Consider the following 112,959-nt stretch of genomic DNA (forward strand, 5'->3'; position numbering starts at 1 on the left):
ACCCACAGCGTCACCGATGTCCTGATGCAGACTCGTCACCCATGTCCTGAGACATGGCATATCCGCAGAAAGCCCGGCGGGCGGCGCTGCGGCGGGCGGCTCTGCGACGGCCGGGGAGGGTTGTGCGGAATTCCGTCGCGGTTCTGCGGTCCGGGGACCCGCCGCCTTCCCCGGCTGGTCACGGGCGCCATCGGCCTGTTCTGCGGATTCCGCGGATTCCGCGGACAGGACGGCGGGGTGGGTGCGGAACTTCGGGGACGGCGGGCGGCCCGCCCCCGTCCGCGGCGGCACGGGCTGCTCGATCACCCAGCCGTGCTCCTCCAGCACGCTGACGGCGGCCCGGACCTCCTCGGAGCTGCCGAACTTGCCGCGGGGCAGCGCGCTGAGCAGCTGCCGGATGCTGAACTCCGGCAGCTTCTTGCGGGCCAGGAGCGCCAGCACGTACTCCGCGTCGGAGACCCCGTCGTCGCCGAGGAGGTCGAAGGCGGCCTGGGCGTGGTCGGTGAAGTACTCCCCGATCACCGCGGCGGACGCGAGTGTGTCGCGGCTGATCGGGCGCCGGAACGCCGAGTCCACGCCGGCGACGTGGAGCAGGGCGGCGATGCGCAGCACCGCGCCGACCGACTTGCCCGCCCACTCCCGGATCCCCGCGAGGTCGCCGTCGCGCGCCAGCCGCGGCTCGATCGTCCGCTCGAGGTCGAGCAGGTACTCGGCCGCGTCGTCGTCGAGGCGCAGCTGGGCGGGGTCGGTCCACCCGGCGAACTCCACGACGAGCGCTCGGACGTGCTTGTCCCACGCCGCGGAGATCTCCGGCGGCACCGGCGGGGCGCCGATGCGGCGGTGCCCGACGTTGTCCGGCGGGAGCGCGTAGAGGAAGCGGGCGGTCAGACCGCGGCCTCGGAACGCTCCGTTGCCCGCGACCGCGGCGAGGACGGCGGGCTGCACCGTGAGCAGCAGAGTGAGCGCAGGGGCACGCACGTACTCGGACGGGCGGCCCTTGCGGTCGACGCGCAGCGGGTCACCCGAGTGCCCCTTGAGCCACACGTCGAGGCTCGGGACACCGGCGGAGTACTTGCCCCCCATGACGTCGAACAGGCCGCCCTCGGCGGAGATGATGGCCAGCCTGCCGCCGTGGTCGGCGAGCAGCGATCCCACCGCCTCGGGGGTGACGTCGTCGGCGATCAGCCTGGGGACCCTCGGAACGTCGATCGCCTGGGCGGCCGTCGACGCGGAGACGGCCTCAGCCGTCAGCTCCTCCCGCCGCTCGGGAGCGGCGTTGGCGGCGGCCTGCATCGCCCTGCTCGCCGCCTTCTCGGCCACCTCGCGCAGGGTGGCTGCCTCGACGAGCTCACCGGAGACCTGCTCGGCGAGGTCGGACTCGGCGGCGTAGAGCGGCGCGGTGGCTGCGTTCACGACCGCGGTCTTCCGGCTCGCGGGCGGCAGCACCGGGAGCAGGTACAGGTTCACCGGCTCCGTCCAACCGGGGCGGGCGATCACGACGGCTCGACCGCCGGCGCAGGCGGCGAGGACGCCGAGCGCGCAGCACGCTGCGAGGTCGACCGGGGTCTGGGTGGCCTCGGCCTCCGCGGCGACCCAGTCGCGCACCCAGCTCGGGAGGGCGTCGACCGGGAACAGCGCCGAGGAGCGGCGCCGGTGCAGCGGGACCGGGGTGGGGAGCTGGTCGGTGGTGAAGTCCATCAGCCGGCCACCTCGATCCGGTGCGGCGCGGTCGCGGCCGAGTCGACGGTGCGCTGGGCCTCGTGGGCGCTGAGCCCGTTCGCGACGGCGGCCTCGACGAGCGGGGCCGGGTCGATGCCCTTCTCGACGGCCCTGCAGGCCGCCCAGTACAGGGCGCGGTTCCGGGAGCCGTTCGCCGCGGTGCGGACGGTGCGGACCAGCCCGGCGACGACGGCCTCGGTGACGGGGGCGCCGGTCACGATCGCTCGCTCGGGGCGCCGGATCAGGCCGACGAGGTAGTCCGGGGCGTCGACGATCGGGCCGGTGTCGAGCCAGGCGTAGCGCTGACCGCAGGCGTGCACCGACGGCGGGGCGACGAGGTAACCGCCGTGAGTCTTCAGGTCGATCCCCTCGGTGAGCGCGCCGCGCAGGTCGCCGGTGCAGCGGAACCACAGGTGCATGCCGCCGGATCCGGTGCGCGCGGTGCGGGTGCGGGGCAGCCAGCCGTAGCGCTCCTGCATCGCGGCGAGCTGCAGGTGCCCGCCGTTGCGGGGGTCGATGTCGAGGACGACCAGACCCTCGGCGGGTCGGATGCCGACGTTGGCGGTCGGCCACATCCGCCACCAGCGCTGGATCGTCTCGACGTCGGTGGTGGCGTCGTCCTTGCCGTGCAGGGTGCGCGGGTGTTTGCCGATCGAGGTGCAGTCGGCGCGCATGCAGGAGCAGCCGCCGGGGGTCGGGGTGTGCAGGGGCATCACCTCGGCGCCACCGGCGGCGTAGTCGAGTGCCGCCTCGAGGGCGGACGGGACGGTCATGCAGTGGTCTCCTTCGAAGGAGCGAGGCAGGACGCCGGTGCCGGTCACGTGGTCCACCGGCAGTCGCGGCAGACGCCGAGCATCAGCTGGACGGGGCCGAGCGCGAACGCACCCGGGAAGACGCCGTCGTCGCGCAGGCCCGAGGTGACGCGGCTGCAGCTGTCGCAGGTCCGGTCAGCCGCGGAGCCGGGGACGAGCGCGAGTAGGTGGGTGCACCGCGCGCAGGTGATCAGGTCGGGACGCCATGCGGCGGTCACGACGGGCTGAGGCCGCTCGGGGCTGGGGTCGTGAGGGCAGGTCGAGCCAGCGCCCAGCAGCCAGGTTGCCGTCGAGCGGAGGACGAGACGCAGCACCCAGCGGGGCGCGGCAGACACGCTGTCGAGCTGGCCGCGCGCGCTGAGCATCGCGGCGGCCCGGCGCAGCCCACTGTCGACATGCCCCTGAGCCGCGTCGAACTGGTCGCGCAGCGCCACCGGAGTGCCTCGACGAGCCTCGACGGCGAACCGCTCGTACCGGCCGCTGTCGATCATGCGGCACACCGTGTCGACGATCGCCTCGACCTCCTCCGCTTCGCCGAAGTCGGTGCGCATCACCACCCACCGCCGACGCCGATGCCGTGCTCGCGGCGCTGCTGGTCGAAGACCCACGAGACGTCGTGACCGGTGGCGACACGGATGTGCTCGACCGCGAGCTCGGCGGCCCGCCGCTCCATCCGCTGCAGCCGCGCAGGCTCGAACGCCAGGACCTGAGCGTCGTGCCGCTCGTCCGCGACGAGCTGGTACCGACCACGGCCGCAGCCGGCCCGGCGGACACCGCTCGGCTCGTCGCTGAGGTGGACGTGCGGACCCTGACCACAGAACGGGCAGTCGGTGACGACCAGGACCCATCGGCCGCGCGGCCCGCTCGGGGCGTACGCCGTGGCGGAGGCGGTCCGCTCCCCCGATGTGGCACTCTGGCTGGCGGCTTCGAAGTCCCTGGGCGGGGTCGAGAGGCTCATGGGCCCGGCTGCCGCACCACCGGCGGCCGGGCCGTTCTCGTTCCTGATCATCCGGCCTTCAACTCCTCCCCCGCGCCGCCCGCGCTGCCCTGTTGACCGGACTCCAGCAGGGCGACCAGGGAGCTGGTGACAACGCGGTAGCGGCGGCCGACCTTGAGCACCCGGCAGGGGAACGTGTCGAGCCGCGCGAGCTCGAACGCGTAGCTCCGGCTGATGCCCAGCGGCTTGGCCGCCTCGGGGATGCCACATGTCGGCCCCCACTCTCGGATCTCGTCTAGCGACGGAGTCGCCATGGTGGTCTCCATTCCGCAATGTGCCGAACGTCCTCGGCAATCCGCCGAGTTCGTTTCAGGTCTACCACGTCCCTTGCATGTTCGGAAGTCTGCCGCTAGCGTTCGGCAATGTGACGAACGATGAAGGCTTGATCGGGATCAGCGAGGAGGTCGGTAAGCGCGTCGCGTATCGACGCAAGCACGAGTTGCGACTCTCGGTAGAAGAGCTGGCGCAGCGCTGCACCGAGATCGGCGCGTCCAGTCTCACGGTGAACGCGATCTACGTGATCGAGTCCGGACGCCGCGAGAAGGACACTGGACGGCGGCGGCGGTTGATCACCGTCGACGAGTTCATGGCGCTCGCGGTCGCCCTGGAGATGCACCCGGTCGACCTGCTCGTGTCCGCAGACCGCAACGACGGGGACCCGTACCGGGTCACCCCTGGTGTCGAGGTCAGCGCAGCCCGTGCCCGCCGCTGGATCGCCGGACGGGGACACCTCCGAGACGAACCGTCAGACCTGCTCGACGTCGCCCGCCTCATCGCGCTGATGCCGAAGTCCCGCGCCGATGAGATCTACGGCGAGGACTGGCTGAGCCAGTTCGACCACGACCCGCGCGCCTATGCGGTCCTCGCGGAGGCGTTGCGGGCCGGCGCCGCCGAGGCCTACCGCACGATCACAGAGAGAGGAGGAGAGAGTGGCAGCACCGAGGATCCGGCCGATCCAGGTCGGTGAGCGCACGCGCTACCGCTTCGTGGTCGACGCTGGTCGCGACCCGGTCACCGGGAAGCGGAAGCAGATCACCCGAACCTACGACCGCAAGAAGGACGCCGAGCGTGAGCTGGCGAAGATCCTGACCGAGGTCGACCGCGGGACGTACGCCGTCCCGTCCAAGCTGACGGTTGAGCAGTACCTCGACGACTGGCTGCGCTCCGCGACCCGAGGGAAGGAGGCCGCGACCGCGCGCAACTACGAGGACGCGCTGCGCCCGGTGAGGGGCAGGCTCGGCGCGGTGCTCCTGCAGAAGCTCACGACGCGCGACGTGGAGGACCTCGTTGAGTGGATGGCCACGGAGGGGCGCCGCCGCGGCGGGAAGCCGGGCACGCCGCTCGGCGCGCGGACGATCCAGCTCACGCTCTCCCGTCTGCGGTCGGCACTCGCGGACGCCGTCCGACACCGCCTGATCGACTTCAACGTGGCCGAGCCGGTGAGGCCGCCGAAGCAGAGCAAGGTGCGCCGCACCCCGTGGACGGAGGCCGAGGTGCGCACCGTCCTGCGCTGGCTCGCGGGGAAGCGCCTGGAGGCCGTGCTGCTGCTCTCATTCCTGGCTCTGCGTCCGGCCGAGGTGTGCGGCTTGCGCTGGTCCGACGTCGATCTCGACGAGGAGACCCTCACCGTCGCCAACACCCGGACGCTCGTCGCCAGCGCCGAGGGGATGGTGGTCGTCGAGAAGGGGCCGAAGTCCGACGCCGGGCGCCGCGTCCTACCCATGCCCGCCCAGGTGACCAAGGGGCTGAAGCTGCTGCGGAAGCTCCAGGCGGCCGAGCAGCTCGCCGCGGGACCCGCCTACTCCCCGACCGGGTACGTCCTCGTCGACGAGCTCGGCGAGCCGTGCCGTACCGACTGGCTGCGGCGCCGTGTGTACGAGGCCATGGAGGAGGCGGGGGTGCGGAGGGTGCGGCTGTACGACGCCCGACACTCGGTGCTGACCTACCTCGCCATGAACGGGGTGCCGCCCGCGATCGTGTCGGCGTGGGCCGGCCACTCGGACCTGAGCCTCGCGCTGAAGGTCTATACCCACCCGACCCTGAAGGACCTGGAGCAGGGGCGCGACGCGATCGCGACCATGCTCGGATGACGAGAGGACAGCGACCGTGCCCCAGCACTGCGACCGATGCCGTCGAGAGGCGCCGACCCAGGACAGCACCGCCTTCCTGGACTGGGAGGCGATCGGCGACGGGTCCGACGTGAGGTGCCCCGACTGTGTCACGGGTGCGGAACAGCAGGCCGTCGACGACGACATGATGGATCTGCAGCAGGCGGCGGATGACGCCGAGTTCCGCCGCATCACCGGGCATGGCGGCGCGCTCGGCTAGCTGATGTGAGATTTGGTGAGATCCGGGCCCGCCAGAGAAGCAGCAAGGGCCCATCTCACCGGAGTGAAATAGGCCCTGACCTGGGATCTATCGAGTGGAGCTGAGGGGATTCGAACCCCTGACCCCTTGACTGCCAGTCAAGTGCGCTACCAGCTGCGCCACAGCCCCTTGCGATGAGAGAACCCTACAACACCCCCCGCGGGGCCCCGGACACCGGGGTCCCGCGGGGAAGGGGTCAGCCGACGATGGCCTTCTGCAGCCACTCCGAGTCGTTGACATCCACCTTCTGGCCCCCGACGGCGACGGTGGGGGTGCCGAAGTTGCCGTTGGTCTGCAGGGCCGGGTTGGCGGCGGCGGTGTTCGTCGCGTTCTCGATCAGGCCGGTGTTGGCCTGGGCCGCGACGCACTGGCCGAAGCCTGCGCCCGCGCCCAGGGCGGTGCCCTTGTCCGTGAGCTCCTGCACCGAGAAGCCCGCGCTGCCCTCCGCAGGCTGGTCGGCGTAGAGAGCGGCGTGGTAGGCCGGGAAGATGCCGGCGTCCGCGGCGCAGATCGCGGCGTTGGCGGCGCGGGTCGAGTAGCCGGCGGGGCTGCTGGCCCGGTCGAGGATCGAGATGGCGTGGTAGTTGACCTTGATCTGGCCGGCGTTGAGCGCGGTGGTGATCTGGTCCTTGTACGCCGTCTCCAGCCGCTCGCAGTACGGGCAGAGGTAGTCCTCGTAGATGTCGACGGTGACGGGCGCGGCGGCCTGACCTGCGGTGATGGCCGCGCCGTCCCGGGCGACCGGGTAGTTCGGGGCCACCGCCTCGGTGGTGCTGCGACTGTTCAGCGTCACCACCACGCCGACGATGATCGCCACGATCACGACGACCGCCACGATCCCCAGCACCAGCGCGTTGCCCGACGGGCCGCTGCGCTTCGGGGTGATCCCCGCCGCCTTCAACCGCGCCTGGGCCGCCTCCTGCTTCCGACGCCGCTCGCTGCGGTCCGCTCCACCCACGTCAGTTCCCTTCGATGCCCGAACCCGAGGTGACGAGACGCCGTTCCGCGGCGAACAGGGTCTGCGGGCGCACGATCAGCCAGATCGCGAGGGCCAGGAAGCCGACGTCCCGCAGGATCTCCTGGACGTACTGGGTCTGGCCGGGCGCGACCGCCCCACCCCCGCCGAAGCAGCCGCAGTCGATCGACAGCCCGCGCACCCAGGCCTGCGTGACGCCGGCGATGAACACCAGCAGCACCCCGGCGGACAGCACGGCCACCGCGCGGGTACCGATCCCCACCAGCAACAACAGGCCCAGCGCCAGCTCGAACCACGGCAGGATGCCCGCCACGACCGACACGAGCGGGCGGGACAGCACGTCGTACGCGCGCACGGCCACGTAGGTCTGCGCCGGATCCATCGCCTTGAGCAGTCCAGACACCAGCCAGACCGCCGCGAGGCCGAGCCTCGCCAGCGTGCCGATCCCGTCGAGAACCCGGCCCCCCGTCACCTGGCGCACGGTAGACCCGTCGCCTGAGAACCGAGTGAGTGACCTCGGGCCGAGGTGTCCGACTCGCGCGGCAGAAGTGGGGGACTCGCGGGCCGAGGTGTCCGACTCGCGCGGCGATAGTGGAGGACTCGCGGGGCGGGGTGTCCGACTCGTGGGGCGGGCGGGTGGGGCCTGTGGGGCTTAGAAGTGCTCCCGGGCGGACTCCTGTTCCAGGACCGCGTCGAGGTCCGTCAGGCGGTTCATCGAGGCGACCGCGCGGGCGGTGCGGTTGTTGTCGGCCAGCAGGTCCCGGTGGCGGTGGACCCACTGCCAGTAGCCGGCGGTGAAGGGGCAGGCGTCGTCGCCGAGGCGCTTCCTCGGGTCGAACGCGCAGCCACCACAGTGGTCGGTCATCCGGTTGAGGTAGGCGCCGCCGGAGGAGTACGGCTTGGTGGCCAGCACGCCGCCGTCGGCGTGCTGGCTCATCCCGATCACGTTCGGCGGCATGACCCACTCGAACCCGTCGACGAACGCGGTGCGGAACCACTCGTTCAGCTCGGCGGGGCGGTAGCCGCGTTGCAGGGCGTGGTTGCCCAGCACCATCAGCCGCGGGATGTGGTGGACCCAGCCCCGGTCGCGCACCCCGGAGAGCGCGTCCCGCAGGCAGGCCGCGGTGACGGCGTCCGCGTCGAGGTTCGCGAACCAGTCCGGCAGCGGCGTCTGGGCGCGCAGGGCGTTGCGCCGCAGGTACCCGCGACCGAACCGCCGGTACAGCTGCCAGACGTACTCCCGCCAGCCGAGGATCTGCCGGATGAAGCCCTCGGCCGAGGCGAGCGGGAAAGCGCCGTCCCGGCCTGCTCGGCCGCATGCACGGCGTCGAGCGGATGCAGGACACCGTGGTTGAGGGGCACGGACAGCAGCGAATGCGCCGTGGCCCAGTCGTCGGACATGATCGCGTCCCCGTACGGGCCGAACGCCGCGAGACGGCACTTGACGAAGTGCCGCAACGCCTTCTGCGCCTCGGCATGGGTGATCGCGAACCAGCGCGGTCCGTCGACGCCGACCGAAGGGACGTCCTCGAGGTCGGCCCGGACCTGCTCGTCGATCTCGTCCTCGGTCGGCTGCCAGGGCCCCTCGATCTCCAGGGTGCGTCGCTTGGGCGGCGGCTCGCGGTTGTCCGCGTCAAGGTTCCAGCGCCCGCCGACCGGCTCCGCGCCGTCCATGAGCACGGAGAACCGCTCGCGTTGGGCGCGGTAGAAGTCCTCCATCCGGAACCGCTCACGGTCCCCCGCCCAGTCCGCGAACTCGGTGCGGGACAGGGCGAAGGTGGGCGTCGGCAGGATGTCGGCGACCAGGCCGTCCCTGCGCAGCCGCTCGACGAGGTCGGCCGCGGCGAACGACGTCGGCTCGTGCACGACGACCGGCTCCCCCACCTGCTCGAGGGCCTCCCGATAGATGTCCGCCTCGACGTACCGCGCGCGGTCGCCCAGCTCCGCGGCGAGGTGCCGCATCCCGGACAACACCAGGTGCAGCTTCTGCCGGTGGAAACGCTTGCGCCGCAACGCCCGTGTGGACTCGACCAGGACGACCTCCCGATCGCGCATCCCGTCGGTCGCGTGCACGTGCGGGCCGAGCTGGTCCGCGAACAGCCACAGCGGCTCCATCCGGTCAGTGTCGCCCGCGCCGGACCCGCCCCGCGACTCGGCGGACTACCCTCCCGCTGTGAGCGACGACCAGGACGAGCTCGCCGCGCAGCTCGCCGAGCACCGGGACGACCACCGGCACCGCGACGTGTCCGGCGGCTGGCTGCGCGCGGCGACCTTCGGGGCGATGGACGGGCTGGTCACGAACATCGCGCTGCTCGCGGGCGTGGGCGGCGGCGGTGCCGACCGGGACGTGATCGTGCTGACCGGGATGGCGGGTCTCGTAGCCGGGGCGTTCTCGATGGCGCTCGGCGAGTTCGCCTCGGTGGGCACGCAGAACGAGGCGGTCGACGCCGAGGCGGCCGTCGAGCGTCGCGAGCTGGCCCGGCACCCGCTCGCCGAGCGGGCCGAGCTGGTGCAGGAGTACCGGGACATGGGCCTGACCGAGGAGACCGCCCAGCGCGTCGCCGACGAGATCAGCGCGAACCCCGAGATCGCCCTGCGGGTGCACGTCAGCCAGGAGCTCGGGGTGAGCCTCGACGACAAGCCCTCACCGTGGGTCGCGGCGATCTCGTCGTTCCTGTGCTTCGCCGTGGGCGGGGTCATCCCGCTGCTGTCGTTCCTGTTCGGCTCGTCGTCGCTGCTGCTGGGGCTCGGGATCGGCGCCGTCGGGCTGTTCCTGGCGGGCGCGATCTCCAGCCGGTTCACGGTCCGCAGCTGGTGGGGCGGCGGACTGCGGCAGCTGATGTTCGGGGCGATCGCGGCGGCCGCAACCTACCTCGTCGGCATGCTGATCGGGGTGTCCGTCGCCTGACGCGGAGCCGGACACGGAGCCTGACATGAGGCCTGATCCGGGCGCAGGCCCGGCCCGTCTGGGAGGCTGGGGCCCCATACCCGAACCGATCCGACCGCGAGGAGACCGCCGTGACCGCTGAGGTCCCGCTCGACGGACTCGGCGCACAGAGCCTGGTCGACCTCGCCCTCGAACGGATCCGGGCGGACATCCTGCGGGGCGCGATCCAGCCCGGGGAGCGGCTCGTCGAGGAGCAGCTGACCAGGCGGTTCGGCATCAGCCGGGCCCCGGTCCGGGAGGCGCTGCGGCTGCTCGGCCAGCAGGGACTCGTCGAGCACCTGCCGCGGCGCGGGGTTCGGGTCGCGGAGCTGTCGGCGCAGGACATGACCGAGCTGTTCGGCCTGCGGGACGCCCTGGAGCGGTTCGCGGTCGAGACCGCCCTCGTCGCGCCGCCGGACCCGGCCAGGCTTGTCGTGCTGGAGCGGGCGGTCGAGCGGATCGAACGGGCCGCGCTGGACGACCACGAGCACGCAGCGCTGGACCGGGCCGAGGCGCACCGCGAGTTCCATCTCGCGCTGGTCGCGCTGGCCGGGCACCGGCACCTGCTGCGGGTCTACGAGCCGATCATCATGCAGCTGCAGCTCTACATGGCCGCGAACATGCGCCGCGAGGCCGAGCAGCGCTCCCCCGCGGAGGGCGCCCACCGGCATCGGCACCTGTTCGAGGCGGTGGCCTCGGGAGACGCGGCCACGGTGCTGACCGCACTGGCGAGCCACGGCGCGAAGACCTACCTCGCGGCCGAGCTCGAGTCCTGATCGGTACGGAGCCTCACCAGCTCCGCCGCCCCCGCCCGGTCGGCCACGCCGAGCTTGCCGAAGATCGCCGACACGTGGTTGCGGACGGTCTTGTCCCCGATGCCACCGCCCGCACCGGGCACACCACGGTCACGGACGGGGGCGGGCGAACGTGAACGCCGACGCGAGCCACAGCGCTCCCGGCAGCACGGCACCGTACTGCGCGGGCGCGAGCTGGGTCGCTCCGACCAGCACTGCGCAGACCAGGGCCCACCACGCCGTCGGACGGCCCACGGCGCGGTGCCGCAGCCCGGCCACCGCCGTGGCGCCCGCGCTGAGCGCGAGCCCACCCCACAGCCACGGGATCGTGTTGTAGAAGACCACGTAGCCGCTGACGCTGTCCGGGTCGAGCCCCACGCTCGGCGGCAGCGCCCACCAGAAGTCCGTGTCGAGCCCCGCGCCGACCATGAGGGCGACCGCGGTCAGACCCACGCCCGCCGCGGCGACGCCGGGCAACAGCGAGCCCTCCGGCAGCGCGGACCGGAGTCGACGCAGCAGGCCCACGCCGAACACCACGAGCAGCGGCGCGACCACCGCACAGACGGCCTGGTGGACCAGCACCATCCACGCCGATCCGCGGACGGCGGCGAGCAGCCCCTCGTTGTCCGCGAGCAGCCCAGCCGCGGGGTCGTACAGGTTGGCGGTCGCCATCAGTCCGCCGAGGCCGAGGACGCCCGCCGCGACCCCGCACCACGCCCAGGCCGGGAAGGGTGTGCGTCGGGTCGCGCGGACGGGCGCGTCTGCCCGCAGGTGTGTCGTCATGCGTCGACCCTGGTTCGGACCCGTCCCGGAGGCCCGTGTCGGTCCGTCCCGGACACCCGGGACATCCCTGCCCACGCGACCCGGCAGCCGTCACACAGCTGTAACGCAGGACACCTTCCGCTGACACCAAACTGTCGACAATCGACCAAGTGCAGACAGCGACGCAGGCTCCCCCGATGGGGGTGCGCGATCTCCGGACGGCCTACCGGGCGGGCACGCTCCGTCCGCTCACCGTGGTCGAGGACGTGCTCGCGCGCATCGCCAGTCGTGGGGACGACGCGGTGTGGATCAGCGTCGCCGCGGCCGAGGACCTCCGTCGCCGGGCCGCCGAGCTGGAGCGCCTCGACCCGCTCGACCTGCCGCTCTACGGCGTGCCGGTCGCGGTCAAGGACAACATCGACGTCGCGGGCCTGCCGACGACCGCGGCCTGCCCCGGCTTCGCCTACACCCCCACCGCGGACGCCGGCTCCGTGCGGCTGCTGCGCGAGGCCGGGGCGATCATCGTCGGCAAGACGAACCTGGACCAGTTCGCGACCGGGCTCAACGGCACCCGCTCCCCCTACGGCGCCCCGGAGAGCGTGTTCGGCGGGGACCTGATCTCCGGCGGCTCCAGCTCGGGTAGCGGGGTCGCGGTGGCGGCCGGGATCGTGCCGGTCGCGCTCGGCACCGACACCGCAGGCTCCGGCCGGGTCCCGGCCGCGCTCAACGGGATCGTGGGGCTCAAGCCGACCCGCGGGCTCGTCGGCACCTCGGGGATGGTGCCCGCCTGCCGGACGCTGGACTGCGTCAGCGTCTTCACCCGCGACCTGGCGGACGCCGCCACGGTGCTCGAGGTGCTCGCCGCGCCGGATCCGGCGGATCCCTGGTCGCGTACCGGGGAGCCTGTGACGGCGGGCCTGCGGCTCGCGATCCCGGAGGGCCTGGACTTCGGCAGAGGCGCAGCTCGCGGAGCCGACCATGGCGACAGGGGCGCAGCTCGCGGAGCCGACCATGGCGACAGAGCCGCAGCTCGCGGAGCCGACCATGGCGACAGAGCCGCAGCCCGCGGAGCCGACCATGCAGACGGCGGCCACGGCACCGTCGACGAGCCGATGGCCGCCGCGTTCGCGAAGGTCATCGAGGCCGCCCTCCGACGCGCACCGGGTTTCGTCCGCACGGACGTCGGCCCGCTGCGCGAGGCGGGCGACCTGCTCTACGGCGGCCCCTGGGTGGCCGAGCGGCTCGCGGAGCTGGAGGACTTCCTCGCCACCGACGCGGAGGTCCTGCCGGTGACCCGGTCGGTGATCGAGCGCGGTGCGCTGTTCAGCGCGGTCGACGCCTTCCGCGGCACCTACCGCCTCCAGGAGCTCAAGGCCTGGGCGGCGCGGCTGTTCGAGACCGCGGACGTCCTGCTGCTGCCCACCGTCCCGACCACGTTCACCCGGGCCCAGATGGCCGAGGACCCGGTGGGCAACAACCTCGTCCTCGGCCGCTACACGCAGTTCACCAACCTGCTCGATCTCGCCGCCGTCGCCGTGCCCGCCGGGGTCACGAGCGACGGACGGCCCTGCGGGGTCACGCTCGTCGGCCCCGCGTTCTCCGAGACCCGGCTGCTGGCCGCAGCCGCCGCACTCGTCCCCCAGGAGGTGGCATGACAGTCAGCACCAGCACGCGCACCGCGACCATCGGCCCGGTCGCGGCCCGCCCCTACGCCTGGCCGTACGACGGCGCCGTACCCGCGTCGAAGGTCGCGATGATCAACATCGACTGGCAGGTCGACTTCTGCGGACCGGGCGGCTACGTCGACCGGATGGGCTACGACATCGGCCTCACCCGCAAGGGCCTGGAGCCGACCGCGGCGCTGCTCGCCCACGCCCGCGATACGGGCATGCTGGTGATCCACACCCGCGAGGGCCACGCGCCGGACCTGTCGGACCTGCCCGCGAACAAGCGCTGGCGGTCGAAGCAGATCGGCGCCGAGATCGGCTCCGAGGGCCCCACCGGCCGGATCCTCGTCCGCGGCGAGCCCGGCTGGGAGATCGTCCCGGAGGTCGCGCCGATCGCGGGCGAGGTCCTGATCGACAAGCCGGGCAAGGGCGCGTTCTACGCGACCCAGCTCGACCTGGTGCTGCGCTCGGGCGGGATCACCCACATCCTGCTGACCGGCATCACCACGGATGTCTGCGTGCACACCACCATGCGCGAGGCGAACGACCGCGGCTACGAGTGCCTGATCCTCAGCGACTGCACCGGCGCCACCGACCCGTCCAACCACGACGCCGCCCTGCACATGGTGACCATGCAGGGCGGGGTCTTCGGCGCCGTCGGCACGTCCGACGCCGTCGTCGAGGCGACCACCTGGAGTCCTTCATGAGAGTCGACGCCGATCCGGGCGCCTTCACCTTCGACCCCGCGACCACCGCCCTGGTGATCATCGACATGCAGCGGGACTTCTGCGAGCCCGAGGGCTTCGGCGAGACCCTGGGCAACGACGTGTCGTTGCTGCGCAGCGTCATCCCGCCGCTGCAGGAGGTCCTCGGCACCGCCCGCGCGCTGGGCATGACCGTGATCCACACCCGCGAGGGCCACGTCCCGGACCTGAGCGACTGCCCACCCGCGAAGCTCAACCGCGGCGAGCCGAGCCTGCGCATCGGCGACCCGGGTCCCAAGGGCCGCATCCTGATCCGCGGCGAGTACGGCCACGACATCATCGACGAGCTGAAGCCCGAGCCCGGCGAGCTCGTGATCGACAAGCCCGGCAAGGGCTCGTTCCACGGCACCACGTTCGGCGCCGAGCTCGAGTCCCGCGGCATCACCAGCCTGATCGTCGCCGGGGTGACGACCGAGGTCTGCGTGCACACCACCGTCCGGGAGGCCAACGACCGCGGCTACGAGTGCCTCGTGCTCTCGGACTGCACCGGCTCGTACTTCCCCGAGTTCCACCGCGTCGCACTCGAGATGGTCGCCGCCCAGGGCGGGATCTTCGGCTGGGTCGCCCCCTCGTCCGCCCTGCTCGCAGCCCTCACGACGGAGGCCGTCGCATGAGTACCACCGAAGCAAAGCCGATGAAGCTGTCCTGGTGGGTCGCCGGCGACACCAACGCGTTCTTCGGCCTGGGGTTCAACACCCTGGTCAACGTGCTGGTGCTGTCCGGCCTCTGCCTCGGCGTGCTCAACATCCCCGGGGCGGACGTCTTCGGCGTCATCCTTCCGGCGCTGGGCGTCCAGCTGCTGATCGGCAACGTCTACTACACCTACCTCGCCCGGCGGCTGGCCCGGCGCGAGGGCCGCACGGACGTCTGCGCGATGCCGTACGGCCCGTCCGTGCCGCACATGTTCATCGTCGTCTTCGTGATCATGCTGCCGATCTACCTGACGACCAACGACCCGTTGGTCGCCTGGGCGGCGGGCCTCGCCTGGTCGATGATCATCGGCGTGATCGTGCTGCTCGGCGCGTTCGTCGGCCCGTACATCCGCAAGTACACCCCGCAGGCGGCGATGCTCGGCACGCTCGCCGGCATCTCGATCGCCTTCATCTCGATGCGGCCCGCCGCGCAGATGTTCACCGCGCTGTGGATCGCCCTGCCCGTCATGGTGATCATCCTGATCGGGTTCTTCACCGACCTGAAGCTGCCGGGCAACATCCCGGTCGGCCTCGCGGCGCTGCTCGTCGGCACCGCGATCGGCTGGGTCGGCGGGTACATGTCCCCCGGTGACGTCGCCACGGCCGCGCAGGACGTCTCGATCAACCTGCCCTGGTTCGACTTCGGCAGGCTCGCCGACGGGCTCGTGGACGTCGCACCGCTGCTGGCCACGGCGATCCCGTTGGGCATCTACAACTTCACCGAGGGCATCACCAACGTCGAGTCCGCGGCCGTCGCCGGGGACGAGTACAACCTGCGCTCGATCCTGTTCGCCGACGGCGCCGGCGCGATCGTCGGCGCGGCCATGGGCTGCCCCTTCCCGCCTGCGGTCTACATCGGTCACCCCGGCTGGAAGGCCGCAGGCGGCCGGACGACGTACTCGCTGGCGTCGGGCGTCGTGATCGCGTTGATGTGCTTCCTCGGCCTGTTCTCCCTGCTCGGCGCCCTGCTGCCACTGCCGGCGATCGTGCCGATCCTGCTCTACATCGGACTGCTGATCGGTGCCCAGGCCTTCCAGGAGACCCCGAAGCGGCACGCCATCGCGGTGGTCATGGCGATCATCCCGAACATCGCGGCCTGGGCCACCGGGTTGATGAACAACGCCCTGGCCGCCGCCGGGACCACCGCGGCGGACGTGGGCGAGGAGGCACTGTCGGGCGCCGGTCTCGTCTACCACGGCACCGCGCTGCTGGGCGGCGGCGCGATCCTCGCCGGTCTGGTGCTCGGCTCGATCACCGCGTTCATCATCGACAAGAACTTCTTCGCTGCGGCCGCGTACTCCGCGATCGGTGCGGTGCTCGGGTTCATCGGGCTGATCCATGCCGAGTCCGTCGGGTGGAACGTGGGCGGGCAGATCGCCCTCGGCTACCTGTTCGCGGCCATCATCCTGGCGGTCTTCGGGCTGGTCACCCGGGGCCGCGCGACCACGGACGCGGTCCGCGAGGACCAGCCGGTCGCGGCCGACCTGGTCGGCTCCGAGCCCGGCGAGGGTGTGCCGGTGCAGTCCGCCCCGATCGACATCCCGGCGACCGACGGCCGCCCGGCGACCGCATGACCCGCACCGCCGACCTGTCCGCCGCGGGGGCGGGGGCACACGCCTCCGCGGCGGGCTCCTCCGGGCTCGACCTCCCCGAGGTGACCGCCGAGGTCACGGCGGTGTTCGAGCGCTACGAGCGGGCCCTGCGGGAGGCGGACGTCGCCGTCCTGACCGAGCTGTTCTGGGCGGACCCGCGGTGCGTGCGCTACGGCGTGGCGGACCGGCAGCACGGGGCCGACGAGATCAGGGCGTGGCGCCGGGCGAACCCCGGCGTCCCGCCCGGCCGCACGCTCTCCGAGACGGTGGTGCTGGCCACCGGTCCCACGACAGCCGTGGTCAGCACCCTGTTCGGCTACCCCGGTTCCCCCGCCGAGGGCAGACAGACCCAGACCTGGGTCCGGCTGGCTGCTCCGGAGAGCCATGGGGGCTGGCGGATCGTCGCCGCGCACGTCTCCGAGGTGGGCCGGTGAGGGCGACGGTCCGTCCGGCGGGCGTCCACGCCCGGAGACCGGCCCGCGCGGTCACGGTCGGGGTGGTGGCCGCCCACCGCCGGGGCCAGCCGTTGCACGGCGAGCTCCTCACGCTCGGCGCCCGGTTCCTCGGGGTCGACCGCACCGCACCGGTCTACCGCCTGCTCGCGCTCGACGGACCGGGGGTCGCCCGCGGCGGCCTGGTCCGGGTCGCGGAGGGCGGGGACTCGGTGGAGGTGGAGCTCTTCGAGCTGGCCGTGGGGGCGGTCGGGGAGCTGACGGTGTCCCTGCCCGCACCGCTCGCCGTCGGCAGACTCGAGCTCGCCGACCAGACCGTGGTCGGCATCGTCTGCGAGTCCTGGGCCGCCGCGGACGCGAAGGACATCACCGCCCACGGCAGCTGGCCCGCCTATCTGAACCGCGTCATGGAGCCATGACGCCGGATCAGGCCACCACCGAGGCACCTGCGCTCAAGCGCGTCATGGGTCGCGTCTCGCTGGACTCGTCGTCGGACGTCGTGTCCGCGCTCGGCGGCACCACCTCGCTGCTGCTGGCGGTGTTCACGATCGTCAACATCGCCGTCCTGGTCCTGCGCCGGGACCGGATCGGCGAGGACCACTTCCGGACCCCGACCTGGCTGCCCGTGGTCGGCGCGCTCGCCAGCGCCTACCTGGTGCTGCCGTTCTCCGGGCGGGACACGGTCCAGTACGAGCTGGCCGGGCTGCTGCTCGCGCTCGGGATCGTGCTGTACGGGATCACGCTGCTGCTCAACCGCAGGCTCGGGGTGCGGCGGGCGACACTGGACCGAGCAAGCTGGACGAGTAGTCCCGACTGGCGGAGCTGCTGCGAGAGGTCGGCCACGGGCGGCGTGGCCGAGGCTCGACGCGCTCCCCGGACCCCGCGACCCCAGGAGACGTCATTCCGTGCCGACGGCCCGCTCGCCGGCCAGAGTCTCGGTCGTCGGGTCGCAGCGGTCCGCCTTCGGCAGGGTCTCCGGCGCCCGGAGCCAGAACAGCAGCGCGACCACCGAGACGAGGCCGGTGGACGCGAAGGCCCAGCCGAACCCGGCGACCTGGGCCAGGGCGCCGGCGGCGATCGGCCCGATGATCGCGCCGACGTCCGCGGCCATCTGGAAGCCCGCCAGCACGGTCCCGCCGCGGGCCCGACCGCCGATCACGTCCGCGACCGCGGCCGTCATCGGCGGGTTCACCAGACCGCTGCCGATCCCGGCGACCAACGACAACGCGAGGAACACCCAGGGCACCTCGATGAGCCCCAGCGCGCCGGTGGCCAGCGCCGACACCACCAGCCCGGCGAGCACCGGCGGCTTGCGCCCGCTCCGGTCGGCGATCCGACCGGACCACAGCAGCGTGACGGTGTTGCCCGCGGCGAACACCGCCAACGCCAGTCCGGCCCACGTCTCGCTGTGGCGCAGCACCTCCACCACGAACAGCGGCACCAGCGCCACCCGCACGCCGAACACGGTCCAGCCGTTGGCGAAGCTCGCCGCCAGCGCGGCCCGGTAGGTCGGATGGCGGAAGGCGAGGCCGAAGGTGACCGGGGCGCCCTCCTCCGTGGAGTCCGCGGCGCCCGTGCGGCCGCGCAGCAGCGGCACCGAGATCGCGACGGCCACGAGCAGCGCCACCGCGTAGACCAGGAACGGCGCCCGCAGGCTGAGGGCGATCAGCCCGCCGCCCGCGAGTGGTCCGGCGATGCTCCCCAGGAGGAACCCGGTGGCCCACATGCCCGACGCCCGTCCGCGCGCCTCCGCGGGCGCCAGCCGGACCAGCAGCGAGATCGCCGCCACCGTGAACATCGTGGACCCGATGCCGCCCAGCCCGCGGAACACCAGCAGCTGCCAGTAGCTCTGCGCGAAGGCCGTGGCCCCGACCGAGAGCGCCGCGATCACCAGCCCGATGGCGTAGACCCGCAGCTCGCCGAAGCGCACCACCAGTCGCCCGCTCACCGGCGCGAACGCCAGCCGGAACCCGGCGAACAGGCTGATCACGGCCGACGCGGCCGCGTACCCGACGTCGAACGACCTCGCGAAGGCGGGCAGCGCGGGCGCCACGATGCCGAACCCGATGGCGACCACGAAGGCCGCCACGACGAGCACCCAGATCTCCCGGGGCAACCGCACCCGGACGGTCGCCGTGTCGGCCACGTCGCCCCCTCTCCCCCGTCCGGGTCGACGCTACGCGATCGGGGCATGCGCCTGTCTCATCCGGGGACACCGCTATCGTCACCCGGCGGTGGACACGGATCGGCTGGAGCGGCTCGCGGGGCCCGCGGGTGCGGAGGTCTTCGCGGCGATCGCGGCCGGGCTCGGGGGCGCCCCGCTCACGGACGACGCCGCGTTGCGGCTGGGCACGGCGCTGCGTCGCGCGCATCCCGCCGACCTCGTCGCCGAGGCGCTCACCCAGGCCGGGCTGCGGCAGCGGGCCGCCGCGAAGTTCTCCCGGGCGGACGCGATGTTCCTGACCCGGGCGGGCTGGGAGCAGGCCTCGCCCGAGGTCGTCGCCCGGCACCGGGCCGCGCGGTTCCCCCAAGGCCGGGTGGTGGACCTGTGCTGTGGGATCGGCGGCGACCTGCTCGCGCTGGCCCCGGGCCGCGAGGTGCTGGCCGTGGACCTCGACCCGGTGCACCTGTGGATGGCCCGGCACAACGCCGCGGTCTACGGCGGGACGGTCGACACCCTGCTCTCGGACGTCCGCGACGTCGACCTGGCCGGCGCCGACGCCGTCTTCGTCGATCCGGCGCGCCGCACCGGGCGGGGGCGGATGCGCACGGGCGAGAGCGAGCCCCCGCTGGCGTGGTGCGTCGGGCTGGACGTGCCCGCGATCGCGGTGAAGGCCGCGCCCGGGATCGACCACGACACCGTGCCCGCGGGCTGGGAGCTGGAGTTCGTGGCGGTGGGCAAGGACCTGAAGGAGGCCGTCGCGTGGTCCCCCGCGCTGGCGGGCGCCCGCGCTCGCGCGACGATCCTGCCCGCCGGGGACACCCTCGTCGCCGCCGACGGGGAGCCGGTGGAGGTCCGCGACCCGGGCCGCTACCTGCTCGACCCGAACCCCGCCGTCACACGGGCGGGGGCCGTCGAGGAGCTGGCCCGCCGGATCGGCGCGTGGAAGATCGACGAGCGGATCGCGTTCCTCTGCACGGACTCCCCCGTGACGACCCCGTTCGCCCGCACCCTCGAGGTGGTCGACTCGGGCCCGTGGGACCAGAAGCGGCTGCCGCGCAGGCTCGCCGAGCTGGACGTGGGCGCGGTCGACATCCGGCGCCGCGGGCTGGCGGGCGACGTGGACGCGCTGCATCGCAGACTGAAGCTGCGCGGCTCGCGTCGGGTCACGCTGGTGATGACCCGGGTGCGCGATCGGCCGTGGGGCCTGATCTGCACCGATGTCGCCTGAACGGGCGTCTGGAACGGACGTCTGTCGGGACGAACCGGGCCGGGGATCGGCCGTGCCGAGGAACGGCTGTACCCAGGAACGGCTGTACCCAGGAACGGCGAAGGGCCCCGGCCTGGTGGCCGGGGCCCTTCACTCCCTGGGGTGGAGGTGCCGGGAATCGAACCCGGGTCCTCCTTTGCGTTGCGAGGTCTTCTCCGTGCGCAGTCCGCTGTGTCTCTACTCGGATCCCCCGGTCTCACGAACAAGCCGGTGTGACGATCCCAGCCGCTGTTCGGTGTTCCACCAGACCCCGACGGCCGAGCCTGGTGGTGAGTCCCCTAGCTGATGCCGGACACCGAGGCGGGAACACCCTCGGGCCGACAGCCCTTCAGTGGATCAGGCAGCAAGCGCGAAGTCGTCAGACTTCGCGTTGGCCGGAACCAGGGCAGTGCGACTCTCGTCGGCACTTATTTTTTTGCGACGTGTGGTTTGCGAGATCATCGTCGCCTTCCTCGGCACGCTTCTCCTCGGTCAGCTTCAGGAGTCGAAACCGTTCACCCCCTTGCACGGCCCGGCGTTCGGACCGTCGGAACAGCATAACGCCCGGGACCCACGGCTTTCATCCCGATTGCGTGTCGTGCTCACCGTCGTAGCGGTCCCGCGCCGCCAGGACCTCCTCGACGTGTCCCTCCGCCCAGTTCTTCACGTGCAGCAGGGTCGCGTGCAGTCCCTCGCCGAGCGGCGTGAGCCGATAGTCGACCCGGACGGGCACGGCCGCGGTGACCTCCCGCTCGACCAGCCCGTCCCGCTCGAGCCCGCGCAGCGTCTGGGTCAGCATCTTCGGGCTGACGCCCGCGACCTTCCGCCCCAGCTCGGAGTAGCGCCGCGGGCCGTCGGCCAGCGCGGCGAGCAGCAAGCCCACCCACTTGTCGCTGATCCGGTCCATCACCCTCCGCGAGGGACAGGCCGCGAGGAACGCGTCGTACGCGGCCCGCTCCTCGTCCCTGCGCCGGGCCGCCGTCGTGGTCGCCATGGCTCGCCTCCCGGTGAGTTACGCACTCTCAGGTGCCTACTACCCGTTGGAGAGTAGCTCTCCTACCGTGAGTGGCACCAGACCAGGGAGGACGTCATGAGGACAGTCGTGTATCGCGAGTTCGGCGGGCCGCAGGTGCTCGAGGTCGTGGAGCGGCCGGTGCCCGAGCCCGGCCCGGGCGAGGTGCGCATCGCGATGGCGGCCGCGGCCGTGAGCCCGACCGACCCGATGACCGTCTCGGGGGTCGCCGTACAGGCCGGCATCGCCCCCGCACCGGAGGGCCAGTGGGAGCGCGGGCTGGGCTGGGACGTCGCCGGGTGGGTGGACGCCGTCGGCGCGGACGTCGATCTCGCCCCCGGTGCCGCGGTGATCGGGATGCTGCCCGCGTTCGCGGTGGCGAGCGGGGCCCAGGCCGAGTACGTCGTCCTCCCCGCTCGGGACGTCGCACCGGCACCGGCGGGGGTCTCGCCCGCCCAGGCGGCGACGTTGCCCCTGAACGGCCTCACCGCCGCGACGGCCGTCGCCGAGCTGGGGCTCCCCGCGGGGGCCTCGCTGCTGGTCATCGGCGGGGCGGGCGGAGTGGGCGGGTTCGCCGTGCAGCTGGCGGCCCTGGCCGGCCTGCGGGTCGTGGCGACGGCCGCGGAGCGCGACGCCGAGACCGTCCGCGGCTATGGCGCCGAGGTCGTGTCCCGGGACGCGCTGCCGACCGCGGTCGACGGGGTGCTGGACACGGCCGGGACCGGCGCGGCGGCGCTCGCGCCAGTGCGCGACGGTGGGGTGCTCGTGACCGTCGCCGGAGCCGTCGAGGGCGAGCGCGGGATCCGCTCGGTGCAGGCGTTGGTGCAGCAGGACGGTGCGCGGCTCGCGGAGCTGTCGGCGCTGGCGGAGAAGGGCGAGCTGATCCTGCCGAAGGCGATCACGTATCCGCTGGAGGAGGTCGCCGCCGCCCAGGAGCGGCTGGCAGCCGGGGGAGTCGGCGGCCGCCTGGTGCTGGTCACCTGACCCGCCACACCGGCGGGTGACGACCGCTCCGTGCGGCCGTCACCCGGCGGGGTCAGCGAGTGGGAGTGCCGTCGACCCGGCGCCAGACGCCCTCGGGGTTGTCGTCCCGGAGCTCGGCGGGGAGCAGGGCGGCGGGGAGGTCCTGGTAGGCGACGGGCCGCAGGAAGCGGTCGATCGCCAGCGAACCGACACTCGTCGTGCGGGAGTCCGAGGTGGCCGGGAACGGGCCGCCGTGCACCATCGCGTGCCCGACCTCGACACCGGTGGGCCAGCCGTCGAACAGGATCCGGCCCGCCTTCCGCTCCAGGATCGGGAGCAGCGTCCCTGCGAGCCCGTGGTCCGCGGGGGACGCGTGCACGGTCGCCGTCAGCTGGCCGTCCAGTGCACGCAGGCAGGCGACCAGCTCGGCCTCGTCGGCGCAGCGGACGACCAGCGAGGTCGCCCCGAACACCTCCTCCTGCAGGGCGGGATCGGCGGCGAACCGGGCACCGTCGACGCTCACCAGGGCCGCTCCACCGCACGCCGCGCTCTCCCCGGACGCCCCCCGAGCGAGCACCGTGGCGCGTCCGGCCAGGGCGTCCCGGCCGGTCGCATAGGCCCTCGAGATCCCCGGGGTGAGCATCGTGGCGCCGGCGTCCCCGGCGACCGCCGCGGAGGCCGCGCCGACGAACGCGTCCAGCCCGGGGCCGTCGACCGCCAGGACGAGGCCGGGGTTGGTGCAGAACTGGCCCGCTCCGAGGGTCAGGGATGCCACGAACTGCGTGCCCAGCCCCGCGCCGCGGTCCGCCAGCGCACCCGGCAGCAGCACCACGGGGTTCACGCTGCTCATCTCCGCGTAGACCGGTATCGGGACCGGCCGGGCCGCGGCGGCGCGGGCGAGCGCGAGCCCGGCACCGCGGGAGCCGGTGAACCCCACCGCCTTGATCCGCGGGTCCGTGACCAGCCGAACGCCGAGATCCGGACCCTCGCCCACGAGCAGCGAGAACACGCCCTCGGGCAGCCCGTGCTCGGCGACGGCCGCCTGGACCGCCCGCCCGACCAGCTCGGACGTGCCCAGGTGCGCGTCGTGCGCCTTGACGACGACGGGGCAGCCCGCAGCCAACGCGGACGCCGTGTCCCCGCCCGCCACCGAGAAGGCCAGCGGGAAGTTCGACGCACCGAACACCGCGACCGGCCCCAGCGGGACCCGCCGCTGCCGGATGTCCGCGCGGGGCGGGGTGCCGTCCGGCCGGGCCGGGTCGATCCGCGCCCCCTGCCACACGCCCAGGCGCAGCTCGGCGGCGAACAGCCGGAGCTGGCCCGAGGTGCGGCCGACCTCACCGGTCAGCCGCGGGACCGGCAGGGCGGTCTCGGCGTGGGCGCGCTCGACCAGCGCGTCGCGGAGCTCGTCGATCCGGGACGCGATCGTCTCCAGGAACGCGGCACGCTGCTCCACGGTGGTCGCGCGGTAGGCGTCGAAGGCCTCGTCGGCCAGCGCCGCGGCGCGCGCGACCTCGGCCGCGCCGCCGTAGCGGTACGCGGGCTCGAGCGGCTCCCCGGTGCGCGGGTCGACCGAGCGCACCTCGGGCCCGTCGCCCCCGGTCAGGGTGGCGCCGATCGGCGTCCGCCCGGTCAGCGCGCCTGCGGGATGTCCGACTCGCGTGTCGGAAGTGGGGGACTCGCGGGTCGTGGTGGTCACGCGCGGCCTCCGACGATCGTGGCGAGCTCGGCGGTCTCGGCCTCGCTGAGGTCCGTGAGCGGCGGTCGCACCGGGCCCGCGGGGTGCCCGGTCACGGTCATCCCGGCCTTCACGATGCTCACCGCGTACCCGGCCTTGCGGTCCCGGATCTCGGTGTACGGCAGCACGACCTCGGCCAGCAGCCTGCGCACCGTGTCCCGCTCCCCCGCCCGGACGGCGGCGTAGAAGTCCAGCGCGAACTCCGGCAGGATGTTGAAGATCGCCGACGAGTACGTCGTGACCCCCAGCTCCAGGTACGGCAGCGCGAACGTCTCGGCCGTGGGGAGCCCGCCGATGTAGGTCAACCGCTCGCCCACGAGGGCGTGGATGCGGGTGATCGACTCCACGTCGCCGACGCCGTCCTTGAACCCGATCAGAGTCGGGCAGGTCGCGGCGAGGGTCGCGACGGTCTGTGGGGCGTACTTCGCGTTCGCCCGGCTGTACACGATCACGCCGAGCGAGGTCGCCGCGCAGACGGCCTGCACGTGCGCGACCAGCCCGTCCTGCGACGCCTCGGTCAGGTAGGGCGGGAAGAGCAGGATGCCGTCCGCACCGGCGGCCTCGGCTGCCTGCGCCAGCGCGACGGCGGTGGCGGTGCCGTAGCCCGCGGGCGCCAGGATCGGGGTGCCCTCCGGCGCGCTCTCGACGGCGGCCCGCACCACGGCGTCCACCTCGGCGGGGGTCAGCGAGAAGAACTCCCCGGTGCCACCGGCGGCGAACAGCCCCGCCACCTCGTACTTCCCGAGGCGGGCGATGTTGTCGCGGTAGGCGGGCCCGTCGAAGGCCAGGTCCGCGGTGAAGTGCGTGACCGGGAAGGACAACAGGCCCGAGCCGAGCCGGTCGGCGAGCTCGGCGGGGGTGAACCGGGACATCGTGAGGCTCCTTCAGGGGTGGACGGCGTCGGCCCCCTGGACGCTAGGTCGCCCCACCGATGCCCGTCCAACACCAGTTGAGCATCGAGTGATGCTCGATGAGACTTGCACAAGAGGTATCAGACGATGCGAAATCGGTGTTGGACTCGCATCGCCGCACGACTTTAGCGTCCCTCCCAGTCGTCAGCCTCGATGACAATGGAGGACACCGATGTCTGAGACCGAAGTCGCCCGCTCGACGGGTGAGACCACAGCGCCGCCGGGGCGCAGGCGCGTCCCGACGCGGTTCCTCGTGCTGGCCCTGATCTTCTTCATCACCGCGGTCAAGTACGCCGACCGCGCCAGCCTCTCCATCACGGGCAGCAGCCTGCAGGAGGAGATCGGCTTCTCGTCGGTCCAGCTGGGCTACATCTTCTCCGCGTTCAGCTGGGCCTACGTCGTCGGCCAGCTGCCCGGCGGGATGCTGCTGGATCGCTTCGGCGCCCGCAAGGTCTACGCCGCCAGCATCGGCCTCTGGACGCTCGTCACCTTCGCGCTGAGCTTCGTCGGGCTGATCACCCTGCCGGTCGTGGGCTGGGTGGCGGTCATCTTCGTGCTGCGCCTGTTGCTGGGCGTGTTCGAGTCTCCGGCCTTCCCAGCCAACGCCCGCGTCGCGACGACCTGGTTCCCCACCGCCGAGCGCGGCCGGGCCTCGGCGGTGTTCAACTCCGCCCAGTACTTCGCCACGGCGCTCTTCGCGCCGATCATGGGCTGGGTCACCTCGTCCTTCGGCTGGCGCTGGGTGTTCGTGGGGCTCGGCGTGGTCGGCTTCGTCCTCGCGGTCTTCTGGCTCCGGTGGATGCGCCCGCCACGGGAGCACGCGCGGCTGACCGAGGCCGAGCTCGCGACCATGCAGGAGGGCGGCGCGCTCGTCGACCTCGACCGCGCCGACCAGAGCACGCAGCGCGCCCCGCTGAACCGCGCCACCATCGGCCGGATCTTCTCGTCGCGGGCACTCTGGGGCGTCTACCTGATGCAGTACTCGGTCAACGCCCTGACCTACTTCTTCATCACCTGGTTCCCGATCTACCTGATCCAGGGCCGTGGGCTGTCGCTGCTGGAGGTCGGGTTCGTGGCGGCGCTCCCCGCCCTGTGCGGCTTCGCGGGCGGTCTGACCGGCGGTTTCCTGTCCGACGCGCTGCTCCGCCGCGGACGCTCGCTCACCACCTCCCGCAAGCTGCCGTCGATCGTGGGCATGCTGCTGGCCACGAGCATCGCGGCCTGCAGCCTGACCGACAACACGCCGCTGATCATCGCGATCATGACGCTCGCGTTCTTCGGCAAGGGCGTCGGCTCACTGGGCTGGGCGATCACCACCGACATCGCGCCGCCGCAGGCCACCAGCTTCGTCGGGTCCACGATGAACGCCTTCGGCAACGCGGCCGGGATCGTCACGCCCATCGTCATCGGGTACACGGTGCAGGCCACCGGCTCGTTCGACATCGCGCTGTGGTTCGTCGCGGTGCACGCGCTGCTCGCCGTGGTCGCCCTGACGATCATGGGACCCATCAAGCGCATCCAGCTGGACACATGAGCACGGTGGCTGGGTACCGTCCCGAGTCCATGTACTCCTTGGAGCAGGTGCGCGGCTTCGTGGTCATCGCCGAGGAGCGCAGCTTCCGGCGGGCGGCGGAGCGCCTGCGGATGACCCAGCCACCGCTGTCCCGGCAGATCCAGAAGCTCGAACGGGAGATCGGCGTCCTGCTCTTCGACCGCACCCAGCGCCAGGTGGAGCTCACCCCGGCGGGGGCGGCGTTCCTCGTCGAGGCCCGCAGGCTGCTCACCCTCGCCGACGCCGCTCCGGGTACCGCCCGGCTCGTCGCCGACGGACGGGCGGGCACCGTCCGGATCGGGTTCACCGCCGCCTCCGGCTTCGGCTACCTCGGCGGCCTGCTCAACGAGATCGAGCAGGCCGTCCCCGGCGTCGAGATCGCCCTCACCGAGATGGTCAGCTCGGCCCAGTTCGACCAGCTGAGCAGCGGCGGGATCGACCTGGCGCTGGCCCGCCCGCCGTTCGACGCCGAGTTCGACGCCCGCGTCGTGCACACCGAGCCCCTGGTGCTGGCCACGCCGGCCGGGCACCCGCTCGCGGCCGCCGGGGACCCGCTCCCAGTGGCCGACCTCGCCCACCAGACCCTGCTCGTCTACACCCGGGACCGGGCCCGGTACTTCGCCGACCTGACCGCGCGGGTCCTCGCCGGCGTCCCGTACACCCCGGCCCACCAGGTCACCCAGATCCACACGATGCTCGCGCTCGTGGCCGCGGGCCGCGGGCTCGCGCTCGTGCCCGCGGGCGCCGCCACCCTGCATCCCGACGGCGTCCGCTTCCGACCGCTCGCGGGCGTGGAGTCCGATCCCGTCGTGTTGCACGCCGTCTGGCGCCCCGACTCGCTCAACCCCGCTCTGCAGCGCGTCGTCGCGCTGCTCGACCAGGAGGTCCCTCGATGAGCACGCTCGCTCTCGCCACCCCCACCGACACCGCGACCGTCGACCGGATCACCCGGGTCCGGCTGTCGTCGGTCACGCTGCCGCTGCCCACCCCGATCAGCGACGCCAAGGTCCTCACCGGCAGGCAGAAAGCGATGACCGAGGTCGCGATGCTGTTCGCCGAGATCAGCACGGAGGCCGGGCTCGAGGGCGTCGGGTTCAGCTACTCGAAGCGCGCGGGCGGGCCGGGCCAGTTCGCGCACGCTCGCGAGATCGCTCCGGTGCTGATCGGCGAGGACCCCAGCGACATCGCGAAGATCTGGGACAAGCTCGTCTGGGCGGGCGCGTCCGTCGGGCGGTCCGGGCTGTCCGTGCAGGCCATCGCCGCGTTCGACGTCGCGCTCTGGGACCTCAAGGCCAAGCGTGCCGGCCTGCCGCTGGCCAAGCTGCTCGGATCGCACCGCGACTCGGTGCGCACCTACAACACCTCCGGCGGCTTCCTGCACTCGCCCATCGAGGAGGTCCTGGAGCGGGCCGAGGCGTCGCTGGCCTCGGGCATCCAGGGCATCAAGATCAAGGTCGGGCATCCGGACAACGCCGTGGACCTGGCTCGGGTGACCGCCGTGCGGGAGCGGATCGGAGACGCCCCGCTGATGGTCGACGCGAACCAGCAGTGGGACCGTGCCACCGCCCGCCGCATGTGCCGCGCCTTCGAGCCGCTGAACCTCGTCTGGATCGAGGAGCCGCTCGACGCCTACGACAACGAGGGCCACGCGATGCTCGCGTCCACCTTCGACACCCCCATCGCCACGGGCGAGATGCTCGCGAGTGTGGGCGAGCACGCCGAGCTGATCCGGGTCGGCGGCGCGGACATCGTGCAGCCGGACGCCCCGCGCGTCGGCGGGATCACGCAGTTCCTCAAGGTCATGGCGCTCGCGGATGCGCGGCACCTCCAGCTCGCCCCGCACTTCGCCATGGAGATCCACATCCACCTCGCCGCGGCCTACCCGCGGGAGCCGTGGGTGGAGCACTTCGAGTGGCTGGACCCGCTGTTCGACGAGCACCTGGAGATCGCGGGCGGCCGCATGCACGTGTCGTCGCGGCCGGGCCTGGGCGTGACGATCAGCGAGCAGGCCCGCCGCTGGACCGTCGCCACCCACGACGAGCGCCCCTGACCGGTAGGTCGTGCGGTAGGTCTGCACGAAAGTGCCGTTCGTGCGGGCGTCAGAGGCCGAGGAGGCGGGCTCCGTTGTCGTGCAGGACGGCCTTCAGGAACGTGGCGCCGAGGCGGTCGTCGGCCGACGCCCATCCCGCGATCGCCTGCAGCTGCTCGGCGTACGGGTAGGGGATGTTCGGGAAGTCCGTGCCCAGCACGATCCGGTCCTGCACGTCCGCGAGGCGGGCGGGCCAGTCCACGGGCAGTGGGGCGATCTTCTCGGTGAACGCGGTGCCGACCATCGTGGTGTCGAGATGGACGTTGTCGAAGCGGTCCACGAGATCCAGCGCCCCCGCGTAGTCCGGCATGCCGGCGTGGGCGAGCACGATCGGCAGCCGCGGATGGGCGTCGAGGACCTCGCCGAAGACGTCCAGCCCGGTGTGCCTGCCCGGGATCGGGCCGTGTCCGCAGTGCACGATCGCGGGCACCCCGGCCTCGGCGAGCAGGCCCCAGGCGGGGCGCAGCAGCGGATCGCGGGGATCGAACGCGCCCACCTGGACGTGCACCTTGACCGCCCGCGCACCGGCCTCGACGGCGGCGCCCAGGTAGTCCGCGACGTCCGGCTCGGGGAAGAGCGTGGCCGTGCGGACGGCGGCGGGATGGCTGTCCGCGAACTCCCCCACCCACTCGGTGAGCCAGCGGCCCATGCCGGGCTTGTGGGGGTAGGTCAGCGGCGCGTAGCGGAGGACGCCGAGCTCCGCGAGCGTGGCGACGCGGTCCTCCTGCGGCGCGCGGTACTGGACGGGCCAGGGCATGCCGTAGTGGGTCTCGGCCAGGTCGAAGTAGGCCCAGACCTTGTCCAGCATCCGCTGGGGCAGGAAGTGGACGTGCACGTCGACCAAGCCGGGCAGGCCGAGATCGGCCACCCAGCCCGGGACGTCGGCGTCTGTCAGCTCAGCGATCGCGCGCGGCCCTTCGCGGCTCGCCCGAACGCCCGCCGGATGTCCCGCTCGGCGTCCTTCTTGGCCAGGTCCTGACGCTTGTCGTAGCTCTTCTTGCCCTTGGCCAGCGCGAGCTCGCACTTGACCTTGCCGTCCGAGAAGTACAGCGACATCGGGACCAGCGTGAGCCCGCCCTCGCGGATCTTGCCGATCAACCGCTCGATCTCCCACTTGTGCAGCAGGAGCTTGCGGGTGCGGCGCGGCTCGTGGTTCGTCCAGCTGCCGTGGGTGTACTCGGGGATGTGCAGGCCGCGCAGCCAGACCTCGCCGTCGTCCACGGTCGCGAACGCGTCCACGATCGACGCCCGGCCCAGCCGCAGGCTCTTCACCTCGGTGCCCATGAGTGCGACACCGGCCTCGAACTCCTCGAGCACGGCATAGTCGTGACGCGCGCGCCGGTTCTGGGCGATCACCTTGCGCCCTTTCTCCTTCACCACACCAGGCTACCTACACCTTGACGTACAGGCGCAGAGTTACGTAGCCGGTGACGCCTGCGATCAGGGCGCCGATCGGGAGCAGGTACGCACTCGTCGTCAGGACGTCCGCGAGGGTGACCGGCGGGATGACGCCGTTCTGCGCGATCCCGGCCAGCAGCGAGTCGATGAACGCGAACTTGGCCACGACCAGCCCGACGCCGGCCAGCACCGCGCCGACGACGCCGGTGATCACGGCCTCGACCAGGAACGGCAGCTGGGTGTACCAGCGGGTGGCGCCGACCAGCCGCATCACGCCGACCTCGGTCCGCCGGGTGTAGGCGGAGACCTGCACGGTGTTGGAGATCAGCAGCAGCGCGGCGAGGGCCTGGACCAGGGCGAGCGCGAAGGTCACGTTCCGGACGCCGCCGAGGAAGTCGAACAGGGACGCGACGACCTCGCGCTGGTCGATCACCGTCCGGACGCCGACCTGCTGCTCCATGGCCTGCCTGACGGCCGCGGCGCCGGCCTCCGTGGACCCGTTCTGCTCGACGAGCTTCACCCGGAGCGTGGCGGGCAGCGACTGGGGCCGGGCGAGGTCGGCGACAGACTGGCCCGCGAACAGCTCCTGGAACCGCTCGTAGGCCTGCTGCTGGTTCTCGTAGGACACCGAGTCGACCAGCGGGGAGTTCTGCAGCGTGGACAGCAGCCCCGCGCAGATCGGCTGCGAGCAGTCGGAGTCGGCGACCGAGACGTCCTGGGTGAGCGCCACCCGCACCTCGAGCCGATCCGAGTACAGCGACTCGGTGGCGTCGATCGTCTTCACCGCGAGCAGCCCGGTGCCGACCATGAGCAGCGAGATCGCCGTGGTCAGGACCATGGCGACGGTCATCGTGACGTTGCGCCGCAGCCCGGTCGCGACCTCCCGGCGGACGAAGTCGGTACGCATCCTTACCGGCCCACCCCGTAGACCGCGCGGGCCTCGTCCCGGACGACGCGGCCGTTCTCCAGCTCGACCACCCGCCGCCGCATTGAGTCCACGATGGAGTGGTCGTGGGTGGCCATCACGACCGTGGTGCCGGTGCGGTTGATCCGCTCCAGCAGCAGCATGATGTCCTGGCTGGTGTCCGGGTCGAGGTTGCCGGTGGGCTCGTCCGCCAGCAGCACCAGCGGGCGGTTCACGAAGGCACGGGCGATCGCCACGCGCTGCTGCTCGCCGCCGGAAAGCTCGTGCGGCATCCGGTCGGCCTTGCCGGACAGCCCGACCAGCTCCAGCACCTCGGGCACGACCTTGCGCACGGTCGCGGGCGACTTGCCGATCACCTCGAGCGCGAACGCCACGTTCCCGCCGACCGTCTTGTTCGACAGCAGCCGGAAGTCCTGGAACACGCAGCCGATCTTCTGGCGCAGCCGGGGCACCTTGCGGCGCGGCAGCTTCGCGACGTTCAGGTCGGTGACGAAGATGCTCCCGCGCGTCGGCACGTCCTCGCGCAGCAGCAGCCGCAGGAACGTGGACTTCCCGGAGCCGGAGGGGCCGATCAGGAAGACGAACTCACCCTTGTCGATCTCGACCGACACGCGGTCCAGCGCAGGCCGCGTCGAGGTCTTGTACATCTTGGTGACGCGCTCCAGCCGGATCACACGCCGGACGTTACCGGCGGATCATGACCCGGCCCGCACGCGACAGGCCCCCTCGGCGCAGCGGCGGTACCGCTCGGCTGATCGAGTGCGGATCAGGCCTTCTGCGCCTCGAGCTCCTGGTTGCGACGCCACCGGATGCCCGCCTCGATGAAGCCGTCGATGTCCCCGTCCAGCACCGCGCCGGGGCTGCCGACCTCGTAGTCCGTCCGCAGGTCCTTGACCATCTGGTACGGGTGCAGCACGTAGGAGCGCATCTGGTTGCCCCAGCTGGAGCCGGTGTCCTTGAGCGAGTCCATCAGCGCCCGCTCCTCGGCGTGCTTGCGGGCCAGCAGCTTGGCCTGCAGCACCACCATGGCGGTCGCCTTGTTCTGGATCTGCGACCGCTCGTTCTGGCAGGACACCACGATGCCGGTGGGGATGTGCGTGAGCCGCACCGCGGAGTCCGTGGTGTTGACGCCCTGACCACCGGGCCCGGAGGACCGGTAGACGTCCACCCGGAGCTCCTTCTCGTCGATCTCGACGTGGTCGGTGGACTCCACGACCGGGGTGACCTCGACGCCGGCGAACGAGGTCTGGCGGCGGCCCTGGTTGTCGAACGGCGAGATCCGGACGAGCCGGTGCGTGCCCTGCTCGACGGACAGCGTGCCGTAGGCGTAGGGCGTGTGGACCTGGAAGGTGGCGGACTTGATGCCCGCCTCCTCCGCGTAGCTCGTGTCGTAGACGTCCACGCCGTAGCCGTGCCGCTCGGCCCAGCGCAGGTACATCCGCATGAGCATCTCCGCGAAGTCCGCGGCGTCGATCCCGCCGGCCTCGGAGCGGATCGTCACCAGCGCCTCGCGGGCGTCGTACTCGCCGGAGAGCAGGGTCCGGACCTCGAGCGACTCGATCTCCTCGCGGAGCTTCGCGCGGTCACGGTCCGCGTCGGCGATCGCGGACTCGTCCGCCTCGTCCTCGGCCAGCTCGTAGAGCACCGGGAGGTCCTCGAGCCTGCGGCGCAGGTCCTCGACGCGACGCAGGTCGGCCTGGGCGTGCGACAGCCGGCTGGTGACCTTCTGGGCCGCCTCGGTGTCGTTCCAGAGGTCCGGGGCGCCCGCCTGCTCCTCCAGGTCCGCGATCTCGTTTCGGAGCGCGGGGAGGTCGCTGACCGCCTCGATGCCCTCGAGGGTGGTCGCGAGGTCCTTCAGGTCGGCTGCGGCGTCGGGGTTCACAACACCCCAGGCTACGCGGGACGGCCGGCTCCGGAGGGGCAGGGTCGAGCCCGGCCCTGCCCCTCCGGAGCCGGCCCTGCCTACTCGTCCGGGATCGAGTCCAGGAGCTTCACCATCGCGCGGGTGTGCGAGACGGTGAAGTCCGCGACCGCCTTGCGGTACGGGTCGGTCTCGCCGCGGGCGGCGGCGCGGGCCTCGACGAGCCGGGCGGCGTAGACCTCGTGCGAGGTGCTCACCAGCTCGGCCCGCTGTTTCACCGTGAGCGAGCCCGCGTGCAGCAGGCGCAGCACCAGCGGGCTGCGCAGCGCGTCCGCGCCGCTGCCGTGCTGCAGCCAGGCCTTGAAGGCCCGCTTGCCGGCCGTGGTGATGACGTACTGCTGCGAGGCACGGGGCCCCTGCTTGCCGAGCCGCAGGAGCCCGGCCTCGGCCATCACCGGCAGCTCGCGGTACACCTGGCTGCGGGTGACGGTGAAGAAGGAACCGAAACGCTCGCCCGCCGCGGCGACGAGCTGACCCCCCGTCATCGGACCACTGTGCAGCAGTCCGAGCAGGGCGGCGGCGGTGGCGTTGACCGCGGGAGGGGCTGGCATCCCACCACGGTGCCACGGTCGGGCGGGTTCCGCGATTCCAACTAGGACGGGTTTTCCCGCCCCGTCCCGGCGTGTCCGCTCCGGGGGGCCGGATCGCCGTCCCCGGCGGGCGGCCCGCTCCACGGTGGACCGCCACCGGGACGGCCTCAGCCGATGACGGCGGACTCGGGCAGGACGCTCGTCCGGGGCCTGCGCACCCGGCACGGCCGGCCGGGCCCGGCCACGATCGCCGCGCCGCCCGCCCCGGCCCCGGCGGGCAGCCGGTAGGGCTCGGCGGCCTCGAGGTCCACCGTGTACCCGAGGTCGGCGAGGCTCGCGACGGTGACCCGGGACAGCGGGTTGCCCGCGGCCGCGATGAACCCGCTCATCAGCTCGTTCGAGAACACGCTCTCCCGCCAGTGCCCCTCGCGGGTGCCCTCTCCCCCGGTGTTCTCGACGGGCACGTCCCCCGTGCCGTCCAGCTCCCGCCACTCCGCGACGGCGCCGGGCCCGGTGAAGCGCGGGTCGTCCGTGCCCGCCCCGGAGAGCAGCGGCGACCAGAGCGTGCCGATGCCCAGGACGTGCCCCATCTCGTGGGTGATCACGTCGTCGAGCGTGCCGTCCCGTTCCATCTGGGCGAGGTCGGCGGTGTCGAACTGCATCTCCCCGACGGCGGGCAGGCCGCCCGCCGAGGCCGGGCGGACCCGCGTCGGGCCCGCCTGGCCGAGGATCTGGCCTGCGCCGTCGATCGCGGCGCCGCCTGCGAGGACCAGCACGTCGTCGACCGTCTCCCCGTCCACGGTCACCGCCGGGAGGTCCCCGACGATCATCCGGGCCCACCGGTCCGCCGCGGCGGCGAAGGCGGCCTGCTGCCGGTCGGTCAGCCCGCCGGTGAAGCGGACGTCGATGGCGAACGGCGAGTCGGTCTGCTGCGCCAGCGCGGCGGTGCGGGCGGGATCGGCGACGGCGCGATAGCGGTCCATGGCCTCATCCTTTCCGCACGAACGGCACTCTCGTGCGCTAGGTCCGCACGAGAGTGCCGTTCGTGCAGGTCAGATGGTCAGCGCGGCGATCCGCTCGCGGTGCGCGTCGGCGGTGCCGCACTGGCCCGCGAGGCGCTTCGCCCGCTTGTAGAAGAAGTGCGCCTCGTGCTCCCACGTGTAGCCGATGCCGCCGTGGTACTGGATCATCGAGGCCGTCGACTGCAGCGCGACGTCGCTCGCCTTGGCCTTGGCGACCGAGACCGCGAGGTCCGCGCCCTCCAGGCCGGTGTCGACGGCGTGGGCGGCGTAGAGCGCCGCGTGCTCGGCCATCGTGACCCCGACGTGCAGATCCGCCAGCGCGTGCTTGATCGCCTGGAACGAGCCGACGGGCACGCCGAACTGCTCGCGCTCGCGGTCGTAGGCCACGGTGCGAGACAGAGCCTCGCGGGCGATCCCGACCAGGTCCGCCGCGACCAGGACGGTGGCCCGGGCCTCCAGCGACGAGGTGTCACCGGGCAGCGCCTCGACCGCGCCGCCCTCGACGGTGGCCAGCCGGGTGGTGCGGTCGTAGGAGCCGACCGGGGTCGCGGTGAACCCGGTGAGCAGCCCCTCGGCCGTCACGACGACGTCCGCGAGCGCGCCGTACTCCACGGGCCCGCCGGTGGACACCGCCCCGACCGCGTCCCCGGTCGCGAGCCTGGGCAGCCAGTGCGCCCGCTGCTCGGGGGACCCGGCGAGCCGGATCGCCTCGGCCGCGAGCACCGTGCCCCGCCACGGCCCCGGCGCCACCCCGGCGCCGAGTGCGCAGGCGATGACCTGGGCCTCGACCAGGCCGAGACCCAGCCCGTCGAACTCCTCGGGGACGGTCACGGCGAGCCAGCCCTGCTCGCCCGCGGCCTTCCACAGGCCGTCCAGCGAGCCGGTCTCCTCGAAGTAGGCGCGCACGGCGGCGAGGTCGAAGCGCTCGGCCAGGTAGGTCGCGACCGCGGAGCCGAACTCCCGCTGGTCGTCGGTCAGTGCGAAATACATGTCGGCCCCCTAGCTCCGTTGACTCATCTGGGCAGGCCGAGCACGCGCTCGGCGGTGACGTTGCGCTGGACCTGCGAGGACCCGCCCCAGATGGTGACCGACCGGGACCACATGGCCTGGGCGTTGAGGGGCTTGAGGTCCAGGTCGCCGAGATCCTCCAGGGTGGCGTGCTCACCGAGCACGTCGTCGTAGACCTCCCAGAGGTCCTGGAAGGTCTCCGACCACTGCAGCTTGGTCATCGAGGCCTCGAAGCCCAGGTCCTCGCCCTGCTCGGTCTTCGTCAGGATGTGCCAGGAGTGCAGCTTGAGGCACTCCAGCTCGGTGAGCACCCGGGCGAGCTTGCCGCGGATCACCGGGTCGGTGTCCCGGCCGAGCTTCTTCGCGACGGCGACGATCTCGTCGTACTGCCTGCGGAACTCGGTGTACTGCGAGATGCCGGACGCGCCGCGCTCGAAGGAGAGCAGCAGCATCGCCGTGCGCCAGCCGTCGTCGACCGCGCCGAGGACGTCCGTGGCCGGGACCCGGGCGTCGTCGAAGAAGACCTCGCCGAACTCGCTGGCCCCGGACATCTGCTTGAGCGGACGGGCGTCGACGCCGGGCTGGTGCATGTCGATCAGCAGCATCGAGATGCCGCGGTGCTTCTGGCTGCCCGGCGTGGTGCGGACCATGGTGAAGATCTTGTCGCCGTGCACGGCGTTGGTGGTCCAGACCTTCTGGCCGTTGACCACGAAGTCGTCCCCGTCCCGGACGCCCTTCGTGGTGAGCGCGGCGAGGTCGGACCCGGCGCCGGGCTCCGAGAAGCCCTGGCACCAGATGACCTCGTTGCGCAGCATCGGGCCGATGATCTCCTTGCGCTGCGCGTCCGTGCCGATCGCCATGACGGTGGGCGCGAGGAAGGTCAGGCCGAGGGGGTTGACCGTGCGGGGGGCATCCGCCAGGACCATCTCGGCGTCGTAGATCGCCTTCATGCCGGGGGTGCCGCCGCGGCCACCGAACTCGGTGGGCCACTGGATGCCTGCGAACCCGGCCAGCGCCTTGTCCCGCTCCCAGTCGCGGCGCAACCCGAAACTCTCTTCGTCGCTGAGAGACTCCCAGAATCCGGGACGTCGCCACTCCGCCGGGATGTTCGCCGCGAGCCAGGACCGCAGCTCGCGGCGGAAGTCCTCCTCGGCGGCGGTGTACGTGAGGTCCATCAGGGTTTCTCCTGCTCGAACCGGGTGCGGCGGCCGGTCCTCGTCGACCCCCGCGGGCCCTCCACCCTTGCATACCCGTCAGTAACCTGCATAGCGGTCGACGGCACGGTATGCGCCGAGTAGCCTCCCGGTATGCGCAGCGAGCGGGTGACCGTCACCTTGCCGGCCGAGATGGTCGCCGAGGCACGCGAGGCGGTCCAGAACGGGTCGGCCGCCAGTCTCTCCGCCTACGTCGCCGAGGCCGTGCAGGCCCGGCAGGCCCGTGATCGCGCACTCGCTACTCTTGCCGACCTGTACGGAGGTCCCCCGCCGGCGGACGAGCTCGACGCGGCACGTAGGTCGCTGCGTCTGGTTCCCCCGGTCGCCGTCGGCTGAAGGGCGCGCAGATGATCGGCGGAAGAGTGCTGGACGCCAGCGCGCTCACGGCATTCGCCACCGGCAGGCCGGTGTACATGCGCGCGCTCGTGTGGGCCGCGGTCGAGGAGAACCTCGTGCTCGCCGTGCCCAGCGCGGCGCTCGGCCGGGCCTGGGCACAGCTCGAGCCCCAGCACCACGCGGCGCTGCAGGTACTGCTCGGGCTGCCCAACACCGTGGTCCACGACCTGTCCCCGGCGATGGCCCAGGAGTCCGGCCTGTTGCTCGCCGCCTCCGGGCAGGACGACATCGTGGCCGGTCAGGTGGTCACCACCAGCCGCAGGCGCGGCTGGCCCGCGGTGACCGGCGACCCCGGGACCCTGCGCAAGCTGGACGCGGCCGTGGCCATCGAGGAACTACCGTAGGCGCACCCGGAGGGCCTCGAGCTCGGCGTCGGTGAGGCCGTTGGCCTGCAGCCAGGCGGTGGGTCCGCCGTCGCGCTCGTCCAGGGTCGCGAGCACCTGCTCCATCGCCTCCGCGCGCGGGCGGTGGCGGTCGATCTCCTCGGGGGCGGGCATCTCCCGCCCCGCGGCGGCGGTCCAGCGGCGGAACAGCGCGTCGATCCTCGTGGCGGACAGCGCGTAGTCCTCGACGACCGCCTCCCGCTCCACCCCGACGGCCTCCAGCACCAGCGCGACGAGCGTGCCGGTGCGGTCCTTGCCCGCGGCGCAGTGCACGAGCGCGGCCCCGTCGACCGCCGCCAGCCTGCGGACGGCGGCGACGACGTTGGCCCCCTTGTCCCGCAGGTAGCCGAGGTAGTTGGCGACCATCGGGTGGAAGTCCTCGCCGATCTCCGGCAGTTCGCGCCCGGCCTCGGGGATGAACGTGAGCTGCACGGTCTCCACGCCCCGCGCCGCCAGCGGCGACTCGCCGTGTTCGGCGACCTCCCGGTCCGTGCGGAGGTCGAGGATGAGCCGGAGGCCGAAGTCCTCCTCCAGCGCGCGGACGTCCTCGGGCGTGACGTGCTCGAGCGACTCGCTGCGCAGCAGCACGCCGCTGCGGGTGACCCCGCCGCCCACGAGCGGCAGGCCCCCGACGTCCCGGACGTTGCTCAGACCCTCGAACTCCAGCCAACGATCCGTGGTGGTCACGACCTCACACTAATCAGCCGAGCAGCTTCTGCGCGCCGGCCTGGGCGATCGTCAGCGGGTCCGGCAGCGCGACCAGGCCGTCCTCCGGGGCGAGCACCGTGAAGTTCATGACGACGGCGTCGTCCCGCAACGAGATCAGCACCACGTCGAAGCCCTCCCCGCCGACGCGCCAGCCGGTGGCCTCGTCGTAGGGCAGGTCGACGGACAGGTCCTCGGCCGGGGCGAGCACGGCGGGCTTGCCGCCGACGCTGCCCTGCGAGCACGCCATGCCGGCGACCGACGCGCGGTAGGCGGCGGCCGCGCTGCCCGCGTCGCCGTAGACGCTCACCGTCTCCTGGACCAGGCCCGCGGGGCTCTCGGCCGCCGCGCCGACCCGGACCGCGTACGGGAACCGGGCGACCACGCCGGGTCCGCCGCAGATCGCGGGGGTGGCGGGATCGGGCTTCGGCTCGTCGCCGACGGTGAAGGCGGGGCCGACCTCGGCGGGGGTGAGCAGGAAGGGGCGCAGGCCGTCCGCGGCGGCGTCGAGGCCCTGGTCGCCGGAGGACGCGGCGGGCCTCTGCACCGCGGCCGCGGGCTGGGCCGCCTGCTTCGCCGCAGGCGCCGAGACCGGCGCCGCGGCGACGGGCGCGACGGGTGCGACGGGTGCGGGTGGGGTGATCGGGGCCGCCTGGGCGACGGGGACCGGGTCCACGCGGGGCGGGGCGTCGGCGACCGCTCCGCAGCCCGTGAGCAGGGCCGCGGCGGCGACCGCCGGGAGCAGGGTGAGCAGGCTGCGGTTCATGACGTCGAGTCTCATCGCGCCCGGGCGCCGCGTCGGGGAGGCTGGCACCACCTCGCCCGGGTGCGGGCATGTGGATCCGTGGCGCAGGATGCGGTCGTGAGCGATCCAGTACGAGACCCGTCGGCCGCGGACCGAGACGCACCCGTCGACCAGGCGTCGGGCGCCGCCGACGACCCACCCCTCGGCCTCGCACTGGACCGTCTCGCCGCGGCGGAGCCGGACCGACCCGCACTGCTGCACCGCGAGGAGGTGGTCACGCGAGCCGAGCTGGCCGCCGCCTCGAACCGGGCCGCCCGCGAGCTCGCCGAGCTCGGCGCCCGGGAGGGCTCGCTGGTCACGATCGGGCTGCCGAACGGGCCGGCGTTCTACGCGGCCGTCGTCGGGGCGTGGAAGGTCGGTGCGATCCCGCAGCCGGTGTCGGCGAAGCTGCCCGCCGCCGAGCTCGCGGCGTTGATCGAGATCGCGGACCCGGCCGTCGTCGTGGGGCTGTCCGCGCCGGACGGGCGGCCCTCGCTGCCCGCCGACTGGCGTCCCGACCCGGCCCGGGACGCCGGACCGCTGCCCCCCGCCGTCCCGCCGCGGTGGAAGGCGCCGACCTCGGGCGGGAGCACCGGGCGCCCGAAGATCATCCTGGCGGGGAACGCGGGCAGGCTGGAGACCGTCACCAAGTCCGCCGAGCGGATGCGGATCCGCGGCGGGGACGAGGTGTTCGCCGTGACCGCCCCGCTCCACCACAACGCGCCGTTCATGTTCTCGCTGATCAGCCTGCTGAGGGGCGGCACGCTGGTGGTGCTGGACCGCTTCGACGGCGAGACCGTCCTGCGGGCCGTCGACCGCCACCGGGTCACCTGGCTCTACGCCGTCCCGACGCTGATGGGCAGGCTGCTGCGGGTCCGCGACTCGGTGCCCGCGGACGTCTCGTCGGTCGAGACCCTGCTGCACGTCGGGGCGCCCTGCCCCGAGCACGTCAAGCGCGGGTGCCTGGAGTGGTTCGGGGCGCGGACCGTGCTGGAGCTGTACGCGGGCACCGAGTCGCAGGCCGCCTGCATGATCGACGGGGTGGACTGGCTGGCGCACCCCGGCTCGGTCGGGCCGGTGGTCTCCGGCGAGATGCGGATCGGGGACTCCGACGGGGTCCCGCTCCCCGTCGGCGAGCTCGGCGAGGTGTGGATGAAGGTGCCCGAGGAGCCGTACCGCTACCTCGGTGCCACCGCCCGCGGACGGGACGGGTGGGAGTCCCTCGGCGACCTCGGCCGGATGGACGCCGACGGCTACCTCCACCTCGCCGACCGGCGCAGCGACCTGATCCTCGTCGGCGGGTCCAACGTGTACCCGGCGGAGGTCGAGGGTGCCCTCGACGCGCACCCCGCGGTCCTCTCGTCCTGCGTGATCGGCCTGCCGGACGACGACCTCGGCTCCCGCGTCCACGCGATCGTCCAGCTCGCGGAGCCCGTCACCGACGAGGACCTGCGCGCGCACGTGGCGACCCTGCTCGCAGGACCGAAGGTGCCCGCGACGATCGAACGGGTCGACCACCCGTTGCGCGAGGACACCGGCAAGGTCCGCCGCTCCGCCCTCCGCGCCGCCCGCCTTCCCGGCTGAGCCGCCTCGGACGCGATGTCCGACTCGGGCGTCGGGAGTCCCCCACCTCCGATGCGCGAGTCCCCCGTTCTCGGCGGGTGTGTCGGACGTCGGTCAGGCCGGGGTGCGGCGGAGGGTGGCGGGGAGCATGCGGGCGCCGTCGCCCGCCGCGGCCGCACGGTCGTCCGGGTTCATGAGCCTGCACCGGGCCAGCGAGAGGCAGCCGCAGCCGATGCAGGAGTCCAGCCCGTCCCGCAGTGCGACCAGGGCGTCGATCTGCTCGTCGAGCCTGCCCCGCCAGGAGCGGGACAGCCGCGACCAGTCCGCCTTGGTCGGGGTGTGGTCGGCGGGCAGCTCGTCCAGCGCCGCCCGGACGTCGTCCAGGCCGATCCCGATCGCCCGGGCGGCACGGACGAACGCGAGCCTGCGCAGCACGCTCCGCTCGTAGCGCCGCTGGCCGCCGGAGGTCCGGGTGGCACGGACGAGCCCCTCCCGCTCGTAGAAGCGCAGGGCCGAGTGCGGGAAGCCGGAGCGCTCCACCACCTCGCCGATGGTGAGCAGGTCCTTGGCGTGCACGTGCCCCCCTGACCTATAGCTGACTTCAGCACTAGAGTATCGCGGTGGGTGACCGCTCGCCGCACGACGACCGACTCACCCGTCCGGTGGATGCCGCGACGAACGGCCCCGGAGCAGCGGTGACAGGCGGCTCAGCTGCTTGTGACCCCGGGTCACCATCCGTAATGTCTGCGGCGTCATCACGGCCAGATCACGAACGGGCAGTAGGAGTCGGACTCCCCACCGGCTCCCCGGGACACCCGAACCCGGGCCCGTTCGCGTTCGGCCGCCTGATCGAAAGGCACCAGACTTGGCCGGCCACCGCTCCCCCAGCGGCCGGCGTGGTGAAGGGCTCCCCGCTCCCCAACGGGTGCCCGCGCACCACGCCGCCAGGCACGCGACCGCCCCGCGCGGACGCGCCGCCGGACGCTCCGTCGCGTCCTCCACCGCCGCCGTCGGCGCCGCGTTCGGCGTCCTGGCGACGGGCACGTTCGCCGCCGTGACCTCGGGCGGCGCCGGTCAGGCGGTGGCCGACGCCGCGGAGACCGCGGGGACCTCGGGGACCTCGACCGTGGCGACCACCCTCGCCGCCAACGAGGCCGCGCTGCCCGTCGCGGACACCGCGGCCGACGGCGCGCACGTCACCCCCGCCGCCTTCGGGCTGGGCGACCTGGACGCGGGCGAGGACTTCGACCTCTCGGCCCTGGACAAGGCGGGCAAGATCGCGGACGCCATCGCCGCGCAGCAGGCGAAGGAGGCCGAGGCCCAGGCTGCGAAGCAGCGGCTCGCCGCGGTCATCTCCCAGGGCGGGCTGGACGGCTGGATCGCCGAGGCGCTGGACATCTGCGACCTCCCGCAGAGCCTGGCCCCGAGCGTCAAGAAGATCATCATGGCGGAGTCCGGCGGCAACCCGCGGGCGATCAACACCTGGGACTCCAACGCCCAGCGGGGCACCCCGTCGCAGGGTCTGATGCAGACCATCCCCTCGACGTTCAGGGCCTACGTGCACCCCAGTCTGGCGGGCAGCTCGATCACCGACCCGGTCGCCAACATCACCGCGGGCCTGCGCTACATGATCGCCAACTACGGCCTGGGCACCGTCCAGGCGGGCGGTCGCAGCAACCACGCGGGCGACTACGTCGGCTACTGACCGACCGGGGCCTCCCGTCGCGCGAGCGGGACGAAAGCCCCATACCCTCACGGCGATCGCGTCGGCACGTTCGAAAGGGACCGGATGGATCACTCGCGCCCCGGCCCTTCGGAGGAACCCGCCTCGGCCGTCGTCTCGCAGCAGACCCGCCGGTTCCGCCCCGAGCTGCAGGGCCTGCGTGCCTTCGCCGTCGCGCTGGTGGTCGTCTACCACGTGTGGTTCGGCCGGGTCTCCGGCGGCGTGGACGTCTTCTTCCTGATCTCCGGTTTCCTGCTCACCGGACAGCTCGTCCGCGCCGCGGGACGCGGCACCCTCCGTTTCGGCGCCCAGTGGGCCCGGCAGGCCGCGCGGCTCCTCCCCGCGGCGTTCACCGTGCTGCTCGGCGCGGTCGCGGCGGGGTGGCTGCTGCTGCCCGAGGCCCGATGGCAGCAGACCCTGCACGAGCTGTTCGCCTCCGCGTTCTTCGTCGAGAACTGGCGGCTGGCGGCGGACTCCGTCGACTACGCCGCGCAGCACAACACCCAGAGCCTGGTCCAGCACTTCTGGTCGCTGTCGATCCAGGTGCAGTTCTACGTCCTGTGGCCGCTGCTCGTGGCCCTGGTGGCGCTGATCGCCGGGGCGGCCCGGGACCGGCTGCGGCCCTACCTGCTGCTCGCCCTCGGCGGGTTGTTCGTCGCGTCGTTGACGTTCTCGGTGGCGCTCACGATCACCGACCAGCCCCTCGCCTACTTCCACTCGCTGACCCGACTCTGGGAGTTCGCGCTGGGCGGGCTGCTGGCTCTGACCATCGACGCGCTGGTGGTCTCGGCGCGGACCCGGGTGCTGCTCGGGTGGCTCGGCGTCGTGGGCCTGGTCGCCTGCGGGGCGGTCCTGCAGGTCGACGCCGTGTTCCCCGGCTTCGCCGCCCTCTGGCCGACCGGCGCCGCCTGCCTGGTGCTCGTCGCGGGCGCCACCGGCAGCCGCGTCGGCGTGGACCGGATCCTCGCGTCGCGGCCGCTGCGGTACCTGGGTGACCTCAGCTACGCCCTCTACCTGTGGCACTGGCCGGTCCTCATCCTCCTCCTGGTCACCCGGGACCAGGAGGCCGTGGGGCTGCGCGGGGGGCTGGCCGTCATCGCGGTGTCGGTGGTGCTGGCGGTACTCACCCACCACCTCGTCGAGGAGCCGATCCGGCGGGCCGCCCTCGGCGACCGGGCCCGCGCCCGGGGCGCGGCCGCGGGCCTGGTCGTGGTGCTGCTGGCCGCCGGGGCGTGGCAGTGGGAGACCACGAACCGGGCGAACAGCGGGCCCGCGGTCGTCGGGGACGAGTCCCATCCCGGCGCGATGGCGATGCGCTTCGGGTTCACCGACGCCGTCGACGAGGCCCCGCTGCTCCCGCCGCTGGTCACCGCCCAGGACGACTGGTCGCGCATCGAGTACTGGAACTGCGCGCCGCTGTCCCGGCTCCCGGAGAACTCCGCCTGCGTCCTGCCGCCCTTGGACCCGGCGGTGCCGCCGAGCAGGCGGATCGTGGTCGTCGGCGACTCGCACGCCCAGCAGTTCACCGCGGCCATGGTGCCGTGGGCGCACGCCCGCAACGTCGAGCTGACCGCGATCATCCACGGGGCCTGCCCGTACTCGACGGCCTCCGAGGTCTACCCCGGCGACCCGGCCTGCCTGAGCTTCAACGACGCGGTGGCGGGCGAGCTCGCGGACCGGCGCCCGGACGCCGTCGTCACGCTGGCCAGCCGGGACGTCACGACCGGGATGACCGAGACGACCCCGCCCGGGTTCGTCGACCGCTGGCGCGAGCTGGACGCGCTGGGCATCCCGGTGATCGCGCTACGGGACAACCCGCGCTTCGAGCCCGGCTTCCGCCCCGCGGACTGTCTGCAGCAGGCGGGCCGCGGCGCGGAGGCGTGCAGCCTGGAGCGGGCGGCGCTCTACGCCCCCACACCCCCCTGGGAGGAGGTCCCGGACCTGCCCCCGAACGTGTCCTTCCTGGACTACACCGACTACTTCTGCGGCCCGCAGACCTGCCCGGTGGAGATCGGCAACGTGCTGCTCTACCTGGACTTCAACCACATCACGGCGACGTACATGACGTCGCTGGCCCCGGTCGTCGGGGAGGACCTGGACCGGCTGGTCGGTACGGTCTAGACCGGCCGCGCCCGCCTGCCCTGCACCGCCACCACCTGGCCACGCCGCAGCTGGGCGCCGCGCCGGTTCTCCGGGCGCCCGTCGACCTCGACCTCGCCCGCCTCGACGAGCTCGCGGGCGTGGACGCCGTCCTCGGCGAGGCCGGCGAGCTTGAGGAACTGGCCGAGCCGGATGGGCTCGGACGCGATCGGGACGTCCAGGATCGGCGGGCGGACTGACATGGGGTGGATCGTCCCAGACGGCCGCCCCGCCCCGGGGCGCCGGGCGCAGGTGTTGACGGACGGCAGCGGCGGGCGCACCGTCGAGGAATGGTTGCGCCGACGACGTCCACCGCCGAGTCCATGTCCGCCTACGAGCCCACCCAGGAGGGCCTGCGGCTGCCGAAGCCCCCGGTCTTCGCGACCGTGGAGGAGGAGCGCGAGCACCGCAAGCAGCAGCTGGCGGGCGCCTTCCGGATCTTCGGCCGGTTCGGCTTCGGGGAGGGGATCGCCGGGCACATCACGGTGCGCGACCCCGAGCACGCGGACCGCTTCTGGGTGAACCCGTTCGGCATGTCGTTCCGGCACATCCGGGTCTCCGACCTGATCTGCGTGGACCACACCGGACGCGTGGTGCACGGGGACCGGCCGGTCAACCGGGCCGGGTTCGTCATCCACTCCGCGGTGCACCACGCCCGGCCGGACGTCGTCGCCGCGGCCCACGCGCACTCGGTCCACGGCAAGGCGTGGTCCTCGCTGGGCAGGCCGCTGGACCCGATCACGCAGGACGCCTGCGCGCTCTACGAGAACCACACGGTCGTCACGGACGGGGCGGGCGCCGTGGTCGTCGACCCGGAGAACGGCCGCAAGCTCGCCGAGGGCCTGGGCGACAACGCCATGTGCTTCCACCGCAACCACGGCATCTTCACGGTGGGCCTGACGGTCGCCGAGGCCGCGTGGTGGTTCATCAACACCGAGCGCAACTGTCAGGCGGCGCTGCTGGCGGAGGCCGCGGGCACCCCGACCCTCATCGACCCCGCCAACGCCCGCTTCACCCGGGAGCAGACGGGGACGCCGTTCGCGGGGTGGTTCGCCTTCCAGCCGCTCTGGGACGAGATCGTCCGGACCGACCCGGACCTGTTCGACTGAGCGGTGGTCTCACGCTGAGACGCTTTCTTGACTGGTTCCAGATTCTCCGACAGAGTGGCCGCCGTGCCGACGACCGCGGACCTCGAACACCTCCTGCGCGGAGCTGCGCTGCGTGTCACGCGGCCCCGCGTGGCGGTGTTGTCCGCCGTGCACGACCGACCGCACGCCGACACGGCCTCCATCCTCGGGGCCGTGCGGGAGTCCCTCGGTGAGGTGTCGCACCAGGCCGTCTACGACGTCCTGCGTGCGCTCACCTCGGCGGGACTGGTGCGCTGCATCCAGCCCAGCGGGTCCGTGGCCCGCTACGAGGCCCGCGTGGGGGACAACCACCACCACGTCGTGTGCCGGTCGTGCGGAGCGATCGCCGACGTCGACTGTGCCGTCGGCGCGACTCCCTGCCTCACCGCATCGGACGATCACGGTTTCGCGATCGACGAGGCCGAGGTCGTCTACTGGGGCCTGTGCCCCGCCTGCTCCCACCTGAGTGATCACGGAAGGAAGTCCGGTGTCTGAGGACCACACCACTGTCGAAAAGGGCATGAACGAGGCGGAGGCGGGCGGCTGCCCCGTCCACGCCGGGCGCCTCGCGCACCCCACGGAGAACGGTGGCAACACCGACTGGTGGCCCAACCAGCTCAACCTGAAGATCCTGCGCAAGCACCCGGCCGTCGCCAACCCGCTGGACGAGGACTTCGACTACGCGGCGGCGTTCGCGACCGTCGACCTCGACGAGCTGGCCGCGGACGTCGACGCGGTGCTGACCGACTCGAAGGACTGGTGGCCCGCGGACTTCGGCCACTACGGCCCCTTCATGATCCGCATGGCCTGGCACTCCGCGGGCACCTACCGCGTGGACGACGGCCGCGGCGGGGCGGGCGCGGGCATGCAGCGCTTCGCGCCGCTGAACAGCTGGCCGGACAACGGCAACCTGGACAAGGCCCGCCGTCTGCTGTGGCCGGTCAAGAAGAAGTGGGGCCAGAAGGTCTCCTGGGCCGACCTGATGATCTTCACGGGCAACCGCGCCCTGGAGACCATGGGCTTCACCACCTTCGGCTTCGCGGGTGGCCGCGCGGACGTGTGGGAGCCGGACGAGGACGTCTACTGGGGCCCGGAGCGCACCTGGCTGGGCGACGAGCGCTACACCGGTGACCGCGAGCTGGAGAAGCCGCTCGGCGCCGTCCAGATGGGTCTGATCTACGTCAACCCGGAGGGCCCCAACGCCAACCCGGACCCGATCGCGTCGGCGCGGGACATCCGCGAGACCTTCGGCCGGATGGCGATGAACGACGAGGAGACCGTCGCGCTGATCGCGGGCGGCCACACCTTCGGCAAGACCCACGGCGCGGCGAACCCGGACGTCGACGACAACGTCGGCCCCGAGCCCGAGGGTGCGCCCATCGAGCAGCAGGGCTTCGGCTGGAAGCAGGGCTTCGGCTCGGGCAAGGGCCACGACGTGATCACCTCGGGTCTCGAGGTCACCTGGACCACCACGCCCACGCAGTGGAGCAACAACTTCTTCGAGAACCTGTTCGGCTTCGAGTGGGAGCTCGAGCAGAGCCCCGCCGGTGCCAACCAGTGGGTCGCGAAGGACGCCGAGGCGATCATCCCCGGCCCGGAGGCGGGCGACCCGCCCCGCAAGCCCACGATGCTGACCACCGACCTCGCGCTGCGCTTCGACCCGATCTACGAGCAGATCTCACGGCGCTTCTTCGAGAACCCGGACCAGTTCGCGGACGCGTTCGCCCGCGCCTGGTACAAGCTCACCCACCGCGACATGGGCCCGATCCAGCGCTACATCGGCTCCCAGGTCCCGGCCGAGGAGCTGCTCTGGCAGGACCCGGTGCCCGCCCGCGGCGACTACACCCTGACCGACGCGCAGGTCGCCGAGCTCAAGAAGCTCATCCTCGACTCGGGTCTGACCGTCTCGCAGCTGGTGTCCACGGCGTGGGCCGCGGCCTCGTCGTTCCGCAGCAGCGACAAGCGCGGCGGCGCCAACGGCGGCCGCATCCGCCTCGAGCCGCAGCGCGGCTGGGAGGTCAACGACCCGGACGAGCTCGCCCAGGTCATCCGGGTCCTCGAGGGCATCCAGTCCTCGTACTCCGGCACCGTGTCGTTCGCCGACCTCGTCGTCCTCGGCGGCGTCGCGGCGGTCGAGAAGGCGGCGGCGGACGCGGGCACCCCGGTCACCGTCTCGTTCACGCCGGGCCGCACGGACGCCACCCAGGAGAAGACGGACGTCGAGTCCTTCTCCCACCTCGAGCCCACCGTGGACGGCTTCCGCAACTTCCGCGGCAAGGGCCACCGCCTGCCCGGCGAGTACCTGCTCGTGGACAAGGCGAACCTGCTGGGCGTCTCCGCGCCGGAGATGACCGTGCTGGTCGGCGGCCTGCGCGTGCTGGGCGCCAACTCCGGCGGGTCGAAGGCGGGCGTGTTCACCGACAGGGTCGGCACCCTGACCAACGACTTCTTCACGAACCTGCTCGACATGGACGTGACCTGGAGCTCGACCGGGGACGAGGACCTCTTCGAGGGCACCGTCGGCGGCGAGGTCAAGTACACGGGCACCCGCGCGGACCTGGTCTTCGGCTCGAACTCCGAGCTGCGGGCCCTCGCCGAGGTCTACGCGAGCGACGACGCCAAGGAGAAGTTCGTCGCGGACTTCGCCAAGGCCTTCGCCAAGGTGATGGACGCGGACCGCTTCGACGTCTGATCCCCTGACCGCCGACCGGGCCCCGAGGACTCGTCCTCGGGGCCCGGTCGCGTCTGCGGCTACCGCCTCAGGGTCGTCTCGAGCTCCAGGGCGGTCGGCGGCTCCGCGAGCAGCCCGCGGCGGCTCCCCGGCGCTTGCACGCTCCGGAGGGTCGGCGATGATCAGGAGCGCCCGTGCCACGGGGCTCATCGGGTCACCAGGGGATGGGGCCCGCGTCGTCGAAGTACCCGCCGGTGGGGCCGTCGTCGGGGAGGGTGGCGAGCCGGACCGCGATCGCCGCGCCCTGCTCGGGGGTGCGGTGGCCGCGGAAGCCGTTGAGGTCCGTGGCGACGAAGCCGGGGCAGGCCAGGTTGACCAGGATATTCGTGTCCTTCAGCTCCTTGGCGTACTGGACCATGATCCCGTTGAGGTAGGTCTTCGACGGCGAGTAGACCCCGGAGATCGGGCCCGTGTCGCCCGCGTCGGCGGTCTGCCTGCCCAGGGAGCCGACGCCGCTGGACATGGTCACGATCCGCGGGTGCGCCGAGCGGCGCAGCAGCGGCAGCATCGCGTTGGTCACCCGGATGACGCCGAGGACGTTGACCTCCAGCACCGCGCGGACGTTGTCCAGGTCCACGAGGGTGGGTTCCTGCGGCGTCGTGCCGGTGATCCCGGCGTTGTTGACCAGCACGTCCAGCCGGTCGAGCCCGGCGGCGGCCGCGGCGACACTCGCGTCGTCGGCCACGTCCAGCGGGACACCGAACGCGTCCACCCCCGCCGCCCGCAGCTTCTCGACGGCGGTCTCCCGGCGCGCGTCGTCCCGCGCGCCGACGCCGACCCGCCAGCCCAGCGCGCCCAGGCCCGCCGCGATCTCGTAGCCGATCCCCTTGTTCGCGCCGGTGACCAGCGCGGTCGTCTGTTCGCTCATGGGACCGAGCGTCGTCCTCCGACCCGGTTCCCGGCCAACACCGATCGGGTCGCAGGCGATACCCCGGCGGTATCGTCGAGGAGGTGGAGACGCGGGAGCTGCGGTACTTCGTCGCCGTCGCCGAGGAGCTGCACTTCGGGCGGGCGGCGCGGCGGCTCGGCATGGCGCAGCCGCCGCTGTCCCGCGCCATCGCGCAGCTCGAACGCAGGCTCGGGGTCACGCTGCTGGACCGCACCAGCCGCGGAGTGTCCCTCACGGCGGCGGGCGGGGTCCTGCTGCGGGAGGGGCGTGCCGCGATCGCGGCCGTCGAGGCGGCGGAGCGCCGGACCCGGCGGGCCGGGCCCGAACACGGCCTGGTCCTCGCGACGAAGGCGGCCGCCTCCGCCGAGCTGCTCGCCAAGCTGCTCGACCGCTACGCCGCCGAACCGGGCGCCGTGCCGGTCCAGGTGGAGCTGTGCGGGATCGCCGAACAGGGGCCCATGCTGCGGGACGGCCGCGCGGACGTCGCGCTGCTCCACCTGCCCTTCGACGACGTCAGCGGGTTCGACACCGAGACCCTGACCGTCGAGATCCAGGTCGCGATCGTCCCCGCAGGCCACGAGCTGACCACCCGCGCGGAGCTCACCCTGGCCGAGCTGGCCGGCTCGGACCTGCCGATGGCCCGCTGGCCGGACGGCGCGGGCTCCTACCGCCCCGGCCCGGGCCCCGAGGTGCGTGACCACGCCCAGCTGCTGCAGCTCATCGGCCTGGGCCGCGCCACGACGGTGCTGCCCGACTCCGTCCGCCAGAACCTGCGGGAGGGGCTCGCCGCGGTGCCGGTCGTGGACGCCCAGCGCGTGACCACCGTGATCGCCTGGCCCCCGCACAGCCGCTCGCGTGCCGTCGCCGATCTCGTGCGCACGGCGACAGCCCTCTGACCTGCTCAGACGGTCAGCACGATTCTCCCGCGAGCATGCCGGGTCTCGCTCAGCGCGTGCGCGGCGGCCGCCTGCTCCAGCGGGAACACCGCCGCGACCGGCACCCGCAGCCGCCCCCGTTCCGCGAGGTCGACCGCGATGCCCAGGCCGTGGACCGCCACCGGATCGGCCGCGCCGACCGCGTCGCCCCCGGCGGCGCCGTGGGAGAGGTGGACTCCGTGGGCGGGCGCGTCGAAGTCCGCGATCGTCACCACCCGCGTCGGGTCGCCCGCCAGCTCGACGAGCTCGGGCAGAGCGCCGCGCGCGCAGTCGAACACCGCGTCGATCCCGTCCGGGGCCAACGCGCGGACCCGCTCCGCCAACCCCGCCCCGTAGGTCGTCGGCTCGGCGCCCAGGGACCGCAGGAAGTCGTGGTTGTGCGCGCTCGCGGTGCCGACGACCCGCGCACCGCGGGCGAGCGCGAGCTGGACGGCGACGGCGCCCGTCTCCCCGGCCGCCCCCTGCACCAGCACCGTCTGCCCGGCGCGGACGCCGAGCCGGTCGAGGACCCGCGTACCGGTCTCCACGCTGCCCGCCGCACCGCCCGCCTCCTCCCACGACCAGCCCGCGGGCTTGCGCGCCCAGGCGGTCAGGACCGCGTACTCGGCGTTGGCGGCACGGCCGGTCGTCGAGGTCATGCCGAAGACCTCGTCCCCCGGACGGACGCCCTCGGCGCCCACGCCGACCTCGTCGACCACGCCCGCGGCGTCGAACCCGGTGAGGTAGGGGAACGCGGCCGGCACCATCGCGCGCATCGCCCCCGAGCGGAGGAGCGTCTCCCCCGGCGACAGCCCCGTGGCCCGGACCGCGACGCGCACCGTCCCGGCCCCCGCGTGCGGCTCCTCGACCTCCGCGACGTGCACGACCGAGGGCGGTCCGTACTCGGTGAACTGCACTGCTCTCATAGCGTCGGACGCTCACGGAACACCCCGTCCGTTTCGCTGAAGTGAGAGCGGTGACGAGCGAAGCGAGTCAGCGGTCGGACGCCCGGGACAACCGCGCCCGCATCCTGGCCGTCGCCCGCGCGGCGTTCGCGACCGACGGCCTGGACATCCCGATCCGGGAGATCGCCCGCCGCTCCGGGGTGGGCCCGGCGACAGTCTACCGGCACTTCCCGACCAAGCAGGCGTTGTTCGCCGCGGCCTTCGCCGAGTCGATGGACACCTGCGCCACGATCCTGGACGACGCCCTGGCCGAGCCCGACCCGTGGCGCGGGTTCTGCCTGATGATCGAGCGATTGCTCGCGCTGCACGCCCTCGACCGGGGCTTCTCCCGCGCCTTCACCTCGCGCCTGCCCGAGGTGGTCGACCACTTCGCCGCCGAGCGGGACCGGTCGCTGCGGCGGGTGCTCGACCTCGTCCGACGGGCGAAGGAGACCGGCGAGCTGCGAGCGGACGTCGTCCTCGAGGACGTGGTCCTGGCGCTGATGGCCAACGAGGGTATCCGGGCGGAGTCCCGCGAGGCGCGGCTGGCTGCCTCCCGCCGCTTCGCGGCCCTGATGATCCAGGCCTTCCGCGCCCAGCCCCGGGCCACCCCACTCCCACCCGTCGCCCGTCTGCCGGTCTCGGTGCGCTGACTGGTGAGCCGGCGATTCGCCAACCGGACAGGACGGTCGTGCTGCGCTCGGACCGGCTCACCCCGTCCGACCCGTCCGACGAGGTGCCGGCCGAGCTGCGGAGCCGACGGCCCTGACCGGCGGAGCCGACGGCCCTGACCGGCCGGGCGCTCCCGGACATGCAGAAGGCCCTCGGAGGGATCTCCGAGGGCCTTCTGCTGTGGTAGCGGGGGTAGGATTCGAACCTACGACCTCTGGGTTATGAGCCCAGCGAGCTACCGAGCTGCTCCACCCCGCGCTAGCGGCTGTCGTTTCCGTGTGCCGCTGTTCTTCTCTTGTGCCAGGAACATTACACGCCCGCGAACACCGCGTGCACGGGGGGTCCGATCCCGCTGCGGGCCTCTGACCTGCGGCGATGGCTCCGCAGTCCGGGCGACTCTCGATAATCCCAGGTCAGCGGGCTCCACAACGTCCGCAGTGTCCCTCCTCACAGACGACGACGGGCGGCCCCGGAGCCCGGGACCGCCCGTCGTCCGCACTGAGGCTAGCCGCCCGGCGCCGGTGCGGGCGCCGCGCTCTGTGCCTGCTGGAAGCGCTGCACCGCCGCGTCCAGCGCTGCGAGGGCTTGGCCCTGCGCCGCGAAGTCACCGCTCTGCTGCGCGGCCTTCAGCTGGGCGAACGCCTGGTTGATCTCGTTCGCCGCCTGGGTCGCGGCCGGGTTGGCGCCCCCGGTCGCCGGGGCCGTGGTGCTCGGGGTGGGCGCGCCGCCCTGGGTCGGGTTGGTGGCCGTGGCCCCCGCCCCCGGGCCGAACACCTGGTCCAGCGCGTTCGCCAGGCTCGCGTCGTACCCGACGCGGCCGCCGAAGCTCACCAGCACACGGGCCAGCTGCGGATAGGACGAGTCCTGCCCGGCCCGCTCGATGTAGACCGGCTCGACGTAGAGCAGCCCCCCGGCCACGGGCAGCGTGAGCAGGTTCCCGTAGTCGATCGTGGTCTGGTTCTGCCGCAACAGGTTCAGCTCACTGGACACTTCCGGCGAGCCCAGGAACTGCGCCTGGACCTGCTGGGGGCCGAGTGTCTGGGTATCCGCGGGCAACTGCAGCACGGTGATCTTGCCGTAGGTCGTCGGATCGGAGCTCGCCGACATGTAGGCCGCCATGAACTGGCGCCTCAGGCTCACCAGCGCGCTGGTGAGCTGGAAGCTCGCCTGGGGCTGGTTCGGCAACCCGGTCTGCAGGTAGTACGGCGGCTGCGCGTCCTGCGAGGCGCCCGTGTTGCCCTGGACCGTCGGGTCCGACGGGACGTCCCAGAACGACACGGTGGAGAAGAACTCGCCGGGGTTGCTCACGTGGTAGCGGGTCAGCAGCTCGCGCTGGACCTTGAACTGGTCCTCCGGGTACCGGAAGTGCGCGCGCAGCGAGTCGCTGATGTCCGAGGCCGGCTTGACCGTGCCCGGGAAGGTCTTCATCCACGTCCGCAGCACGGGGTCGGACTCGTCGAACGCGTAGAGCGTGACGGTGCCGTCGTACGCGTCCACCGTGGCCTTGACCGAGTTCCGCAGGTAGCTGATGTTCTCGTTCGGCAGCCGCTGGCCCTGCAGGCCGACCTGGCTGTCCTGCGTGGTGTCCCCGAGGGGCACCTGCTCCGCGTACGGGTAGTGCTGCAGGGTGGTGTAGCCGTCCACGATCCACTGGATGCGCCCGTCGACGACCGCGGGGTACGGGTCGTTGTCCGGGGTGAGCCAGGGCGCGACCTTCTCGACGCGGTCCCGCGGGTCCCGGTTGTACATGATCCGCGAGCTGTCGTTGATCGAGCTGTTGAACAGGATGTTCCGCTCGCCGTAGTAGAGCGAGAAGATCCCCCGGTTGAACAGGTTGCCCAGCGGGACACCGCCGGAGCCGCTGTAGGTGAACTGCTGCGCGTCCGTGTCGTACTCGCGGGGCGCCTCGCCCTGCTCGGCGCCGACGATCGAGTAGTCCGTGATCAGCTCGCCGTAGTAGATCCGCGGCTGCGAGACCGGGATCGCGCCCTCGGTCGTGGTGTCGCTGACCGTGAAGTTCGGCAGGCCGCCCTGGCCGCCGGTGTCCTCGAGCGCGGCGTTGACCTGGTTGGCCGGGGCCGCGACGAACCCGTTGCCGTGGGTGTAGACGAGGTGTCGGTTGATCCAGTCCTGCTGGTTGCCGACGAGCGCGCCCGAGTCCAGCTCGCGGGCCGCGACCACGTAGTCCTGCTGCTGCCCGTTCACCGTGTACCGGTCGATGTCCAGCTTCTCCGGGAAGCCGTAGAAGTTCCGGCGCTGCTGGAGCTGGGTGAAGGTCTTGTTGAGCTTGCCCGGGTCCAGCAGGCGGATGTTGGGGATCGTCTGCGTGTCCCCGCGGATCTCGGCCGAGGTGGCCGTCGACGTACCGGAGTACTGCTCGATCGACACCTTGTCGTCGGTCAGCCCGAAGGCCGCCCGGGTGGCGGCGATGTTGCGCTCGATCGAGGGGGCCTCGCGCTCGTTGGCGTTCGGCGCCACGACGAACTGCTGCAGCACCGCGGGCCAGGCCGCGCCGACCAGCACGCTGGAGAGCACCAGCAGGACCACCGCGATCGCGGGCAGCTGCAGGTTCCGGCGGAACACCGCCGCGAAGAAGGCCGCCGCGCAGATCACCGAGATGACCAGCAGGATCAGCTTCGCGGGCATGACGGCGTTGAGGTCGGTGTAGGTGGCGCCGTAGAAGTTCTGGTTCCGGTCCGAGTACAGCAGCTCGTAGCGGTCCAGGTAGTAGGCGACCGCCTTGAGCAGCACGAACAGCCCGGCGAGGATCGCCAGCTGGGCGCGCGCGGCGGCCGAGACCTGCCCGGAGCGGCCGCTGAGCCGGATCCCGCCGAAGACGTAGTGCGCGATCAGCGACACCACGAACCCGACGGCCACCGCCACGAACAGCCAGTCCAGCAGCAGCCGCAGGAACGGCAGGGTGAACGCGTAGAACGAGATGTCGTTGCCGAACTCGGCGTCCGTCTGCCCGAACGGCGTGGCGTTGAGGAACATCTGGACGGTCTGCCAGTCGCCCTGCGCGGCGAGGCCGCCGATGATCCCGACGAGCACCGGGATGCCGATGCCGAAGATCTTCAGCCGGGAGATGACGACGGTCCGGTACCGCGCGATCGGGTCCTCCGGCCCGGCGACCGGCACGAACACCGGCCGGAACCGGTAGGCCAGCCACATGGTCAGCCAGACGGTGCCGCCGAGCAGCAGGCCGCCGACGACGAACTGGATGATCCGCGTGACGAGCACGGTGCCGAAGACGCCGCGGAACCCGGTCTCGCCGAACCACAGCCAGTCGACGTAGAAGTCGACCAGCCGGGAACCACCCAGCAGGACGACCACCAGCACCGCCGCCGCGATGAGCAGGATCCGCGTGCGGCGGGACAACGACGGCGCTCCCGCCGGGGGCCGCATGGCCACTGGGCACTCCTCCAGGGTCGGTACTGGTGGGACAACTCTACGGACGGGGTGTGGAGTTCCCGTGTGCAGCACGTGGCCCGCGTCGACGAGTGACGCCGCAGGCCCCGGACTCGCGCGGTTCGTGCCGTTCGTCCGATACGGCGGCGACGGTACAGGTCGGGACCGACATCACGGGCGGGTCACGGGCCGCAGGAGGGCACGGGGGCGCCCGCGTTCAGGGCCTCGAGGGAGGCGACGGCGGAGTCGAGCGTGGGCACCCGGACGAGCTGCAGCTCATCCGGTGCGTTCGCGGCGGCCTCGGTGCAGTTGGCGTCCGGGACGAGGAAGACGGTGGCGCCCGCGTCCCGCGCGGCCAGCATCTTGAACGGGATCCCGCCGATCGGCCCGACGGTCCCGGCCGCGTCGATCGTGCCGGTGCCCGCGACGAACCGGCCGCCGTTGAGCTCGCCCGGGGTCAGCTTGTCCACCACGGCCAGGGCGAACATCAGCCCGGCACTCGGCCCGCCGACGTCACCGAGGCTGATGGTGATGTCCCCGGTGGCGGGCTCGACGCCCGGTCGGACCCCGAGCATCCCGCGGCCGCCGTCCGGGCTCGGGCCGAGGACGATCCTGGCCTCGGCCCGCGCGCCCGCCCGCTCGTAGACGACGTTCACCGGGTCGCCCGGGGCGGTGCCGTTCAGCGCCGCGGCGACCTGGTCCGGCGTCGCGACGGGCACCCCGCGGACGGACACGATCGTGTCCCCCTCGCGCAGGGCGCCCTCGGCGGCCGAGCCGGAGACGATCTCCGCGACGGTGGCGCGCGTGGGCAGGGCCAGCTCGGCCATGGCCGCGAGCTCGGCGTTGGTCTCGGACGCCGCGAACTGCGCGGTGTTCTGCTCGTCCACCTGCTCGGTCGTCTGTCCCGGCGGGTAGACGGTGTCCCGCGGCACCAGCCTGCGGTCCGGGGCGAGCCAGAACCCGAGGGCGGACAGCGCGGTGACGCCGTCGCTCACCGCGACGGTGGTCATGTTGAGGTGACCTGCGGTCGGGAAGGTCGGCGTGCCCTCGACGGCGACGACCGGCGTCCCGTCCACGGCACCCAGGGTGTCGTAGGTCGGACCGGGCCCCAGCGCCACGAAGGGCACGCGGACGACGGTGCCGACGCCCACCACCACGACGACGAGGAGCACGGCGGCGACCAGCGTCGACGTTCGGCGGCTCACGGAGAGCGAACCTACGCCGCGTCCCGTTCGGTCCGCGTACCGTGGTGGCATGAGTGACGTCCCGTTCGGCTTCGGCCCCTCAGACCGCGACCCGGACCGCGACCGCAAGCGGGACGAGGGCGACGACAAGGGCCCCCAGGACGGCCCCCAGGACCCCTTCGGGTTCGGCAACCTCCCCGGTGGCGGGCAGTTCCCGGGGATCCCCGGGATGCCGGGCATGCCGGGGATGGGCGGCGGACCCGGCGGCTTCGACATGGGCCAGCTCGGCCAGATGCTCAGCCAGCTGGGGCAGATGCTGTCCAGCGCGCAGCAGGCGGGCCCGTCGGACGGGCCGGTGAACTACGACCTGGCCGCTCAGCTGGCCACCCAGCAGCTGGCGCAGACGACCTCCTCGTTGACGAACGCGCAGCGCACCGCCGTGGCGGACGCGCTCAAGCTCGCCGAGCTGTGGCTGGACCCGGCCACCGAGTTCCCGGCGGGCGCGACCGAGACGGTCGCGTGGACGCCGTCGGACTGGGTGAAGGCGTCGATGCCGACCTGGAAGCGGCTGTGCGACCCCGTGGCCAGGCGCGTGTCGGGCGCCTGGGTCGAGGGGCTGCCGGAGGAGATCCGGTCGGCCGCGGGCCCCATGCTGGCGATGATCGGTCAGATGGGCGGCATGGCGTTCGGCTCGCAGCTGGGCAACGGGCTCGGCCAGCTCGCCGCCGAGGTGCTCACCGGGACCGAGGTCGGCTTCCCCGTGGGGCCGGACCGCACGGCGGCGCTGCTGCCCGAGGCGATCGAGAAGTTCACCGAGGGCCTGGACCGCCCTGCCAGCGAGGTCATGATCTACCTCGCCGCCCGGGAGGCCGCCCACCACCGGCTGTTCGCCCACGTCCCGTGGCTGCGGGAGCGGCTGATGGGGGCCGTCGAGGACTACGCGCGCGGCATCACCGTCGACACCTCGCGCATCGAGGACATGGCCCGCCAGATCGACCCGTCGAACCCGGCGTCGATCCAGGAGGCCATGCAGTCCGGCATGTTCGAGCCCCAGACCACGCCCGAGCAGAAGGCCGCGCTGGCCCGGCTCGAGACGCTGCTCGCCCTGATCGAGGGCTGGGTGGACGCGGTCGTGGCCGAAGCCGTCGGCGAGCGGCTGCCCGGGGCCGAGGCCCTGCGCGAGACGCTGCGCCGCCGCCGGGCCTCCGGCGGGTCGGCGGAGCAGGCGTTCGCCGCGATCGTCGGGCTGGAGATGCGGCCGCGGAAGCTGCGGGCGGCGTCGGAGCTGTGGAAGCTGCTGGAGTCCGAGCGCGGGATCGAGGGTCGGGACGCGCTGTGGGCGCACCCGGACCTGCTCCCGGTCAGCGAGGACCTGGACGACCCCGCGGGCTTCGTCAACCGCCGCGATCTGGACGACCCCATCGCCGAGCTGGAGAAGCAGTTCGCCGCGGAGGCGGAGGCGGCTCAGTCCGCCGAGTCCACCGACGACGCGCCCGAGGACGACTCCGACAAGCCCGACGAGGGCGAGTCGAAGTAGGCCTCACGCTCGTTCCGAGCGGGATCCGAGGCACCCGCGTCCCGCTCGGAACGATCAGCGTCGGAAGGGTCAGCGGTCGCGTTCAGCCCGCCTGCTCCTCCGGACCGTCCGTCCCGACGAGGTCCAGGCCCGCCGCGGCCGACAGTCCCTCGAGGTAGCCGATCGCGCGCTCGGTGCGCGGATAGGCGCGCACCAGGGACCAGAAGTGGTCGTCGTGTCCCGGGGCGAGCAGGTGCGCCAGCTCGTGGACCAGCACGTAGTCGACGACCCAGCCGGGGACCTCGCGCAGCCGCTCGCTGATGCGGATGGTCCGGTCCTCCGGGGTGCAGGACGCCCAGCGCGTGCGCATCGGCGGCACCCAGCGGACCGACGCGGGTACCGCCTCACCCCGGAGGTACTTGCGCGAGAGCTCGGCGCACCGGGTCTGCAGGGCCTCGTCCCCGTGCCTGCCCGGTGAGCGCCGTTTCGCCTCGCTGCGCTCCAGCCTGCTGACCATCTCGTCCACCCAGCGCCGTTCCTCGGCCTCGCTCATCCAGCCCGGGATGAACACGATCACCGTGTCACCCTCGCGCCGCGCGCTGACCATCCGACGCCGCCGGTCACTTCGCCTGACCTCGACGACCGCGGGGCTCGCCATACCCCCCACCTTAGTGGCCCACCGGTCGACCCGGCGCTCCACGGCCGGGTTGTCCACAGCGTCGCGGGCCTGTGGACAGTCGTTCGCGCCGCGGGCCCGGACGCCCCATGCTCGACCGGGTGACCCCCCGACACGTCCCGGCCCGCGTGGTGACCGCCCCGCACCGCACGTTGCTCGCCCGCGGGCCGAGCGCACGCCAGTTCGGCCTGGACCCGGCTGGGAGTGTCGCGGTGGAGGCGCTGCCCGAGCCGGTGCTGCCACTGCTGGAGGGGCTGCGGGAGCCCACGGTGTCCGTGGAGTGGGTGGGTCGGGCCACCACGGCAGGCGTCGGCCCGGACTACGCGGCGGCGCTGCTCGCCGGGCTGGTTGCGCGCGGGGTGCTGGTCGACGCCGAGGTGGGGCCACGGCAGGCGGCGCGGCGGGCGGCGGCGCGGGTGGAGGTCCGGGGCGAGGGGCCGCTCGCCGCGGCCACCGCGCTCGGGCTCGCCCGGGGCGGAATCGGCGCGGTGCACGTCGTGTCGCGGGGTCCGGTCGAACGCGGCGAGCTCGGCGGAGGCCTCGATCCCGCGCAGCTGGGCCGGGCCCGGGGTGCGGCGGCCGCCGCCGCGATCGGCGGGCTGGGCCTGGGCACGGACACCGGTCCGGGGCCGCCGGGATCCTGGCCGGATCTCGTGGTGCTGGCGGACGCGCTGGTGCCCGATCCCGGAGCGGTCGCCGCCCTGCAGGCCGCGGGCGTCGATCACCTCGTCGTGAGCGTGCGGGAGGGCGTCGGGGTGGTCGGGCCGCTGGTGCTGGTCGGCCGGTCGGCGTGCCTGGGCTGCGTTGAGCTCGGCCGCGCGCGATGGGACCCCGCCTGGCCCGCGCTGTCGGCCCAGCTCGCCGGGCGCCGGGGTTCGGCCGAGCCGGAGACCGTGGCCGCCACCGCGGCGCTCGGCGCGGCCCAGGCGCTCGTCCAGCTGGACGGGGCGGCGAGACCACCCACCCTGGGCGCGGCACTCGAGCTGGACCCGCACGCCGGGCGGCTCACCCGCCGGGTCTGGGAGGCGGACCCGCGGTGCTCCTGTGGGTGGGCCGGGCGGCTGCGACGGGCGTCACTCCCGCGGACGGCGTCGGCCGAAACGTGCGCCGCGCCCGGAGGACGGGAGACAATCATGGGGTGACCGACATCCCGCGCCGCACGGCATCCCGGACCGCGAAGCTGGCCGGCCTCCCGCTGGGGGTGGCCGGGCGGACGGCCGCGGGCTGGGGGCGGAGGCTCGCCGGTGGCGACCGGGACGAGATCTCCGCCCAGGTGATGGCCAAGAGCGCCGAGCAGCTGTTCGCGGTCCTGGGTGAGCTCAAGGGCGGCGCCATGAAGTTCGGTCAGGCGCTGAGCGTGTTCGAGGCCGCCGTCCCCGAGGAGATGGCCGGGCCGTACCGGGAGGCACTGACCAAGCTGCAGACCGCCGCCCCACCGATGCCGACCGCGGACGTGCACCGGATGTTGGCCGAGCAGTTCGGCCGCGGCTGGCGTGCGCGGTTCCGGGAGTTCGACGAGGAGCCCGCGGCCTCGGCGAGCATCGGCCAGGTGCACCGGGCCGTGTGGCGGGACGGGCGGGACGTCGCGGTCAAGGTCCAGTACCCGGGCGCGGAGGAGGCGGTGCTCTCCGACCTGCGCCAGCTGTCGCGGATGAGCAGGCTACTGCAGCCGCTGGCGCCGGGCATGGAGATCAAGCCGCTGATCACCGAGCTGCGCGAGCGCATGGTCGAGGAGCTGGACTACCGCGCCGAGGCGGGCAACCAGCGCCGGTTCGCGGCCGAGTACGCGGACGACCCCGAGATCCGGGTGCCGAAGGTCGTCGCCTCCGCGCCGCGGGCGATGGTCAGCGAGTGGGTGTCCGGCAGGCGGCTGTCGGACGTGATCCGGGACGGCACCCAGGAGGAGCGCGACCACGCGGGTGAGCGGCTCGCGGGCTTCCACTACTCGGCGCCGTACCGGGTGCACCTGCTGCACTCCGACCCGCACCCGGGGAACTTCCAGATCCTGCCGGACGGTCGGATGCTCGTCGTGGACTTCGGTGCGGTCGCGGTGCTGCCCGAGGGTCTCCCCCACCCGCTGGTCCTGATGACCCGCTTCGCGCTGCAGAACCGGCCCGCGGACCTCATCGACCTGCTGCGGGCGGAACACTTCCTCCGCCCCGGCACCGAGGTGCCCGGCGAGGAGATCCTCTCCTACCTGGCGCCCTTCACCGAGCCGCTGCACACCGAGCGGTTCCGGTTCAGCCGCGCCTGGCTCCGCGGCCAGGCCGAGCGGGTCGGCGACCTGCGCCGCCCGGAGTTCGACACCAGCCGGTCGCTGAACCTGCCGCCGCAGTACCTGCTGGTCCACCGGGTCACCCTCGGCACGCTGGGCGTGCTCTGCCAGCTCGAGGCGGAGGTGCCGCTGCGCGAGATCGTGGGGCGTTGGCAGCCCGAGCTCTTCGCCGAGGCCGACCCCGCCTGACCTTCCGCACACGACAGCGCCCGCCCCGGCGGCTCCGGGGCGGGCGCGTCTCGGTACGGCCGTCAGCCCGCGGCGGCGCGGGCGCGCTCGGCGCGGCGGGCGCAGTAGCGCGCCAGCCGGGCCCAGCTGCGTCCCGCGGACAGACTGCGTGCGAGTCGATGCTCGTACGCGGCCCGTTCCGCATCATGCTGTCGGGACCGGGCGAGGGCTTCGTTCATCAACAACATGGTGCTTCCCTGCGCGTCGAGGGTGGCCGGGCGCTCCGGGCGGTCGATCCGGGTCACGAGAGTGGTCATGTCACTGGCTCCTGGGGTGTCGTGGTCGGTGGTGGTGGACGGCGGGGTCAGGCGCAGGACCGGGCGCTCAGGGCCCTGGCCAGCTCCTGCGCCCGTTGGTGGGCTTCGGCCCAGGCCCGGTCACGGGCGAGATCGGCCTTGCTGGGCCTGCCCCTCGGGCGCTTGCGCGGGACGACGACCCCCCTCTCGAAGATCTCGCCTCCCCACACGCCCCACGGCTCCTCCCGCGAGAGCGCGCCCGCCAGGCACTCGATCCGGATCGGACAGTCCGCGCAGAGGGCCTTCGCCCGCTCCAGCTCGGTCGGGGTTTCGGCGAACCAGAGGTCCGCATCGCCGTCTCGACAGGGCAGGTTCAGGTCCTTCTCCGGGACGTCGGACAACAGCCCGCCGACCGCCCGGGCGGAGTCGCCGCCGCCGCTGCACTCGGTCATGATCGCCCCGCCGTCGCACGGGGTGGATCTCACTAGCACCGCACTACCTCCTGGTGTGGTGGGTGGTTCTTCTCCTCGTTCCCCCTGGTCAGGGCAACAAAAAAGGGGCCGCGGATTCCTGTGGTGGAATCCGCGGCCCCGAGGTTCTCGGCCGGTCGGGCTAGGTCGTGGAGCGACCCGGCCCGCCTGGTGCGGACACACCTGTCCAGTTGTGATCGACGATCCCCGCGGTCTGCGGGACGAAGGCGCGCAGCGCCCAGCCACCGCGACGACGCGCGAACTCCGGCGTGATGACACGGGCGGCACCGACGGACGGCACACCGCACACGAGTCCCATGGACCGGGTCGTCGTGGTGAAGAGCTTCATCTCGGGGTGCCTCCTTCCGATGCGGGTCGTGCCACCGAACGGGCTGTTGCTCCGTCCGTGGTCAGCACAGTAATGCGGCGCCTCAGAGGGGCACAACCGAATTAATCCGTTGATTCGAGAAGCATCTCGTGACTCAGCCCGCCTCGGTGATCAACGCGAGGACGTCCGGGCCGTACCGGTCCAGCTTCCGTGCCCCGATCCCCGGGATGCCGACGAGCGCTGCGGTGTCCGCCGGTCGCTGCTCGGCGATGGCGGCCAACGTGGCGTCCGTGAAGACCACGTACGACGGGACGCCCTGGCGTTTCGCCACGTCACCGCGCCACTCGCGGAGCCGGTCCAGCAGCTCGGTGTCCAGATCGGACGGACATCCGCCACACCGCTGCAGCTTGAGCGCCTCGGTGCCGATGAGGGGCTCCCCGCAGATCCGGCACCGCGGCTTCGGCCCGCCCGCCCGGCGCTGCCCGCCCTGCGCGACGCGGGAGGCGGCGTGGTCCTCCGGGATCAGCCCGTGGAGGAACCGGCTGCGCCGCCGCTGCCTGCCCCGCCCGGCGGTGCGCGCCAGCGCCCAGGAGATGCGCAGCACCCGGCGGGCGCGGGTGACGCCGACGTAGAGCAGCCTGCGCTCCTCCTCGATCGCCGCCTCGTCCCCCTCGGCGTGCTGGATCGGCAGCGTGCCGTCCACCACGCCGACGAGGAACACGACGTCCCACTCCAGGCCCTTCGCCGCGTGCAGCGAGGCGAGCGTGACGCCCTGCACCGTGGGCGGGTGCGCCGAGTCGGCCCGCGTCTCCAGCTCCGCGGAGAAGCGCCGCAGGTCCGCCTCCGGCTCGACCGCCGCCAGCTCCTCGGCCAGCCCGACGAGCGCGAGCAGCGACTCCCACTGCGCCCGCATGACCGCGCCGACCGGCGGTTCGTCGCTCAGCCCGACCGTGCCCAACACCCGGCGCACTCCGGTGACCAGGTCCATGCGCTCGGGCAGCGGCGGCGCGGTGCGCAGCGCGATCATCGCCCGCCGGACCTCGGCCCGGGTGAAGAACCGCTCGCCACCGCGGACCTGGTAGGGCACGCCCGCCTCGGTGAGCGCCTGCTCGTAGACCTCCGACTGCGCGTTGATCCGGAACAGCACGGCGATCTCGGCGGCGGGCGTGCCGTCCGCGATCATCCGGCGGATCCTGGCCGAGACGGCGGCGGCCTCGTCCGGCTCGTCCGGGTGCTCGGTGAAGTCCGGGTCCGGCCCGGGCGGCAGCTGGCCGACGAGCCGGAGCCTGCTCCCGGCCACCCGTCCCCGCGCCGCGCCGATCACCGTGTTCGCCGCGGACACGATCTGCGGCGTGGAGCGGTAGTCCCTGGTCAACCGCACCACCGTGGCCTCGGGGAAGCGGCGCGGGAAGTCCAGCAGGTAGCGCGGCGAGGCGCCGGCGAAGGTGTAGATCGTCTGGTTGGCGTCCCCGACGACGGTGAGGTCGTCCCGATCCCCGAGCCACGCGTCCAGCACGCGCTGCTGCAGCGGGGTGACGTCCTGGTACTCGTCCACCACGAAGCACCGGTACCGCTCCCGGAACTCCTCGGCGACCCCGCCGTGCTCCTCCAGGGCGGCGGCGACGTGCAGCAGCAGGTCGTCGAAGTCCAGCAGCTCCGCCTGGTTCTTCAGCGCCTCGTACCCGGCGTAGACCGCGGCGACCTGCTCCGCCGGGCCGGGCACGTCCCGCCGCCTGCGGGCGACCTCGGCCGGGTACGCCTCGGGGGTGACGAGGCTGGACTTGGCCCACTCGATCTCGGTGGCGAGGTCCCGCAGTGCGTCGGAGTCCGTGCCCGCCTTCGCCCGGGCCGCCGCCTGACCGACGAGCCGGAGCTTGCCCTCCACCAGCTGCCACTGCCGGTCCCCCACGACCTGCGGCCAGAAGTAGCGCAGCTGCCGCAGCGCCGCGGCGTGGAACGTGCGGGCCTGCACGCCGCTCGCCTCGAGGGCTCGCAGCCGCGTGCGCAGCTCCCCGGCGGCCCGCGCGGTGAACGTGACGGCCAGGACCTGCCCCGGCGCGACGTGCCCGTGGCGTACGAGGTGCGCGATCCGGTGGGTGATCGTGCGCGTCTTCCCCGTGCCCGCCCCCGCCAGCACGCAGACCGGCCCGCGGGGCGCGGTGACCGCCGCCCGCTGCTCGTCGTCGAGGCGGTCCCCGGTCACACTGGCTGTCACGGCACCCATCCTGACAAACGCCACCGACGGTTTCGACCACCGGCCTCACCGTGACCCAGGACACATCAGGAAGGCCCGGGCCCGTCGGCGATGTTGAGACGGGCATGGCCGACCTGACGATGTACAGCACCACGTGGTGCGGCTACTGCCGCCGCCTCAAGCTCCAGCTGGACGAGGCGGGCATCGCCTACCGCGAGATCGACATCGAGCGGGACCCCGACGCCGCGCGCTTCGTCGAGGGCGTCAACGGCGGCAACCAGACCGTGCCGACGGTCGTCTACCCGGACGAGACCACGGCGACGAACCCGAGCTTCTCCGACGTGAAGCGCAAGCTCGCCGCCTGACCCCTCAGTCCAGCGCGGCCCACGAGTCGAGCATCGAGCGGGCGATCGATACCCGGCCCGGCAGCAGGACGGGGTTCCGCCCGGTCGGCTCCCCGGCCCAGTCGCCCGCCTCGATCGCCGCGCGAAGCTCCGTGCGGGTGATCCAGCGGGCCTCCTCGATCTCGCCGTCCGCGGGGACCAGGACCTGGTCCGGGTCCGCGCGGGCGTGGAAGCCCAGCATCAGCGAGCGCGGGAAGGGCCAGGCCTGGCTGCCGAGGTAGGTGATGTCGGTGACCTCCACCCCCACCTCCTCGCCGATCTCCCTGGCCACGCACGCCTCGAGCGACTCGCCCGCCTCGACGAACCCGGCGAGCACCGAGTACCGGCCCGGCGGCCAGATCGGCTGGCGGGCGAGCAGGACCCGGTCGGCGCCGTCGTGCACCAGGCAGATGACGGCCGGGTCGGTGCGCGGGTACTCCTCGTGGCCGTTCGCCTCGCACACCCGGGCCCATCCGGCGTTGTGCGGGCGGGTCGGCGAGCCGTCCCTGGCGCAGAACCGGGCGTTGTCGTGCCAGTTCAGGGCGGCGACGGCGCCGGTGAGCAGCCCCGCGCCGAGCGCGTCCAGCTCCGCGCCGACGGCGCGCAGGTCCGACCACTCGGCGGGGTCGTCCCCGGCGACGAGGTCCGGCCTGCCGCGCACCGCCCAGTAGGCGACGCCCTCGGCCTCGCCGAGCAGCACGGCCTCCTCCGGCGGGGCCGGGGCGAACTCCTCCGCGGGCCGGGTCCGGAGCGTGGCCCCGGAGCCCGCGGCGGCGTCCCAGCCCGCGGCGTCCCCCTCGGCGAAGCGCGCGGCGGGTGCGGTGTCCCAGGCGATCGGGGTGCGCCCCTTCTCGTCCACGACGACCATCCGCGCCGCCGACCAGCCCGCCTTCTGCCGGTCCGCGTCCAGCCGCAGCGGTTCGTCCCGCGCGGCCGTGCCCCGGGACAGGACGGGGGGTGTGGTCAGCTCGAAGCTCATGCGATGCCCCCCAGCGCCCGCAGCCGCGAGCCGATCGTGTCCGCGTCCCCGACGATCACGCCGGTGAAGCGCTCCGGCGCGAAGTACGCCAGTGCCGCCTCGGCGACCTGCTCCGGTGTCACGGCCTCCAGCCGCACCGGCCGCTCGCGCAGCCAGTCCACGCCGAGGCCCGCGGCGTCCAGCGCGGCGAGCGTGGAGGCCAGGCCGCCCTGGCTGTCCAGCGAGATCAGCAGCGAGCCGATCGCGTACCGGCGCGCGGCGTCGATCTCCTCGGCGGTCGGCGGGACCGCCACCATGCGCCCCAGCTCGTAGCGGGTCTCCAGCAGCGCGGCGGCCGTGACGTCGCTCGCCACGTCCGTCTCCACGCCGAGCACCGCGCCGCCGGGGACGAACTCGGCTCCGGAGTGGGCGCCGTAGGTGTAGCCCTTGTCCTCGCGGACGTTCTCCATCCAGCGCGAGGAGAAGTACCCGCCGAAGACCAGGTTGGCGAGCTGGAAGGCCGCGTAGCCCTCGGCGTCCCGGCTCAGCCCCGGACCGGTGAGCCGCAGCTGCGACTGGACCGATCCCGGCCGGTGCACCAGCTCCAGCGGGCCCGCGCCGGGCAACGGCGGCGCGCTCAGCGACCGGGCCGTGCCGTCCGCCGCCCACTCCCCGAGCGCCTTCCCGACGGCCGCGATGGCGGCGTCCGGGTCGACGTCGCCGACGATCACCAGGGTGGATCCGCGCGGCACCACCCCGGCCGCGTGCGTGGCGCGGACCTCCTCGGGGGTGACGGCCGCGACCGCCTCCCCGGTCGGCATCTCCAGTGCGATCGGGTGGTCGCCGAAGCGCTTGCGCTGCAACGCCTCCCGGGCGACGGTGCGCGGCTGCGAGCGGGCCACGGAGATGCGCTCGACGAGCCGCTCGCGCTCCCGCAGCAGCTCCTGGTCCGGGTAGGACGCGGTGGTGAGGACCTCCGCGAGAACCTCCAGCAGGGTCGGCATGCCCGCGGCGAGCCCGGAGCCGTGCACCAGCAGCCGCTCGGGGTCGACGGCGACGCCGAGGTCCGCACCCACCGCGGCCAGCTCGTCGTCGATCGCGACCCGGTCCCGGATCGCCGTGCCGGTCAGCAGCGTGGACGAGAGCAGCTCGGCCCGGGCGGCGAACGCCGGGTCCGCGGTCGGGTTCGGGCCCGCGAACGGGATGCGCAGCCGCGTCTCGACCATCGGCACGCCCGGCCGCCGCACGGCCAGGACCCGCAGGCCCGACGGCAGCGTCTCGGTGACGACCTCGGGCAGCGGCACCTCGCGGGTCGCGCCGAGCGGAGGCAGCGGGCGGGGACCCTGAGCGGTGCGGCCGATCTCCTCGGCGCTGCGGTGGGTGGTGGGGGCGCTCATCCCTCGTCCTCGGTCTCGGTGGTGGGCTCGACCAGCAGGACGGCACGGCCCTGGGCCCGCAGGGCGGCGGCGGACTCCCGCACCTGCTCCGGGGTGACCGCGGCGATGCGCGCCGGCAGCTCGGTCGCGATCTCCGCGCGGCCGTAGAGCAGCTCGCGGGCGCCGAGGCCGAGCATCCGGTACATCACCCGGTCGTCCTCGTGGTGCAGGGCCGCGGCCCAGCGGGCGGACTGGCGGGAGAGCTCCTCGATGCTCGGGCCCTCGGCGGCGAGCTTGTCCAGCTCCTCGTCCACGGCGGCCAGCACGCGGTCCGGGTCGACGGACCCGGGGTGCACGGCGGTGATCGTGAAGGTGTCCGGGTCGCGGGCGTCCAGCGGGCCGCCCATCAGCCCGTTGCTCGCGTTCACGTCGGTGACGAGCCCGTCCGCGTGGACCAGCCTGCGCTGCAGCCGGGCCGCCTCGCCGTCTCCCAGGACGGAGGCCAGCAGGGCGTGCGCCAGGTACTGGTCCAGCTTCGTGGTGGGGTCCGGCACCCGGTAGCCGACGGCCAGCGCGGGCAGCGGGGCGTGCGCGTCCGGCACCGCCTGGCGGCGCTCGGAGCCGGGGACCGGCTCGCCGAACGACGGGCGCACCGGGACGGGCCGCGAGGGGATGTCCCCGAAGTGCTTCTCGATCAGGGCGAGCGTGCCGTCCACCCCGTGCTCGCCCAGGTCGCCGTGCACGGTGACCAGCGCGTTCCCCGGGGCGTAGAAGGTGTCGAAGAACGACGCGGCGTCGTCCAGAGTGGCCTGCTCGAGCTCGGAGAAGTCACCGTAGCCGTTGTGCGCGTTGGGGAAGGTGTCGTAGAGGACCGGGGGCAGCAGGATCCAGGGGAAGCCGCCGTAGGGCCGGTTGAGGACGTTGAGCCGGATCTCCTCCTTCACCACGTCCACCTGGTTGCGCAGGTTCTCCTCGGTGAGCATCGGCGCGCGCAGCCGGTCCGCCTCGAGGAACAGCGCCCGCTCCAGCGCCGCGCCGGGCAGCACCTCGAAGTAGTCCGTGTAGTCCTGGTGGGTGGAGCCGTTGAAGACCCCGCCCGCCCCCTGGACCTGCCGGAAGTGGGCCAGCTTCTCCAGGCTCTCGCTGCCCTGGAACATCAGGTGCTCGAACAGGTGCGCGAAGCCCGTGCGCCCCTCCGGTTCCGAGCGGAACCCCACGTCGACGTGCACCGACACCCCCACGACCGGGGTCGCCGGATCGGGCACGACCAGCACGCGCAGGCCGTTGGCGAGAGTCGCCCTGTGGAGTTCGAGTTCGGACACGTCCCGACCCTATCTCCGCGGGCCGTGGCTACGCCGCGGGAGGAAGGACCACGAACTGGCGGAGCGTGAGGTCGGGGTAGGTCACCGGGCCGCGGGGGCCCGGGGTGTGGTCGACGTTGATCCCGGTCTCGGGCAGGCCGAGCAGCTTGTAGCCGTCCAGCAGGCGGGTCGGGGAGTTCCAGAACACACCGGTGCCGGTGTAGGCGTCGATGAAGCGGTGCGCGACGGTCTCGTCCGCCGCGCACACGCACGCCGCGAGGCCGGAGGTCTCCCGGGCGGCGGTCTGGGCCGCCTCGACCGCCCCGTCGACGGGCGCGACGGTGACGTGCGCCTCGTTGCCCGAGTCCAGCGCCCACTCGTGGCCCAGGGCGTGCTCGTGCGGCGGGAGACTGAGGGTGATCCCCCTGTCCCGCAGCACCTTCTCGGCGACGGGCAGCAGCCGGTCGTACACCGGGCGGTCGATCAGCAGCAGGTTGAGCCGGTTGCACACGCCGAGCCGGTCCGTGGAGTCGTGCACCAGCCGCTCGACGACGGCCTCCTCGGCGGAGGAGTCCAGGTACAGCACGCCGCCGCCGTCCGCGTGGGCGAGCACGCGGGTGCCCGCGGCCGCGCCGAGCGTGGAGAGCTTGCGCGTCACCTCCCCACTGCCGCGCACCACGACGAGCGGCACGAGGTCCGGCAGCCCCACCAGGGCCTCGGCGCCTGTGTGCCCGGGCAGCGGGACGAGCTGGACGGCGTCGGTCGGGATGCCGTGCTCGGCCAGCGCGGGCGCGAGCACGAGCTCCACGAGGGCGGTCGCGCTGCCCAGCGCGGCCGAGCCGGTCCGCAGGACGGCGGCGCTGCGGGCCTTGAGGACCTGGGAGGCCACGTCGACCGTGACGTTCGGGCGGGCCTCGAACACCGCGCCGATGACACCGACCGGGATGCTGCGCTCGAACACGCGCTCCCCGCCCGGGAGGTCGCGGACGAACCGCTCGGTGGGCGGCTCGGGGGTCTCGGCGAGCACCTCGAGCTGGGTCGCCATGTCCGCCAGCCGCTCCGGGGTGATCCGGAGCCGGTCCAGCAGACCGCCCGCCATACCGTTCGCGGTGGCGGCCTCGACGTCCGCGGCGTTGGCGGCCAGCAGCTCGGGGGCCCTCTCGCGCAACAACGCGGCGGCGGTCCGCAGCGCGGCGTCGACGGCGGCCCCACCGGCCGCGCGCACCCCCGGGGCGGCCGCGGCGGCGCGCTGGGCGGCGGTACGGACGGCCTCGAACTCCGGTGCTTCGCTCACCTGCTCAACGATACGAGACCGCGGAACCGACTTCGCCGACACGTTTCGTGCTCCCAGCGCTGCATGATCGCCGATCTCGTGCACCCAGGGCTGCCACGAGCGCGCTGAGAGCACGTTTCGTGCTCGCGCAGCCGGCGATCGCCGGTTGCGGGTCCGCAGGCATTCCCCCAGGCCACCCTGGGCACACGTTTCGTGTGCCCAGCGCGGCGACAACCGCGCTCCGCGCACACGAACGGTGATCATGCAGCGCTGTGCGCACGAAACGTGCACTCACAGGGGCTCGGCATACACCACGATGTTGTCCTCGTACGACCGCGTCCCCTGGTCGAAGCGGCCGCCGCAGGTGATGAGCACCAGCCGCGGGGCCCCGGTGCGGGCGAAGGTGTCCGCGGGCAGCGCGGCCTTGCCGAACTCCCGCCGCGCGGCGACGCGGTAGGCGACCCCGCGCCCGTCGGCACCCCGCAGGACGACGGGGTCGCCGGGGGCGAGCCGCGGCAGGACCGCCAGCACGCCGACGCCGGCGAGCCGCGAGTCCACGTGCCCCGCGACGACGACGGTGCCGGTCCCGGAGCCCGCGAGCGCTCCGGGCGCCCACCACCCGACGGTCTGCGGCGGGTCGGGGACGACCAGCGCCCCGTCCGGCGCGGTGCCGACCGGCACGACCGGGGCCGCGGCGCCCGGCAGCTCCAGCCCGACCGGCACGATCCCCGCCGCCCGGATCCGCAGGGGCGCACCGGGGCGCAGGTCTCCGGACTCGACGGTGCGCGCAGCGGTGGGCACGGATCCGACCGGGACCGCGGACACCGTGGGCTCGCGCCCGAGGACCAGCCACCCCGCCACTCCCAGCAGCGCCGCACCGGCGGCGAGCAGCGCGACCGCCCGCCACTGCCCATGATCCACGCCTGGGGAGCGGCGCGGTCGCTGGGCGACCGCCCCACTCCCCGTCTGCGGATCATCGTCCGGGGGCGCGCCCGCATCCGGGAGACCTCGGGAGGCCCGCGGTCGCCGAGCGACCGCCTCACTCCCCGAGCGTGGATCGTGGCCGCCACCCGGGACCTCCGGGCGGGGGTGGATGTCGGGCGGGGTCGTCACCGACCTACGCGCGCGAACGGCGGCGCGCCGTGTACCCGCCCGCCCCCAGCAGCACCAGGCCCGAGCCCGCGAGCACGAGCGGGAGCAGGTCGTCGGCGTCCGCAGCCTGGCCGCCGGTGCCGGCGTTCACCGACCCGGGAGTGGAGGCGCCCGCGGACGACGAGGCCGAGGAGAGCCGAGCCGCCAGCGCGTCGAGCTCGGCCAGGGCGTCCCGCGCGGCGGCCTTGGCCTCCGGGGAGGCGTTCGGGTCGTTGAGCACGGCGTTCGCCGCGTCCCGCGCCTGCTGCAGCAGCGACTGCGCGGCCTGCAGCCAGGCGGTGTCGAAGGGCTGCCCCGAGCGGGACTGGAGGTCGGCGATCAGGGCCTGCTGCTGGGCGTCGAGCTGGTCGCCGAGGGTCACCCCGGCGGCCGTCGCGGCCTGCTTGACCTGGTCGAGCAGCGCCTGCCCCTGGCTGGTCAGGTCGGGGGCGAGGCCCTGGACCTGCGCCCCGACGCCCTTCTCCGTGCCGAGCCCGCCGAGGGCCACGAGCGCGAGCGCGCCCTGGTTGGCCTGGCCGTACGCGGCGCGCGTGGCGTCGTCGACCCCGGCGGGCGGGGCGGCGTCGCCGGTCGGCTGGGGCGCGGGGGCCTGGTCGCTCGGCGAGGAGCAGGCGACCGCGCCGGTGAGGGCCAGCGCGGACAACAGCGTCCCGGCGGCGATGCGGGTGGTTCGAGAGGTGCGAGTAGTATCCAGCGCGGAAGTCACGCACCCGAGTATCGGCACGCAACGAACGGCTGCAACCGCACGGATGCCATCGTGTACTCCGTTCAGCCGACAGGATTGACACCCGATCGGCCGGGGAACACGGAGTGTTCGCATGATCGCGATTCAGCGACGCGCCGGGTTCGACGGCGGCGGCACCACCGGGCCGAGGTCCCCGTCCGGCGCCTCGTCCAGGTCGACCATCACGGGCGCGTGGTCGCTCGGCCCGGACCCCTTGCGCGCCTTGCGGTCGATCCACGCCGCCTGCACGCGCCCGGCCGGGTCCGCCCCGCACAGCACCAGGTCGATGCGCATCCCGAGGTCCTTGTGGAAGCGCCCGGCCCGGTAGTCCCAGTACGAGAACACGCGCTCGGCGGGCCACCGGTCCCGCACGACGTCCGACAGCCCGGTGGCCTCCAACGCGGCCAGCGCATCCCGCTCCGGAGGGGTCACGTGGGTGGAGTCGACGAACACCGCCGGGTCCCAGACGTCCGCGTCCGTCGGCGCGATGTTCATGTCCCCCGCCACGACGGTGGTCGCCGGATCACCGGCGGACACCATGTGCCTCAACGACTCCAGCCACCGCAGCTTGTAGCCGTAGTGCGGGTCGTCGGGAGTCCGGCCGTTGGGCACGTAGACCGAGGTCACCCGCAGACCGCCACAGGTGGCGGTGATCGCGCGGGCGTCGACGGACCCGTCGAACTCGGGCTCGGACGGCAGACCGCGCACGACGTCCTCCAGGCCCACCCGGGACAGCAGCGCCACCCCGTTCCACCGGCCCTGCCCGTGGTGGGCCACCGCGTAGCCGCGCTCGGCGAGGGGACCCGCGAGCTCGGCGTCCCAGTCGGCGTCGGACAGCTTGGTCTCCTGCAGGCAGACGACGTCCGGCGCCCGCTCGTCCAGCCACGGCAACAGCCGGGGCAGCCGGGACTTCGCCGAGTTCACGTTCCAGGTCGCGAGACGCACGACCCGAAACCGTACGTGATCCGGCGGGGCGCGCCTCTCCCCCGCATGAACGGACCCGGACCGCCGCAGGCCGACGTCGTGACCTACCGGGCGCTCGCCGGGCTGGTGCTGGGCCGGATCGGGGTGGACGGCGGCGCGCGGGCGGTCCTGCCGTTCCTACCGGTGGTGGCGGCGGGCCTGGGCCTGAGCTTCGGCGAGCTGGCCCTGTTGGTCGCCCTGCGCAGCGCTGCGGGCCTGGCGGGCCCCGGTCTGGCCCGGGTGGTGCACGGTCGCAGCAGGCGGTCCGTGCTCGTCGGCGCCTGCCTGCCGGCCTGCCTCGGCTGCCTCGCGATCACCGGCCCGACGGCGGACGTCCCCGCGGCCGACATCCTGTTCCTCGGCTCCGCGACCGCCGTCGGCGACGGGACCGTGCACGACCGCACGCTGCTGGCGGCCGCCGGGTTCGTGGCCACCGGCCTGGCCCGGCCGCTGTTCGACATCGCCGCCCAGTCCTGGATCGCGGGTGCGGTCCCGCCGGGGCGGATCGGCCGGGCGACGGGGATCGTCGAGCTGGGGTGGGCACTCGCGCAGGCCGCGACGGTCCCGCTCGCCGGGATGTTGATCGGGCCGTTCGGCTGGCGGGTGATCGGGCTGCTCACCGCCGGGTACGCGCTGGTCGGCGCGCTGGCCGTCGGGCGGCTGGTGCCCCGCGGCCCGGTCCGCGAGCGGACCCCGGCACCCGCGGCCCGGCCGGTGCGGGCGCGGGTCCCGGCACTCGTCGTCGCCGTGGCCCTGACCGTCGCCGCCGCCGAGTGGTCGCGATGGGCACCGCCGTGCCGACGCGCTCGCGGACCCGGACCGTCGCGGCCGTGGCGGCCGGGATCGGGGTCGGCAACCTGGGCGGCGCCCTGCTGGCCCCCGTGGTCTACGGGTCGGGCGGGATGGCCCTGTCCGGGCCGGTCGCGGCGCTGCTCGTCGGCGCGGCCGCGGCGGTGCTGGTCGGGGACTCAGTCCTCGTCCGCAGGCGAGGCCTTGCGCACGTAGAGCAGCCGGTCCCCGCGCTCGAGCGCGTCGACCGACGACGAGTCCACCCGGTAGAGCTTCTCGTCCCGCACCACGCCGAGCACGATGTCCGCGAGGTGCCGCGGCGAGCCGCCGATCTCGTCCGGCTCCACCTCCCGCTCGCTGATCGCGAAGCCGGCGTCCGGGGTCAGCAGGTCCTCGACCACCTCGACGACGCTGGGCGTCCGGGTCGCCACGCCGAGCAGCCGCCCCGCCGTCTCGGCCGAGACGATCACGGAGTCGGCGCCGGACTGGCGGAGCAGGTGCACGTTCTCCGACTCCCGCACGGCCGCGACGATGCGCGTCTTCGGCGCGATCTCCCGAGCCGTCAGGGTGACGAGAACCGCCGTGTCGTCCCGGTTCGTCGCCACGACGATCGCGTCCGCGTGGTGCACGCCCGCGATCCGCAGGACGGCGGAGCGCGTCGCGTTTCCCGTCACGGTGACGAGACCGAGCGCGGAGGCCGCGTCCAGCTGGGCGCGGTCGGTGTCGACGACCACGATCTCCTCGGGCCTGGTCCCGTCGCCGAGCAGTGTCTCGACGGCGGCGCGGCCCTTCGTCCCGTACCCGATGACGACGGTGTGATGGCGCACCCGAGACCTCCAGCGCTGGATCCGGAACGACTGCCGGGACCGTTCGGTGAGCAGCTCGACGGTCGTGCCGACGAGGACGATGAGGAAGAGCAGCCGCAGCGGCGTGATGACGACGGTCGTGAGCAGCCGCGCCGTCGCCGTGTACGGGACGATGTCGCCGTAGCCGGTCGTGGAGAGCGAGACCGTGGCGTAGTACAGCGCGTCGTTGAACGAGATCGCGCCCTCGCCGTTGTTGTCGACGTACCCGTCCCGGCCGATGTAGACGATCAGCGCGGCGGCGAACAGCGCCCCGAGTGCCACGACGACCCGCTGCAGCAGCGCGACCAGCGGCCGCTCCGGGTTGTCGGGCATGCGGAGGGCGCCGATCACCTGCGGATCGACGGGAGGGCGGCGGGGCCGATCACGCACGCGGAGAGACTAGAGCACGAGAGCCCGCGGGCTGCGATGATCCGCCGGATGAACACCGCCCGCCCCCTCGCCGCCCTGCTCGCCACCGCCGGGATCGGGCACGCCGTGTCCCCGGTGTTCTTCGACGCGATCGTCCCCCGGTGGCTCCCGGGCCCCGCCCGGTTCTGGACCTACGCCTCGGGTGCCGTGGAGGCCGCCGTCGGGGTGGCGGTGGCGGTGCCGCGCACCCGGCGGCTCGGCGCGTACGCGGCCGCCGCCCTGTTCGTGGCCATGTTCCCGGCGAACGTCCAGATGGCGGTCGACTGGTCGGATCGCACTCCGCGCGAGAAGGCGGTCGCCTACGGCAGGCTGCCGCTGCAGGTGCCGCTGGTGCTCTGGGCGCTCAGGATCGCTCGACGCTGAAGAACTCCAGCTCCGCGAGCGTGTCCAGACCGAAGGCGCCCACCGGGTCCAGCGCCCCGACCCCCTCCACACCCTGCTCCGACGCCCGTTGCGCACCCCAGGCCAGCAGGTCCGCCGTCACGCCGTAGGGCTCGCCGAACCGCACCCGGGTGCGGGCCAGCAGGGTGCCGCCCGCGTCGAACACCTCGGCGATCGTGACGGACCGCGCCGCGGCCAGCGCGGCGGGATCCGGGTCGCGCGGGAGCCGCCGGACGAGCGCGCCGAGCCCCTTGGCGACGGCCGCGGGCGGCGCGGGCAGCCTGCTCGCCGCGTGCACCGCGTGGCTCGCCCGGCCGAACCAGCCGAGATGGACGTCGACGATGCGCAGGCCCGGATGCAGCCGCGGCAGCGCGAAGTGCTCCGACGCGCCGACTGAGAACGCGGGTCGCGGCACCCCGTCGACCGCGTAGGTCCGCAGCCTGCGGGCGCCGGGCTCGGTCTGCAGGACGCCGTCCCGCACGCTGTACGCCGGGCTGCTCGCGACGCCCACGCTCGATTCCAGCGTGCCGCGCGAGAACAGCCGTCCGCGGCCGAGGACGAAGTAGCCGACGTCCACCCGCGCCGCCCGCTCCCCCGCGTCCCGCAGGGCGAGGGCCCCGGCCAGCACGCCGGGCACGTAGTCGTTGCCGAACGCGGTGAGCAGCCGGGCGCCGGACCGCTCGGCCGCGGGACCCTGCAGCTCGAACACCTCGCGGATGAACGCGGGTTCCCCGGCCGAGTCCAGGTAGGTCGCCCCCGCGGAGACCACGGCGGCCAGGGCTGCCCCGCCGAGCCGCGCGAACGGCCCCACGGTGGTGACCAGCACGTCCTCCGGCCCGACGAGGGCGGCGACCGACGCCATGTCCGTCACGTCCGCCCGCGCGGTCTCGCAGCCCAGCCGCTCGGCGAGCGCGGCCAGCCGTTGCGGGTCCCGGCCTGCCAGCACGGGGGTGAGCCCGCGCGCCCGCATCGCCTCGGCGGTCCGCCCGCCGGTGTACCCCGTCGCCCCGAACAGCACGATGCGTCCCGTCACGCCCGTGACCGTAGCGATCGCGAGCCCGACCCCGGGCACGACCTTCACCGGGTGAACAACGCCCGACGGTCCTCGCGGCGGCGATCCCGTCCGCCGCGATCCCGCCGGGCCGACCCGGGGCCTTACCCTGTGCCGGTGGTGACCGAGGACGCCCCCGTCGCACGCCGACGGCTGTTCCGCCGGGCCCCGGCCGCCGACCCCACCGCCGTCCTCGCGGCGGGCAGCGCGATCGCGGCCGACCTCCGCGGCGGGCTGGCGCCGCGGGCCGGGGACCTCGGCGCGGACCCGGTCGCGCGGGCGGCGCGACGGCTGCGGTCGCTGCTGGGGGTCGGCGCCGTCGGGCTGGCGGACCTGCACGGGGAGCCCGCCTGGGCGGGCCGGGTGCCCGCCGGGGCCGCCGACCTGGTCGAACAGGTCCGCCGGGACGGACACCGGGCCGCGACCGGATCCGTCGCCGCCGACCCGATCGTGGTCCGCGGCGAGCTCGCCGGGGTGCTGGTGCTCGGCGGCGACCTCGGCCGCGGGGTGGCGCGGCGGACCGCGGACTGGGTGGCCGAGGCCCTCGAACGCGGCAGGCTGGAGGCCTCCGCCGAGGCGGCCGAGCGGGCGGAGCTGCGGGCGCTGCGGGCGGAGATCTCGCCGCACTTCGTCTACAACGCACTGACGACGATCGGCTCCTTCGTCGACTCCGACCCCGACCGCGCGCGGGACCTGATCCTGGACTTCGCCGAGTACATCCGGCACTCCGTCGCCCGCCGCGGCGACTACACGACGCTGGCGGGCGAGTTCCGCGCCGTCGAGGCCTACCTCGCGCTCGCCCGTGCGGTGCTCGGCGACCGGCTGCGGGTGCAGGTCCGGATCGCCCCCGAGGTCCTCCCGGTGGCGCTGCCCTTCCTGGCCCTGCAACCGTTGGTGGAGAACGCGGTGCAGCACGGCGTCGAGCGGCGGGAGGAGGGCGGGTCGGTGCAGGTCAGCGGCGAGGCCCAGGGCTCGGAGTGCGTCATCGCGATCGAGGACGACGGGCCCGGCATGGATCCCGAGCACGCCCGCGCGCTGCTCGCCGGGGCGGGCGGCGGGGAGGGCCTCGCGTTGACCAACGTGGACAGACGACTGCGGGCGGTCTACGGCCCGCAGTACGGGCTGGTGATCGAGACCGCGCTCGGCGAGGGGACTCGCGTGGTGATGCGGGTGCCGCGGTTCCAGCCGGGGGTGGTGGCGTGACCCTGCGGGTCCTCGCCGTGGACGACGTCGCCCCGGCCCTGGCCGAGCTCACCCGGCTGCTGGCCGCCTCGACGCTCGTCGGCGAGGTGGTGCCCGCCGGGGACGCGTTGTCGGCGTTGAAGCTGATCAAGGACGCCCGGTTCGACGCGGTGTTCCTCGACATCGCGATGCCGGGGATGGACGGGCTCGAGCTGGCCTCGCTGCTCGCCCGGATGACCGACCCCCCGGAGCTGGTCTTCGTGACGGCCTTCGAGGAGCACGCCGTGTCCGCATACGGCGTCGGCGCGCTGGACTACCTGCTCAAACCCCTTGCGGCGGAGCGGCTGGAGGCCGCGCTGGCCCGGATCGTGCGGGTGGCCCGGCCGCGGGAACCCTCGCCCGCGGTGGTCGACGAGCTGGCGGCGGTGTCGGTCGAGCTGGGCGGCCGGACCCGGTACGTCCGGCGGGCGGAGGTCCGGTTCGCCGAAGCGCAGGGGGACTACGTGCGACTGCACACCCGCGGCGGCTCGCACCTGGTGCGGATGCCGATCTCCCGGCTGGAGGAGCACTGGGCCGCGTTCGGGTACGTGCGGGTGCACCGCGGCTTCCTGCTCGCCGTGCCCGCGGTGCAGGAGCTGCGGTCGGACGCGAGCGGGGGGTTGTTGGCACACACCGACGCCGGGGACGTCCCGGTCAGCCGCAGGCACGCGCGCGAGCTCAGGGATCGCCTCCTGGAGGCGGCGACGCGCGGCGACTTCGCGGGGGGTGGGTGGTGAGCGGGGCGCCACTCGCGTGGCGAAGAGGTCACCCGACGACTCCTGGGCCGCCCGGGTACCGGCCGGGGAGTGGGGCGCCGTGAGTCGGAAGCGGGTCGCCGTGACCAGCCCGCAGACCCGGATGGCGCTCGCGACCCGGCGCGGCGGGCCCGGGCCCCTGACCCCGCTCGACGCCGAGACGCTGGCCCGGGCGCGCGGGATGCGTCGTCGCCAGCTCCGGATCGCGGCGGTGACGCTGCTCGGGGCGGCGGTGCTGCTCGTCGGGCTGCCGGTACTGCTGGACGTCGTGCCGCGCGGGATCCGCCTGGGGGACATGCCGGTGGTGTGGCTCGCGGTGGCGGTGCTGCCCTATCCGCTGCTCGCGCTGCTGGCGCACCTGCAGCTCCGCCGGGCGGAGCGCGTGGAGCGACGCGGCACGGAACGGGACACGGCGGCCGGGCGCCGGTGATCGGGCTCGCGGTCGTCCCGGTCGTCCTCGCGACCCTGCTGATCGGGGCCCGCGGGGTCGCCGCCATACGGTCCACATCGGACTTCCTGGTCGCCTCCCGCCGGGTGTCGCCCACGCTCAACGCGGCCGCGGTGTCCGGGGAGTACCTGTCCGCGGCGTCGTTCCTGGGGATCGCCGGGCTCGTGGTGAAGAACGGCGTCGGTGCCCTCTGGTACCCGGTCGGGTTCACCGCGGGGTACCTGCTGATGCTCGTGCTCGTGGCGGCGCCGATGCGGCGGACCGGCGCGCTCACCGTCCCGGACTTCGCGGAGGCCCGACTCGGCTCCACCCGGCTGCGACGGTTCTCCGCGCTGGTCGTGCTGGTGATCGCGGGCCTGTACCTGGTCCCCCAGTTCACCGCGGCCGGTCAGGTGTTGACGCTGGTCAGCGGCACGCCGTACTGGGTGGGGATCGTGGTGTCGGGGGTGGCGGTGAGCGTCACGCTCGCGCTGGGCGGGATGCGGGCGGCGACCTACGTCCAGGCCTTCCAGTTCGTCCTCAAGCTGGTGTTGTTCATCGTCCCCGCGGTGTGGCTGCTGATCGCGGTCGGCGCGGACACCCGCACGGAGGCGCTGCGGCCCGCCGAGTACTCGACCTTCCCGCGGTCCACCGAGGTGACCTTCCGGTTGGACACCCGGCTGCAGGTCACCGAGCCGGTCACGGTGCTCGCCGCCGGCGTGCCCCGGCTCCTGGGACCGGGCGAGCACGTCGCGCCCGCCGAGGCCACCTGGGTCTTCCCCGAGGGCGCCGCCGTGCCGAAGATCGCCGGGTCGGCCCTGCCCGGCAGCGACACCTGGCAGCGCCCCCTGCTCGACGCGGGCAACGGCCATCCCCTGCTGGCCACCTGGTCGATCCTGGTCGCCACCGCGCTGGGGACCATGGGCCTGCCGCACGTGATCGTCCGGTTCCACACCAGCCCGGACGGCCGCGCGGCCCGCCGGACCGCCGCGATCACGGTGGGGCTGCTGGGCTCGTTCTACGTGTTCACCGTGGTGTACGGCCTGCTGGGCGGAGTCCTGCTCCCGGAGCTGTACCTGTCCGGGGCGACGGACACCGCCGTCGTCGCGCTGCCGTCCAGGGTGGACGGCGGGACCACCGGGGACGTGTTCACGGCGCTGCTGACCGCGGGCGCCTTCGCCGCGTTCCTCGCGACGTCGCTGGGTCTGCTGCTGGCCCTCGCCGGGGCCGTCGCGCACGACCTGCTGCCCGGGTCGCTGCGCAGGCTGCGGCTCACCGCGCTGCTCGCGGCGGGCGTGATCGTGCTGTGCGCCCTGCCCGCCGTGCGGATCGACGTCGGCGCCGTCGTGACGTCGGCGTTCGCGGTGGCGGCCTCGACCTTCTGCCCGATGCTGGTGCTGGGGATCTGGTGGCGGGGACTCACGGCGCGGGGCGCGTTCGCCGGGATGGCGCTGGGCCTGGCGTCCTCGGCGGGAGTGATGGCGACCGGGCTCGTGGTGCGTCCGGATCCCGGGTTGGCGGCCCTGCTGCTCGGCCAGCCCGCGCTCTTCTCCGTCCCGCTCGCCTTCCTGACGATGATCGTCGTCTCGCTGCGGGGGCGCCCGGCGGCGGGCTCGGAGGCCACCATGCTGCGGTTGCACCTCGACGAGGCCTGACCGTTCGTCGCGTTTCGCGACCGTTCGTCGGCCGCTCGTCGGTCGACGTGGCGGTGTGTCGTGCGTTACTTCCCTTCTGCGCCCGGTGCCCTTCTCCTATCCGCAGCGACCCGTGCAAGGAGGCACCCGTGAGCACCGAGACCCCACCACCGGAAGCCCGGACGACGAGCGCTGAGCCCGACTGGGAAACGGTCCAGGCGAGCCCGGAGTTCCAGGCCCTGCGGAGCAGGTTGCGCCGCTTCGTCTTCCCGCTGACCGTCGGCTTCCTGGCCTGGTACCTGCTCTACGTCCTGCTCGCCAGCTACGCACCCTCCTTCATGGCGATCAAGCTGGTCGGCAACATCAACGTCGGGCTGGTCTTCGGGCTGCTGCAGTTCGTGTCCACCTTCGCGATCACGACCTGGTACGTGAAGTGGGCGGACAAGAAGTTCGACCCGCACGCCACCGCCATCCGTGAGGAGATCGAGGGAGGCGCGAAGTGACCCTCGCCCAGTCCGCCTCCATCGACGGCTCGAACCCGTACCTCAACATCGGGATCTTCGCCGTCTTCGTCGTGATCACGCTGGCCATCGTCATCCGGGTCAGCAAGCGCGCGAGCAGCGGCGCCAAGGACTTCTACACCGCGGGCGGCGGCTTCACCGGCCCGCAGAACGGCATCGCGATCTCCGGGGACTACCTGTCCGCCGCGTCGTTCCTGGGCATCGCGGGCGCCATCGCGCTCTACGGCTACGACGGCTTCCTCTACTCGATCGGCTTCCTGGTCGCCTGGCTGGTGGCCCTGCTGCTGGTCGCGGAGCTGCTGCGCAACACCGGCAAGTACACGATGGGCGACGTGCTGGCCTTCCGCATGAAGCAGCGGCCCGTGCGTGCGGCGGCGGCCACCTCGACGCTGGCCGTGTCCTTCTTCTACCTGCTGGCCCAGATGGCCGGGGCGGGCGGGCTCGTCGCACTGCTGTTGGACATCAAGTCCAAGACCGGGCAGTCCATCGTCATCGCCATCGTCGGCGCGCTGATGATCGCCTACGTGCTGATCGGCGGTATGCGCGGCACGACCTGGGTGCAGATCATCAAGGCCGTCCTGCTGATCATCGGCGCGGGTGTGATGACCCTGTGGGTGCTCACCCTCTTCGGCTTCAACCTGTCGGCGCTGATGGGTGACGCCGTGACGCAGGTCGGGTCCCTCGGCGAGAAGCTGCTGAGCCCGGGCGCCCAGTACGGCAAGAGCGGCACCACCCGGCTGGACTTCATCTCACTCGGCCTCGCCCTGGTGCTCGGCACCGCGGGCCTGCCGCACATCCTGATGCGCTTCTACACCGTCCCGACGGCCAAGGAGGCCCGCCGCTCGGTGACCTGGGCGATCTGGCTGATCGGCGTCTTCTACCTGTTCACGCTGGTCCTGGGCTTCGGCGCCGGGGCGCTCGTGGGCCCGGACGTGATCAAGAAGGCGCCCGGGGCGGCGAACTCCGCGGCCCCGCTGCTGGCCTACGAGCTCGGCGGCACGGTCCTGCTCGGCCTGATCGCGGCCGTCGCGTTCGCTACGATCCTCGCCGTCGTCGCGGGCCTGACGATCACCGCGTCGGCCTCCTTCGCCCACGACATCTACATCAACGTGATCAAGCACGGCCAGGTGCAGGACGAGCAGCGCACCGAGGTGAGGATCGCCCGCCGGACGGCCGTGGTGATCGGCATCGTCGCGATCCTCGGCGGCATCCTGGCCAACGGGCAGAACATCGCCTTCCTGGTGGCGCTGGCCTTCGCCGTCGCCGCGTCCGCGAACCTCCCGACGATCCTCTACTCGCTGTTCTGGAAGCGGTTCAACACCCAGGGCGCGCTGTGGAGCATCTACGGCGGTCTCACGATCACGCTGGTGCTGATCGTGTTCTCGCCCGTCGTGTCCGGCAAGCCGGTGGACCCGGTGACCGGGCGCAGCGCCTCGATGATCCAGGGCGTGGACTTCCACTGGTTCCCGCTGGACAACCCGGGCCTGGTCTCGATCCCGCTGTCCTTCCTGCTCGGCTACCTCGGCACCGTGCTGTCGAAGGAGAAGGCCGACCTGAAGAGGGCCGCGGAGATGGAGGTCCGGTCCCTGACCGGCGCGGGCGCGGAGAAGGCCGTCGCGCACTGACCCGACCCCCGACGACGGGGCACCCCCTCCGCGGAGGGGGTGCCCCGTCCGTCATTCCGGCCGCACCAGGTGCTCCAGCTCCGCGACGGACATGAGGTCGGCGGGGCGCAGCGTGGCGTTCTCACGCACGTAGTGGAAGGCCGCGCGGACCCGCTCCGGCTCGACGCCCGCCAGCGCCGCCCAGGCCAGCCGGTACATCGCCAGCTGCACGCCCACGGCCTGCCACCGGTCCGCCTCCGGTACCGCGCCGGTCTTCCAGTCGACGACGGTGAACCCGCCGTCCGGGTCCGCGAACACGGCGTCCATCCGGCCGCGCACCGCGACCCCGGCGAGCACGGCCTCGAACGCCACCTCCGCCTCGACGGGCACCCGGTCGGCCCACTCGCTGGCCAGGAACGCCTCCTGCAGCTCCTCGAGGGCCGCGTCCCCCGCGCTCTGGTCGTCCGCGGCACCGGGCAGCTCGTCGACGTCCAGCAGCTTCTCCGCGCCGAACCGCTGCTCCAGCCAGGAGTGGAACGCCGTGCCGCGCCGGGCGTGCGGGTTGGGCGGCAGCGGCATCGGCCGCCGCAGACCCGCGGCGAACGCCTCGGCGTCCGCCGCGAGCTCCACGAGCTGGCTCACGCTGACCTGCCCCGGCAGCGCGACGGTCGGGCGGGCGATCCCCGCGGCGCGCTCGGCCAGCAGGACGTCCACGTCCGCGGCCCAGCCCTCGGGGTCCGGGTCCTCCACCGGCTCCGGTTCCTCGAGCTCGAAGCTGAGCTGGTCGGTGTTCCGCGCCCGCCGCCGCTCCGCCCGCCTGCCGCGTTCACGCTGCCTCAGCGCCTCACGCACCAGCTCCGCGCCCTCGTGCACCGCGGCCGACCGCGCCCCGAGCGGGTCCGCGGGCCAGAGCGCGGTGACCTCTCGGGCGAGGACGGGGTTCTCGGCCTCCGGCTCGGGCGGATCCGCCCAGACCTCGGGCGTGACCACGGTGGTCAGCGTGGTGAGGAACTCCGACGGCCCGCGCGGCGTGGAGCCCGTGGCTCCCCAGTGGTGCCCCGAGCAGAGCAACACTCGCTCGGACCGGGTGAGCGCGACGTAGAACAGCCGCCGCTCCTCGGTCCGTCGCCGCTCCTCCAGCCCCGCCTCGTGCTCCTCCAGCGCGAGCTCGACCTGCTTGCGATCCGGCGCGGGTGGGATGTACAGGCCCGGCAGGTCGTCCGCGTCCCCCCGCAGCGGCACGGGCAGCTCGGCGACGGCGGTGATCCAGCTCCCGGACATCCGGCGCCCCGGGAACACCTGCGTGACCAGGTGCGGGACGGCCACGACCTCCCATTCCAGGCCCTTCGCCGCGTGCACGGTGAGGATCTGCACCCGGTCCTCGGCGACCTCGACCTCCCCCGGGGACAGGCCGTCCTCCGCCTGCTCGGCGGTGTCCAGGTAGTCCAGCAGCGCGGGCAGGCTCGACACCTCGGCGCCCGCGGCGAAGTCCGCCACCACGTCGGCGAACGCGTCCAGATGGGCCCGGCCCGCGGGGCCGGGGCGGGCGGCGGTCTCGACGTCCAGCACCAGCACCCGCTCGACGTCCGCCACCAGGTCCGACAGCGGCGCCGACGCCCGCCCCCGCAGCCACGACAGCTCCCGCGCGAGCCTGCGGATCCGGGCGAACCCGGCCTCGGAGTAGCTCTCGGCGGGACCGGGGTCGTCCAGTGCGTCCACCAGGCCCGCCTGCTCGGCCTGCTCCCCGGGAAGCGCGCCGAGGGCCAGCTCGGCGGGGGGCAGCGGGCCGGGCCGCGCGGGCAGCGGCGGGACGAGCTCGCGGGCCCGCCTCCACAGGGCCGCCAGGTCCGCGACCCCGATCCGCCAGCGCGCCCCGGTGAGCAGCCGGACGGCCGCCGGGCCCGCGAGCGGGTTCGCGACGATCTTCAACGCGCTGACCAGGTCCCGGACCTCCGGGGTGTCCAGCAGCCCACCGAGCCCGACGACCTCGACCGGCAGCCCGCGCTCGCGCAGTGCGGCGGCCAGCGCGTCCATGTCCCCGCGACGGCGCACCAGGACCGCGCTCGTGGGCGGCTTCTCCCGGTCCCGCCACTGCTCGGCGATGCCGTCCGCGACCCAGGCGACCTCGTCGACGACGTCCGCGTGCAGCGCGACCCGCACGTCCCCCGGCACCGCCCGCGAGCCGGGTCGCAGCGCCCCGACGGAGACGGCCTCGCTGCGCAGGGGCTCCGACACGACGTTGGCCAGGTCGAGGACCTCGGCCGGGTTCCGGAAGCTGGTCAGCAGGCCGTACTGGTCCGCGGGCTCCCCGTCCGGACGCGGGAAGTCGGTGCGGAAGCGGGCGAGGTTGCCCGCGCTCGCCCCGCGCCAGCCGTAGATCGACTGACAGGGGTCCCCGACCGCCGTGACGGCCAGCGGCTCGGCGCGGACCTCCTCCCCGGGGATGCGGCCGAACAGCGCGCGCAACAGCACGCGCTGGGCGTGCCCGGTGTCCTGGTACTCGTCCAGCAGGATCGCTCGGTACTGGCCGCGCTCGATCTCCCCGACCTCCGGTCGGGCCTCGGCGACGCGCGCCGCGATCGCGAGCTGGTCGGAGAAGTCCATCGCGCGCTCGGCGGCCTTCCGCCGCGCGTACTCCTCCACCAGCGGCAGCAGCTCCGTGCGCAGCCGCTGCGCGAACATCTTGTCCCTGTACTTCTGCGACGGGTCCGCGCGCTGCCGCTTGGCGGGCGGCGCGGTCTCCATGATCTCCAGCAGCTCGGCGGTGAACCGCCGCAGCCGCTCCGGCTCGACGAGGTGCTCCCCCAGCTCCCCGGCCAGCGCCAGCAGGTAACCGGTCACGGTCGCGGGGACCCGGTCCACCTCCAGGTCCGCCGCCCACGAGCTGACGACGCGGTGCGCGAGCTGCCACGACGCCGTCTGCCCGAGCAGCCGCGAGGCGGGCTCGGCGGGCAGCCGCAGCGCGTGCTCGGACACCAGCCGCCCGGCGTAGGCGTGGTAGGTCGCGACGGTCGGCTCGCCCGCCGTCAGCGCGGCCCGTCGACCGCCCCCGGGGTCCAGCTCGTCCAACAGCGGGGAGCCCGCCAGCCTGCGCAGCCGGGAGCGGACGCGGCTGCCCAGCTGCTGGGCGGCCTTGCGGGTGAAGGTCAGCCCGAGGATCTGCTCCGGGAGCACCTGTCCGGTCGCGACCAGCCAGACCACGCGCGCGGCCATGGTCTCGGTCTTGCCCGCCCCGGCCCCCGCCACGACCAGCGCGGACTCCGGGGGCGCCGCGATCACCGCGGCCTGCTCCTCGGTGGGCTCGGGTAGCCCCAGCGCGCGCGCGAGCACCGCGGGGGCGAGCAGGCCGGCGGCGATCGTCACGGGGACCTGTCTACCGGACACCCCTGACGGTCCTACGCGGGCTGCCCCGGGAGGGAGGAGATGCGGAGGTAGTCCACCTGCAGCCGGATGTCCGGCCCGCCCTCCGGCGGCGCCGCGAGCCAGCCCGGGGCGGGGCCCTGGTCGAGCTGGATGGTGGCGTGCATCGGCTTCGTGGGGATCATGGCCGGGTCGACGGTCTCGAAGGTCTTGGCCCCGTCGACGTACATCGTGAGCCGGTCCGGCAGCCACTCGAAGGCGAAGGTGTGCCACTGGGAGAAGTCGCCCGGGGTCGCGCCACCGAACGTCTGGTTGCCCGCCCCCCAGTGGATGATCGTGTGGGCGGCGTTCCGGTTCTCGCTCGGAACCTCCATCATGTCCAGCTCGCCGTCGTCCGGCCACTTCTCGGAGTCCGGCCACAGCAGGATCGCCGAGCCGAACCCGACGCCCTTGTCCGTGCGCGCCCGGAACTCCCAGCGGCCGTACAGCTGGCCCTTCTTCATGCCGATGCCGCCCGAGGTGCCGCCGTCCGCCGCCCGGCCGGTGATCGTGAGGACGCCGTCCCCCTGGGTGACGGCGTCCGGTGTCCGGCGGCCGTTGCCGAAGGCGCCCTTCGAGTCGTAGACGTTCCAGGAGCCACCGTCGACCGCGCCGCCGCCGAACTCGTCCCCACCCGCGGGCACCCAGGCGATCCCGGGGGTGGCGGGCGCGGCCGCCGCCTGGTGTGCGGCCGCCCGGGGCTTCGGGGTGGTCGTGGTCGTGCGCGGGGGGCGGGTGGTGGTGGTCGTGGTGGGCGGCGGAGTGGACGTGGTCGGCGCGACCGTGGTCGTCGGCGCGGCCAGGGCGGCCCCCTGGGAGTCCGGCGAGGTCCGGAGTTCGGGCTCGGCCGCGGACCCGCAGCCCGCGAGCAGCGCGGACAGGGCGCCCGCGACCGCCACGGCGAGAGCGCGCGTACGCAGACGGGACACGGGGTAGGGCCTCCTCGGGGCGCGCCGGTGAGGGGGAGCAACGGCACGGCGGGGTGTGGGGAACGAGGACGAACCGTACTAGGTGGACGCTGCTTGCGAACGCACCGACCCGCCAACGGCGCGCCCGGTGCGGCTGGGCGACCACTCGGCCCGCCGGGCTCACGGGTCGACCACCGGGCGACCGGACTCGACCGCGGGGCAACTCGTCCGAACGGGGCATCGGTCGCAGTCCGGTCCGACCCGCGCGACGTAGGCCGGACCGCTGGTCTGCCCGGCCGCCTCCCGCACCTCGGCCAGCCAGTGGCCGACCGCCTCGCCCTCGAGCGGGGGTTGGTCCTTCTCCTTGGGTGAACCCTTGGCACTGCGGTCCGCGACGAAGACCAGCCGGGCACCCCCGGGCTGCGCACCCTCGCCGAGCAGGTCCGAGAATGCGCCCAAGGTCGCGGCCAGCTGGTAGACCGCGAGCTGCGGGTGCTCGGCCGCCGAGGCCGCACTGACCGCGGTCCGCCCGGTCTTGACGTCCACCACCACGGCGCGACCCGCGTCGTCCACCTCGAGGCGGTCCACCCGGCCGCGCAGCCGGATGGTGGGCCGCGGCTCCCCCACCTCGACCTGGTCCGGGTCGTCCCCCTCGATGTCCAGCTGGACCGGGTGCTCGACGGCGACCAGCCGCAGCCCCGCCGCGCGGCTCTCGCGCAGCCACTGGTCGAAGCCGGCGAGCATCCCGCGGACGCGGGCCAGCTCCCGACGGCTGTACCACGGCGCGCCCGCGTCCAGCCGGGCCCAGGCGGCCCGCAGAGCGGCATCGATCTCGGCGGGGTCGGCACCCGCCGCACCCGCCTGCACCAGCGCGTGCACCAGCGAGCCCGTCACCGCGGACAGGGCCCCGATCTCCGCCCCGCCGTGCCGCTCGAGCACCCAGCGCAGCGGACAGGCCAGAATCCTGTCCACATCGGAGGGAGACACCGGCACGACCTCGCCGGGTGCACGCAGCGGATCCTCCGCCGAGGGTTCGGCGAGGCCGTACCAGTCCTCCGGGCGCGCGCCCGGCACGCCGTCCTCGGCCAGTCGCGCGAGCTGCAGCGCGGCCCGGCGCCGCCGCGCCATGCGGTCCGGGTCCCCGTGGTCCGACTCGGCGACCGCGCGACGCAGCTCGCCGACGAGCTCGGCCAGGACCAGGGCCCGACCGGGCCGGGTGGGTGTGCGGCCCTCGGCCGCGTCCGCGGGGAGCGGATCGAGCTCGTCGAGGAAGCGGGAGGGCTGTTCGTCCTCGGCGTGCACCGCGCTGACCAGCAGAGTCCGCTTCGCCCGGGTGCAGGCGACGTAGAAGAGCCTGCGCTCCTCCGCCAGCAGCGGCGCGGTGCGGGACACCCCGTCCGCCGGGTCCGCGACGCCCGCCACCACGTCGACGAGTCGCTCGTTGCCGAGCAGGCTGCCCCGCAGCCGCAGGTCCGGCCAGCTGCCCTCCTGCACCCCCGGGACCGCCACGACCTCCCACTCCCGCCCGCGCGAGGCGTGCGCGGTGAGCAGCGCGACCGCCTCCTCCCGCGGCGCGGCGACGGCCCCGGTGTCGCCGGGGAGGTGCTGGTCCCCCAGGTACTCCGCGAAACCCGCGACGTCCGCTCCGGGCAGCCGGTCGGTGTAGCGTGCGGCGGCCTCGAACAGGGCGAGGACCGCGTCGAGGTCCCGGTCCGCCGCGGCGCCGACCGGGCCGCCGCGGGCGCTCGCCCCGGCCCACTTGCGCGCGAGTCCGGAGCGGTCCCAGACCTGCCAGAGCACCTCCTCCACGCTCCGCCCCTCCCCCGCGACCGCCGCGGCGGTGGCGAGCAGGGTGGAGACCGCACGCAGGGGCGCGGAGTCGCCGGGCGGGAGCGCGGTGAGGGGATCGGGACGCCCCGCCGCCGCGGCGCGCAACGCCTCGACGAGCAGGGGGTCCGATCCGGCGCGCTCGGCGTCCTCGGGGGTGGGTGGGGAGTCTGCGGCCGCCGTGCCGCTCGACGCCGAGGGGTCGGGCGCACCGGCGGTGGGCGCTCCGACGGTGGGCGCTGCGGGGGCTGCGGCTGCGGGGGCTGCGGGGGCTGCCCAGGGGTCCTCGGCACTCCGGCGCCCCGCGGCCGCGTGCAGGCGGAGAAGGCCCCGTCGCAGCCTGCGCATCCGCATCGGGTCCCCCGCCCCGAGCACCGAGGTCAGCAGCGCGGTGGCCACGTCCGCGTCGATCGACTCCGGGCGCGTGGCCGCCCGCAGGACCAGCAGGAACGGCAGGACCGCGGGCTGGCGGGCGAGGGGGAGCTCCTCGGGCGGCGCCGCGATCGGGACCCCCGCCGCGACCAGCGCCCGGCGCAACGCGGGCAGGGTCCGCCGGGCCGAGCGGGACAGGACCGCCATCTCCGACCACGGGACCCCCTCGAGCAGGTGGGCCCGGCGGAGCCGGTCGGCGATCCAGGCCGCCTCGGTGGCCGCCGAGGTGAAGGTGCGGACGAGAACGCTGCCGGGGTCGGCGGGATCGGCGGGGTCGCCCGCCTCCGGCGGCGCGATCCGGAGCCTGCCCTCGCCCGAGCCTGCGAGGCGGGACGCGAGTCGGGATCCCGCCGCCCGCACCGCGTCCCGCTGGCGGTGGTCCACGGTGAGGGTCTCGGTCGGCGCCTCGACCGCGCGCAGGCCCTCCGGATCGGCGCCGCGGAACCCCAGGACCGCCTGGTCCGGGTCCCCGGCGAGGAGGGTGCTGGTGGCGGTACGGGCCAGTACCCGGACCAGCTCCAGCTGCTGGGGGTCGAGGTCCTGCGCGTCGTCCACGTACAGGTGGCGGACCCGTTCGCGCTCCGCGGCGAGGAGCTCGGGGTCGAAGGCCAGCGCGTCCAGCGCCGCGGCCACCAGCTCGGCCGAGTCCAACGCCGGGGCCGTCGCCTGGGGTGCGGCCCTACCCACCGCCCCCCGGAGCAGGATGACCTGCTCGTAGGTGCGGAAGAACCGCCCGGCCGCCTCCCACTCGGGCACGCCGTGCCGGGTGCCCAGCGCGAGGAGCTCCTCCGGCCCGAGGCCCCGCTCCTCCGCGCGCAACAACAGCTCCCGCAGCTCCCCCGCGAACGCCGGCACGCCGAGCGCGGCCCGGATCCGGTCGGGCCAGCCCGATCCGGGGACGGTGCCGTTCCAGTTGGCCAGCTCCCCGGCCAGCAGGTCACGGACCACCGCGTCCTGCTCCGCACCCGCAAGGAGGCGCGGTGGCGGGTCCCCGGCCCGCGCCGCGTGCAGCCGCATGATCCCGAACGCATAGGAGTGCACGGTGCGCACGAGCATCTCCCGGGTGGTCCGCTGCAGCCCCGCGCCCGCGGGCAGCACCGCCCGCACCAGCCGCTCCCGCAGGTCCGACGCCGCCCGCCTGCTGCCGACGAGCACCAGGACCCGCCCCGGGTCCACCCCCTCCCGGATCCGCCGGGCCACACTCGCCAGCAGGACCGAGGTCTTTCCGGTGCCGGGGCCGCCGATCACCCGCAGCGGGCCCGCCGTGTGCTCGACGACCCGACGCGCCGCTCCCGCCCACTCCGGCTCGCCCACCTGCGGCCGCGCGGGACGCACCAGCAGCGGGCCCTCCGCCGCCGGGGCGCGTCCCCCGCCGACGGGGCGGTCCGGATCGGGTGTGGGTGTCATGGCCACGATGAGACCACGCCGCCCCGACGCTTCCGGCCGAGATCCGGGAGTTGTCCACAGGTGGGCGTCGAGGGTGCGGATCGGTGCGCCGGCCGCCGGGTTGTCCACAGGCGGGCGGGAAACCGTCGCGGACCGTCGGGGACGCCTGGCACGATCATCGCCATGTCCGCTCCTCCCCTGCACGTCCATCTCGCCGGCGATCCCGAGGGCCCGCCCGTGCTCGCGCTGCACGGCGTCACCGGGCACGGCCTGCGCTTCCGTCCGCTGACCGAGCAGCTGACGGGCCTGCGGTGGATCGCGCCGGACCTGCGGGGCCACGGGCGGTCGCCGTGGGTGCCCCCGTGGCGTCTGGAGCAGCACGTGGCGGATGCGATCGCCGTGCTGGACGCGCAGGGCGTCGAGCGGGCGGCGGTCGTCGGGCACTCCTTCGGCGGGGCGATCGCCGTGCACCTGGCGCGCGCCGCACCGGAGCGGCTCAGTGCGCTCGTGCTGGTCGATCCTGCGCTCGGGCTCGATGCCCTGGACATGCTGGAGACCGCGGAGGAGACCCGGGCGGACGAGTCCTACCCCGATGTGGCCGCCGCCCGGGTCGCCAAGGCGGAGAGCTGGGCGGGTGTGGCCGACCAGTGGGTGGACGCCGAGGTCGAGGCCCATCTCGAGGAGCGCGCGGGCGCGTGGCGCTGGCGGTACTCCCGCGCGTCGGTGATCGCGGCATGGGGCGAGATGGCGCGTCCGGCGGAGGTCCCGCCCGCGGGCACGCGAACCCTGGTCGTGCCCGCCACGAAGGCGGACTTCGTGTCGGAGGAGTGGCTGGCGTCCTGCGCGGCCGAACTGGGAGACGATCTCACCGTGCGGCCCGTCGACACCGGCCACATGGTCTACCTGGAGCGCCCCGAGGAGTCCGCGGCCCTGATCCGGGAGTTCCTCGGGTGATCAGCGAAGCGGACCACGAGCGCATCCGGGACGCGGTCCGGGCCATCCCACCGGGTCGGACCAGCACCTACGGCACGGTCGCCGCCGATGCCGGGCTGCCCGGCCGAGCCCGGCTCGTGGGCCGCATCCTCGCGGAGGACAGCCACGACCTGCCCTGGCATCGCGTCCTGCGGGCGGACGGCACCTGCGCCCCGCACGTGGCACAGGAGCAGGCGGCCCGGCTTCGGGCCGAGGGGGTCCTGCTGGTCGACGGCCGCCTCCCGAAGGACCGCCGCCCTTGAGGGCGTCACCGAACTGCGGCCCCGGAATGGGGCCCTGTGCAGACGGGCAGCGTCAGGCCGGGCGGGGCCCAGTCCGTGCGTGTCGGGCCGGACGGGGTCCGGTCGGCCAGGTCGGTGCCGGACGACGTCACGCCGCCGTCAGGACCGCTCCCGCTCCCACCCGGTAGCGGGCGACGAGCGCGTCGAGCACGGCGGGGTGGGCGCCCAGGGGTTCGCCGACCACGTCGGCGCCCGCCGCGAGCAGCCGGCTGTGGAAGACCCCGGGCGCGAGCAGCCACGAGGCCACCGAGATCCGTCGCGCACCAGCGGCGCGCAAGCTCGCGACCAGGGGTTCGATGCGGGGGGTCGCGGTGGCCGCGAAGCCGACCGCGACCGGGCGACCGACCGCCTCGGACAGCATCCGGCCCGTGGCGCCGACCTCCGCAAGGGCGGCGGGGTCGGACGAGCCCGCCGCAGCCAGGACCACGGTGTCGCCGATCCGGTGTCCGGCGTCGGCGAGCCGGGCGAGGGCCGCCCTGACCAGCAGCGGATCCGGCCCCAGCGCCGGTGTGACCACGAACCGGGCGGGCGAGACGCCCGCCATCTCCAGCTGAGCGGGCAGGTCGGTGCGCACGTGGTAGCCGGAGGCCAGGAACGCGGGGAGGACGACCGCCTCGGTCAGACCTTCGACGGCGTCGATCACGGAGGGACGCCGGACGTCCACGTACGCGACCCGCACCTCGATCCCGAGCCGCTCCCGGGCGGCGCGGGCGATCGCCTGGACCACCGCGTCCGCAGCGTCCGACCGCGATCCGTGGGCGACCAGCACCAGCGGTGTGCTCACCGAAGGACCTCGACCACCGCGACGCCCATCCCCGAGACCATCCCTCGGACACCGGCGTCGGACTGACGAGCGCTGGTGTTCCCCTCGCGGGCGATGGTGTCCCTCTCGCGGGCGGGGGTGTGTCTTTCGCGGGCGGGGGTGGCCCTTTCGCGGGTGGGGGCGGGGGTCATCGGTCGTCTCCCGAGACGCAGTGGCCGCCCAGGGGGGACGGGCCCGCGTTGGGGTCGAGTGCCAGGCGGTAGCCCCGCTTCACCACGGTCTGGATCAGCTTCGAACCGCCGAGGGCGGAGCGGAGGCGGGCCATGGCCGTCTCGACGGCGTGTTCGTCGTCCCCGCCGCCGGGAAGCGCCTTGAGCAGCTCCGCGCGGGACACCACGCGACCGGGCCTGCGGGCGAGGACCCGCAGCAGTGCCATGCCGGTGGGCGGCAGGGACTTCAGCTCGCCGTCGACCAGGACGGCGTGGCCCCGCAGCTCCAGGGTGTGTCCGGCGATCGGGAGGCGCCGGGCCAGCGAGGGCGCCTCGGACTCCAGCGCGCGGACCATCGCCCCGAGGCGCGAACGCGGGGGCTGCAGCGTGGGGACGTCCACGGCTTCGAGCGGCGCGGCCGTGACCGGCCCGACGCACACCACCAGGACCTTCATCCGCATCGCGGTGACGAGCTGGTCCCGCAGGCCGCGCTCCGCCGCCCGCGCGAGCAGCGACGCCGCGGCGGGCGCGGAGGTGAAGGTGAGGATGTCGATCCCGCCGGCCAGCACGGTGTCGGTGAGCCGGTCCATCGGGGTGAGGTTCTCCGGCGGCACCCAGCGGTACACCGGCACCTGCACGACCTCGGCCCCGGCGAGCTCCAGCGCCTCGACGACGTCCGGCAACGGCTCGCCGTGCAGCTGCACCGCGATCCGACGCCCGTCCACCCCCTCCTCGAGCAGGTAGTCCAGCACCTCGGCGGAGGACTCGGAGGTCGGCGACCACACCTCGGTCAGCCCCGACGCGCGGATCTGGCCGCGCGCCTTCGGGCCGCGGGCGAGCACCTGGCTCTTGCTCAGCGCGTCCAGCAGGGCCTCGCCGACACCCCAGCCGTCCGCGGCCTCGATCCAGCCGCGGAAGCCGATCCCGGTCGTCGCGACGGTGATGTCCGGGGGGCGGGCGATGAGGTCACGGGTGCGTTCCTCGAGGTCCGCGTCGTCCGCCAGCGGGACGATCCGGATCGAGGGTCCGTGCTGCACGCACGCGCCGCGGCGTTCGAGCATGGTGCCCAGCTCCTCGGCGCGACGAGCCGCCGTCACGCCGACGGTGAAGCCTGCCAGCGCGGGAACGGGCGCCTCTGATGTGGTGGGGGCGCTCATCGGGTCATTCTCCGCCATCATCGAGGGGATCCTGAACGCGAGGACCGTCACGGTAACCCGATCTGAACATTCCCGTTGCATGCGCGGACGGGGTAGCTGGGCACCGAGCGGCCCTCGACGTCCAGACAGCGGCCGTCGACCAGGCTGAACGCCTCCTTGTAGAGCGGGGACGCCACGGTCGGCTCGCCGCCCCGGTCACCGACGATCCCGCGGGACAGCACGGCCGCCCCGGTCCGGGGGTCGATGTTGCCGATGGCGAAGAGCCGGTCGTCGTGCAGCCGGAAGACGGCGACCTGGACCTCGCCGAAGAGGGCGGCGACGCCCCGCTCCGGCAGCAGCCGCTCCAGCGGGCAGACGGTGTGCCAGCGCCACTCGTCGCGCGTCTCGGGCAGCCGGACGATCTCGGACGTGGTGGTCATGCGCGCACCTCTCGGCTGATCATCGAGGGGATGCCGATCAGGACGGGATCGCCCGCCCGCGGCGTCGGAACGGGCTGGCCGCGCTCGGTCACGAACGAGATCGTGGGGTCGGGGGTGGCCGGGTCGTTGACGAAGGAGACGTAGCGCTCCAGCTTCTTCGGGTCCTCCAGGACCCCCCGCCACTCGTCGGCGTAGTTCTCGACGTGCCGGGCCATGGCCGCGTCCAGCTCCGCGCCGATTCCCAGCGAGTCGTCGACGATCACGGAGCGCAGGTGGTCCAGCCCGCCCTCCAGCTCCTCCAGCCACGGCGCGGTGCGCTGCAGCCGGTCCGCGGTGCGGATGTAGAACATGAGGAAGCGGTCGATGGTGCGGATCAGGGTCTCCTGGTCCACGTCCTGGACGAGGAGCTCCGCGTGCCGGGGGGTCGCGCCGCCGTTGCCGCCGACGTAGAGGTTCCAGCCCTTCTCCGTGGCGATCACGCCGAAGTCCTTGGACCGGGCCTCCGCGCACTCGCGGGCGCAGCCCGAGACGCCGGACTTGAGCTTGTGCGGGCTGCGCAGCCCGCGGTAGCGCAGCTCCAGCAGCACCGCCATGCCGACCGAGTCCTGCACCCCGTACCGGCACCAGGACGAGCCGACGCAGGACTTCACCGTGCGCAGCGACTTGCCGTAGGCGTGCCCGGACTCGAACCCGGCGTCCACCAGGCGCTTCCAGATCGCGGGCAGCTGCTCGACGCGGGCGCCGAACATGTCGATCCGCTGCCCACCGGTGATCTTGGTGTACAGCCCGAAGTCCCGCGCGACCTCCCCGATCACGATCAGGCCCTCCGGCGTGATCTCGCCGCCCGCGATGCGCGGGACGACCGAGTAGGTGCCGTTGCGCTGCATGTTCGCGAGGAAGTGGTCGTTGGTGTCCTGCAGGGCGGCCTGCTCGCCGTCGTGGATGTGGCCGCCGCCGAGCGAGGCCAGGATCGAGGCGACGGCGGGCTTGCAGAGATCGCAGCCGCGCCCCGTGCCGTGCCGCTCGACGACCTCGGTGAAGGTCCGCAGGCCCGTCGAGGCGATGATCTGGAACAGCTCGGCGCGGGAGAAGGCGAAGTGCTCGCAGAGCGCCTTCGAGACCTCGACACCCTCGGTGACCAGCATCTTCTTGAGCAGCGGGATGCAGGACCCGCAGCTGGTGCCCGCCTTGGTGCAGGTCTTGAGGTCCGCGACCGTGGTGCAGCCGTCCGCGTGGATGGCGCTCTTGAGCGCGCCCTTGGTCACCGCGTTGCAGGAGCAGATCTGCGCGGAGTCCGGCAGTGCGTCCGCCCCCAGCTCGACGCCGCCGGGCGCGATCATCGCGACCGGGTCGGCGGGAAGCGTTAGACCGACCATCGGGCGGAGCGTGGAGTACTTCGAGGCGTCCCCGACGAGCACTCCGCCGAGCAGGGTCTGCGCGTCGTCGGACACCACGAGCTTGGAGTAGGTGCCCGCCACCGGGTCGTTGACGACGACCTCGAGCGCACCCTCCGACGCGGCGTGCGCGTCCCCGAAGCTGGCCACCTCGACGCCGAGCAGCTTGAGCTTGGTGGACATGTCCAGCTCGTCCGGGGTCATCGAGGCTCGGCCGCCGAGCAGCCGGTCCGCGACGACCTCGGCCATCGCGTACCCCGGCGCCACCAGGCCGTACGTGCGGCCCTCCAGCGCGGCGACCTCGCCGATCGCCCAGATCGCGTGGTCCGACGAGCGACACGTCGAGTCCACCCAGACGCCGCCGCGCTCGCCGATCCGCAGCCCGGACTCGCGGGCGAGTGTGTCCGCGGGCCGGATGCCTGCGGAGAAGACGACGACATCCGCGTCCAGCTCCACCTCGTCCGACAGGGTCGCGACCAGGCGGTTCGACTCGGAGCGGATCGCCGAGACGGCGACCCCGGTCCGCACGGCGATGTCCTGCGCGGTCACCAGCGACTTGAGCAGGGCGCCGCCGCCCTCGTCCACCTGCACCGGCATGAGCCGCGGCGCGATCTCGACGACCTGCGGCGACAGACCCAGCAGCCGCATCGCGCGGGCCGCCTCCAGGCCGAGGAGCCCACCGCCGACGACGACCGCGGACCGGCGCCCGGGACCCGGGCGCGCGACGGCGGCCGCGGCCGCCTCCTGGATCGCGTCGAGGTCGTCCAGCGTGCGGTAGACGAAGCAGTTCGGGAGGTCCTTGCCGGGGACCGGCGGGACGAACGGGACGGAGCCGGTGGCCAGCACCAGCGCGTCGTAGGTCAGCTCGACACCCGAGGCGGTGACGACCCGGCGCGCGTCCCGGTCGAGCGACACGACCGGATCGCCGAGGCGCAGGTCGAGCAGGTCCGATCCCGACAGCTCCGGGAGCCGCAGCTCCTCCTCGGACGTGCCGTCGACGTAGGATGACAGGGCGACCCGGTCGTAGGCCTGACGGGACTCCTCGCCGAGGACGGTGACCCGCCACTCGCCGCGCTCGTCGCGGTCGCGCAACGCGGTGACCAGCCGGTGGCCGACCATTCCGTTGCCGACCACGACCAGGTGTCGGGGGTTCGTCACTGCTGGTACCTCCGTACGGGGGCCCACCCGCCGCGGGGGCACACGGCGGGTGGGCGGGTTCTGCGAGGGGTGGTCAGACGCGGGCGAAGGTGGTCTCGTCGCCGACGCGGACCGTCGCCGTCTGCCGCATGTAGACCAGGTAGGTCACCACCGCGCAGATCAGGTAGAAGGCCAGGAAGGCCCAGAACGCCGGGACACCGCTCTTGGTGGCCGCGAAGGACTGGCGGAAGGCCAGGTTGATCGCGAGGCCGCCCAGCGCGCCGACCGCGCCGATCAGGCCGACCGCGGCGCTGGAGATGCGGCGGGCGTGCAGCATCGCGGCCGTCCGGTCGACGCCCTGGCCGACCCGCTCCAGGGCCTGCCGACGGAAGATCGCCGGGATCATCTTGTAGGTCGAGCCGTTGCCCAGGCCGGAGAACAGGAACAGCAGGATGAAGCCCGCGGTGAACATCGCCAGCGAGTTCGATCCCGAGGCCAGGATGCAGATCAGGGCGGACACGGCCATCGCGATGTAGGTGAGCGCGCTGACCCGCGCGCCGCCGAACCGGTCCGCCAGCCAGCCGCCGACGGGGCGGATGAACGAGCCGATCAGCGGACCGATGAACGTGACCGCGGCGGCCTGCAGCGGGGTGCGGCCGAACTGGGTCTGCAGCACGAGGCCGAAGGCGAACGAGTAGCCGATGAACGAGCCGAAGGTGCCGATGTAGAGGAAGGACATGATGCCGGTGTCCTTCTCGCTCATCGCGAGCTTGAACGCACCCTTGTCGTTGCTGACGCTGGAGATGTTGTCCATGTACAGCGCCGCGCAGATCGAGCAGATGACGATCAGCGGGATGTAGACGGCGAGCAGCAGCCGCGGCGAGCTCGCACCCGCCGTCGCGATGATCAGCAGCCCGATCAGCTGGATGAGCGCGACGCCGAGGTTGCCGCCGCCTGCGTTGAGGCCGAGCGCGGCGCCCTTCTTGCCCTCGGGGAAGAAGGCGTTGATGTTGGCCATCGAGGAGGCGAAGTTGCCACCGCCGAAGCCGCCGAGGGCCGCCATCAGCACGAACACCCAGTAGGGCGTACCGGGCTCCAGCACGAAGGCCGCCGCGATCGTGGGGATGAGCAGCAGCAGGCCGGAGATGACGGTCCAGTTGCGACCGCCCATCCAGGCCACCGCGAAGGTGTAGGGCACCCGCAGGATCGCCCCGACCAGCGTGGCCGTGGCGCCGATGAAGAACTTGCCCGCCGCGTCGACGCCGTAGTCCGGGCCCATGAACAGCACGAAGACCGACCACAGCGTCCAGATCGCGAACCCGACGTGCTCGACGAAGATCGAGGCCCACAGGTTGCGGTTGGCGATCTTCTTGCCGGTGCGCTCCCAGAACCCGGTGTCCTCGGGATCCCAGTGACCGATCCACCGCCCCTTCACGGGACCACGGTCGACGATCTGCGCCTCCGTGGTGGTGGCTGCATCTACGGTGGCTGTCACGCTCTGCCCCTCTGGTCGCGTCCTTGGATGCGCGAACGGTAGGCAGACCGGATTACCCCGGGGTGGCGCCATGTGACACGGGCGCAAAGGCCCGCTCACCTGCGGTCAGTGGTCGTGTGAGGTCACAACGCGCAGGTCAGGGCTGTGAGGTCGGAGTCAGAGCCGGGCCGCGACGAGACCGGCGACGCGCTCCAGACCCGCCACGCTGCGTGCCGAGGCGTCCGGGTGCTGGGCGTGCAGGGCCAGTCGGTAGAGCGCGGCGCGCAGCAGCGCCTGGGGCCACTCGTCCAGGTGGGCCCAGCGGTCGATCAGGCCCTCGTCCGCGCCGCCCCAGGCGATGGCGTCCACGACGACGACCGCCGCGGCCCACTCGGCCGGGCGCCAGAACGGGACCAGGTCCAGGACGACGGGGACACCGTCGCCGTCGAACAGCACGGCGCCGAACAGCTCGCCGTGCACGACCTGCGGCGGGGACTTCATCGGACGGCGGTGGGCCGCCAGCTCGCCGAACAGCCTGCCGCCCGCGGCCTCGTCCAGGGCGAAGCGGCGCTCGCCGAACGCGGCGGCGGCCGAGCGGGCGAGCAGGTCCTCGCGGTTGTCCAGCAGGCGGGGGCGCTGCACCGTCGCGGTGGCGGCGTGCAGGCGGAGGCTGGCGGAGACGACGTCGTCGTGGCGGGGTTCGCTGGCGCCCGCCAGGAACCGGGAGGCGGCCCAGCCCGCCACGACCCACCGACCGTCCGACGAGCGGACGGGGCGCGCGAGGCGCACGGCCTCCACGTCCAGGCTCTCCATGACCCCGGCCGACCAGGCCGCCATCGCGTTGTCGGCGACGGGGCGGAGCAGGACGTCGTCGCAGTGCCAGGCCCGTTGGCCCGCCCACACCACGGGACGCGGGATCGCCTCCTTCACCCCGAACGCGACGCGGACGTGCTCGGGGAGGGCTGCAGCCTGCGGGGCCGTGGGTGCTGCGGTCACGGGCGCCACGCTACCTGCGCCGACCGGCTGATCCGTAGTGCCACGCGGGAGACGGTGCCGGGTCGTCGCGGCGTCGGTCGTCACCCCACCCGCTCGTCGACCGGCACCGTCCGCGGCGCTCGGGTCAGCCGCCGGACCCGTCGCTCCCCGAGCCGCCGCTCGACGCGTCGCCACTCCACTCGTCGCTCCCGCGGTCGCCGCCCGTCTCGACGCTCCAGCCCTCGCTGCTCGAGCCGCCGCTCCCCTCGCCACTCCAGCCGTTGCCCCCGGAGCCCTCGCTGCTCGCCCTGTCACCACGGGAGTCGCTGTCCGCGTGGCTGCTGTTCGCCTGGCTGCTGTTCGCGTCGCTGCTGTTCGCGTCGCTGCTGTTCGCGTCGCTGCTGGAATCGCTGCCGGAATCGCTGCCGGAGTCGTGGGCGGGGTCGTCTCCGGAGCCGTCAGCTGCCGAGTCGCGCCCGCGGACGCCGTCGGAGTCGCCGCTGCCCGACGCGTCGCCGCTCCGCTGCTCCGGGGTTTCGGTGGACGAATCGTGCGCGGCGGGGTCCGGACCGGCGTCCCGGGGGGTGCCGCCCACGCGGTCCCCTCCGGCGGAGTCGCTGCGGGCCTCCTGGTGCGTGCCGGACGGGTAACGGGCGGAGCCGTTCGTGGGGCTCGCGCCGCCCGGGTCCCGTCGGTCCGGGTCGGAGCGGTTCTCGGAGGGGCTGTCCGCCTGGCGGGGGTCGGGCTCCGCCGCCCCGGTCGCGGCCCGCCACCACACCTGCGCGGGATCCGCGTCGTCCGTCGCGTGCCGCGTCTCGGGCGCGGCCTGCTCGGCGATCCGGCGGTCGGCGTCCTGCAGCGCGGCCTCGACCGCGGGCGCGGCGAAGGCGGGGGTCATCGAACGGACCATCGGTCCCGCGATCGCCGAGGCCGGACCGACCTCGCGGGCCGTCGGCTCGCCTGCGGTGCCCCGGCGCTGCTCGGGGACCGCCGCGCGGCTCACCCCGCCCGCTGCGACCCCGCCACGCTCCTCCGTCTGAGCGGCGGCGGGCTCGGAGCTCGCGGCCCGGGTGCGGGCCGCGTCGTCGCGACCCTCGCGGCCGCCCGGACCGCGCCCGACGCCGTCGACCACCTCGCCGAGCCCCCGCCTGGCACCTCCGACGACCTCCCCGGCACCTCGCCCGACACCCTCAGCCGCTGCACCGACCCCCCGACCAGCACCTCCAGCGGCCTCCCCCAGACCGCCACCAGCGCCCTCCGCGGCCTCCCCGACGCCGCGCCCGACACCGCCGACCACCTCACCGGCACCACGGCCGACACCGTCGGCCGCTGAAGCCACACCACGACCAGCGCCTTCCGCGGCCGACCCCACGCCACGCCCGGCACCCCGCGCCGCCTCACCCGCGCCACGGCCGACGCCGCCGACCGCCTCACCGACCCCACGGCCGACACCCTCAGCCGCCGCACCGGCACCACGCCCGACGCCGTCGGCCGCGGAAGCGACCCCACGCCCAGCACCGTCGCCCGGTCCGCCGCGCCCCCGACCGGCCTCGCCGGCCGAGTCGCGGGTCTCCCCCGCGGCCCGGCCCGGGCCACCCGCTCGACCGGCGGGGGTGTCGCCGGAGCGGGTGCGGTCCGTCGCCTCGTCCTGGGGGCCGCGGGGGTCCGGCGGGCCGCTCGTGCCGACGGGCGCGCCGGGGTTCCGCTCCTCCTCACGACCCTGGGCGAGCGGCGGCCGGGACGCCGGCGTCGGCGTGGGGGCCGGGGTCGGGCGACCCTCGCCGAGTGCCCGCACCTCACCGGCGATCTGCTCGGTGCGGCCGGTCTCGGCGCGCTCGTCCGGCAGCGGCGTCCGGATCGCGACCGCCACACCCTCCCGCAGGGTCGACGCCTGCTGCGCCACCCCGTCGCGGTGGCGACCACGCAGCGTGCGCTGCTCGGCCAACGCGGCGGACCAGGCCTGGTCGCGACCGGTGTCGGCGGCGAGCAGCTCGTCGATCGCGGCGAGCTGCTCGTCGGCGCGGTGGAGCTCGTCGGTGGTCCGCTCCAGCTCCCGGTACCCCTCGAGCTGGGACTGCAGCGTCGCCCGTTGCTGTTCGAGGACCTGCCTGCGCTGCTGCATCCGGCGCACCGGCGCGGGCGGGGCGCCGCCCGCGAGCGCCGCGGGCGAGGCGTGCCAGTCCTGTTCGGCGAGGGCCAACGCCTCGAGCTGCCCGCTCACCGAGGTCAGCGCGAGCTCCGCCCGGCTCGCCCACTGCTCCTCCGAGGTGGGCGCGGTGACCGCGGGCGGGGACACGCTCTCCGTCGGGACGACGGTCAGCGCGTACCCGCCGAGGAGCACGGCGGTCGCGCCCAGGATGGCGACGGACCGCTTGTTCCGGGCGATCGCCCCCGCCCAGCCCGACCGCCCGGCCGGGGGCGGCTCGGCATCCCGAGGCGCGGCCGCGGGCACGAGCGGTTCCTCCGCCGACGGCACGGGTTCCCTCAACCACGGCAGGGTCTCGGCCACCGTCGGGTCCTCGGCGGCCTGCGCGGCGGCGCGCCGGAGCCGTCGCATGGCGAGCCGGTGGGCCGCGCTGCAGTAGCGCCGCTCGGGTCGCCCCGGCTCCGACTCGACGACGATGCCGCAGCCCGGCAGGGCGCACACCGAGACACCGCGCCCCGCCCCGCCCGCGGACAGCTCACCCACGAAGGCCTCCCCTCCCGCATCCGGAGGAAAGATCGCCCAGCGGGGCCGGGACGCTACGCAGCCGTTCGCCTACTCCGAGCTGAGCGACTAGCCCGGACGCCAGCGCCTACGCAGCGGAACGGAGTACTTCCACTACCCGCTGTGCACGAATTGCCCCGTTCTCTCACCAAACGCGAGAAACAGAGTTGCCTCGATGTGATCGAGAACACAGCAGTCTCAGCGCGGTGTCACGTGTCACCGCGGCCGTCGCAAACGGCGAGCCTGCGTCCGGACGTCCGGTCGACGGTGGGGCACCCGCAACGGCCCGGCGTCCGACACGGCCGTCGTAAACGGGGGACTCGCGGGGGTGGGCAGCGGACGGCCCCCGCGCGACTCGCACGCGGGGGCCGTCCGGGATGGGTCAGTAGCTGGGCAGGCTCGGGTCGACCTGCTTGACCCAGGCCAGCACTCCGCCGCCGACGTGCACGGCGTCCGCGAAGCCCGCCTTGTGCAGGACCGCGAGGGCCTCGGCGGAGCGGGCGCCGGACTTGCAGTGCAGGACGATCGGCTTGTCCTGCGGCAGCTCCGAGAGCGCCTCACCCGAGAGGATGCGGTCCTTGGGGATCAGCGTGGCGCCGGGGATGTTGACGATGTCCCACTCGTTCTGCTCGCGGACGTCGATCAGCGCGAAGTCCTTGCCCGCGTCGATCATCTCCTTGAGCTCCAGGGCGGTGATCGTGTTGCCCACGGCGGCCTGCTGCGCGTCGTCCGACACGGTCCCGCAGAACGCCTCGTAGTCGATCAGCTCGGTGATCTTCGGGGTGTCCGGGTCCTTGCGCACCTTGACCTGGCGGTAGGTCATCTCGAGCGCGTCGTAGATGACCAGCCTGCCGAGGATCGGCTCGCCGATGCCGGTGATCAGCTTGATCGCCTCGTTGACCATGATCGAGCCGATGGACGCGCAGAGCACACCCAGCACGCCACCCTCGGCGCACGACGGCACCATGCCGGGCGGCGGCGGCTCGGGGTAGAGGTCGCGGTAGTTGAGACCGAGCCCGTTCGGCGCGTCCTCCCAGAACACCGACGCCTGGCCCTCGAACCGGAAGATCGAGCCCCACACGTACGGCTTGCCGGAGAGCACCGCGGCGTCGTTCACCAGGTACCGGGTGGCGAAGTTGTCCGTGCCGTCCAGGATCAGGTCGTAGTCGGCGAAGATGTCCAGCACGTTCGACGAGTCCAGCCGCGTCTGGTGCAGCCGGACCTCGACGTACGGGTTGACCTCCTTGATGGAGTCCCGCGCCGACTCGGCCTTGGGGCGCCCCACGTCCGACTGGCCGTGGATGATCTGGCGCTGCAGGTTCGAGGAGTCGACCTCGTCGAACTCCACGATCCCGAGCGTGCCCACGCCCGCGGCGGCCAGGTACAGCAGGGCGGGCGAGCCGAGGCCACCCGCGCCGACGACCAGCACCTTCGCGTTCTTCAGTCGCTTCTGCCCGGCCATCCCGACGTCCGGGATGATGAGGTGGCGGCTGTAGCGCTCCACCTCGTCCTTGGTCAGTTCGGCGGCCGGCTCGACGAGCGGCGGTAGCGCCATGTCTCTCCCACTCCCAGCGTCAACAACGTCTCTCACGGGGCCAACCCGTTACTCACCCGACATGTTCCCAGAAGGCCAGCACGGCCGCGGCGACCCGATCCGGGGTCTCGATCTGCGCGATGTGCCCGACGCCCTCGAGCATGACCAGTCGCCCGTCCGGCAGCGTCCGGGCGGTCCGGGCCGCCAGCCGGGGGTTGACCAGCCGGTCCCGGTCCCCCCAGAGCACCAGCGCCGGCACCGGCACGCGCGCCGCGGCGCGCCACAGCCCGGGCCCCGCCCAGCTGCGGAACATCCCGAAGGCCGACCGGTCGATCGCCTGGCCCGCCCATGGCTGCCTGCTCCGCGCGACGATCTCGGCGGCGGTCTCCTCCAGCCGGACGTCCGTGGCCCGCGTCGGGTCCCCGAAGCACAGCCGCATGGTCGCCTCGGCCCGCTCCCGCGGGCTCGCCGCCGCCAGCTCGGCGCGGGCCCGGGCGCCCAGCTTCGGGATCCATGCCAGAGCCATCCGCGGGTCCGACATCCGCCGCGGATCGGGTCGTCGGTCCGGCATCGCGGGCGAGACGAGTGTGAGGGTGCGCACCAGCTCCGGCCTGCGCGCCGCGACGAGCATCGCGATGATCCCGCCGAGGGAGTTCCCGAGCAGATGCACCGGCCGCCCGCGACCGGCCAGCCAGCACAGCAGTGCGTCCGCGTGGCCCGCGGGCGTGTAGTCGCACGAGGGCACCGGCTCGGAGTAGCCGAACCCGGGGAGGTCGACGGCGGTGCCGCTCACCCGGGACGCGACCAGCCCCGCGAAGTCCGTCCAGTTCGTGGCCGATCCGGAGAGTCCGTGCACGTAGACGGCATCGGGGCCCGCGCCGGGGGTCTCCCGGACGTGCAGGGTCACCCCGCCCGCGGCGACATGGCGACCCGGCCACGGCGGCTGGTTCTCCGGCAGCGGCGGCAGGCTCGCGAGGTCGCCCGCGGCGCCCAGCGGGGCGCGGGGACCGGGGATGGACCGCGGGTGAACGAGCGGCAGCGGGAGCGAGACCACGTACCGAGCATGACAAGAACGGACGCCCGACGGCCACCTCGGGCCACCGTCACCACTCCCCTCGCGGGCTCGTTGATCACACGAGGACCACGGCCGGATACCCCCCGCTGGTATGTTCGGCCCATTCGGGGAGGACACTCCGGCGAGGGAGGCGCACATGCTCACAGCGGTTCGGCTGGGTGGGTACGTCGGCGTCCTCGGGGTGGTCTTCGGGGTCGCCTGGGGTGGCGGCGCGGTCCTGAAGCCGGAGTTCACGAGCACGCCCGCCGCCGTCGAGCCGCATGCGGAGGACGTGGCCGCCATGGCCGAGCCCGCCGCGGCCCAGGCCGCAGGGGTGTCGCCCACCGCGGACGGCTACACGCTGACCCTGGACGCCCCCGACTTCGCGGTGAACCGCAGGGCGGACCTCGCCCTCACCGTCGCGGGCCCGGACGGGCGCCCCGTCGCGGGCCTCGACCGGCGCGCGGACGGCGCCGAGCTGCGTGCGCTCGTCGTGCGGCGGGACGGCGCCGGGTTCCAGGCCCTCTACCCCGAGCGCACGGCCCGGGGCGGCTGGTCCGCGCCGGTACGGCTGCCCACCGCGGGCGCCTGGCGCGTGATCACCGAGTTCACCCCCACCGGTGGCGTCCCGACCACACTGGGCACGGACCTGTTCGTGCCCGGCGACTTCGCCCCGCTGGACTTCCCGGCCGCCCGCGCCGCCGAGGTGGGGGACTACACCGTCCGGCTGGACGGCGACCTCCGCGCCGGCACCGAGTCCGCGATCTTCGCGACGGTCAGCAGGGCGGGCCGCGGGGTCACCGACCTGGAGGCGGATCGCGGCACGTTCGGCGACATCGTGGCGCTGCGGGCCGGGGACCTCGCCGTGGTCCCGGTCCGGGCGCAGACCCGCGCGGCCGACGGCGACCGCTCCGGCCCGGGCATCGCGTTCACCACCACCGTCCCGACCGAGGGAATCTATCGGCTCTACCTGCGGTTCCGGCACGCAGGCGAGGAACAGACCGTCGACTTCACGGTGCCGACGTTCGGCACGCCGACCACGGCGCAGGGCGGAGGGGGGCACCGGTGACCACCACGACGACCGACGCGGGCTCGGCGGCCGACGCCGAGCGCATCGAGCTCGCGATCGGCGGCATGACCTGTGCGGCCTGCGCCAACCGCATCGAGCGCAAGCTGAACAAGCTGGACGGCGTCACCGCCTCCGTGAACTACGCGACCGAGAAGGCGACGGTCAGCTATCCCCCGGGGCTCGCGCCCGAGGAGCTGGTGGCCACCGTCGAGGCCGCCGGCTACACCGCGCAGCTGCCCCGGCCACCGTCGGAGGAGGAGTCCGCGGAGCCGGTCGACCCGACCCGCGGGCTCCGGGACCGACTGCTCGTCAGCGCCGCGCTCGCCGTCCCGGTGATCCTGCTGGCGATGGTCCCGGCCTGGCAGTTCGTGAACTGGCAGTGGATCTCGCTCACGCTCGCGGCGCCGGTCGTGGTGTGGGGGGCGTACCCCTTCCACCGCTCCGCCCTCGTGAACCTGCGGCACGGCGCCGCGAGCATGGACACGCTCGTGTCGCTGGGCACGCTGGCCGCACTGGCCTGGTCGCTCTACGCCCTGCTCTGGGGCGAGGCGGGCGTGCCGGGCATGACGCACCCGTTCGAGCTGACCATCGACCGGTCCGGCGGCACGGACGCGATCTACCTCGAGGTCGCGGCGGGCGTCACCACCTTCATCCTCGCGGGCCGGTACTTCGAGGCGAGGTCCAAGCGCACCGCGGGCGCGGCCCTGCGCGCGCTGCTGGAGCTGGGCGCGAAGGACGTCGCGGTCCTGCGCGACGATGCCTCCCCGCCCACCGAGCAGCGCATCCCGATCGAGCAGCTGGCCGTCGGGGACCGCTTCGTGGTGCGGCCCGGCGAGAAGGTCGCGACGGACGGGGAGGTCGTCGACGGCACCTCCGCCGTCGACGTCTCCATGATCACCGGCGAGTCCGTGCCCGCCGAGGTCTCCCCCGGCTCGGCGGTCGTCGGCGGCTGTGTGAACGAGGGCGGACGGCTGGTCGTGCGGGCCACCCGCGTCGGCGCGGACACCCAGCTGGCGCGGATGGCGCAGCTGGTCGAGCAGGCGCAGAGCGGCAAGGCCTCGGTCCAGCGGCTGGCCGACCGGGTCGCCGGGGTGTTCGTGCCGATCGTGATCGCGCTGGCCGTGGGCACGCTCGGGTTCTGGCTGGGCAGCGGGGCAGGCACGGCGGCCGCGTTCACCGCGGCCGTCGCGGTGCTGATCATCGCCTGCCCCTGTGCACTGGGGCTGGCCACGCCCACCGCGCTGCTGGTCGGGACCGGGCGCGGGGCGCAGCTCGGTGTGCTGATCAAGGGTCCGGAGGTGCTGGAGTCCACGCGCCGGGTCGACACGATCGTCCTGGACAAGACCGGCACCGTCACGGCGGGCCGGATGCGGCTCGTCGAGGTGCACACGGCGGGTGGCGAGGCCGCCGACACGCTGCTGCGGCTCGCCGCCGCCGTCGAGGACGGCTCCGAGCACCCGGTCGCGCGCGCGGTCGCCGCCGCCGGTCGCGAGCGGTTCGGCTCGCTGCCCGGGGTGTCGGACTTCGAGAGCCGCCCGGGGCTGGGTGTGCAGGGGGTGGTGGCCGAGCTCGCGCAGCTCCCCGGGCTGCCCGAGCCGGTGCGCACCATCACCGGCGCGGCCCCGCTCACCCCGGTGGGGGGTGCCGGTCGGGTGGTGGCGCACGCCGTGCTCGTCGGGCGGCCGTCGCTGCTGGCCGAGTACGGGATCCGGCTGCCGAGACAGCTCGCGGAGGCCAAGGAGCGGGCCGAGGCCGCGGGCCGCACGGCGGTCTGCGTGAGCTGGGACGGCTGGGCGCGCGGGGTGCTCGTCGTGGCCGACACCGTCAAGCCGACGAGCGCCGAGGCGATCGAGAGGCTGCGCGGGCTCGGCCTCACCCCCGTGTTGCTGACCGGGGACAACGAGGCCGCGGCGCGGGCCGTCGCGGCCGAGGTCGGGATCACCGAGGTGCTCGCCGAGGTGATGCCGGAGGAGAAGGTCGCAGCCGTGCAGCGGCTGCAGGCCGAGGGCCGGGCGGTCGCGATGGTCGGGGACGGCGTGAACGACGCCGCGGCGCTCGCCACCGCCGATCTCGGCCTCGCCATGGGCACCGGCACGGACGCGGCGATCGAGGCCTCCGACCTCACCCTCGTCCGCGGGGACCTGCTGGCCGCGGTGGACGCGATCCGGCTGGCGCGGCGCACCCTCGGCACGATCAAGGGCAACCTGTTCTGGGCCTTCGCCTACAACGTCGCCGCCCTGCCACTGGCCGCCCTCGGTCTGCTCAACCCCATGATCGCGGGGGCCGCGATGGCCTTCAGCTCGGTCTTCGTGGTGGCCAACAGCCTGCGCCTGCGGGGTTTCCGCAGTGCCGTCCCGCAGGCCTCGTCCTCGCCGACGGGCGGGGCTCACCGTTCCCGCACGCGTCGTCACACATTCGGGGCTACCGATGGGTAAGGTGGGCGGGCACGCGAGCACGTAGGGGGACACGATGAGCGAGGCGGCAGCGGCGGCGTCCGGTTCGGTTCAGGCCCCGGCACGGGGCGCCCGGCTCTCCCGCAGCGCCCGGCGGGCCCAGCTACTCGTCGCCGCGCGGGACGTCTTCGCGGCGCACGGCTACCACGCCGCGGCGATGGACGACATCGCCGAGAAGGCGGGCGTCAGCAAGCCGGTGCTGTACCAGCACTTCCCGGGCAAGCTCGAGCTCTACCGCGCGCTGCTCACGACCTATGCGGACGAACTGGTCGCCCGGGTCCGCAGCGCCATCTCCACCACCTCGGACAACCGCGAGCGGGTCCACGCCGCGGTGGCCGCCTACTTCGACTTCGTGGCGGGCGAGGGCCATGCCTACCGGCTCGTGTTCGAGTCGGACCTGCGCGGTGAGCCCGAGGCGGCCGCGCTGGTGGACGGCGCGCTCACCAAGTGCATCGACGCCGTGGCCGCGGTGGTGACCGAGGATGCGGGCCTGGACCAGCAGCGGGCGCGCCTGCTCGCCGTCGGGCTGGTGGGGTTGTCACAGGTCACGGCCCAGTACTGGCTGGACTCCGACCAGCACATCCCGCGGGACGAGGCGGTCGGGCTGATGTCGGCGCTCGCCTGGCGGGGCCTGGCGGGCTTCCCGCTCGTGCACGAGCACCAGTAGGGGTCACCCGGCCACCCCGAGAGCCCTGGGGTGGCCGGGTCGTCACTGGGCGGGGACGGCGACGCCCGCCAGGGCGGCGATCCGGCGGGCGACGCCGTCCGGGCGCTCGAGCGGCAGCATGTGCCCCGCGTCCGGGAAGACGGTCAGCTCCGCGTCCGGCAGCCGGTCGCGGATCTCGCGGGAGAACCGCGGCGGGGTCAGCCGGTCCCGCGTGCCCACCATGACGTGCACCGGGATCCGGGTGTACGTGGCGAGCGCGCCGAGCCGGTCGTGCGCCTCCAGCGTGGGCAGGAACCCCGAGACGGTGACCGGACGGCAGGCCGCGATCACGTCCGTGGTGGTCCGCAGCGCGCTGCGGGAGGGCCGCTTGCCCACGAGCATCGCCCGCATCCACGGCTCCAGCAGCTTCGGGTGCGTGCTCAGCGCGGTGCGGGAGGTCCAGCGCTTCGACGAGTACAGCCGGTCCTCGCGCGACCGCAGGGCCTGCAGGAGCTTGGGCGGCAGGCCGAACGTGAGCTCGCCGAGCCCGGCCGCGGCCGTCGCCACCAGGGCCAGCCCGCGGACACGTGCCGCGACCTCCGGGTGCCGTTCGGCCAGCGCCATGGTCGTCATGCCGCCCATGGAGTGCCCGGCGAGGACCAGCGGGCCCTCGGGCGCGACCGCGGCGATCACCTCGGCGAGGTCGTCCGCGAGCTGGTCGATCGTCATCGTCGCGGGCTCGACCGTGGCCGAGCGGCCGTGCCCGCGGTGGTCGTAGCGGACCACGCGCGTGCCGGGCAGCCGGTCCGCGACGGGGGCCCAGCAGGTCTCGTCGAGCGTCCAGCCGTGCACCAGCACGACCGTGACCGGGCCGTGGCCGGTCACGATCCCGTGCAGCTCGGCTCCGTCCGCCGCCTTCACCGCGCGCTCCGCGACGTGAACCGGTGGACCAGGCCCTTGGCCGGCTCGACCGAGTCGAACCGGCCCGCGGCAACCTGCCTGCGCACCCGCGCGACGACGACGCGGGAGACGATCCCGGGCAGGTGCCTGCCCGCCCACAGCTCGACCTGTCCGGCGAGGGTGCCCGCGGTGTCGCGCCGCGGCCGCCTCGCGGCGAGCTGGCGCAGCACGGTGCCGACGATGTCGTCGACCTCCTCGGCGCGGACCTGCCCCTCCAGGCTGAGCCCGACCTGCCGGCCCGCCTCGTGGATCGCGGTCCGGACGTACCCGGGGTAGACCGTCGTGACGTGCAGGTCCGTGCCGTACTCGAGCCGCAGCGCGTCCGCGTACGCGGTCATCCCGCGCTTGGCCACGCTGTAGGCCGAGACGAACGGGAGGGTGAGGTAGGCGAGCTCGCTGGACACGAAGACCACGCGCGCCCTGCCCGGGGAGTCCAGCAGCGCGGGCAGCGCCGCCGCGGTGACCCGCCACGCCCCGAGGAGGTTGGTGTCGATGACCGCCATCGCGTCCGGCTCGAGGGGGCCGCCCGCGTCGTTCGGGGTGCCGATGCCCGCGTAGTGGACCACCGCGTCCAGCCCGCCGAGGGTCCGAACCGCCGCCGCCACGGCCAGGTCGACGGCGGCCTGGTCGGTGATGTCGCAGGCCAGGACGCCGTCCGCCGGACGGACGTCCAGGCCCACCACCCGCGCACCGCCTGCGCGCAGACGGGTGACCGTCGGGGCGCCGAACCCGCCGCTCGCACCGGTGACGAGGACTCGCACGGGGACCTCCCGACTTGTTGTTACCCGTAGTAACTGTTACCACTGGTAACGTGCCCCAGGACGACGCCACTGTCAAGCGGAACGCCCGAGCCGACCGTCGCGCGGAACGCCGCGCCGAGATGGTCGAGGCGGCGATGGCGGCCGTCCGCAGGCACGGTGCCCGGGTGTCGGTCGCGGAGATGGCGGCGAGCGCCGGGATCACCAAGCCGGTCCTCTACCGGCACTTCGACGACCGCGCGGACCTGCAGCGGGCCGTGGGGCAGCGGGCGGCCGAGGACCTGATGGAGCGGATCGCGCCCGCCCTCACCGAGGACCTGGCCCCGCGCGCGCAGATCGCCGCGGTCGTCGACGCCTTCCTCGCAGGCATCGAGGACGAGCCCGAGCTGTGGCGGTTCGTGGTGCACGCCCCGGTCGAGCGGGAGACGGCCACCGAGATCGTCGACGACGTCCGGAGCCAGATCGCCACCCTGCTCTCGCAGCTGCTCGGGGCCCGGCTGCGCGCGGCGGGCCGGGACTCCGGCGGCGCCGAGGCCTGGGCACACGGGCTGGTCGGCATGGTGCAGAGCGCGGGCGACTGGTGGCTGGAGCGCCGGACGATGAGCCGCGCGGACCTCACCGGCTACCTCACGGCCCTGATCTGGGACGGGGCGCACGGGATGCTGGGCGACCAGGAGCAGCCGCCCGTCCTGCGGACGGTCCCGCGGGCCCAGGGGAGCTGAGCCTCGGGCCCTGGACGCACGAACGGCACCCCGCAGCGGGGTGCCGTTCGCGTCTCCGGCTCGTCAGCTGCCGAAACCGACCTTCGCCGCGGACGACGGCGCGATCTCGACGTAGGAGATCCGCGTGGCCGGGATGAGGTACTTGCGCCCCTTCTCGTCCACGAGCGACAGCGTGCCGTCGGCGGACTTGAGTGCGTCGGACACGAGCTTCTCGACCTCGTCAGCGGTCTGGTCGCTGGACACCACGAGCTCCCGCGGGCTCTCCGCGATGCCGATCTTGACCTCCACCGGGAACCTCCAGGGTGACTTCACGTACGGGTGGGACAACGCCGCCCAGGCTAGTCGAGTGCCGCGGCCCCGCTCGGCCGCGTCCGCCAGGGGCGTAACTCAGTTGAGCCCCAGCGCCGCCATCCGCTTGCCGTGGTTGCTCTGCAGCCGTTTGATCAGCGCCGCGATACCGGCGATGTCCCCGGACCCGCGGACGATGAAGTCCGCCAGCTCGTCCCGCTCGGCCACGATGTGCTGGGCCTGCGTGACGGCCTCGCCGAGCAGCCGTCGCCCCCACAGCGCGAGCCGGTCCCGGACCTGGCGGTTCGCCGCGCACGCCGCGTGGACCTCCCGCTCGGCGAACGCGGAGTGCCCGGTGTCGGCGAGCACCTGCCGGACCAGCTCCCCGGTCGGCCCGTCCACCCACCCCGCGACCTCGCGGTAGAAGTCCGCGGCCAGCCCGTCCCCCACGTAGGCCTTGACCAGCGACTCCAGCCACGTCCGCGGACGGGTGGTGGCGTGGTAGGCGTCCACCCCGACGACGAACGGGCGCATCGCCTCGGCGATCCCCACGTCGAAGCGCGCGAGGTGCTCCTCGAGCAGCTTGAAGTGGCCCATCTCGGCGGCGGCCATCGCCGAGAGCGCCGCCCGGCCGCCCAGCGTCGGGGCCGTGCGGGCGTCCTCCGCCAGCCGGTCGAAGGCCGACAGCTCCCCGTAGGCCAGCGCCCCCAGCAGGTCGACGATCGCCCGCCGGCTCGCACCCTCCGGGACCGCCGCCTCCGCCTGCTCCGCCATGGTCACCGAGCCTAGTGCCCCGGCCCCGGGGCCGCGCCGGGACGACACGCCCCGGTCGCGGCGCACGTCACCGTGCCTCCGTCCGCGGGCCGGGGGTATGATGGCGCTGCGCGCAGCGATCGACACCGTGACAGAAGCATGGTCGGCCCGCCGCGCGGACCTACTGCGATATCGCCGGGTAACGGGTCGGCGCCACCGGGCGCCCGACTCACCGGCGTGCACACGAACTGGTGCGTACAGCGCCTCGGAACGGTTCTCCCAGCCGGGCTTCCCCAGCCGCTGGTCGACGAACCGGGCGCCCGGCTCCTGTACGCGGAGAGAGGCGATCCCGCTGAGCGAGTCCATCGACACCCCCACGGTGACACCTGACGACGTCACCCCCGAACCCGCCGAGACCGTGGACCCCGAGGCCACGGAGACGGCCCACCCGCTGACCGCGGGTGCCCCGGTGAAGCCGGAGTCCCCCACGTTCGCCGAGCTCGGGGTGCACCCCGAGATCGTGCGGGCACTGGCCGAGGCGGGCATCGAGCGCACCTTCGCCATCCAGGAGCTGACCCTCCCGCTCGCCCTCGCGGGCGAGGACGTGATCGGCCAGGCGCGCACCGGCACCGGCAAGACCCTGGGCTTCGGCGTGCCGCTGCTCCAGCGGGTCACCCCGCCCTCGGAGCGCCCCGCCGCCACGGCCGAGGGCGAGGCCGCGGACCGCGAGCGGGACGTCCCGCAGGCGCTGGTCGTGGTCCCCACGCGCGAGCTGTGCGTGCAGGTGGCCCAGGACCTGGCGGACGCGGGCAAGCACCTCGGCATCCGGGTCACCGCGATCTACGGCGGGCGGGCCTACGAGCCCCAGCTCGCCGCGCTGCGCAAGGGCGTCGACGTGGTGGTCGGCACCCCCGGCAGGCTCCTCGACCTGGCCGAGCAGCGCCACCTCGTCCTCGGCCGGGTCAAGGCCCTGGTCCTCGACGAGGCGGACGAGATGCTCGACCTGGGCTTCCTGCCGGATGTCGAGCGCATCATGCGGATGCTGCCGGACGAGCGGCACACCATGCTCTTCTCGGCCACCATGCCGGGCCCGATCATCGCGCTGTCCCGCGCGTTCCTGCGCCAGCCGACCCACATCCGGGCGGAGGAGGCGGACCAGGGCTCGATCCACGAGCGCACCACGCAGTTCGTCTACCGCGCCCACGCGATGGATAAGGTCGAGCTGGTCACGCGCGTGCTGCAGGCCAAGGACCGCGGCCTGACCATGATCTTCGCCCGCACCAAGCGCACCGTCCAGCGGGTGGCGGACGACCTCGCCGAGCGCGGGTTCGCCGCCGCCGCGGTGCACGGCGACCTCGGCCAGGGCGCCCGCGAGCAGGCGCTGCGCGCCTTCCGCTCCGGCAAGGTGGACGTGCTGGTCGCCACGGACGTCGCGGCCCGCGGCATCGACGTCACGGACGTCACGCACGTGATCAACTACCAGTGCCCCGAGGACTCCAAGACCTACGTCCACCGGATCGGCCGCACCGGCCGCGCAGGCAAGACCGGCGTCGCGGTCACCCTCGTCGACTGGGACGAGATCCCCCGCTGGAAGATGGTGGCCGAGGACCTGGGCCTCGCCATCGTCGAGCCGGTCGAGACCTACTCGACGAGCGAGCACCTCTACACCGACCTGGACGTGCCCACGAGCGCCACCGGGCGGCTGCCGCTGGCCAAGCGCACGCGCGCCGGGCTGTCCGCGGAGTACGTGGACACCGAGGGCGACCACGGCGGGCG

The 112,959-nt window shown here is 73.7% G+C and carries 107 protein-coding genes, 2 tRNA genes and 1 other RNA gene (1 of these 110 only partly in view); 45 read left to right on the forward strand and 65 right to left on the reverse strand.

Features of this window, described 5'->3' with window-relative positions:
- From ABD993_RS33880 to ABD993_RS33900, 5 genes are all read right to left on the reverse strand, one after another.
- Window positions 1-1,698, reverse strand: a 1,698-nt coding sequence (locus tag ABD993_RS33880) for a YfjI family protein (RefSeq protein ID WP_345427330.1), incomplete at its 3' end; no start/stop codon positions are given.
- Window positions 1,698-2,492 carry a bifunctional DNA primase/polymerase gene (locus ABD993_RS33885; RefSeq protein ID WP_345427332.1) on the reverse strand — a complete coding sequence of 265 codons (795 nt, stop codon included), beginning with the start codon at window positions 2,490-2,492 and terminating at the stop codon, window positions 1,698-1,700. The genes ABD993_RS33885 and ABD993_RS33880, both read right to left, overlap by 1 nt.
- 44 nt (window positions 2,493-2,536) lie before the next feature.
- On the reverse strand, window positions 2,537-3,082 hold the full coding sequence (locus ABD993_RS33890) for a hypothetical protein (protein WP_345427334.1): 546 nt from the start codon (window positions 3,080-3,082) through the stop codon (window positions 2,537-2,539).
- Window positions 3,082-3,540 (reverse strand): hypothetical protein, encoded by a 459-nt coding sequence (locus ABD993_RS33895; RefSeq protein ID WP_345427336.1) that lies wholly within the window; start codon window positions 3,538-3,540, stop codon window positions 3,082-3,084. Before ABD993_RS33895 ends, ABD993_RS33890 begins: the two co-directional genes overlap by 1 nt.
- Window positions 3,537-3,782: a DNA-binding protein gene (locus ABD993_RS33900; RefSeq protein WP_345427338.1), complete on the reverse strand. Its 246-nt coding sequence runs from the start codon at window positions 3,780-3,782 to the stop codon at window positions 3,537-3,539. Before ABD993_RS33900 ends, ABD993_RS33895 begins: the two co-directional genes overlap by 4 nt.
- 20 nt (window positions 3,783-3,802) lie before the next feature.
- On the opposite strand from ABD993_RS33900, the gene ABD993_RS33905 reads away from it, so the two are divergent.
- From ABD993_RS33905 to ABD993_RS33915, 3 genes are read left to right on the forward strand one after another with little or no spacing between them, the layout of a single operon-like run.
- Entirely contained in the window at window positions 3,803-4,495 is a 693-nt protein-coding gene (locus ABD993_RS33905) for a helix-turn-helix domain-containing protein (RefSeq protein WP_345427340.1), read from the forward strand.
- Window positions 4,458-5,618 carry a site-specific integrase gene (locus ABD993_RS33910; protein WP_345427342.1) on the forward strand — a complete coding sequence of 387 codons (1,161 nt, stop codon included), beginning with the start codon at window positions 4,458-4,460 and terminating at the stop codon, window positions 5,616-5,618. Before ABD993_RS33905 ends, ABD993_RS33910 begins: the two co-directional genes overlap by 38 nt.
- Window positions 5,619-5,634: 16 nt before the next feature.
- Window positions 5,635-5,856, forward strand: a complete 222-nt coding sequence (locus tag ABD993_RS33915) for a hypothetical protein (protein WP_345427344.1) — start codon at window positions 5,635-5,637, stop codon at window positions 5,854-5,856.
- Window positions 5,857-5,951: 95 nt separating this feature from the next.
- On the opposite strand, the gene ABD993_RS33920 is transcribed toward ABD993_RS33915, so the two are convergent.
- From ABD993_RS33920 to ABD993_RS33940, 5 genes are all read right to left on the reverse strand, one after another.
- A tRNA-Ala gene (locus tag ABD993_RS33920) sits at window positions 5,952-6,024 on the reverse strand.
- A gap of 67 nt (window positions 6,025-6,091) precedes the next feature.
- Window positions 6,092-6,853 (reverse strand): DsbA family protein, encoded by a 762-nt coding sequence (locus ABD993_RS33925; protein ID WP_345427346.1) that lies wholly within the window; start codon window positions 6,851-6,853, stop codon window positions 6,092-6,094.
- A gap of 1 nt (window position 6,854) precedes the next feature.
- Window positions 6,855-7,343, reverse strand: a complete 489-nt coding sequence (locus ABD993_RS33930; RefSeq protein WP_345427348.1) for a MauE/DoxX family redox-associated membrane protein — start codon at window positions 7,341-7,343, stop codon at window positions 6,855-6,857.
- Between the two features lie 180 nt (window positions 7,344-7,523).
- A complete protein-coding gene (locus ABD993_RS33935; RefSeq protein WP_345427349.1) occupies window positions 7,524-7,964 on the reverse strand; it encodes a cryptochrome/photolyase family protein in 441 nt (146 codons plus the stop codon).
- Complete coding sequence (locus tag ABD993_RS33940; protein ID WP_345427350.1) at window positions 7,925-8,986, reverse strand: cryptochrome/photolyase family protein; 1,062 nt, start codon at window positions 8,984-8,986, stop codon at window positions 7,925-7,927. The genes ABD993_RS33935 and ABD993_RS33940 overlap by 40 nt, the downstream gene beginning before the upstream one ends.
- A 58-nt stretch (window positions 8,987-9,044) precedes the next feature.
- On the opposite strand from ABD993_RS33940, the gene ABD993_RS33945 reads away from it, so the two are divergent.
- Together ABD993_RS33945 and ABD993_RS33950 are read left to right on the forward strand one after the other, a co-directional pair.
- Window positions 9,045-9,779 (forward strand): VIT1/CCC1 transporter family protein, encoded by a 735-nt coding sequence (locus ABD993_RS33945; protein ID WP_345427352.1) that lies wholly within the window; start codon window positions 9,045-9,047, stop codon window positions 9,777-9,779.
- 110 nt (window positions 9,780-9,889) lie between these two features.
- Complete coding sequence (locus ABD993_RS33950) at window positions 9,890-10,573, forward strand: GntR family transcriptional regulator (protein WP_345427354.1); 684 nt, start codon at window positions 9,890-9,892, stop codon at window positions 10,571-10,573.
- A gap of 129 nt (window positions 10,574-10,702) precedes the next feature.
- Here the strand turns inward: ABD993_RS33950 and ABD993_RS33955 are convergent, their stop codons facing one another.
- A complete protein-coding gene (locus ABD993_RS33955) occupies window positions 10,703-11,374 on the reverse strand; it encodes a hypothetical protein (RefSeq protein ID WP_345427356.1) in 672 nt (223 codons plus the stop codon).
- A 176-nt stretch (window positions 11,375-11,550) separates the two neighbouring features.
- Between ABD993_RS33955 and ABD993_RS33960 the strand changes: the two genes are divergently transcribed.
- From ABD993_RS33960 to ABD993_RS33985, 6 genes are read left to right on the forward strand one after another with little or no spacing between them, the layout of a single operon-like run.
- Window positions 11,551-13,008, forward strand: a complete 1,458-nt coding sequence (locus tag ABD993_RS33960) for an amidase family protein (protein ID WP_345428602.1) — start codon at window positions 11,551-11,553, stop codon at window positions 13,006-13,008.
- On the forward strand, window positions 13,005-13,727 hold the full coding sequence (gene biuH / locus ABD993_RS33965) for a biuret amidohydrolase (protein ID WP_345427358.1): 723 nt from the start codon (window positions 13,005-13,007) through the stop codon (window positions 13,725-13,727). The genes ABD993_RS33960 and biuH overlap by 4 nt, the downstream gene beginning before the upstream one ends.
- Window positions 13,724-14,398 carry a cysteine hydrolase family protein gene (locus ABD993_RS33970; RefSeq protein WP_345427360.1) on the forward strand — a complete coding sequence of 225 codons (675 nt, stop codon included), beginning with the start codon at window positions 13,724-13,726 and terminating at the stop codon, window positions 14,396-14,398. Before biuH ends, ABD993_RS33970 begins: the two co-directional genes overlap by 4 nt.
- Window positions 14,395-16,050: a regulator gene (locus ABD993_RS33975; protein ID WP_345427362.1), complete on the forward strand. Its 1,656-nt coding sequence runs from the start codon at window positions 14,395-14,397 to the stop codon at window positions 16,048-16,050. The genes ABD993_RS33970 and ABD993_RS33975 overlap by 4 nt, the downstream gene beginning before the upstream one ends.
- A complete protein-coding gene (locus tag ABD993_RS33980; protein WP_345427364.1) occupies window positions 16,047-16,502 on the forward strand; it encodes an AtzH-like domain-containing protein in 456 nt (151 codons plus the stop codon). Before ABD993_RS33975 ends, ABD993_RS33980 begins: the two co-directional genes overlap by 4 nt.
- Complete coding sequence (locus tag ABD993_RS33985) at window positions 16,499-16,939, forward strand: allophanate hydrolase-related protein (protein ID WP_345427366.1); 441 nt, start codon at window positions 16,499-16,501, stop codon at window positions 16,937-16,939. Before ABD993_RS33980 ends, ABD993_RS33985 begins: the two co-directional genes overlap by 4 nt.
- Window positions 16,940-16,946: 7 nt before the next feature.
- Here ABD993_RS33985 and ABD993_RS33990 read toward each other — a convergent pair whose 3' ends face one another.
- Both ABD993_RS33990 and ABD993_RS33995 read right to left on the reverse strand, forming a co-directional pair.
- Window positions 16,947-17,078: a hypothetical protein gene (locus tag ABD993_RS33990; RefSeq protein ID WP_345427368.1), complete on the reverse strand. Its 132-nt coding sequence runs from the start codon at window positions 17,076-17,078 to the stop codon at window positions 16,947-16,949.
- A gap of 340 nt (window positions 17,079-17,418) precedes the next feature.
- Entirely contained in the window at window positions 17,419-18,666 is a 1,248-nt protein-coding gene (locus ABD993_RS33995) for an MFS transporter (RefSeq protein WP_345427370.1), read from the reverse strand.
- A gap of 88 nt (window positions 18,667-18,754) precedes the next feature.
- On the opposite strand from ABD993_RS33995, the gene ABD993_RS34000 reads away from it, so the two are divergent.
- Entirely contained in the window at window positions 18,755-19,912 is a 1,158-nt protein-coding gene (locus ABD993_RS34000) for a class I SAM-dependent methyltransferase (protein ID WP_345427372.1), read from the forward strand.
- A gap of 139 nt (window positions 19,913-20,051) precedes the next feature.
- Here the strand turns inward: ABD993_RS34000 and ssrA are convergent.
- Window positions 20,052-20,453, reverse strand: a transfer-messenger RNA (tmRNA) gene (gene ssrA, locus ABD993_RS34005).
- Window positions 20,454-20,510: 57 nt separating this feature from the next.
- Window positions 20,511-20,924: a winged helix-turn-helix transcriptional regulator gene (locus tag ABD993_RS34010; protein WP_345427374.1), complete on the reverse strand. Its 414-nt coding sequence runs from the start codon at window positions 20,922-20,924 to the stop codon at window positions 20,511-20,513.
- Window positions 20,925-21,020: 96 nt separating this feature from the next.
- Between ABD993_RS34010 and ABD993_RS34015 the strand changes: the two genes are divergently transcribed.
- Complete coding sequence (locus ABD993_RS34015; protein ID WP_345427376.1) at window positions 21,021-21,926, forward strand: NADP-dependent oxidoreductase; 906 nt, start codon at window positions 21,021-21,023, stop codon at window positions 21,924-21,926.
- A 52-nt stretch (window positions 21,927-21,978) separates the two neighbouring features.
- Here the strand turns inward: ABD993_RS34015 and ABD993_RS34020 are convergent, their stop codons facing one another.
- Together ABD993_RS34020 and kdgD are read right to left on the reverse strand one after the other, a co-directional pair.
- Window positions 21,979-23,604 carry an aldehyde dehydrogenase (NADP(+)) gene (locus ABD993_RS34020; RefSeq protein ID WP_345427378.1) on the reverse strand — a complete coding sequence of 542 codons (1,626 nt, stop codon included), beginning with the start codon at window positions 23,602-23,604 and terminating at the stop codon, window positions 21,979-21,981.
- On the reverse strand, window positions 23,601-24,515 hold the full coding sequence (gene kdgD / locus ABD993_RS34025; RefSeq protein ID WP_345427380.1) for a 5-dehydro-4-deoxyglucarate dehydratase: 915 nt from the start codon (window positions 24,513-24,515) through the stop codon (window positions 23,601-23,603). The genes ABD993_RS34020 and kdgD overlap by 4 nt, the downstream gene beginning before the upstream one ends.
- A 211-nt stretch (window positions 24,516-24,726) precedes the next feature.
- On the opposite strand from kdgD, the gene ABD993_RS34030 reads away from it, so the two are divergent.
- Genes ABD993_RS34030 through ABD993_RS34040 form a run of 3 tightly spaced genes read left to right on the forward strand, consistent with a single transcriptional unit; the run spans window position 24,727 to window position 28,156 of the window.
- Window positions 24,727-26,088: an MFS transporter gene (locus tag ABD993_RS34030; protein WP_345427382.1), complete on the forward strand. Its 1,362-nt coding sequence runs from the start codon at window positions 24,727-24,729 to the stop codon at window positions 26,086-26,088.
- A gap of 29 nt (window positions 26,089-26,117) precedes the next feature.
- Window positions 26,118-27,002 (forward strand): LysR substrate-binding domain-containing protein, encoded by an 885-nt coding sequence (locus ABD993_RS34035; RefSeq protein WP_345427383.1) that lies wholly within the window; start codon window positions 26,118-26,120, stop codon window positions 27,000-27,002.
- Window positions 26,999-28,156 carry an L-talarate/galactarate dehydratase gene (locus ABD993_RS34040; RefSeq protein WP_345427385.1) on the forward strand — a complete coding sequence of 386 codons (1,158 nt, stop codon included), beginning with the start codon at window positions 26,999-27,001 and terminating at the stop codon, window positions 28,154-28,156. The genes ABD993_RS34035 and ABD993_RS34040 overlap by 4 nt, the downstream gene beginning before the upstream one ends.
- A gap of 49 nt (window positions 28,157-28,205) precedes the next feature.
- On the opposite strand, the gene ABD993_RS34045 is transcribed toward ABD993_RS34040, so the two are convergent.
- The 9 genes from ABD993_RS34045 to ABD993_RS34085 all read right to left on the reverse strand — a co-directional run bounded on the left by ABD993_RS34045 (window position 28,206) and on the right by ABD993_RS34085 (window position 36,174).
- Window positions 28,206-29,063, reverse strand: coding sequence for an amidohydrolase family protein (locus ABD993_RS34045; RefSeq protein WP_345427387.1), 858 nt, complete (start codon window positions 29,061-29,063; stop codon window positions 28,206-28,208).
- A gap of 23 nt (window positions 29,064-29,086) precedes the next feature.
- The gene (smpB, locus tag ABD993_RS34050) at window positions 29,087-29,575 is read right to left on the reverse strand and encodes an SsrA-binding protein SmpB (protein WP_345427388.1); all 489 of its coding nucleotides are present in this window, start codon (window positions 29,573-29,575) and stop codon (window positions 29,087-29,089) included.
- 10 nt (window positions 29,576-29,585) lie between these two features.
- Complete coding sequence (ftsX, locus tag ABD993_RS34055; RefSeq protein ID WP_345427389.1) at window positions 29,586-30,500, reverse strand: permease-like cell division protein FtsX; 915 nt, start codon at window positions 30,498-30,500, stop codon at window positions 29,586-29,588.
- A 2-nt stretch (window positions 30,501-30,502) separates the two neighbouring features.
- Window positions 30,503-31,192 (reverse strand): cell division ATP-binding protein FtsE, encoded by a 690-nt coding sequence (ftsE, locus tag ABD993_RS34060; protein ID WP_345427391.1) that lies wholly within the window; start codon window positions 31,190-31,192, stop codon window positions 30,503-30,505.
- Window positions 31,193-31,284: 92 nt separating this feature from the next.
- Window positions 31,285-32,400 (reverse strand): peptide chain release factor 2, encoded by a 1,116-nt coding sequence (prfB, locus tag ABD993_RS34065; RefSeq protein ID WP_345427393.1) that lies wholly within the window; start codon window positions 32,398-32,400, stop codon window positions 31,285-31,287.
- An 80-nt stretch (window positions 32,401-32,480) separates the two neighbouring features.
- Complete coding sequence (locus ABD993_RS34070) at window positions 32,481-32,990, reverse strand: PadR family transcriptional regulator (protein ID WP_345427395.1); 510 nt, start codon at window positions 32,988-32,990, stop codon at window positions 32,481-32,483.
- A 146-nt stretch (window positions 32,991-33,136) separates the two neighbouring features.
- Complete coding sequence (locus tag ABD993_RS34075) at window positions 33,137-33,952, reverse strand: leishmanolysin-related zinc metalloendopeptidase (protein ID WP_345427397.1); 816 nt, start codon at window positions 33,950-33,952, stop codon at window positions 33,137-33,139.
- 69 nt (window positions 33,953-34,021) lie between these two features.
- Complete coding sequence (locus tag ABD993_RS34080) at window positions 34,022-34,981, reverse strand: acyl-CoA dehydrogenase family protein (protein WP_345427400.1); 960 nt, start codon at window positions 34,979-34,981, stop codon at window positions 34,022-34,024.
- 23 nt (window positions 34,982-35,004) lie between these two features.
- A complete protein-coding gene (locus tag ABD993_RS34085) occupies window positions 35,005-36,174 on the reverse strand; it encodes an acyl-CoA dehydrogenase family protein (protein ID WP_345427402.1) in 1,170 nt (389 codons plus the stop codon).
- Between the two features lie 132 nt (window positions 36,175-36,306).
- Between ABD993_RS34085 and ABD993_RS34090 the strand changes: the two genes are divergently transcribed.
- A complete protein-coding gene (locus tag ABD993_RS34090) occupies window positions 36,307-36,549 on the forward strand; it encodes a ribbon-helix-helix domain-containing protein (protein ID WP_345427404.1) in 243 nt (80 codons plus the stop codon).
- A gap of 11 nt (window positions 36,550-36,560) precedes the next feature.
- Window positions 36,561-36,953: a hypothetical protein gene (locus ABD993_RS34095; protein ID WP_345427406.1), complete on the forward strand. Its 393-nt coding sequence runs from the start codon at window positions 36,561-36,563 to the stop codon at window positions 36,951-36,953.
- Here the strand turns inward: ABD993_RS34095 and ABD993_RS34100 are convergent.
- Both ABD993_RS34100 and ABD993_RS34105 read right to left on the reverse strand, forming a co-directional pair.
- Window positions 36,945-37,679: a tyrosine-protein phosphatase gene (locus tag ABD993_RS34100; protein WP_345427408.1), complete on the reverse strand. Its 735-nt coding sequence runs from the start codon at window positions 37,677-37,679 to the stop codon at window positions 36,945-36,947. The two genes, ABD993_RS34095 and ABD993_RS34100, sit on opposite strands and share 9 nt — an antisense overlap.
- Before the next feature lie 13 nt (window positions 37,680-37,692).
- The gene (locus ABD993_RS34105; RefSeq protein ID WP_345427410.1) at window positions 37,693-38,463 is read right to left on the reverse strand and encodes a hypothetical protein; all 771 of its coding nucleotides are present in this window, start codon (window positions 38,461-38,463) and stop codon (window positions 37,693-37,695) included.
- Between the two features lie 96 nt (window positions 38,464-38,559).
- On the opposite strand from ABD993_RS34105, the gene ABD993_RS34110 reads away from it, so the two are divergent.
- Window positions 38,560-40,065, forward strand: coding sequence for an AMP-binding protein (locus ABD993_RS34110; protein ID WP_345427412.1), 1,506 nt, complete (start codon window positions 38,560-38,562; stop codon window positions 40,063-40,065).
- Between the two features lie 93 nt (window positions 40,066-40,158).
- Here ABD993_RS34110 and soxR read toward each other — a convergent pair whose 3' ends face one another.
- The gene (gene soxR, locus ABD993_RS34115; protein WP_345427414.1) at window positions 40,159-40,620 is read right to left on the reverse strand and encodes a redox-sensitive transcriptional activator SoxR; all 462 of its coding nucleotides are present in this window, start codon (window positions 40,618-40,620) and stop codon (window positions 40,159-40,161) included.
- A gap of 349 nt (window positions 40,621-40,969) precedes the next feature.
- Here soxR and ABD993_RS34120 point away from each other — a divergent pair, with 349 nt between their 5' ends.
- Together ABD993_RS34120 and ABD993_RS34125 are read left to right on the forward strand one after the other, a co-directional pair.
- Window positions 40,970-41,749 (forward strand): transglycosylase SLT domain-containing protein, encoded by a 780-nt coding sequence (locus tag ABD993_RS34120; RefSeq protein ID WP_345427417.1) that lies wholly within the window; start codon window positions 40,970-40,972, stop codon window positions 41,747-41,749.
- 84 nt (window positions 41,750-41,833) lie between these two features.
- Window positions 41,834-43,888 carry an acyltransferase family protein gene (locus ABD993_RS34125; protein ID WP_345427419.1) on the forward strand — a complete coding sequence of 685 codons (2,055 nt, stop codon included), beginning with the start codon at window positions 41,834-41,836 and terminating at the stop codon, window positions 43,886-43,888.
- Here ABD993_RS34125 and ABD993_RS34130 read toward each other — a convergent pair.
- Window positions 43,885-44,109: an RNA-binding S4 domain-containing protein gene (locus tag ABD993_RS34130; protein WP_345427421.1), complete on the reverse strand. Its 225-nt coding sequence runs from the start codon at window positions 44,107-44,109 to the stop codon at window positions 43,885-43,887. The genes ABD993_RS34125 and ABD993_RS34130 overlap by 4 nt on opposite strands.
- Before the next feature lie 87 nt (window positions 44,110-44,196).
- Here ABD993_RS34130 and ABD993_RS34135 point away from each other — a divergent pair, with 87 nt between their 5' ends.
- The 3 genes from ABD993_RS34135 to katG all read left to right on the forward strand — a co-directional run bounded on the left by ABD993_RS34135 (window position 44,197) and on the right by katG (window position 47,725).
- Complete coding sequence (locus ABD993_RS34135) at window positions 44,197-45,015, forward strand: class II aldolase/adducin family protein (RefSeq protein WP_345427423.1); 819 nt, start codon at window positions 44,197-44,199, stop codon at window positions 45,013-45,015.
- A gap of 63 nt (window positions 45,016-45,078) precedes the next feature.
- A complete protein-coding gene (locus ABD993_RS34140) occupies window positions 45,079-45,528 on the forward strand; it encodes a Fur family transcriptional regulator (RefSeq protein ID WP_345427425.1) in 450 nt (149 codons plus the stop codon).
- Between the two features lie 25 nt (window positions 45,529-45,553).
- Window positions 45,554-47,725 carry a catalase/peroxidase HPI gene (gene katG / locus ABD993_RS34145; protein ID WP_345428604.1) on the forward strand — a complete coding sequence of 724 codons (2,172 nt, stop codon included), beginning with the start codon at window positions 45,554-45,556 and terminating at the stop codon, window positions 47,723-47,725.
- A gap of 193 nt (window positions 47,726-47,918) precedes the next feature.
- On the opposite strand, the gene ABD993_RS34150 is transcribed toward katG, so the two are convergent.
- Window positions 47,919-48,632, reverse strand: coding sequence for an SDR family NAD(P)-dependent oxidoreductase (locus ABD993_RS34150; RefSeq protein ID WP_345427427.1), 714 nt, complete (start codon window positions 48,630-48,632; stop codon window positions 47,919-47,921).
- Between the two features lie 83 nt (window positions 48,633-48,715).
- Between ABD993_RS34150 and ABD993_RS34155 the strand changes: the two genes are divergently transcribed.
- A complete protein-coding gene (locus tag ABD993_RS34155) occupies window positions 48,716-49,549 on the forward strand; it encodes a LysR family transcriptional regulator (protein ID WP_345427429.1) in 834 nt (277 codons plus the stop codon).
- 5 nt (window positions 49,550-49,554) lie between these two features.
- Here the strand turns inward: ABD993_RS34155 and ABD993_RS34160 are convergent, their stop codons facing one another.
- On the reverse strand, window positions 49,555-50,493 hold the full coding sequence (locus tag ABD993_RS34160) for an NADP-dependent oxidoreductase (RefSeq protein ID WP_345427431.1): 939 nt from the start codon (window positions 50,491-50,493) through the stop codon (window positions 49,555-49,557).
- Window positions 50,494-50,543: 50 nt separating this feature from the next.
- Here ABD993_RS34160 and ABD993_RS34165 point away from each other — a divergent pair, with 50 nt between their 5' ends.
- Complete coding sequence (locus ABD993_RS34165; protein WP_345427433.1) at window positions 50,544-51,164, forward strand: TetR/AcrR family transcriptional regulator; 621 nt, start codon at window positions 50,544-50,546, stop codon at window positions 51,162-51,164.
- A 200-nt stretch (window positions 51,165-51,364) separates the two neighbouring features.
- Here ABD993_RS34165 and ABD993_RS34170 read toward each other — a convergent pair.
- The 3 genes from ABD993_RS34170 to ABD993_RS34180 form a co-directional block, all read right to left on the reverse strand.
- Window positions 51,365-51,441 (reverse strand) — tRNA-Met (locus ABD993_RS34170).
- 246 nt (window positions 51,442-51,687) lie between these two features.
- Entirely contained in the window at window positions 51,688-54,588 is a 2,901-nt protein-coding gene (locus tag ABD993_RS34175; RefSeq protein WP_345428606.1) for a UPF0182 family protein, read from the reverse strand.
- A 185-nt stretch (window positions 54,589-54,773) separates the two neighbouring features.
- Window positions 54,774-55,796, reverse strand: a complete 1,023-nt coding sequence (locus ABD993_RS34180) for a YlbL family protein (RefSeq protein WP_345427435.1) — start codon at window positions 55,794-55,796, stop codon at window positions 54,774-54,776.
- A 49-nt stretch (window positions 55,797-55,845) separates the two neighbouring features.
- Here ABD993_RS34180 and ABD993_RS34185 point away from each other — a divergent pair, with 49 nt between their 5' ends.
- The gene (locus tag ABD993_RS34185; RefSeq protein WP_345427437.1) at window positions 55,846-57,312 is read left to right on the forward strand and encodes a zinc-dependent metalloprotease; all 1,467 of its coding nucleotides are present in this window, start codon (window positions 55,846-55,848) and stop codon (window positions 57,310-57,312) included.
- 82 nt (window positions 57,313-57,394) lie between these two features.
- Here ABD993_RS34185 and ABD993_RS34190 read toward each other — a convergent pair whose 3' ends face one another.
- Window positions 57,395-57,949 carry a M48 metallopeptidase family protein gene (locus ABD993_RS34190; protein ID WP_345427439.1) on the reverse strand — a complete coding sequence of 185 codons (555 nt, stop codon included), beginning with the start codon at window positions 57,947-57,949 and terminating at the stop codon, window positions 57,395-57,397.
- 119 nt (window positions 57,950-58,068) lie between these two features.
- Here ABD993_RS34190 and ABD993_RS34195 point away from each other — a divergent pair, with 119 nt between their 5' ends.
- On the forward strand, window positions 58,069-59,109 hold the full coding sequence (locus tag ABD993_RS34195; protein WP_345427441.1) for a hypothetical protein: 1,041 nt from the start codon (window positions 58,069-58,071) through the stop codon (window positions 59,107-59,109).
- The gene (locus tag ABD993_RS34200) at window positions 59,106-60,431 is read left to right on the forward strand and encodes an ABC1 kinase family protein (protein WP_345427443.1); all 1,326 of its coding nucleotides are present in this window, start codon (window positions 59,106-59,108) and stop codon (window positions 60,429-60,431) included. The genes ABD993_RS34195 and ABD993_RS34200 overlap by 4 nt, the downstream gene beginning before the upstream one ends.
- 62 nt (window positions 60,432-60,493) lie before the next feature.
- Here ABD993_RS34200 and ABD993_RS34205 read toward each other — a convergent pair whose 3' ends face one another.
- The 4 genes from ABD993_RS34205 to ABD993_RS34220 all read right to left on the reverse strand — a co-directional run bounded on the left by ABD993_RS34205 (window position 60,494) and on the right by ABD993_RS34220 (window position 63,728).
- On the reverse strand, window positions 60,494-60,727 hold the full coding sequence (locus ABD993_RS34205) for a hypothetical protein (RefSeq protein WP_345427445.1): 234 nt from the start codon (window positions 60,725-60,727) through the stop codon (window positions 60,494-60,496).
- A 47-nt stretch (window positions 60,728-60,774) separates the two neighbouring features.
- Window positions 60,775-61,158, reverse strand: a complete 384-nt coding sequence (locus tag ABD993_RS34210; protein WP_345427447.1) for a WhiB family transcriptional regulator — start codon at window positions 61,156-61,158, stop codon at window positions 60,775-60,777.
- A gap of 160 nt (window positions 61,159-61,318) precedes the next feature.
- Window positions 61,319-61,525, reverse strand: a complete 207-nt coding sequence (locus tag ABD993_RS34215) for a hypothetical protein (protein ID WP_345427449.1) — start codon at window positions 61,523-61,525, stop codon at window positions 61,319-61,321.
- A 133-nt stretch (window positions 61,526-61,658) separates the two neighbouring features.
- Window positions 61,659-63,728, reverse strand: coding sequence for an ATP-dependent DNA helicase UvrD2 (locus ABD993_RS34220; RefSeq protein WP_345427451.1), 2,070 nt, complete (start codon window positions 63,726-63,728; stop codon window positions 61,659-61,661).
- 95 nt (window positions 63,729-63,823) lie between these two features.
- On the opposite strand from ABD993_RS34220, the gene ABD993_RS34225 reads away from it, so the two are divergent.
- Complete coding sequence (locus ABD993_RS34225; protein WP_345427452.1) at window positions 63,824-64,063, forward strand: mycoredoxin; 240 nt, start codon at window positions 63,824-63,826, stop codon at window positions 64,061-64,063.
- A gap of 4 nt (window positions 64,064-64,067) precedes the next feature.
- On the opposite strand, the gene nudC is transcribed toward ABD993_RS34225, so the two are convergent.
- The 7 genes from nudC to ABD993_RS34260 form a co-directional block, all read right to left on the reverse strand.
- Entirely contained in the window at window positions 64,068-65,060 is a 993-nt protein-coding gene (gene nudC, locus ABD993_RS34230; RefSeq protein WP_345427453.1) for an NAD(+) diphosphatase, read from the reverse strand.
- Window positions 65,057-66,436, reverse strand: coding sequence for a M16 family metallopeptidase (locus ABD993_RS34235; protein WP_345427455.1), 1,380 nt, complete (start codon window positions 66,434-66,436; stop codon window positions 65,057-65,059). Before ABD993_RS34235 ends, nudC begins: the two co-directional genes overlap by 4 nt.
- On the reverse strand, window positions 66,433-67,737 hold the full coding sequence (locus ABD993_RS34240) for a M16 family metallopeptidase (protein WP_345427457.1): 1,305 nt from the start codon (window positions 67,735-67,737) through the stop codon (window positions 66,433-66,435). The genes ABD993_RS34235 and ABD993_RS34240 overlap by 4 nt, the downstream gene beginning before the upstream one ends.
- 28 nt (window positions 67,738-67,765) lie before the next feature.
- Window positions 67,766-69,010, reverse strand: a complete 1,245-nt coding sequence (locus ABD993_RS34245; RefSeq protein ID WP_345427459.1) for an aldehyde dehydrogenase family protein — start codon at window positions 69,008-69,010, stop codon at window positions 67,766-67,768.
- 270 nt (window positions 69,011-69,280) lie between these two features.
- A complete protein-coding gene (locus tag ABD993_RS34250; RefSeq protein ID WP_345427461.1) occupies window positions 69,281-69,910 on the reverse strand; it encodes a class F sortase in 630 nt (209 codons plus the stop codon).
- A 196-nt stretch (window positions 69,911-70,106) separates the two neighbouring features.
- Window positions 70,107-70,847 (reverse strand): DUF4142 domain-containing protein, encoded by a 741-nt coding sequence (locus ABD993_RS34255; protein WP_345427463.1) that lies wholly within the window; start codon window positions 70,845-70,847, stop codon window positions 70,107-70,109.
- Between the two features lie 123 nt (window positions 70,848-70,970).
- Complete coding sequence (locus ABD993_RS34260; protein ID WP_345427465.1) at window positions 70,971-71,810, reverse strand: exodeoxyribonuclease III; 840 nt, start codon at window positions 71,808-71,810, stop codon at window positions 70,971-70,973.
- Window positions 71,811-71,855: 45 nt separating this feature from the next.
- Here ABD993_RS34260 and ABD993_RS34265 point away from each other — a divergent pair, with 45 nt between their 5' ends.
- Window positions 71,856-72,833 carry an MFS transporter gene (locus ABD993_RS34265; protein ID WP_345427467.1) on the forward strand — a complete coding sequence of 326 codons (978 nt, stop codon included), beginning with the start codon at window positions 71,856-71,858 and terminating at the stop codon, window positions 72,831-72,833.
- Here the strand turns inward: ABD993_RS34265 and ABD993_RS34270 are convergent.
- On the reverse strand, window positions 72,797-73,795 hold the full coding sequence (locus ABD993_RS34270) for a potassium channel family protein (RefSeq protein WP_345428608.1): 999 nt from the start codon (window positions 73,793-73,795) through the stop codon (window positions 72,797-72,799). The two genes, ABD993_RS34265 and ABD993_RS34270, sit on opposite strands and share 37 nt — an antisense overlap.
- A gap of 105 nt (window positions 73,796-73,900) precedes the next feature.
- Here ABD993_RS34270 and ABD993_RS34275 point away from each other — a divergent pair, with 105 nt between their 5' ends.
- Window positions 73,901-74,254, forward strand: coding sequence for a DoxX family protein (locus ABD993_RS34275; RefSeq protein ID WP_345427469.1), 354 nt, complete (start codon window positions 73,901-73,903; stop codon window positions 74,252-74,254).
- Here the strand turns inward: ABD993_RS34275 and ABD993_RS34280 are convergent.
- Entirely contained in the window at window positions 74,235-75,305 is a 1,071-nt protein-coding gene (locus tag ABD993_RS34280; RefSeq protein WP_345427471.1) for an NAD(P)H-binding protein, read from the reverse strand. The genes ABD993_RS34275 and ABD993_RS34280 overlap by 20 nt on opposite strands.
- 135 nt (window positions 75,306-75,440) lie before the next feature.
- Here ABD993_RS34280 and ABD993_RS34285 point away from each other — a divergent pair, with 135 nt between their 5' ends.
- The 6 genes from ABD993_RS34285 (at window position 75,441) to ABD993_RS34310 (ending at window position 81,506) form a co-directional block, all read left to right on the forward strand.
- Window positions 75,441-76,526 (forward strand): sensor histidine kinase, encoded by a 1,086-nt coding sequence (locus tag ABD993_RS34285; RefSeq protein WP_345427473.1) that lies wholly within the window; start codon window positions 75,441-75,443, stop codon window positions 76,524-76,526.
- A complete protein-coding gene (locus tag ABD993_RS34290; protein WP_345427475.1) occupies window positions 76,523-77,281 on the forward strand; it encodes a LytR/AlgR family response regulator transcription factor in 759 nt (252 codons plus the stop codon). The genes ABD993_RS34285 and ABD993_RS34290 overlap by 4 nt, the downstream gene beginning before the upstream one ends.
- Before the next feature lie 79 nt (window positions 77,282-77,360).
- On the forward strand, window positions 77,361-77,729 hold the full coding sequence (locus tag ABD993_RS34295; protein ID WP_345427476.1) for a hypothetical protein: 369 nt from the start codon (window positions 77,361-77,363) through the stop codon (window positions 77,727-77,729).
- Window positions 77,726-79,381, forward strand: coding sequence for a sodium/solute symporter (locus ABD993_RS34300; protein WP_345427478.1), 1,656 nt, complete (start codon window positions 77,726-77,728; stop codon window positions 79,379-79,381). Before ABD993_RS34295 ends, ABD993_RS34300 begins: the two co-directional genes overlap by 4 nt.
- Before the next feature lie 128 nt (window positions 79,382-79,509).
- Entirely contained in the window at window positions 79,510-79,863 is a 354-nt protein-coding gene (locus tag ABD993_RS34305) for a DUF485 domain-containing protein (protein ID WP_345427479.1), read from the forward strand.
- Window positions 79,860-81,506, forward strand: coding sequence for a solute symporter family protein (locus tag ABD993_RS34310; RefSeq protein WP_345427481.1), 1,647 nt, complete (start codon window positions 79,860-79,862; stop codon window positions 81,504-81,506). The genes ABD993_RS34305 and ABD993_RS34310 overlap by 4 nt, the downstream gene beginning before the upstream one ends.
- Before the next feature lie 51 nt (window positions 81,507-81,557).
- Here ABD993_RS34310 and ABD993_RS34315 read toward each other — a convergent pair whose 3' ends face one another.
- The 3 genes from ABD993_RS34315 to ABD993_RS34325 all read right to left on the reverse strand — a co-directional run bounded on the left by ABD993_RS34315 (window position 81,558) and on the right by ABD993_RS34325 (window position 89,458).
- Window positions 81,558-84,848 carry an ATP-dependent helicase gene (locus ABD993_RS34315; RefSeq protein WP_345427482.1) on the reverse strand — a complete coding sequence of 1,097 codons (3,291 nt, stop codon included), beginning with the start codon at window positions 84,846-84,848 and terminating at the stop codon, window positions 81,558-81,560.
- 32 nt (window positions 84,849-84,880) lie between these two features.
- A complete protein-coding gene (locus tag ABD993_RS34320; RefSeq protein WP_345427484.1) occupies window positions 84,881-85,813 on the reverse strand; it encodes a glycoside hydrolase family 16 protein in 933 nt (310 codons plus the stop codon).
- Window positions 85,814-85,972: 159 nt separating this feature from the next.
- Window positions 85,973-89,458: an ATP-dependent helicase gene (locus ABD993_RS34325; RefSeq protein ID WP_345427486.1), complete on the reverse strand. Its 3,486-nt coding sequence runs from the start codon at window positions 89,456-89,458 to the stop codon at window positions 85,973-85,975.
- 162 nt (window positions 89,459-89,620) lie between these two features.
- Between ABD993_RS34325 and ABD993_RS34330 the strand changes: the two genes are divergently transcribed.
- Entirely contained in the window at window positions 89,621-90,391 is a 771-nt protein-coding gene (locus ABD993_RS34330) for an alpha/beta fold hydrolase (protein WP_345427488.1), read from the forward strand.
- A complete protein-coding gene (locus tag ABD993_RS34335; protein ID WP_345428610.1) occupies window positions 90,391-90,672 on the forward strand; it encodes an MGMT family protein in 282 nt (93 codons plus the stop codon). Before ABD993_RS34330 ends, ABD993_RS34335 begins: the two co-directional genes overlap by 1 nt.
- Window positions 90,673-90,799: 127 nt before the next feature.
- Here the strand turns inward: ABD993_RS34335 and ABD993_RS34340 are convergent, their stop codons facing one another.
- The 9 genes from ABD993_RS34340 to ABD993_RS34380 all read right to left on the reverse strand — a co-directional run bounded on the left by ABD993_RS34340 (window position 90,800) and on the right by ABD993_RS34380 (window position 103,534).
- On the reverse strand, window positions 90,800-91,495 hold the full coding sequence (locus ABD993_RS34340) for a sirohydrochlorin chelatase (protein WP_345427489.1): 696 nt from the start codon (window positions 91,493-91,495) through the stop codon (window positions 90,800-90,802).
- Window positions 91,496-91,661: 166 nt separating this feature from the next.
- Entirely contained in the window at window positions 91,662-92,840 is a 1,179-nt protein-coding gene (locus ABD993_RS34345; protein ID WP_345427491.1) for a uroporphyrinogen-III synthase, read from the reverse strand.
- Between the two features lie 47 nt (window positions 92,841-92,887).
- Window positions 92,888-93,259 carry a nitrite reductase small subunit NirD gene (gene nirD / locus ABD993_RS34350; RefSeq protein WP_345427493.1) on the reverse strand — a complete coding sequence of 124 codons (372 nt, stop codon included), beginning with the start codon at window positions 93,257-93,259 and terminating at the stop codon, window positions 92,888-92,890.
- Window positions 93,256-95,811, reverse strand: coding sequence for a nitrite reductase large subunit NirB (gene nirB, locus ABD993_RS34355; RefSeq protein WP_345427495.1), 2,556 nt, complete (start codon window positions 95,809-95,811; stop codon window positions 93,256-93,258). Before nirB ends, nirD begins: the two co-directional genes overlap by 4 nt.
- Before the next feature lie 73 nt (window positions 95,812-95,884).
- On the reverse strand, window positions 95,885-97,243 hold the full coding sequence (locus ABD993_RS34360) for an MFS transporter (protein WP_345428611.1): 1,359 nt from the start codon (window positions 97,241-97,243) through the stop codon (window positions 95,885-95,887).
- A gap of 198 nt (window positions 97,244-97,441) precedes the next feature.
- Window positions 97,442-98,260 carry a TIGR02569 family protein gene (locus tag ABD993_RS34365; RefSeq protein ID WP_345427497.1) on the reverse strand — a complete coding sequence of 273 codons (819 nt, stop codon included), beginning with the start codon at window positions 98,258-98,260 and terminating at the stop codon, window positions 97,442-97,444.
- Window positions 98,261-98,384: 124 nt separating this feature from the next.
- Window positions 98,385-100,928 (reverse strand): hypothetical protein, encoded by a 2,544-nt coding sequence (locus tag ABD993_RS34370; protein WP_345427499.1) that lies wholly within the window; start codon window positions 100,926-100,928, stop codon window positions 98,385-98,387.
- 400 nt (window positions 100,929-101,328) lie between these two features.
- The gene (gene moeZ / locus ABD993_RS34375; protein WP_345427501.1) at window positions 101,329-102,501 is read right to left on the reverse strand and encodes an adenylyltransferase/sulfurtransferase MoeZ; all 1,173 of its coding nucleotides are present in this window, start codon (window positions 102,499-102,501) and stop codon (window positions 101,329-101,331) included.
- Window positions 102,502-102,553: 52 nt separating this feature from the next.
- Window positions 102,554-103,534, reverse strand: a complete 981-nt coding sequence (locus ABD993_RS34380; protein WP_345427503.1) for an alpha/beta fold hydrolase — start codon at window positions 103,532-103,534, stop codon at window positions 102,554-102,556.
- A 157-nt stretch (window positions 103,535-103,691) separates the two neighbouring features.
- On the opposite strand from ABD993_RS34380, the gene ABD993_RS34385 reads away from it, so the two are divergent.
- The 3 genes from ABD993_RS34385 (at window position 103,692) to ABD993_RS34395 (ending at window position 107,723) form a co-directional block, all read left to right on the forward strand.
- Window positions 103,692-104,603 (forward strand): hypothetical protein, encoded by a 912-nt coding sequence (locus tag ABD993_RS34385; RefSeq protein ID WP_345427505.1) that lies wholly within the window; start codon window positions 103,692-103,694, stop codon window positions 104,601-104,603.
- A gap of 65 nt (window positions 104,604-104,668) precedes the next feature.
- The gene (locus tag ABD993_RS34390) at window positions 104,669-107,038 is read left to right on the forward strand and encodes a heavy metal translocating P-type ATPase (RefSeq protein ID WP_345428612.1); all 2,370 of its coding nucleotides are present in this window, start codon (window positions 104,669-104,671) and stop codon (window positions 107,036-107,038) included.
- Window positions 107,039-107,072: 34 nt separating this feature from the next.
- Window positions 107,073-107,723, forward strand: coding sequence for a TetR/AcrR family transcriptional regulator (locus tag ABD993_RS34395; RefSeq protein ID WP_345427506.1), 651 nt, complete (start codon window positions 107,073-107,075; stop codon window positions 107,721-107,723).
- A 42-nt stretch (window positions 107,724-107,765) separates the two neighbouring features.
- On the opposite strand, the gene ABD993_RS34400 is transcribed toward ABD993_RS34395, so the two are convergent.
- A complete protein-coding gene (locus ABD993_RS34400) occupies window positions 107,766-108,623 on the reverse strand; it encodes an alpha/beta fold hydrolase (RefSeq protein WP_345427508.1) in 858 nt (285 codons plus the stop codon).
- Window positions 108,620-109,423: an SDR family NAD(P)-dependent oxidoreductase gene (locus ABD993_RS34405; RefSeq protein WP_345427510.1), complete on the reverse strand. Its 804-nt coding sequence runs from the start codon at window positions 109,421-109,423 to the stop codon at window positions 108,620-108,622. Before ABD993_RS34405 ends, ABD993_RS34400 begins: the two co-directional genes overlap by 4 nt.
- Before the next feature lie 50 nt (window positions 109,424-109,473).
- On the opposite strand from ABD993_RS34405, the gene ABD993_RS34410 reads away from it, so the two are divergent.
- On the forward strand, window positions 109,474-110,142 hold the full coding sequence (locus ABD993_RS34410) for a TetR family transcriptional regulator (protein WP_345427512.1): 669 nt from the start codon (window positions 109,474-109,476) through the stop codon (window positions 110,140-110,142).
- A gap of 63 nt (window positions 110,143-110,205) precedes the next feature.
- Here ABD993_RS34410 and ABD993_RS34415 read toward each other — a convergent pair whose 3' ends face one another.
- Window positions 110,206-110,430 (reverse strand): DUF3107 domain-containing protein, encoded by a 225-nt coding sequence (locus tag ABD993_RS34415; RefSeq protein ID WP_345427514.1) that lies wholly within the window; start codon window positions 110,428-110,430, stop codon window positions 110,206-110,208.
- Window positions 110,431-110,529: 99 nt separating this feature from the next.
- Window positions 110,530-111,204, reverse strand: coding sequence for a ferritin-like fold-containing protein (locus ABD993_RS34420; protein ID WP_345427516.1), 675 nt, complete (start codon window positions 111,202-111,204; stop codon window positions 110,530-110,532).
- Between the two features lie 358 nt (window positions 111,205-111,562).
- Here ABD993_RS34420 and ABD993_RS34425 point away from each other — a divergent pair, with 358 nt between their 5' ends.
- A protein-coding gene (locus ABD993_RS34425; protein ID WP_345427518.1) for a DEAD/DEAH box helicase crosses the window boundary here: on the forward strand, window positions 111,563-112,959 show its 5' portion. It continues 310 nt past the right edge of the window; only the first 1,397 of its 1,707 coding nucleotides appear in the window; it begins with the start codon at window positions 111,563-111,565; the stop codon falls past the right edge of the window.

The organism is Pseudonocardia xishanensis (assembly GCF_039541715.1).
Taxonomy (GTDB): Bacteria; Actinomycetota; Actinomycetes; order Mycobacteriales; family Pseudonocardiaceae; genus Pseudonocardia; species Pseudonocardia xishanensis.

What these genes read in the sequence shown, in the direction of transcription:
- ABD993_RS33885 (WP_345427332.1), bottom strand. Translation starts at nt 2,492, where the DNA reads ATGACCGTCCCGTCCGCCCTCGAGGCGGCACTCGACTACGCCGCCGGT.
- ABD993_RS33890 (WP_345427334.1), bottom strand. Translation starts at nt 3,082, where the DNA reads ATGCGCACCGACTTCGGCGAAGCGGAGGAGGTCGAGGCGATCGTCGAC.
- ABD993_RS33895 (WP_345427336.1), bottom strand. Translation starts at nt 3,540, where the DNA reads ATGATCAGGAACGAGAACGGCCCGGCCGCCGGTGGTGCGGCAGCCGGG.
- ABD993_RS33900 (WP_345427338.1), bottom strand. Translation starts at nt 3,782, where the DNA reads ATGGCGACTCCGTCGCTAGACGAGATCCGAGAGTGGGGGCCGACATGT.
- ABD993_RS33940 (WP_345427350.1), bottom strand. Translation starts at nt 8,986, where the DNA reads ATGGAGCCGCTGTGGCTGTTCGCGGACCAGCTCGGCCCGCACGTGCAC.
- ABD993_RS33955 (WP_345427356.1), bottom strand. Translation starts at nt 11,374, where the DNA reads ATGACGACACACCTGCGGGCAGACGCGCCCGTCCGCGCGACCCGACGC.
- ABD993_RS33960 (WP_345428602.1), top strand. Translation starts at nt 11,551, where the DNA reads ATGGGGGTGCGCGATCTCCGGACGGCCTACCGGGCGGGCACGCTCCGT.
- biuH (WP_345427358.1), top strand. Translation starts at nt 13,005, where the DNA reads ATGACAGTCAGCACCAGCACGCGCACCGCGACCATCGGCCCGGTCGCG.
- ABD993_RS33970 (WP_345427360.1), top strand. Translation starts at nt 13,724, where the DNA reads ATGAGAGTCGACGCCGATCCGGGCGCCTTCACCTTCGACCCCGCGACC.
- ABD993_RS33975 (WP_345427362.1), top strand. Translation starts at nt 14,395, where the DNA reads ATGAGTACCACCGAAGCAAAGCCGATGAAGCTGTCCTGGTGGGTCGCC.
- ABD993_RS33980 (WP_345427364.1), top strand. Translation starts at nt 16,047, where the DNA reads ATGACCCGCACCGCCGACCTGTCCGCCGCGGGGGCGGGGGCACACGCC.
- ABD993_RS33990 (WP_345427368.1), bottom strand. Translation starts at nt 17,078, where the DNA reads ATGTTGACGATCGTGAACACCGCCAGCAGCAGCGAGGTGGTGCCGCCG.
- ABD993_RS34010 (WP_345427374.1), bottom strand. Translation starts at nt 20,924, where the DNA reads ATGGCGACCACGACGGCGGCCCGGCGCAGGGACGAGGAGCGGGCCGCG.
- ABD993_RS34015 (WP_345427376.1), top strand. Translation starts at nt 21,021, where the DNA reads ATGAGGACAGTCGTGTATCGCGAGTTCGGCGGGCCGCAGGTGCTCGAG.
- kdgD (WP_345427380.1), bottom strand. Translation starts at nt 24,515, where the DNA reads ATGTCCCGGTTCACCCCCGCCGAGCTCGCCGACCGGCTCGGCTCGGGC.
- ABD993_RS34030 (WP_345427382.1), top strand. Translation starts at nt 24,727, where the DNA reads ATGTCTGAGACCGAAGTCGCCCGCTCGACGGGTGAGACCACAGCGCCG.
- ABD993_RS34035 (WP_345427383.1), top strand. Translation starts at nt 26,118, where the DNA reads ATGTACTCCTTGGAGCAGGTGCGCGGCTTCGTGGTCATCGCCGAGGAG.
- ABD993_RS34040 (WP_345427385.1), top strand. Translation starts at nt 26,999, where the DNA reads ATGAGCACGCTCGCTCTCGCCACCCCCACCGACACCGCGACCGTCGAC.
- ftsX (WP_345427389.1), bottom strand. Translation starts at nt 30,500, where the DNA reads ATGCGTACCGACTTCGTCCGCCGGGAGGTCGCGACCGGGCTGCGGCGC.
- ABD993_RS34070 (WP_345427395.1), bottom strand. Translation starts at nt 32,990, where the DNA reads ATGCCAGCCCCTCCCGCGGTCAACGCCACCGCCGCCGCCCTGCTCGGA.
- ABD993_RS34075 (WP_345427397.1), bottom strand. Translation starts at nt 33,952, where the DNA reads ATGGACCGCTATCGCGCCGTCGCCGATCCCGCCCGCACCGCCGCGCTG.
- ABD993_RS34080 (WP_345427400.1), bottom strand. Translation starts at nt 34,981, where the DNA reads ATGTATTTCGCACTGACCGACGACCAGCGGGAGTTCGGCTCCGCGGTC.
- ABD993_RS34085 (WP_345427402.1), bottom strand. Translation starts at nt 36,174, where the DNA reads ATGGACCTCACGTACACCGCCGCCGAGGAGGACTTCCGCCGCGAGCTG.
- ABD993_RS34090 (WP_345427404.1), top strand. Translation starts at nt 36,307, where the DNA reads ATGCGCAGCGAGCGGGTGACCGTCACCTTGCCGGCCGAGATGGTCGCC.
- ABD993_RS34095 (WP_345427406.1), top strand. Translation starts at nt 36,561, where the DNA reads ATGATCGGCGGAAGAGTGCTGGACGCCAGCGCGCTCACGGCATTCGCC.
- ABD993_RS34105 (WP_345427410.1), bottom strand. Translation starts at nt 38,463, where the DNA reads ATGAACCGCAGCCTGCTCACCCTGCTCCCGGCGGTCGCCGCCGCGGCC.
- ABD993_RS34125 (WP_345427419.1), top strand. Translation starts at nt 41,834, where the DNA reads ATGGATCACTCGCGCCCCGGCCCTTCGGAGGAACCCGCCTCGGCCGTC.
- ABD993_RS34130 (WP_345427421.1), bottom strand. Translation starts at nt 44,109, where the DNA reads ATGTCAGTCCGCCCGCCGATCCTGGACGTCCCGATCGCGTCCGAGCCC.
- ABD993_RS34135 (WP_345427423.1), top strand. Translation starts at nt 44,197, where the DNA reads ATGGTTGCGCCGACGACGTCCACCGCCGAGTCCATGTCCGCCTACGAG.
- katG (WP_345428604.1), top strand. Translation starts at nt 45,554, where the DNA reads ATGAACGAGGCGGAGGCGGGCGGCTGCCCCGTCCACGCCGGGCGCCTC.
- ABD993_RS34150 (WP_345427427.1), bottom strand. Translation starts at nt 48,632, where the DNA reads ATGAGCGAACAGACGACCGCGCTGGTCACCGGCGCGAACAAGGGGATC.
- ABD993_RS34160 (WP_345427431.1), bottom strand. Translation starts at nt 50,493, where the DNA reads ATGAGAGCAGTGCAGTTCACCGAGTACGGACCGCCCTCGGTCGTGCAC.
- ABD993_RS34175 (WP_345428606.1), bottom strand. Translation starts at nt 54,588, where the DNA reads ATGCGGCCCCCGGCGGGAGCGCCGTCGTTGTCCCGCCGCACGCGGATC.
- ABD993_RS34185 (WP_345427437.1), top strand. Translation starts at nt 55,846, where the DNA reads ATGAGTGACGTCCCGTTCGGCTTCGGCCCCTCAGACCGCGACCCGGAC.
- ABD993_RS34190 (WP_345427439.1), bottom strand. Translation starts at nt 57,949, where the DNA reads ATGGCGAGCCCCGCGGTCGTCGAGGTCAGGCGAAGTGACCGGCGGCGT.
- ABD993_RS34205 (WP_345427445.1), bottom strand. Translation starts at nt 60,727, where the DNA reads ATGACCACTCTCGTGACCCGGATCGACCGCCCGGAGCGCCCGGCCACC.
- ABD993_RS34210 (WP_345427447.1), bottom strand. Translation starts at nt 61,158, where the DNA reads ATGACCGAGTGCAGCGGCGGCGGCGACTCCGCCCGGGCGGTCGGCGGG.
- ABD993_RS34215 (WP_345427449.1), bottom strand. Translation starts at nt 61,525, where the DNA reads ATGAAGCTCTTCACCACGACGACCCGGTCCATGGGACTCGTGTGCGGT.
- ABD993_RS34220 (WP_345427451.1), bottom strand. Translation starts at nt 63,728, where the DNA reads ATGGGTGCCGTGACAGCCAGTGTGACCGGGGACCGCCTCGACGACGAG.
- ABD993_RS34225 (WP_345427452.1), top strand. Translation starts at nt 63,824, where the DNA reads ATGGCCGACCTGACGATGTACAGCACCACGTGGTGCGGCTACTGCCGC.
- nudC (WP_345427453.1), bottom strand. Translation starts at nt 65,060, where the DNA reads ATGAGCTTCGAGCTGACCACACCCCCCGTCCTGTCCCGGGGCACGGCC.
- ABD993_RS34235 (WP_345427455.1), bottom strand. Translation starts at nt 66,436, where the DNA reads ATGAGCGCCCCCACCACCCACCGCAGCGCCGAGGAGATCGGCCGCACC.
- ABD993_RS34265 (WP_345427467.1), top strand. Translation starts at nt 71,856, where the DNA reads ATGAACGGACCCGGACCGCCGCAGGCCGACGTCGTGACCTACCGGGCG.
- ABD993_RS34270 (WP_345428608.1), bottom strand. Translation starts at nt 73,795, where the DNA reads ATGCCCGACAACCCGGAGCGGCCGCTGGTCGCGCTGCTGCAGCGGGTC.
- ABD993_RS34275 (WP_345427469.1), top strand. Translation starts at nt 73,901, where the DNA reads ATGAACACCGCCCGCCCCCTCGCCGCCCTGCTCGCCACCGCCGGGATC.
- ABD993_RS34325 (WP_345427486.1), bottom strand. Translation starts at nt 89,458, where the DNA reads ATGACACCCACACCCGATCCGGACCGCCCCGTCGGCGGGGGACGCGCC.
- ABD993_RS34330 (WP_345427488.1), top strand. Translation starts at nt 89,621, where the DNA reads ATGTCCGCTCCTCCCCTGCACGTCCATCTCGCCGGCGATCCCGAGGGC.
- ABD993_RS34345 (WP_345427491.1), bottom strand. Translation starts at nt 92,840, where the DNA reads ATGAGCGCCCCCACCACATCAGAGGCGCCCGTTCCCGCGCTGGCAGGC.
- nirD (WP_345427493.1), bottom strand. Translation starts at nt 93,259, where the DNA reads ATGACCACCACGTCCGAGATCGTCCGGCTGCCCGAGACGCGCGACGAG.
- moeZ (WP_345427501.1), bottom strand. Translation starts at nt 102,501, where the DNA reads ATGGCGCTACCGCCGCTCGTCGAGCCGGCCGCCGAACTGACCAAGGAC.
- ABD993_RS34385 (WP_345427505.1), top strand. Translation starts at nt 103,692, where the DNA reads ATGCTCACAGCGGTTCGGCTGGGTGGGTACGTCGGCGTCCTCGGGGTG.
- ABD993_RS34390 (WP_345428612.1), top strand. Translation starts at nt 104,669, where the DNA reads ATGACCTGTGCGGCCTGCGCCAACCGCATCGAGCGCAAGCTGAACAAG.
- ABD993_RS34395 (WP_345427506.1), top strand. Translation starts at nt 107,073, where the DNA reads ATGAGCGAGGCGGCAGCGGCGGCGTCCGGTTCGGTTCAGGCCCCGGCA.
- ABD993_RS34420 (WP_345427516.1), bottom strand. Translation starts at nt 111,204, where the DNA reads ATGGCGGAGCAGGCGGAGGCGGCGGTCCCGGAGGGTGCGAGCCGGCGG.